The sequence below is a fragment of the Leptospira wolffii serovar Khorat str. Khorat-H2 genome (assembly GCF_000306115.2).
Classification (GTDB): domain Bacteria; phylum Spirochaetota; class Leptospiria; order Leptospirales; family Leptospiraceae; genus Leptospira_B; species Leptospira_B wolffii.
In genome coordinates, this window is sequence record NZ_AKWX02000007.1 from 517,124 (window position 1) to 632,466 (window position 115,343).

Annotated in this window: 92 protein-coding genes and 1 pseudogene (2 of these 93 running past the window's edge); 50 read left to right on the forward strand and 43 right to left on the reverse strand. The window is 46.2% G+C overall.

The window, feature by feature from the left end; all coding sequences use genetic code 11:
* Positions 1 to 2,175: the 5' portion of a sensor histidine kinase gene (locus tag LEP1GSC061_RS20800; RefSeq protein WP_016545046.1), read on the reverse strand. The gene continues 558 nt to the left of window position 1, outside the view; the window shows 2,175 of its 2,733 coding nt (coding positions 1–2,175); the start codon lies at positions 2,173 to 2,175; its stop codon lies off the left edge, out of view.
* A gap of 149 nt (positions 2,176 to 2,324) precedes the next feature.
* Between LEP1GSC061_RS20800 and LEP1GSC061_RS06680 the strand changes: the two genes are divergently transcribed.
* The 3 genes from LEP1GSC061_RS06680 (at position 2,325) to LEP1GSC061_RS06695 (ending at position 4,849) form a co-directional block, all read left to right on the forward strand.
* Positions 2,325 to 3,131: an enoyl-CoA hydratase-related protein gene (locus LEP1GSC061_RS06680; RefSeq protein ID WP_016544251.1), complete on the forward strand. Its 807-nt coding sequence runs from the start codon at positions 2,325 to 2,327 to the stop codon at positions 3,129 to 3,131.
* Positions 3,132 to 3,655: 524 nt separating this feature from the next.
* Positions 3,656 to 3,922 (forward strand): hypothetical protein, encoded by a 267-nt coding sequence (locus LEP1GSC061_RS06690; protein ID WP_040508114.1) that lies wholly within the window; start codon positions 3,656 to 3,658, stop codon positions 3,920 to 3,922.
* A gap of 102 nt (positions 3,923 to 4,024) precedes the next feature.
* Positions 4,025 to 4,849: a hypothetical protein gene (locus LEP1GSC061_RS06695; protein ID WP_016545068.1), complete on the forward strand. Its 825-nt coding sequence runs from the start codon at positions 4,025 to 4,027 to the stop codon at positions 4,847 to 4,849.
* 6 nt (positions 4,850 to 4,855) lie between these two features.
* On the opposite strand, the gene LEP1GSC061_RS06700 is transcribed toward LEP1GSC061_RS06695, so the two are convergent.
* The 3 genes from LEP1GSC061_RS06700 to leuC all read right to left on the reverse strand — a co-directional run bounded on the left by LEP1GSC061_RS06700 (position 4,856) and on the right by leuC (position 7,928).
* Entirely contained in the window at positions 4,856 to 5,779 is a 924-nt protein-coding gene (locus LEP1GSC061_RS06700) for a lysophospholipid acyltransferase family protein (RefSeq protein ID WP_016544836.1), read from the reverse strand.
* A gap of 122 nt (positions 5,780 to 5,901) precedes the next feature.
* Positions 5,902 to 6,528, reverse strand: coding sequence for a 3-isopropylmalate dehydratase small subunit (gene leuD / locus LEP1GSC061_RS06705; protein WP_016544497.1), 627 nt, complete (start codon positions 6,526 to 6,528; stop codon positions 5,902 to 5,904).
* Positions 6,525 to 7,928: a 3-isopropylmalate dehydratase large subunit gene (gene leuC / locus LEP1GSC061_RS06710; protein ID WP_016544502.1), complete on the reverse strand. Its 1,404-nt coding sequence runs from the start codon at positions 7,926 to 7,928 to the stop codon at positions 6,525 to 6,527. The genes leuD and leuC overlap by 4 nt, the downstream gene beginning before the upstream one ends.
* Positions 7,929 to 8,029: 101 nt before the next feature.
* Here leuC and LEP1GSC061_RS06715 point away from each other — a divergent pair, with 101 nt between their 5' ends.
* Positions 8,030 to 8,908 (forward strand): LysR family transcriptional regulator, encoded by an 879-nt coding sequence (locus tag LEP1GSC061_RS06715; RefSeq protein WP_016544854.1) that lies wholly within the window; start codon positions 8,030 to 8,032, stop codon positions 8,906 to 8,908.
* A 45-nt stretch (positions 8,909 to 8,953) separates the two neighbouring features.
* Here LEP1GSC061_RS06715 and LEP1GSC061_RS06720 read toward each other — a convergent pair whose 3' ends face one another.
* Both LEP1GSC061_RS06720 and LEP1GSC061_RS06725 read right to left on the reverse strand, forming a co-directional pair.
* Positions 8,954 to 9,955: an alpha/beta hydrolase gene (locus LEP1GSC061_RS06720; RefSeq protein WP_016544897.1), complete on the reverse strand. Its 1,002-nt coding sequence runs from the start codon at positions 9,953 to 9,955 to the stop codon at positions 8,954 to 8,956.
* Between the two features lie 313 nt (positions 9,956 to 10,268).
* Complete coding sequence (locus tag LEP1GSC061_RS06725) at positions 10,269 to 10,700, reverse strand: Rrf2 family transcriptional regulator (RefSeq protein ID WP_016545002.1); 432 nt, start codon at positions 10,698 to 10,700, stop codon at positions 10,269 to 10,271.
* 201 nt (positions 10,701 to 10,901) lie between these two features.
* Here LEP1GSC061_RS06725 and LEP1GSC061_RS06730 point away from each other — a divergent pair, with 201 nt between their 5' ends.
* Both LEP1GSC061_RS06730 and lsa20 read left to right on the forward strand, forming a co-directional pair.
* Complete coding sequence (locus tag LEP1GSC061_RS06730; protein WP_016544901.1) at positions 10,902 to 12,365, forward strand: discoidin domain-containing protein; 1,464 nt, start codon at positions 10,902 to 10,904, stop codon at positions 12,363 to 12,365.
* Between the two features lie 5 nt (positions 12,366 to 12,370).
* Complete coding sequence (gene lsa20, locus LEP1GSC061_RS06735; RefSeq protein ID WP_016545091.1) at positions 12,371 to 12,958, forward strand: LIC11469 family lipoprotein adhesin Lsa20; 588 nt, start codon at positions 12,371 to 12,373, stop codon at positions 12,956 to 12,958.
* Between the two features lie 71 nt (positions 12,959 to 13,029).
* Here the strand turns inward: lsa20 and LEP1GSC061_RS06740 are convergent, their stop codons facing one another.
* The 5 genes from LEP1GSC061_RS06740 to LEP1GSC061_RS06760 form a co-directional block, all read right to left on the reverse strand.
* Entirely contained in the window at positions 13,030 to 13,596 is a 567-nt protein-coding gene (locus tag LEP1GSC061_RS06740) for an MORN repeat-containing protein (RefSeq protein WP_016544636.1), read from the reverse strand.
* 42 nt (positions 13,597 to 13,638) lie between these two features.
* Entirely contained in the window at positions 13,639 to 15,342 is a 1,704-nt protein-coding gene (locus tag LEP1GSC061_RS21645; protein ID WP_016544268.1) for a glycoside hydrolase family 67, read from the reverse strand.
* A 4-nt stretch (positions 15,343 to 15,346) separates the two neighbouring features.
* Positions 15,347 to 16,213, reverse strand: coding sequence for a DMT family transporter (locus LEP1GSC061_RS06750; RefSeq protein WP_016544648.1), 867 nt, complete (start codon positions 16,211 to 16,213; stop codon positions 15,347 to 15,349).
* Positions 16,214 to 16,351: 138 nt separating this feature from the next.
* On the reverse strand, positions 16,352 to 17,416 hold the full coding sequence (locus LEP1GSC061_RS06755) for a fatty acid desaturase (RefSeq protein ID WP_016545060.1): 1,065 nt from the start codon (positions 17,414 to 17,416) through the stop codon (positions 16,352 to 16,354).
* A 145-nt stretch (positions 17,417 to 17,561) separates the two neighbouring features.
* A complete protein-coding gene (locus LEP1GSC061_RS06760) occupies positions 17,562 to 18,710 on the reverse strand; it encodes a helix-turn-helix domain-containing protein (RefSeq protein ID WP_016545086.1) in 1,149 nt (382 codons plus the stop codon).
* 465 nt (positions 18,711 to 19,175) lie between these two features.
* Between LEP1GSC061_RS06760 and LEP1GSC061_RS06765 the strand changes: the two genes are divergently transcribed.
* From LEP1GSC061_RS06765 to LEP1GSC061_RS06790, 6 genes are all read left to right on the forward strand, one after another.
* Complete coding sequence (locus LEP1GSC061_RS06765) at positions 19,176 to 22,763, forward strand: hypothetical protein (RefSeq protein ID WP_232218377.1); 3,588 nt, start codon at positions 19,176 to 19,178, stop codon at positions 22,761 to 22,763.
* 104 nt (positions 22,764 to 22,867) lie between these two features.
* Entirely contained in the window at positions 22,868 to 26,536 is a 3,669-nt protein-coding gene (locus LEP1GSC061_RS06770; RefSeq protein ID WP_232218378.1) for an Ig-like domain-containing domain, read from the forward strand.
* Between the two features lie 342 nt (positions 26,537 to 26,878).
* Entirely contained in the window at positions 26,879 to 28,456 is a 1,578-nt protein-coding gene (locus LEP1GSC061_RS06775; protein WP_016544537.1) for a BTAD domain-containing putative transcriptional regulator, read from the forward strand.
* 346 nt (positions 28,457 to 28,802) lie between these two features.
* Entirely contained in the window at positions 28,803 to 29,588 is a 786-nt protein-coding gene (locus tag LEP1GSC061_RS06780; RefSeq protein ID WP_232218379.1) for a hypothetical protein, read from the forward strand.
* Positions 29,589 to 29,645: 57 nt separating this feature from the next.
* Positions 29,646 to 30,662, forward strand: a complete 1,017-nt coding sequence (locus tag LEP1GSC061_RS06785) for a putative solute-binding protein (protein ID WP_016544866.1) — start codon at positions 29,646 to 29,648, stop codon at positions 30,660 to 30,662.
* An 83-nt stretch (positions 30,663 to 30,745) separates the two neighbouring features.
* Positions 30,746 to 32,737 (forward strand): TRAP transporter large permease subunit, encoded by a 1,992-nt coding sequence (locus LEP1GSC061_RS06790; protein ID WP_016544689.1) that lies wholly within the window; start codon positions 30,746 to 30,748, stop codon positions 32,735 to 32,737.
* 178 nt (positions 32,738 to 32,915) lie between these two features.
* Here the strand turns inward: LEP1GSC061_RS06790 and LEP1GSC061_RS06795 are convergent, their stop codons facing one another.
* Positions 32,916 to 35,225: an inorganic phosphate transporter gene (locus tag LEP1GSC061_RS06795; RefSeq protein WP_016544802.1), complete on the reverse strand. Its 2,310-nt coding sequence runs from the start codon at positions 35,223 to 35,225 to the stop codon at positions 32,916 to 32,918.
* Between the two features lie 236 nt (positions 35,226 to 35,461).
* Between LEP1GSC061_RS06795 and LEP1GSC061_RS06800 the strand changes: the two genes are divergently transcribed.
* The 7 genes from LEP1GSC061_RS06800 (at position 35,462) to pgsW (ending at position 42,427) form a co-directional block, all read left to right on the forward strand.
* On the forward strand, positions 35,462 to 35,827 hold the full coding sequence (locus LEP1GSC061_RS06800; protein WP_016544911.1) for an RNA recognition motif domain-containing protein: 366 nt from the start codon (positions 35,462 to 35,464) through the stop codon (positions 35,825 to 35,827).
* On the forward strand, positions 35,824 to 36,225 hold the full coding sequence (locus LEP1GSC061_RS06805; RefSeq protein ID WP_016544528.1) for an FKBP-type peptidyl-prolyl cis-trans isomerase: 402 nt from the start codon (positions 35,824 to 35,826) through the stop codon (positions 36,223 to 36,225). The genes LEP1GSC061_RS06800 and LEP1GSC061_RS06805 overlap by 4 nt, the downstream gene beginning before the upstream one ends.
* A gap of 225 nt (positions 36,226 to 36,450) precedes the next feature.
* Positions 36,451 to 37,974, forward strand: a complete 1,524-nt coding sequence (locus LEP1GSC061_RS06815) for a PAS domain-containing sensor histidine kinase (protein WP_016544823.1) — start codon at positions 36,451 to 36,453, stop codon at positions 37,972 to 37,974.
* Between the two features lie 36 nt (positions 37,975 to 38,010).
* Complete coding sequence (locus LEP1GSC061_RS06820; RefSeq protein WP_016544578.1) at positions 38,011 to 39,618, forward strand: SpoIIE family protein phosphatase; 1,608 nt, start codon at positions 38,011 to 38,013, stop codon at positions 39,616 to 39,618.
* A 39-nt stretch (positions 39,619 to 39,657) separates the two neighbouring features.
* The gene (gene pgsB, locus LEP1GSC061_RS06825) at positions 39,658 to 40,845 is read left to right on the forward strand and encodes a poly-gamma-glutamate synthase PgsB (RefSeq protein WP_052006499.1); all 1,188 of its coding nucleotides are present in this window, start codon (positions 39,658 to 39,660) and stop codon (positions 40,843 to 40,845) included.
* Positions 40,845 to 41,309 carry a poly-gamma-glutamate biosynthesis protein PgsC gene (gene pgsC, locus LEP1GSC061_RS06830; protein WP_016544393.1) on the forward strand — a complete coding sequence of 155 codons (465 nt, stop codon included), beginning with the start codon at positions 40,845 to 40,847 and terminating at the stop codon, positions 41,307 to 41,309. Before pgsB ends, pgsC begins: the two co-directional genes overlap by 1 nt.
* A 2-nt stretch (positions 41,310 to 41,311) precedes the next feature.
* Positions 41,312 to 42,427: a poly-gamma-glutamate system protein gene (pgsW, locus tag LEP1GSC061_RS06835; protein ID WP_016544324.1), complete on the forward strand. Its 1,116-nt coding sequence runs from the start codon at positions 41,312 to 41,314 to the stop codon at positions 42,425 to 42,427.
* A gap of 414 nt (positions 42,428 to 42,841) precedes the next feature.
* On the opposite strand, the gene LEP1GSC061_RS06845 is transcribed toward pgsW, so the two are convergent.
* Genes LEP1GSC061_RS06845 through LEP1GSC061_RS06855 form a run of 3 tightly spaced genes read right to left on the reverse strand, consistent with a single transcriptional unit; the run spans position 42,842 to position 45,384 of the window.
* Positions 42,842 to 43,834 (reverse strand): alpha/beta fold hydrolase, encoded by a 993-nt coding sequence (locus LEP1GSC061_RS06845; RefSeq protein ID WP_016545094.1) that lies wholly within the window; start codon positions 43,832 to 43,834, stop codon positions 42,842 to 42,844.
* Between the two features lie 11 nt (positions 43,835 to 43,845).
* The gene (locus LEP1GSC061_RS06850) at positions 43,846 to 44,145 is read right to left on the reverse strand and encodes a hypothetical protein (protein WP_016544849.1); all 300 of its coding nucleotides are present in this window, start codon (positions 44,143 to 44,145) and stop codon (positions 43,846 to 43,848) included.
* Positions 44,146 to 44,151: 6 nt separating this feature from the next.
* The gene (locus LEP1GSC061_RS06855; RefSeq protein WP_016544501.1) at positions 44,152 to 45,384 is read right to left on the reverse strand and encodes a DUF445 domain-containing protein; all 1,233 of its coding nucleotides are present in this window, start codon (positions 45,382 to 45,384) and stop codon (positions 44,152 to 44,154) included.
* A gap of 176 nt (positions 45,385 to 45,560) precedes the next feature.
* Here LEP1GSC061_RS06855 and LEP1GSC061_RS06860 point away from each other — a divergent pair, with 176 nt between their 5' ends.
* The 6 genes from LEP1GSC061_RS06860 to LEP1GSC061_RS06885 all read left to right on the forward strand — a co-directional run bounded on the left by LEP1GSC061_RS06860 (position 45,561) and on the right by LEP1GSC061_RS06885 (position 53,787).
* Positions 45,561 to 47,225 (forward strand): sensor histidine kinase, encoded by a 1,665-nt coding sequence (locus tag LEP1GSC061_RS06860; RefSeq protein ID WP_016544638.1) that lies wholly within the window; start codon positions 45,561 to 45,563, stop codon positions 47,223 to 47,225.
* Between the two features lie 52 nt (positions 47,226 to 47,277).
* Entirely contained in the window at positions 47,278 to 47,751 is a 474-nt protein-coding gene (locus LEP1GSC061_RS06865) for a cyclic nucleotide-binding domain-containing protein (protein ID WP_016544735.1), read from the forward strand.
* A gap of 13 nt (positions 47,752 to 47,764) precedes the next feature.
* Positions 47,765 to 48,679 carry an alpha/beta fold hydrolase gene (locus LEP1GSC061_RS06870; RefSeq protein WP_016544778.1) on the forward strand — a complete coding sequence of 305 codons (915 nt, stop codon included), beginning with the start codon at positions 47,765 to 47,767 and terminating at the stop codon, positions 48,677 to 48,679.
* 39 nt (positions 48,680 to 48,718) lie between these two features.
* Positions 48,719 to 50,950: a PAS domain S-box protein gene (locus LEP1GSC061_RS20805; RefSeq protein ID WP_016544774.1), complete on the forward strand. Its 2,232-nt coding sequence runs from the start codon at positions 48,719 to 48,721 to the stop codon at positions 50,948 to 50,950.
* Positions 50,951 to 51,052: 102 nt separating this feature from the next.
* Positions 51,053 to 52,912, forward strand: coding sequence for an ABC-F family ATP-binding cassette domain-containing protein (locus LEP1GSC061_RS06880; RefSeq protein WP_016545057.1), 1,860 nt, complete (start codon positions 51,053 to 51,055; stop codon positions 52,910 to 52,912).
* A 182-nt stretch (positions 52,913 to 53,094) separates the two neighbouring features.
* Entirely contained in the window at positions 53,095 to 53,787 is a 693-nt protein-coding gene (locus LEP1GSC061_RS06885; protein ID WP_016544941.1) for an Lcl domain-containing protein, read from the forward strand.
* Positions 53,788 to 53,842: 55 nt separating this feature from the next.
* Here LEP1GSC061_RS06885 and LEP1GSC061_RS06890 read toward each other — a convergent pair whose 3' ends face one another.
* The 6 genes from LEP1GSC061_RS06890 to LEP1GSC061_RS06915 form a co-directional block, all read right to left on the reverse strand.
* The gene (locus LEP1GSC061_RS06890; RefSeq protein WP_016545076.1) at positions 53,843 to 56,287 is read right to left on the reverse strand and encodes a hypothetical protein; all 2,445 of its coding nucleotides are present in this window, start codon (positions 56,285 to 56,287) and stop codon (positions 53,843 to 53,845) included.
* 329 nt (positions 56,288 to 56,616) lie between these two features.
* On the reverse strand, positions 56,617 to 57,135 hold the full coding sequence (locus LEP1GSC061_RS06895; protein WP_016544491.1) for a hypothetical protein: 519 nt from the start codon (positions 57,133 to 57,135) through the stop codon (positions 56,617 to 56,619).
* A 48-nt stretch (positions 57,136 to 57,183) separates the two neighbouring features.
* The gene (locus LEP1GSC061_RS06900; protein ID WP_016544690.1) at positions 57,184 to 59,082 is read right to left on the reverse strand and encodes a hypothetical protein; all 1,899 of its coding nucleotides are present in this window, start codon (positions 59,080 to 59,082) and stop codon (positions 57,184 to 57,186) included.
* 33 nt (positions 59,083 to 59,115) lie between these two features.
* Complete coding sequence (locus LEP1GSC061_RS06905; RefSeq protein ID WP_016544488.1) at positions 59,116 to 60,300, reverse strand: LIC11435 family protein; 1,185 nt, start codon at positions 60,298 to 60,300, stop codon at positions 59,116 to 59,118.
* On the reverse strand, positions 60,290 to 62,407 hold the full coding sequence (locus LEP1GSC061_RS06910; protein ID WP_016544395.1) for a FecR domain-containing protein: 2,118 nt from the start codon (positions 62,405 to 62,407) through the stop codon (positions 60,290 to 60,292). Before LEP1GSC061_RS06910 ends, LEP1GSC061_RS06905 begins: the two co-directional genes overlap by 11 nt.
* Positions 62,391 to 65,051: an adenylate/guanylate cyclase domain-containing protein gene (locus LEP1GSC061_RS06915; RefSeq protein ID WP_016544400.1), complete on the reverse strand. Its 2,661-nt coding sequence runs from the start codon at positions 65,049 to 65,051 to the stop codon at positions 62,391 to 62,393. Before LEP1GSC061_RS06915 ends, LEP1GSC061_RS06910 begins: the two co-directional genes overlap by 17 nt.
* 216 nt (positions 65,052 to 65,267) lie before the next feature.
* Here LEP1GSC061_RS06915 and LEP1GSC061_RS06920 point away from each other — a divergent pair, with 216 nt between their 5' ends.
* The 4 genes from LEP1GSC061_RS06920 to LEP1GSC061_RS06935 all read left to right on the forward strand — a co-directional run bounded on the left by LEP1GSC061_RS06920 (position 65,268) and on the right by LEP1GSC061_RS06935 (position 69,983).
* A complete protein-coding gene (locus tag LEP1GSC061_RS06920; protein WP_040508238.1) occupies positions 65,268 to 65,723 on the forward strand; it encodes a peptidylprolyl isomerase in 456 nt (151 codons plus the stop codon).
* Between the two features lie 143 nt (positions 65,724 to 65,866).
* Entirely contained in the window at positions 65,867 to 68,116 is a 2,250-nt protein-coding gene (locus LEP1GSC061_RS06925) for a PAS domain-containing sensor histidine kinase (protein WP_016544370.1), read from the forward strand.
* Positions 68,113 to 68,556 (forward strand): response regulator, encoded by a 444-nt coding sequence (locus LEP1GSC061_RS06930; protein WP_016544654.1) that lies wholly within the window; start codon positions 68,113 to 68,115, stop codon positions 68,554 to 68,556. Before LEP1GSC061_RS06925 ends, LEP1GSC061_RS06930 begins: the two co-directional genes overlap by 4 nt.
* Positions 68,553 to 69,983, forward strand: a complete 1,431-nt coding sequence (locus LEP1GSC061_RS06935) for a histidine kinase dimerization/phosphoacceptor domain -containing protein (RefSeq protein ID WP_016545016.1) — start codon at positions 68,553 to 68,555, stop codon at positions 69,981 to 69,983. Before LEP1GSC061_RS06930 ends, LEP1GSC061_RS06935 begins: the two co-directional genes overlap by 4 nt.
* On the opposite strand, the gene LEP1GSC061_RS06940 is transcribed toward LEP1GSC061_RS06935, so the two are convergent.
* Positions 69,984 to 70,472 (reverse strand): four-helix bundle copper-binding protein, encoded by a 489-nt coding sequence (locus LEP1GSC061_RS06940; protein ID WP_040508117.1) that lies wholly within the window; start codon positions 70,470 to 70,472, stop codon positions 69,984 to 69,986. It lies immediately after the preceding gene.
* A 178-nt stretch (positions 70,473 to 70,650) separates the two neighbouring features.
* On the opposite strand from LEP1GSC061_RS06940, the gene LEP1GSC061_RS06945 reads away from it, so the two are divergent.
* The 3 genes from LEP1GSC061_RS06945 (at position 70,651) to LEP1GSC061_RS06955 (ending at position 73,205) form a co-directional block, all read left to right on the forward strand.
* Positions 70,651 to 71,691: a GGDEF domain-containing response regulator gene (locus LEP1GSC061_RS06945; protein WP_016544180.1), complete on the forward strand. Its 1,041-nt coding sequence runs from the start codon at positions 70,651 to 70,653 to the stop codon at positions 71,689 to 71,691.
* Between the two features lie 77 nt (positions 71,692 to 71,768).
* Positions 71,769 to 72,683: an alpha/beta fold hydrolase gene (locus tag LEP1GSC061_RS06950; protein ID WP_016544953.1), complete on the forward strand. Its 915-nt coding sequence runs from the start codon at positions 71,769 to 71,771 to the stop codon at positions 72,681 to 72,683.
* Positions 72,684 to 72,833: 150 nt separating this feature from the next.
* Complete coding sequence (locus LEP1GSC061_RS06955) at positions 72,834 to 73,205, forward strand: hypothetical protein (RefSeq protein WP_016545034.1); 372 nt, start codon at positions 72,834 to 72,836, stop codon at positions 73,203 to 73,205.
* 2 nt (positions 73,206 to 73,207) lie between these two features.
* On the opposite strand, the gene LEP1GSC061_RS06960 is transcribed toward LEP1GSC061_RS06955, so the two are convergent.
* Entirely contained in the window at positions 73,208 to 73,981 is a 774-nt protein-coding gene (locus tag LEP1GSC061_RS06960) for an exodeoxyribonuclease III (RefSeq protein ID WP_040508118.1), read from the reverse strand.
* Between the two features lie 65 nt (positions 73,982 to 74,046).
* On the opposite strand from LEP1GSC061_RS06960, the gene hisD reads away from it, so the two are divergent.
* The 10 genes from hisD to hisF are packed head-to-tail and all read left to right on the forward strand — an operon-like array spanning position 74,047 to position 88,294.
* Positions 74,047 to 75,339, forward strand: a complete 1,293-nt coding sequence (hisD, locus tag LEP1GSC061_RS06965) for a histidinol dehydrogenase (protein ID WP_016544290.1) — start codon at positions 74,047 to 74,049, stop codon at positions 75,337 to 75,339.
* On the forward strand, positions 75,336 to 76,187 hold the full coding sequence (gene panC / locus LEP1GSC061_RS06970) for a pantoate--beta-alanine ligase (RefSeq protein ID WP_016544441.1): 852 nt from the start codon (positions 75,336 to 75,338) through the stop codon (positions 76,185 to 76,187). The genes hisD and panC overlap by 4 nt, the downstream gene beginning before the upstream one ends.
* 5 nt (positions 76,188 to 76,192) lie before the next feature.
* Positions 76,193 to 79,633, forward strand: a complete 3,441-nt coding sequence (mfd, locus tag LEP1GSC061_RS06975) for a transcription-repair coupling factor (RefSeq protein ID WP_016544536.1) — start codon at positions 76,193 to 76,195, stop codon at positions 79,631 to 79,633.
* Between the two features lie 48 nt (positions 79,634 to 79,681).
* On the forward strand, positions 79,682 to 80,419 hold the full coding sequence (locus LEP1GSC061_RS06980; RefSeq protein ID WP_016544660.1) for a lipoprotein LipL31: 738 nt from the start codon (positions 79,682 to 79,684) through the stop codon (positions 80,417 to 80,419).
* Positions 80,420 to 80,439: 20 nt separating this feature from the next.
* Complete coding sequence (gene uppP, locus LEP1GSC061_RS06985) at positions 80,440 to 81,366, forward strand: undecaprenyl-diphosphatase UppP (protein WP_016544994.1); 927 nt, start codon at positions 80,440 to 80,442, stop codon at positions 81,364 to 81,366.
* A gap of 29 nt (positions 81,367 to 81,395) precedes the next feature.
* Entirely contained in the window at positions 81,396 to 84,341 is a 2,946-nt protein-coding gene (locus tag LEP1GSC061_RS06990; RefSeq protein ID WP_040508243.1) for an LPS-assembly protein LptD, read from the forward strand.
* A gap of 4 nt (positions 84,342 to 84,345) precedes the next feature.
* Positions 84,346 to 85,761, forward strand: coding sequence for an undecaprenyl-phosphate glucose phosphotransferase (locus tag LEP1GSC061_RS06995; RefSeq protein WP_016544308.1), 1,416 nt, complete (start codon positions 84,346 to 84,348; stop codon positions 85,759 to 85,761).
* A gap of 18 nt (positions 85,762 to 85,779) precedes the next feature.
* Positions 85,780 to 86,070, forward strand: coding sequence for an Asp-tRNA(Asn)/Glu-tRNA(Gln) amidotransferase subunit GatC (gene gatC / locus LEP1GSC061_RS07000; RefSeq protein WP_016544295.1), 291 nt, complete (start codon positions 85,780 to 85,782; stop codon positions 86,068 to 86,070).
* Positions 86,067 to 87,530 (forward strand): Asp-tRNA(Asn)/Glu-tRNA(Gln) amidotransferase subunit GatA, encoded by a 1,464-nt coding sequence (gene gatA / locus LEP1GSC061_RS07005; protein WP_016545014.1) that lies wholly within the window; start codon positions 86,067 to 86,069, stop codon positions 87,528 to 87,530. The genes gatC and gatA overlap by 4 nt, the downstream gene beginning before the upstream one ends.
* Entirely contained in the window at positions 87,527 to 88,294 is a 768-nt protein-coding gene (gene hisF, locus LEP1GSC061_RS07010) for an imidazole glycerol phosphate synthase subunit HisF (RefSeq protein WP_016544996.1), read from the forward strand. Before gatA ends, hisF begins: the two co-directional genes overlap by 4 nt.
* A 24-nt stretch (positions 88,295 to 88,318) precedes the next feature.
* Here the strand turns inward: hisF and LEP1GSC061_RS07015 are convergent, their stop codons facing one another.
* The 6 genes from LEP1GSC061_RS07015 to folD all read right to left on the reverse strand — a co-directional run bounded on the left by LEP1GSC061_RS07015 (position 88,319) and on the right by folD (position 94,067).
* A complete protein-coding gene (locus LEP1GSC061_RS07015; protein ID WP_016544231.1) occupies positions 88,319 to 88,648 on the reverse strand; it encodes a hypothetical protein in 330 nt (109 codons plus the stop codon).
* A 198-nt stretch (positions 88,649 to 88,846) separates the two neighbouring features.
* Positions 88,847 to 89,989 (reverse strand): alpha/beta fold hydrolase, encoded by a 1,143-nt coding sequence (locus LEP1GSC061_RS07020; protein ID WP_016544619.1) that lies wholly within the window; start codon positions 89,987 to 89,989, stop codon positions 88,847 to 88,849.
* Between the two features lie 98 nt (positions 89,990 to 90,087).
* Entirely contained in the window at positions 90,088 to 90,828 is a 741-nt protein-coding gene (rlmB, locus tag LEP1GSC061_RS07025) for a 23S rRNA (guanosine(2251)-2'-O)-methyltransferase RlmB (protein WP_016544557.1), read from the reverse strand.
* Positions 90,825 to 92,234, reverse strand: a complete 1,410-nt coding sequence (gene cysS, locus LEP1GSC061_RS07030) for a cysteine--tRNA ligase (RefSeq protein WP_016544733.1) — start codon at positions 92,232 to 92,234, stop codon at positions 90,825 to 90,827. Before cysS ends, rlmB begins: the two co-directional genes overlap by 4 nt.
* Positions 92,231 to 93,196 carry an acetylxylan esterase gene (locus tag LEP1GSC061_RS07035; protein ID WP_016544838.1) on the reverse strand — a complete coding sequence of 322 codons (966 nt, stop codon included), beginning with the start codon at positions 93,194 to 93,196 and terminating at the stop codon, positions 92,231 to 92,233. The genes cysS and LEP1GSC061_RS07035 overlap by 4 nt, the downstream gene beginning before the upstream one ends.
* A 16-nt stretch (positions 93,197 to 93,212) precedes the next feature.
* Positions 93,213 to 94,067, reverse strand: coding sequence for a bifunctional methylenetetrahydrofolate dehydrogenase/methenyltetrahydrofolate cyclohydrolase FolD (gene folD / locus LEP1GSC061_RS07040; RefSeq protein ID WP_016544582.1), 855 nt, complete (start codon positions 94,065 to 94,067; stop codon positions 93,213 to 93,215).
* An 80-nt stretch (positions 94,068 to 94,147) separates the two neighbouring features.
* Between folD and asnS the strand changes: the two genes are divergently transcribed.
* Positions 94,148 to 95,455 carry an asparagine--tRNA ligase gene (gene asnS, locus LEP1GSC061_RS07045; RefSeq protein WP_016544336.1) on the forward strand — a complete coding sequence of 436 codons (1,308 nt, stop codon included), beginning with the start codon at positions 94,148 to 94,150 and terminating at the stop codon, positions 95,453 to 95,455.
* A 148-nt stretch (positions 95,456 to 95,603) separates the two neighbouring features.
* On the forward strand, positions 95,604 to 96,398 hold the full coding sequence (locus LEP1GSC061_RS07050; RefSeq protein ID WP_016544865.1) for a tetratricopeptide repeat protein: 795 nt from the start codon (positions 95,604 to 95,606) through the stop codon (positions 96,396 to 96,398).
* Here LEP1GSC061_RS07050 and LEP1GSC061_RS07055 read toward each other — a convergent pair.
* The 3 genes and pseudogenes from LEP1GSC061_RS07055 to LEP1GSC061_RS07065 form a co-directional block, all read right to left on the reverse strand.
* The gene (locus LEP1GSC061_RS07055; RefSeq protein WP_016544465.1) at positions 96,367 to 97,239 is read right to left on the reverse strand and encodes a hypothetical protein; all 873 of its coding nucleotides are present in this window, start codon (positions 97,237 to 97,239) and stop codon (positions 96,367 to 96,369) included. The genes LEP1GSC061_RS07050 and LEP1GSC061_RS07055 overlap by 32 nt on opposite strands.
* Entirely contained in the window at positions 97,236 to 99,233 is a 1,998-nt protein-coding gene (locus tag LEP1GSC061_RS07060; RefSeq protein ID WP_016544746.1) for an ATP-dependent DNA helicase, read from the reverse strand. The genes LEP1GSC061_RS07055 and LEP1GSC061_RS07060 overlap by 4 nt, the downstream gene beginning before the upstream one ends.
* Before the next feature lie 258 nt (positions 99,234 to 99,491).
* Positions 99,492 to 101,060 (reverse strand): annotated as a pseudogene (locus tag LEP1GSC061_RS07065) (sodium-dependent transporter); the annotation flags it as partial.
* A gap of 241 nt (positions 101,061 to 101,301) precedes the next feature.
* On the opposite strand from LEP1GSC061_RS07065, the gene clpB reads away from it, so the two are divergent.
* Positions 101,302 to 103,869 (forward strand): ATP-dependent chaperone ClpB, encoded by a 2,568-nt coding sequence (clpB, locus tag LEP1GSC061_RS07070; protein ID WP_016544404.1) that lies wholly within the window; start codon positions 101,302 to 101,304, stop codon positions 103,867 to 103,869.
* 121 nt (positions 103,870 to 103,990) lie between these two features.
* Here the strand turns inward: clpB and LEP1GSC061_RS07075 are convergent, their stop codons facing one another.
* From LEP1GSC061_RS07075 to LEP1GSC061_RS07090, 4 genes are all read right to left on the reverse strand, one after another.
* A complete protein-coding gene (locus LEP1GSC061_RS07075) occupies positions 103,991 to 104,398 on the reverse strand; it encodes a helix-turn-helix transcriptional regulator (RefSeq protein ID WP_016544245.1) in 408 nt (135 codons plus the stop codon).
* A 304-nt stretch (positions 104,399 to 104,702) separates the two neighbouring features.
* Positions 104,703 to 106,250 carry an LIC12015 family putative lipoprotein gene (locus tag LEP1GSC061_RS07080; protein ID WP_016544450.1) on the reverse strand — a complete coding sequence of 516 codons (1,548 nt, stop codon included), beginning with the start codon at positions 106,248 to 106,250 and terminating at the stop codon, positions 104,703 to 104,705.
* 45 nt (positions 106,251 to 106,295) lie between these two features.
* Entirely contained in the window at positions 106,296 to 106,643 is a 348-nt protein-coding gene (locus tag LEP1GSC061_RS07085) for a hypothetical protein (RefSeq protein WP_016544825.1), read from the reverse strand.
* 20 nt (positions 106,644 to 106,663) lie between these two features.
* The gene (locus tag LEP1GSC061_RS07090; protein ID WP_016544726.1) at positions 106,664 to 107,368 is read right to left on the reverse strand and encodes a membrane protein; all 705 of its coding nucleotides are present in this window, start codon (positions 107,366 to 107,368) and stop codon (positions 106,664 to 106,666) included.
* A gap of 48 nt (positions 107,369 to 107,416) precedes the next feature.
* On the opposite strand from LEP1GSC061_RS07090, the gene LEP1GSC061_RS07095 reads away from it, so the two are divergent.
* The 3 genes from LEP1GSC061_RS07095 (at position 107,417) to LEP1GSC061_RS07110 (ending at position 109,529) form a co-directional block, all read left to right on the forward strand.
* Positions 107,417 to 107,767 (forward strand): STAS domain-containing protein, encoded by a 351-nt coding sequence (locus LEP1GSC061_RS07095; protein ID WP_016545062.1) that lies wholly within the window; start codon positions 107,417 to 107,419, stop codon positions 107,765 to 107,767.
* Positions 107,768 to 107,824: 57 nt separating this feature from the next.
* Positions 107,825 to 108,580, forward strand: a complete 756-nt coding sequence (locus LEP1GSC061_RS07100) for a diacylglycerol/polyprenol kinase family protein (RefSeq protein ID WP_016544504.1) — start codon at positions 107,825 to 107,827, stop codon at positions 108,578 to 108,580.
* A 454-nt stretch (positions 108,581 to 109,034) separates the two neighbouring features.
* On the forward strand, positions 109,035 to 109,529 hold the full coding sequence (locus tag LEP1GSC061_RS07110) for a hypothetical protein (protein WP_016544216.1): 495 nt from the start codon (positions 109,035 to 109,037) through the stop codon (positions 109,527 to 109,529).
* An 11-nt stretch (positions 109,530 to 109,540) separates the two neighbouring features.
* Here the strand turns inward: LEP1GSC061_RS07110 and lcpA are convergent, their stop codons facing one another.
* From lcpA to eno, 7 genes are read right to left on the reverse strand one after another with little or no spacing between them, the layout of a single operon-like run.
* Positions 109,541 to 110,104 (reverse strand): complement regulator-acquiring protein LcpA, encoded by a 564-nt coding sequence (gene lcpA / locus LEP1GSC061_RS07115; protein ID WP_016544583.1) that lies wholly within the window; start codon positions 110,102 to 110,104, stop codon positions 109,541 to 109,543.
* Positions 110,079 to 110,624 (reverse strand): DUF4416 family protein, encoded by a 546-nt coding sequence (locus tag LEP1GSC061_RS07120; protein ID WP_016544876.1) that lies wholly within the window; start codon positions 110,622 to 110,624, stop codon positions 110,079 to 110,081. Before LEP1GSC061_RS07120 ends, lcpA begins: the two co-directional genes overlap by 26 nt.
* Before the next feature lie 27 nt (positions 110,625 to 110,651).
* A complete protein-coding gene (locus tag LEP1GSC061_RS07125) occupies positions 110,652 to 111,653 on the reverse strand; it encodes a YheT family hydrolase (protein ID WP_016544469.1) in 1,002 nt (333 codons plus the stop codon).
* Positions 111,654 to 111,662: 9 nt separating this feature from the next.
* Positions 111,663 to 112,019 carry a hypothetical protein gene (locus LEP1GSC061_RS07130; protein ID WP_016544479.1) on the reverse strand — a complete coding sequence of 119 codons (357 nt, stop codon included), beginning with the start codon at positions 112,017 to 112,019 and terminating at the stop codon, positions 111,663 to 111,665.
* Between the two features lie 8 nt (positions 112,020 to 112,027).
* The gene (locus LEP1GSC061_RS07135) at positions 112,028 to 112,633 is read right to left on the reverse strand and encodes a ClpP family protease (protein WP_016544344.1); all 606 of its coding nucleotides are present in this window, start codon (positions 112,631 to 112,633) and stop codon (positions 112,028 to 112,030) included.
* Positions 112,634 to 112,641: 8 nt separating this feature from the next.
* Positions 112,642 to 113,103, reverse strand: a complete 462-nt coding sequence (locus LEP1GSC061_RS07140) for an FtsB family cell division protein (RefSeq protein WP_016544185.1) — start codon at positions 113,101 to 113,103, stop codon at positions 112,642 to 112,644.
* Between the two features lie 6 nt (positions 113,104 to 113,109).
* Positions 113,110 to 114,408, reverse strand: a complete 1,299-nt coding sequence (gene eno / locus LEP1GSC061_RS07145; RefSeq protein WP_016544644.1) for a phosphopyruvate hydratase — start codon at positions 114,406 to 114,408, stop codon at positions 113,110 to 113,112.
* Positions 114,409 to 114,536: 128 nt separating this feature from the next.
* Here eno and LEP1GSC061_RS07150 point away from each other — a divergent pair, with 128 nt between their 5' ends.
* Both LEP1GSC061_RS07150 and LEP1GSC061_RS07155 read left to right on the forward strand, forming a co-directional pair.
* The gene (locus tag LEP1GSC061_RS07150; protein WP_016544585.1) at positions 114,537 to 115,223 is read left to right on the forward strand and encodes a DUF6989 domain-containing protein; all 687 of its coding nucleotides are present in this window, start codon (positions 114,537 to 114,539) and stop codon (positions 115,221 to 115,223) included.
* A 12-nt stretch (positions 115,224 to 115,235) separates the two neighbouring features.
* Positions 115,236 to 115,343 carry the 5' end (the start) of a UDP-3-O-acyl-N-acetylglucosamine deacetylase gene (locus LEP1GSC061_RS07155; protein WP_016544696.1) on the forward strand. Its footprint extends 888 nt past the window's final position, so only the first 108 of its 996 coding nucleotides appear in the window; the start codon lies at positions 115,236 to 115,238; its stop codon lies off the right edge, out of view.

Genomic DNA, 115,343 nt, shown 5'->3' on the forward strand with positions numbered 1-115,343 from the left:
TTTATGAATCAGGTTTTCCGTTTCCGCCGGAGTTTCCGATTCTTGTATGAGTTCCAAAAGAGAAATCAGATTGCTAGTAGGAGCCCGTAGATTATGCGAAGTGATATGGGCGTAATTCAATAATTGTGCGTTTCTTTGTCCGAGTTGTTCCGCCAAGGTCTCCAGTTGTTTTTTGGTTTCTTCCAATTTCTTTTGATTGTTTACGGTTTCCGAAATATCGGTGACCACTCCCAAGAATCCGGTGATCTCGGATTCTCCGTTAAAGATCGAGGTTACTACCAATTGCGCGGGAAATACGGAACCGTCTTTTCTGCGATACCGCCAGATCTTGGATTCGAATCGATCTCTTTTGGCGATGGCAACTAAGGATTCGAAACCTTCCGTTTTTTCTCCGATCTCTTTTACTAGTTCTTCGGAGCGTTCCGTCATTTCTTCCGGTACATGGAAAAATTCGGGGGTTCGGGTTCCTACGATTTCAGCGGAAGAATAGCCCAGCACGTTTTCCGCACCCTTGCTGAAATGAGAGATGATCCCGTTAATGTCCGTGCGTATAATCGCGACTTGAGTAGCCGAATCCAGGATCAGCTTCATCTCATCGTGTACGCTAATCAGATTTTCCTCGGCGATTTTCTTTTGAGTGATATCCTCTATCTGGGAGACGAAATACATCGGCTTTCCGTCCGAGTCCCGAACCATGGAGGCGCTCAGGTTGATCCATATGATGGATCTGTCCTTGCGAAAATAACGTTTCTCCATGGAATAGGTCCGTATCTCTCCTCTGAGCATCTGGCCTACGTAATTCATATCCTTTTCCAAGTCTTCCGGATGAGTGATGTCTTGGAATGTAGTGACTAGAAGTTCCTCTTCGGGATATCCGAGCATCTCGCATAATTTGCGATTTACCTTCAACCATCTTCCTTCCGTGGAGACTAATGACATTCCGATTCCGCTATTCTCGAAGGCTCCTCGGAAAGTAGACTCGCTGACCAGTAGATTATCTTCGATCCTTCTTCTTTCGTCGATATCCTGGTAGATTCCGTAGAGTCGGATACATTTTCCGTTCTTAAATTCCGCCTGTCCCAGAGTACGGACCCATTTGAATTTTCCGGAATCCAGGACAATTTGTATGTCCATATCGTAACCGATCCCTAGCTGAAGAGAATTGGATTGCGCCTCGGAAATTTTCTTCCTACTTTCCCCGTCTCTGGCGAATCTTAGGAAATCTTCTTTCTTCGGTTCGTAACTTTCCGGTAGCCCGTGTATCTCTTTCGTTTTCTTGGACCAGATTACTTTATCGTTTCTGAAATCGATCTCCCAGCTACCGATCTTAGCTACCTCGTTCATCTTGGAGATGATTTCCTGGTTCCTGCGTTTTTCCTTTTCCGCCGAACGGATTTGCGTAATGTCCCAGTTTGTACCGATCATTTGAGTCGGTTTACCTTCGGGATCTCGGAGGACTGCGGCGATCGCCTTGATGTAACGGACCTCTCCGTTCGGCCATAATACCCGAAATTCGGTATTAAACTCCCTTGTGCCGTCTAACGCTTCCTGTAGTTCTTGAGTGGCTCTTTCCTTATCTTCGGGATGCAATCCATTTACCCATGCATCGTAAGCCCCGGAGAATTCGTCTTCCCGGATTCCGTATAAACGATACATCGCTTCGTCCCAGACCAGGATATTGAGAGAAAGATTCAGATCCCAAATCCCTACATTAGCCGTCCTTGTAGCAAGTTTCAATCTCTGGGTGATTTGGTGCAGACTTTCTTGTGAGGTCTTCGTTTTAGTTACATCTTGTAATAGAATGAGAAAGTCTTCTTCGGTTCCCTGAGATCTACCGATCGTGGTCTTGAAATAACGCGCATCGGAATTTTTATCCAAGAACCGGATTTCTTCCAAACGGTTTCCGATTCCTTTTTTAGATTCTTGGACTAACGCTTCCCATTTATGGAAATCGTCCGGATGGATTCTTTGGATAAAGGAGGAATGATCGTAAGGTTCGGAGATGTTTAGTATCTCGGCTAGCTGGGGAGGAAAGTTCGGAGAAGATCCCTTTAAGGACGTTTCCCAGGAATAGGTATCGAAGAGTTCTCTTAATAATTTGAGAGAAGAGGTTTCCGAATCCCTTTTAGGGTCGGCTTCTCTAGTATTTCCTGGATGATCGTCTGGAGCGGACATACTTACTCTTATGTGGAAGCTAAAGCAGGATTGGGCGAAACAAATCCGCGACGGGGAAAATTCTCCGTAGAGGAAGTGTGTGTCTATCGCTGGCCGACTGCAAACAAAAAAGTTCTTTCGAGGTCCCGGCTTTCTTATATTCTAACGACATGTCCGATTCTCCACTGATCACACGAATTCACGAAGTCCCCGGAGGAAAAATTCTCCAGATCACGATGAACCGCCCGGAGGTTCATAACGCGGTAAATAAGGCGATGGCCGATCTATTCTTAGAAGCTTGGACCAGATTCGGAGAAGACGATGGCATTACCGTGGCGGTTTTGCACGGAGCGGGAGATAAGGCATTCTCCGCGGGAGCGGATCTGACAGCTCTCGATCTCTTGGCCGATCTGCATACTGGTCCGAAAGAAAAGAAAGAATATCCTGCAAAAGATTCGGGGCCCTTAGGAGGATCCAGAATCGTAATGAAGAAGCCGGTCATCACCGTGTCCCAAGGATACACATACGCGGGAGGGCTGGAATTATTCTGTCACGGGCATATCCGAATCGCGGAGCCCCAGGCGATATTCTCCGTGGCTTGTAGAAGGTGGGGAGTTCCTTTGGTGGACGGAGGCACGGTTTATCTACCGAGGCTTTTGGGATGGGGGGCCGCTTTGCCTATGATTCTTACGGGACAAAGGATTCGTGCGGATCGGGCCTACCAGTTGGGTTTGGTTTGGGAGTTGACCAAAAAAGGAAAGGGTTTAGAGAGAGCCTTGTCCTACGCGACGCAATTATGTAGACAACCCAGGGATGCGATGTTTTCGGATCTCGCATCCGCATTGGAAGGAAGCCATCTTCCTATCAGAGACGCATTGGTGAGAGAGGCGGAGAATACCTACCCCGTTATGGAGAGCGAGAGTACTCGCAGCGGAGTTCAGAAGTTTCTGGACGGAGAAAGATTTTGGTTTCGCTGACGAGACTTATTATAGAATTATAATTTAATTATAGATCCGACCGCACCCTCGTTATTCCTAAAGTCTCCATTTGGACGGTCTTCCTACGTTATGGAATCTTCCGGAGGGAACGTAAAAAGGATTATGCCCCGTATTCGAAGACGGTCTATAATAATAGCCCGGAGTGTTCCTATACCGGGAATTGGAAGGATAGGAACGATAATAGGTGCGGCTCGAACTTACCGATCCGCAATTATAACTCTGTACATAATTACAGTTTTGGGGGTAATTTGCCTGTTCAAGATTATCGAAGCTTGCGCAAGAGGAAAATCCAAGTAATAGAAATGTCAGAAAAGAGAAAAAGAACCTTTTACGAATAGTTGTCATCGTTTCAGTTCCTCCGTTATTTTATAGGACCCGCGCCGAAGGAATTTCTTTCCGTTTCCCGTTTTGTATCGTCGATTCCCGATCCAAGTCCCTTTTTAGTAAATCCGTTGCGAAACCTTCTCAGGATGATATTTCTGATATGATTTTTAGGAGGATTTATGCGAACAAGAAAACCGTTTGGTGTATTATGGATTCTTTTTATTCTAATTTCTTTTTGGAATTGCGACTCATATGACAATCTGTATGGAAACGGAAAAGACGATAAGAATAAGAAAGACCAATGTAAGTCCTCGGCCGCGTTGTATCTGAGTTGTTCTTCGGAGAATCCGGGTTACGCGAATACAGCTTGTTCTTCCCAATACCTGTTGGCGGTGGCTTCCTGCGGATACGGTGGAGGAGGGGGAGGCGGCGGAGGAGGATATTGATCCGAAAATCCGATCCGTCGGAAATAAAAACGAATTTTCCAGTCCGAAATTCCTGGTGACGAGATAGGCTTATAGTAAAAATCTCGAATACCCAGGACGTATATGCGAAGGGCTTCTTTTTTATTTATATTCTTCTTCTTATCCAATTGTATCACTTCCGGTTTCGTAACGAATTATGTGAGTCCTAAACGAAGTTACGGATTCTCTTGGATTGAATTATCGAATGCTGCCTGGGGAACGGACGGATATCTTTACGTTCGTGCCAAAGTGATCGTGCAAACGGAAGAGCAGGCCGGACAAAAAATGGGAGAAGAGGAAAGGTGTTACCGGTCGGAAAAGGTTTATGCAAATAAGCCCTTCCTTCTGGAAAGGCCGGTTCCTTGCGAATCGCTAATGTGGATGCCTAGGGCCAGAACGGAAATCCGAAACGGACTCCTCGTTTTTCCGCATTATAATTTTTCTCTGGCCCTTCCTGCCCTCGGACAAAATAACGCGATCTTCTGCGAGACTAAGGATCTTCCTAAAGCGAAGCCGGATCGGATTTTTAGAATGAGAAAGAATCCTTTGGCTTTTGTCCTACATTATCCGGACGATTCTTATTACGGAATCGACTTAAGTAATAGCGAGAAGTCGAACTCCGCGAATCGGATCGATCCGCATTTATTAGAAGGAACTCTTGCCGAAGCCTTGGAATTCGAATATATCGACAGCCCGAATGCCTTTTCTATGCTTTCGGTTTCCAGAGACGGTGCCCCCTTTACCAGTTTTCTTTTGAAGAAGCAGGGTAAAGGAATGGATATCGCTAAACTGAATATCTATTCGGACCTGAAAACCAAAGAAGAATTCCATGCAGGTATGGCTTTATTGGTTCCGTTTACACTGGCCATGGATGTCGTTTTGGTCGCTCTAGTAATACTTGCCAAATAGAAGGAATTATTTCTCCGGAAGAACGACTTCCACATTCCATTTTTTTAAATTGCTTACCACAAAGTTAAGCAGAGTATCCTGGGCTCCTCGATTGTCGGCACCCGTAGGTATCGCCGGTCCGAATTTCATATGGATCTTTCTGTTCCTACGAAGAGTCCCCAAGTCTTTGAGAATTCTTCCGTTTTCCCAAAAATCTGTTTTGATCGCAAAAGGGACCACGGGAACTCCCGCTCTGGACGCGAGTTTCACCGCGATAGAATTGAATTCGGCGGTGTGGAAAATTCTAGTTCTTGTGCTTTGGGGAAATACTACGATAGACACCCCTTTTTTGAGAAGCGCAGCTCCTTCTTCAAGAACTTTGACCAGGTCCTCTCTTGGATTGGCTCTGCCCACGGCGATCGGATCCCTGCTTCTCATGATGGGACCGAAGAAATTTCCTTGTATTAAGCTTTCTTTAACTACAAAAGTCACCCTTCTGTGGGGAACTAAGAAATAGGAGAATACGAAGGTTTCCAAAACGCTCATGTGGTTTCCCGCAAAAACGACGGGACCTTTGGGAGCCACTACATGTTCCAAACCTTCGATAAGGAATTTTCCTCCGCAACCTTCGAGTAATTCTAAAATGCCGCCGGAGAGTTCTATCCATTTCGGATCGAAGAATTGTCCTTTGAGCGCGAATTTTCTTCCTCTCAAAATTTGTCGGAAGTATCCGTATAGAAACGTAAAATCGGTCCCGAAGAGTAGACGGTCTATGAGCCATCTTTTCCTTTCCGGAGGAGTCTCATATTGTAGAGTCACGCCTTCTCTGAGTTCTATCGGAGAACCCAACTCTTCCCTTGTGAGATGATAAACACCGTTCTTTAGGGCGGAATCCGGGATTTTTACTATAGGCGTGGTAATTTTATCGTGTATGGACTCTGTTAAACTCACTCTGGAAATCCTTTCCGGTATCGGGAGAAATTAGACGAACATCATAATTTCCCCCGAAATCTTTTCCAGCGAATTCCTTACGGGCAGGACGTTCCTTTTCTCACTTCTTTTTGTAGGAGTTCCTACCAATTTACCGAGAGAAAGGGCCTTTCTGCGGCGTATCTTTCCTGGAAAGCCCGGATTTTAGCGGTTTCCTGCAAGGTGAGATCGATATCGTCCCAACCGAAGCGAATCCTTTCCGTGGAATTAGAATCCAGGAAGAAAGAGAAATTCTTCTCTCCCGCCTGGACTTTTCCGTTTTCCAGATCGACTCGGATCCTCTCTCCCGGGTTTTTCTCTAACCAATGCACTAGATAGGAAATCTCCCTTTGAGAGAGACGCACCAATGCGATTCCGTTTTTGGGAGAATTCAAAGAGAATATGTCCGCAAAAGAAGGGGCAAGGATCGCTCGGATTCCGAAATCCGCAAGGGCCCAGGGAGCGTGTTCCCGGCTAGAACCGCAGCCGAAATTTTCTCCTGCCACAAGAACGCTTGCGCCTTCGTATTCTTTCCGGTTCAGGATGAATTCTGGATTCGAAACGGTTCCTTCCGTATCCAGATACCTCCAATCGTGGAAGAGATGTTTTCCGAATCCGGTCTTTTCCACCTTCTTCATGAATTGCTTGGGAAGAATCTGATCCGTATCGATATCCGCTCTGGGGATGTAGGCCGCGACTCCCGTATGGTTGGTCCAAACTTTAGTATTCATGCTAATTTCCTCACGTCTGAAAATCTTCCGTTCACAGCAGCCGCAACCGCCATGGCAGGGCTGACCAAATGGGTTCTTCCGCCTCTGCCTTGTCTTCCTTCGAAGTTCCGGTTGGAAGTGGAAGCGCATCTTTCTCCGGGCAATAATACATCGTCGTTCATTGCAAGGCAAAGGGAGCAGCCCGGTTCTCTCCATTCGAAGCCCGCTTCCTTGAAGATTCGATCCAGTCCTTCCGATTCCGCCTGACGTTTCACTGATCCGGAACCAGGAACAACCAAGGCTTGGACTGCCGAATGCACCTTTCTGCCCTTGGCGACTTCCGCCGCGGCTCTTAGATCTTCTATACGTGAATTCGTACAGGAACCGATGAATACCTTATTCACCAGAATATTCGAAAGAGGGGTCCCCGGTTTCAGATCCATATATTCCAACGCTTTTCGAGCGGTTTCCTTACGATTGGAATCGGAGAATTCCTCCGGATCGGGAACCACGGATCCGATCGGAAGACTCTGGGAAGGATTGGTTCCCCAAGTGACCTGAGGCTCGATTTCGGTCAGATCCAATTCAAGGGAAGCGTCGAATACCGCATCCTCGTCCGAACGGAAGCTCTTCCAATATTCCACCGCAAGATCGAAATCCTTTCCTTTAGGAGATAGCTTTCTTTCTTTCAAATATTCGAAAGTCTTTTCGTCGGCTGCGACGAGTCCTGCACGCGCTCCCGCTTCGATACTCATATTGCAAAGAGTCATGCGTCCTTCTATGGAAAGGGAAGAGATCCATTCTCCTCCGTATTCCATTACGTAACCTTGGCCTCCCGCGGTGCCTATTTTGGCGATCAACGCTAGTATAACGTCTTTTGCGGTGATTCCGAAACCGGGAAAACCTTTGAAGTGTACGAACATGGATTTTGATTTGGGTTGCTTTAACGTTTGCGTGGCCAATACATGTTCCACCTCGCTCGTTCCTATCCCGAATGCCAGAGATCCGAAGGCTCCGTGGGTCGCAGTATGAGAGTCTCCGCAGACTAGAACCGTTCCGGGCAACGTGAAACCTAGTTCGGGCCCCAGAACATGCACGATTCCTTGGTCCGGATTTTCCGGACCGTACAGAACCAGTCCGAAGTCCTTGCAATTCCTTTCCATAGTATCGATTTGTAAGCGCGATACCGGGCCCGCCGCGTCCCGGTTTTTTCTGTCTCTAGTCGAAACATTATGATCCACGACGCCGAAAGTAAGATCGGGTCTGGCTACTTTTCTATTCTTCTCCCTAAGGCCTGCGAAAGCCTGAGCGGAGGTGACCTCGTGGAGAATATGGCGATCTACGAAGAGTAGATCCTCCTTTTCCGAAGCCTTTGCGATCCGGTTATTTTCCCAAATTTTATCATATAAGGTCTTTCCCATCGTTCTCTCCTTTCAAAAAACAGAGTAGCAAAGAATTTAATATAATGCAAATAAATTGGTTTTATGATATATATAACTAAAAGTTATATATTGAGAAGAATATGGAATTTAGGCAGATCCGATATTTTTTGGAAATCGCCGAGGCAGGGACTTTCCAAAGGGCCGCAGGTCGTCTGGGATTGACTCAGCCCGCTTTATCCAGGCAGATTTCTCTTCTGGAAACCGAATTGGGGATACAGGTGTTGGAGAGAGGGGGAAAGGAAGTCAGACTCACTCCCCAGGGCGAGATATTTCAGGGATACGCCAAACGGATGCGTTCTCTTTGGGAGGAAATGCAGACAGGCCTCTCCGCCGATCCCCAATTAGGAGGACATTTTTCCATCTCCACGGGAGGTACCGTCTCCGCTTGGATCCTTCCCTCCATACTTAAGAAGGTATTGCATCGTCGCCCAAATCTATCTCTTTCCGTCCGAGAAGGGGACGCACAGGAAACCAAGGAGGCGCTTTTGGAGGGAGAAGTCGATCTTGGGATTCTGACCGGCCCGATTTCGGAACCTGGATTGATCTCCAAGGAGTTTCTTTCCGATAGGATCCATCCGGTAGCATCCAAAGAGCATCCTATTTTCTTAAAAAAGAAAATTAGAATGGAAGACCTTCTTAAGGAATCCTTCGTTTTGTTTCATCCAGCATCCGCGGTCAGAAGGGCGGTGGAGAAAAAAATCCGTCCTTATACCCGGGAATTATCGCCTCGCATCGGGATGGAACTACGTAGCGTGGAATCCGTGATCAAATCCTTGGAGGCGGGACTCGGGATCGGATTTCTTTCCGAATATTCCCTAAATCCCAAGCTCAAAAAGATTCCCATTGAGGAGTGGGTAACGGAGAGGAAATTTTATCTTTGCTATAGGAAGAAGGCCAGACCCGGACTCGCTTTACTCGCCGAGGAATTATTTACCGCGGCTAATCCGAATTCGGGATAAAGAATGAAAGTAGTGCTCGGGAAAATCTTCCCGAGCCGATTTCGTTTATTTGATTCCCGCTTTTTGTAGAAAATCCAAGACGGAGGATTCGACTTTTTTCTTATCCGAATCCACATGCTTGGAAGTAAGCACATGGCTACCGGATTCTATGGCTACTTTAGTGTTCGAAGGATTGGGATGTTCCCCTCCGAATTTAAGAAAAGCATCCAGCATGGCCGGCACGCTCGCTGTCTTGTCTTGATGCTCCTTGTCCTTATAATAATAGACTAAAAGAACGGGAGCCGTAATTTTTTCGAAAGGCTTTTGGGATAGGATGAACTTAGTCGCATCGCTTACGTGACGAATCGCGGATAGATATTGATCCTTGTACCAATATTCGTAGTAATGGTCGCCGAGTCCGTCGTCCGGTTTTCTTTCCGGAGATTTCCGGATTTTGCCGGTAAGCAATTCTCCCAATTGGAGCCCTCCCGGATAGTAGGCGAGTTTTCCCATGGGAACCGCAAAATCGTAAAAAGGAGAATAGAGAATGAGCGCACCCACCTTGTCCGGATATTTTGCCGCAAGGTAAGTAGAGATGAGGCCGCCCATGCTGGTTCCCATTAGAATAGTTTGATCTCCTAATTTATCCATCATGAGGAAGGTTTCTTCCGCCACCCTAAGGTATTCCGTGAAAGGTGTGTCCCTATGGTCCTCGTTATTCGTTCCGTGACCGGGGAGTCTTAAGTAGTAAGTGTTTGCTTTCAACTTTGCGGAGATCGGGTCCACGGTATCTTCTCCTTCCGCTCTGGAGGCGCCGAACCCGTGGATATAAAGGATGGCGTATTTCGTTTTTCCGGGAGAAAAACGGATGAGTCTCTCCTCCGTTCCGGGGCGAGGATGCTTGGATTTTGTTTCTTCTAACTTTGACTTATAGAAAGAATCGAAATCCTGAGTTTGATCCGCGTTCGGATGGAATTCGTATTTGGGAAAGGTCGCGTAATAGATTCCCGTATACGCTAGTATGAAAACGCCCAACGAGACTAGGGTTCTTTGTAGTATTTTTTTCATTCCAATTCTCCAATCACCGTGGTCTTCCGAGTATGATTCCCGGAGACGATGGAGGAATCTTCCGAGGACCATGTTTGTTATGCAAGGATTTTGTTTTGAAAGAAGATGGAAATGGATCGGAAACCGACTGAACTCTAGGAATCCGGTTTCATCTCGTAATCCTAATACTCTACAGAAGCCGCTTCACTTTCTATCCGGGCGATTCCAATTCGTTTAAAAATTCGAATGCGACTCCGTTATGAGTAAAAATCCAAGCTCATAATCTTAACGATGGCAAGTCGGGTACCGGATGAACGAAGTTAGGTTGAAGAATTTAAGCTCTTTTTTTCTTATCCACATCCAAATGGGAAAGAACGTCCGCCAGAGTGAATTCTGCCAGTTTGTCTTCCATGGCCGCTTGGGCCTCTAGGAAAATCCCAGCCAACGCGCCTTGGATCTTTCTTCCCACAGGACATTTAGGATTCGGTTTTTCGTGCAGGGAGAATAGAGGGGCGGGGGTTTCTACAGCCTTGTAGATTTGTAGAAGGCGGATTTGCTCGGGAGGAGAAGAGAGTCTTGCTCCTGCGATTCCTTGCTTGGATTCCAGTAGCCCCGCTTTCTTAAGTTTCCCCATGATGCTTCTGACGACGACCGGATTGGTGCCTATGCTATCCGCGAGAATCTGGGAGGATGAGGAAAAACCTTCCTCCTTTTCCAATAGGGAAAGGATATGAATCGCGATGGAATATCTGCTAGGAATGGACACGCGACCTCCTTACCGTAGGAAAGAATATAATGTAACGTACAGCGGTTTCCATTTCACGCCAACTATATTTTGGACGCCCTAGAAGGGGGCCGATTTCGCGTTTTTTAGGAAATAAAAAATTGGAAGGCCGTTTTTTTTAAGTTTTCCACTATTCGAAACGGTAATATCCCTGCTCTTTATGATTCCTTTGGGGGAAAGAACATGTCCTTGAGAATTCTCGCTTTTGTTTTTTGCGCTCTTCAAATCCTGAATTGCGGGAAAAAACTGCCCGTTTCCATGATTACCGCCACTTCCATGGATAGCGGTTTGCCTTTCGATATTTTAGAGGGAAAGAAATGGAGACCGGAGCCGGGTGCCAATTTCGTAAAACTTCATTTTTATCCGGACGAAGCTTTCTCGCTTTCGCAGATCGAGGTGGAATCCTGTAACGGGAATTTCTCGGATCCCATCACGGCCTATATTAATTTCGATGAATATAGCCAGGATTTGGGATCGGGTAGCGTGGCTTCCGTTAAATTCGATCCTCCCAGAACCGCTAGGTCCGTTACGTTCAATTTTCATAAGAATACGGACCTTTGCGTAGCCAAGGTGAATTTTTACGACGAGAAGGGCTCCAAGATGAAATGGAAAGGACCGAAAGTCGTGGATGCTTCCGTGAAGGCTTCTGAAACCGCTAAGCCGAATCTTTCCTACGATGTGATGAATCTTTTCGATTCCAGATACGAATATGCCTGGGCGTCGGATAAGAAAGGCGCGGGAGTATTTTTGGATTTCGATTTCAAGGAAACGCAGAAGATCAGCTCGATCAAAATCTGGAACGGGTACCAAAGATCGGATCGCCATTGCCAAACCAACGGAAGATTGAAGGTCGCAACACTAACCGGAGACAACGGTTACAAGGAAACGATCCAGGTCCAGGATATCATGGGACCCCAAACGATCGCATTATCCAAACCTTTTGAAGGAAAGAAATTAAGACTTACTGTCGATTCCATCTACGAGGGCAAGGATTATAAGGGATTGGTACTAAGCGAGGTGAGATTCTCGGACGGAGAGGATTGGATTCTCCCGAATCCTTTGGAACAGGTGCAAAAGATCGCCAAGCACAACGCCTTCCAATTCTCCGCTGCCGGAGCGAACGGGGTCCTGAACTGGAGTTTTGTAGGAGGAGAATATTACGGAAATATTCCTACGGCCGCAGCTGCCGCGACCGAAAAGCCCCAAGGAGAGGAATCCGCTTCCGAAACTACTGCGGAGGATTCCCAACAGCTACTGGTTTCCAATTGGACCCTACGTCTTAGATCGGACGGAAGTATGTTCCTAGAAGGAAACACTTCCGAGGACGACGGATCCGGAGGAAAGGTAAATAAAAGCTTTTTTGCATTAGGAAATTATGAAGTAAAAGAAGCCAAGCCGGACAGCTTGAAACTCAGGATCTTCGGATTAGTGCGCAAGATGAGCGCGAGGGAATATCAGGAGGAATATTACGGAGGGGATTGCAACGGCTGCGGCAGGGACTGCAATCGAAGCGATGATCCGGAAAACGGAGAGCAGATTTTTGCGGAGCATATACGTTTACGTAAATCCGGAAACAAACTCTACGTCCAGAACGAGAATCCGAGTAAGATCTTCCAATTCTCCGTATTGGAATTGGTGCAGGAATAATATCCTTGTATAAAGCGTTTCGTTTTACGATTCCCTGTATTCTCCTTCTTTTCGTTTCCTGCGGGAAGGAGGAGGGAAAAGCCGAGAACTTCTCCTTGAATCTGGCGGGAAAAAAGGGAGGAGTTCCAGTTCGGATCGAATGGATTTACAAGGGACTTCCCGGAAAGATGGAGATCTACGAACTGGCGGCCCAAAGACCTGTGCAATTATGGGATACTAGCGTGGTGCCGGATCTTTCCTCGGCTCCCGTTTCTTCCAAGATAGAAGATTCTAAGCTGGTATTGAGTCCGGGAGAGACCCGAAAATTTGCGCTGGTTTATAAGAATGAAACAAAGGAAAAATTACATTTCTTCGCGGCTCCTCATTCCGTGAATCCGCCAGAATTCGGTTTCGGATTCAAGTTCAAATGTCTCTGTGTGAATCATCTTTTTCAGGTAAATCCGGGTCAGGTTTGGTACCGTATCGTGGAGATACGAACCATGCCTTCTTGGGCGAGCGAACCCTTCGGGATCGTACATACACTAGTAAGAGTGGATCCCGCTCAGGCTAAGGAATGGGAAACTCCCGGTGAAAAGTCCCGTTCCGACGAGTGATATCGGACTTTTAGAGCGGAGAATCTCCTTGGAAGTCAGGGTGGATCCGATCTAGCGATTGTTGAAATTATTTAATTAGAACAATATAATGCTTTGTTCTGCAAGGAACAATCGGCTTCGGTGCCGTCCTTGCGGGTGTATTTGCCCGGATTGGAATTGGCTGCGTCCTTGAAATCCGCTTCTAAGACGCTACCGTCCGGAAAAGAGACTGAGCCGTTTCCTTTCAAAATTCCTCCGGAGAAATTTCCTTGGAGGAGTGTTCCGTTGGAATAGATATAATTTCCGGGCCCCTCCTTCAGGTCCTGCGCATAACTTCCTTCGAATTTGTCCCCGTTCTTGTATTCGAATTTGCCTTTGCCTTCTCTCTGCCCGTTTTTAAAGCTCCCCACGTATTTATCTCCGGTGGAGTAGGTATAGGTTCCGATTCCGTTCTCGCAATCTCCGGAATCGCAACGACCGTCTTCGGTTTCGTCTCCTAAATTCGCGGAGCGGGAAGAAGATGCGACGCTATCCGAATTGGAAGAGGACCCGCCCGCCGAGGCATCGGAGTCCTTGGTCTCGGAGCTGGAGCAATTTGCCAAGAATGATATAAATAGGATGCAGATCGTGAGAGTTAGGACGGATCGGAATGCGTTCATAAGGAAAATTGGATTCGATTTTCGGATTCCGTCAATCCGATTTCAGCCCAATAATTCGCGGATCTGCATTCCTTGCCGGTTTACGAAATCCGGCAAGCGCTTACGGATTCCCAGGAAAAATAGGTAATAGATCTTTCTGAATAGGGAAGAGAAAAGAATTCTATCCAGGATCCTATATTCTTTTTTCTTTCTTACGAACATTTTAAGAATGAGACCTACCGCAAACGAAGGTTTCCCCTTGGGGGGAGCGAATTGGAAACGGAAAGTATTCGGATACTTCTTATGGTAACGCTTCGTAAGTCTCTTCGTTTCCGAAAATAGAATTGGATTATGCTTATACAAGAGCTTTCTCGCATTCAATAAGAGTTGGAACGTATCCTCTTGAAACCGAGCGTCGTAAGGTAATTTCAATTTCTTAGAAATCCGTTTCATTTTCTTTAAAAGGGGGAAAGATTCCTCTGCGAGACGAACGGATTCGGAAGGAGACGCGTTCCAAAAGGAATAAAGCCTTCGGAAAGGATCGGAGACGGTTATCTTATCCCAGGTAGCGTGGAGTAGGGTGGGAATCCTTACTCGGTGGATATAAAGAGTCCGTATAGAAAACCCGGGATCGTATAGAATATTCTCTATCACTCGATCCGAATACTTGAGAAAGAGAAGGAAGGCCGCAAGATTCTTCTTGCCGTAAAAATCCTTTACGCAATCTTCCAGAGTCTTTTTTGGATTTTGGAAAAGTTTCAAAGAAACGAATGCGTTCAATTCGTTCCAGTAGGAGGATCTTTTTAAAAACGTAATATTTTTAAACGAGGACCATCCGCCGGTTTGGGTCCACACGCTGATGCCCGCTAAATTCGCCTTGGGAAGTAATACGTCCCTATAGGATTGGTAAAGCCAACCTACGAAGCTGGGGTATTCTCCGAAACCTTCGTATTCCCTTCTTGCCTGTAATTCCAAAAGTTTAGGACGATCGTCTTCGAAGAACAACGGATTCAAGGAGAGATAACGGAAAAAATCCCCCTCTCCGTATTTCATGGAAACGACCAGGGAATTACTTTCGATCCCCCGGAAAACTTTACGATAGGTATCTTGATTCCAGATCAGATCTCCTATTTCGTAAGCGCCCAATGTCCAGGTGCGGAAGATCAGGGTTTTATTATGCTTCTCGAATATGGGAAGAATTTTACCTAAAAGTCTATTTGCCTGTTCCGGTTTTTTAAGAAAAAGTTTGCTCTTAAAATCGCCGGTTACGTCGACTCCGTCCGATTCTCCTATTCTAAGAATCAAGCCGGATATCTCGGGAAATTCTCGGAATATATCCTCCAATGCGAATTGAAAGAGCTCCCATGCCTTTTCTTCGTCGTTTCCAATCTCCCGGAACACCTCTTCGGAGCCTGAGAAAAAGTCGGAGGTGAGAAAAACTTGCAAACCTCTTTGCCTTGCGATTTTAAAAAGCTTCTTATATTTCTTGCGATAAGATCGGATTTTCTTATTCAGAATTTCGGGATAAAAGGGATAATTCGCCAAATAGCAGAATTCGTCCAGACTCACTGCATTGAATCCGATTTTAGAAATTCGTTTCGTATAGGAGGAAAAGGATTCCCTTACTCTTTTATGTTTCTTCTTGGAGGGGAGGGATGATTTTTCCAAATGAGAAAGAGGCGCCTTGGACCAATTATGAGAAGAACGATCGGATTCTAGAAAGAAGGGCGCCGAACCGTCCGCAATGCTTAGGAAATTCCTCTTCATGTCATTATTCCGTTTTCTTTCTATATCTTAAGGATTCCACGAAAGCAGCGAATAGTATGCAGGCTCCTCCGATGAATTCTTCCTTTCTGGGAACTTCGCCTAATATCAACCAGGCGAGTAGAGCCGAGTAAACCGGCTGAACCGTAGAAAGTAGGCCTGCGGTCTTTACTTTCATCTTGAAGACGGCTCGTATATAGAAAGTATGTCCCACCGCTGTGAAGAATACTCCTAAAAGAACGACGAGTCCCCAGTCCCTTTGGCTTCGGAATAAATTCTCGAAGAGTAGAACGGGGCTTAAGACGATGCAGGTAACGAGAGTTTGGTGGAACATCACCTGAGTGGAACCTCTTCCCGATAGATACTTCTTGGTGAAAAGGTTCCGAAATGCCATCGTGAAAGAGGATACGAGTCCGAGTACTACTCCGAGTAGATATTTATTCTCTAAATCGAAATCCGGAACGAGTAACCACATTCCGAAGAATACGAAACCCGCCATACCCAGATCCAAAATGCGGATCCTAGAAGGAAAGAAAACGGGCTCTAACAGAACTGTCCAAACCGGATGAGTGAATAGCGTAAGAACGGCTATCGCAACCGTGGATACTTGGGCGGAAGCGAAAAAACTTACCCAGTGGACCGCCAGAAGAACCCCCATGGAAAATGAGATGAGATTCTCTTTGGGAGTGGGAAAGAAGAAGGGACGCTTCCGGAAAAATAGCGCAGCGCCTAGAATGATGAAAGCGAATAGGGTTCTGCCCCAAGTGATGAGAGAAGGAGAATAGGCCAGAAGCTGGGCGAATAGAACGTTACCGCTGATTAGAATCTGGGAGAATTGGAACTCCAGATAGGTGCGAAGGCGATTTTCCTGCATCGGACAGGACCAATCTTTTACTTTTCCATCTTAAGAAAAGGAATTCACGGCTCGGAAAGCAGGTTTTCTAGGATTTGTAATATAGGAAATCAGGAAAGAATTCGGTCCGAAGTATGAATCTTCGGACCGAATTGGAGATTAAGCTGCCGTCGCCAAAGCATTTCCTATGCGATTGGCGCGGAAGATGCTACCGAAATCGTTGAATCGTATCCCGTAACGCTTCATTGCGGGATGTACGAAGGGCGCCACGGCTTGCCTGAGATAGAAGGGTTGGTTTACTACGAAATGGTGGATTCCGTGGGTGCTTCCGAAATTGAAGCAGAATAGGTGCAGGGGGAAAAGGAACCAGCGGTTCAATACCTGGGTTTGGTCGTGGATACCTTTCACATCCCCGTAATAATGCATATTGGAGGAGACGATTTGGATGCTTGTCTGGCGGATCCAGTTCGGAATCGTATATACGACCGCCGCTATATTTAAGAAATTTCGAATGGTATCCAACCACGCGGGAATCTCCACGGGTTTTCCCAAGAGTTCGTTTCCGATATAAAACGCGTTCAGGAAAAGGAAATTGTACCATAGATGGTAGTAGATCACAAGATACGGCCAACTGGAGCGAACGATCTCGCCTCTATCGAATTTGGGGGCCTCTTTTCTAAGCTTGTGAGCCTGGAATAGGAAGGACATATTTCCGTCCATCATCGTCAAGAGTCTCTTGAATCCGAAATTCATTCCGTTTCCGATCAGACGCTCCTCGATATCCTCTTTATGACCCGATACCTTATGGTGAAGAGTATGGATCATTCTTCTGTACCAAGGACTCACGGTGTTGCCACGGAAGATCCAAACCGTCCAGAACATGAAATTCTGCAACTTCAGATTATCCTTATAGTATAAATTATGAATTAAGTCATGCTCCACTTCATGAAGAATGGAGGCGAGGACTCCGTTCGCAACGATGCAGACCCATGCCGGTATCAGGCCTGCGATGTACAAACTTCCGAATAGGATCATTCCTGCCGCGGAACCTAAGGTGATTCCCAGACCGATCGCATCCTGGTGGCGTAAGAATCCGAATTTTTTCCGGAGCTTCTTGTCCCGGAACCGGATCCATTTCATGATCCGTTTGCTTTTCTCCCGATCGGAGAGTTTGTTATAGAGTTTGGTTGGAACCATGGGAGTCTTTTCTGCGACTGCGATCATCGGTTTCCTCCGTTTTCGTTTTCGGTTGTCCTTATCTTACGGCCGATTTTGAAAAGAGTCGTCCGAATTGATCGAATGATACCGGGGAATTCGTCCCATTCTATAAATTCGAACCAAATACGGCCTCGGTTTTGTAGGAAGATTTCTAATTCGCAGCGCCTCTGAATTCGGACGGCGTCTTTCCGGTATGTTTCTGGAAGGCGCGATGGAAGGAGGACTTGGTTCCGAAACCCACGGAAAAGGCGATGTCCAGAGTGGACCGATCCGGTTCCTTCTTCAATAATTCGCAGGCTTCCTGGATCCTATAATCGTTCACGAATGCGGAAAAATTCTTACCTAATTCCTGGTTGATGAGTTCCGACACCTGGTGGGTGGATAATGCGAGTTCGTCGGCCAAATCCGCGAGACTGAGTTTTTCGTCCCTATACAATCTATCTCTCTCCATCAATTGTTTCAGATTCTCTTGCAGCGCGTTTCGGTTCACTCCGGAGAGAAGAGAGCGGGCGTATTTTTGCCGGGTCGCCTCAACTACTTCCTGCAATGTCTGGAAGAATGCCGGCCTTTTGTGGCCGATCAGATAGGCGAGAGAAAGACTGAATCCCATGGTGGCAGAACATGCGAGTAGAAGAATCTTGGATTTCAGAATAACATAGGCCGCTCCTAAGGCCAGATTTCCAAATGTGGAGAATACGATGAAAAGCAGGATTCTTGCCGTCCATTCCGACCTTAAGACTTCCCAATAGAAAAGGTCCCGGCTTCTTTGGAGGATCCAGGCCATATAGAATACTAAGACCGCCAAGGGGAGCCCCAATAGTATTTCTCCCGCATGGATTCCCCTTTGGGATAGGAATGTGGAGATCTCTTGTTTCATCCAATCTTCGGGGAGAAGGACGGCTACCGCCCCGTAGAGAATCCAAATGGTTCCCAATAGAAAAAGATGTGTGTTCTCCAGGCCGAATAGGGAAGAATTCTCGGAATCCCGATCTATACTGGCCTTATATACCCCGAAAAGAATCGGCCCCGTGGAACCTATGAGAGGAAATACCAATAGGGAAAGCCTTGGAAAATCCAAGAATAATCCGGAGGCCAAAAGAAGAATAGAGGCCTGCAATGTCCCCATAAGGAAGAAAAGAAGGGCCAGTAGCCGATTCAATGAGGTCTTGTTTTCCAGAGCAAGCTGGCCTAGGGACATGAGAATTCCAAGGCAGGCGCCGAATTGGGTGATTCCCCAGAGGAGAATATAGAAAGGGGTAGCGCCTTGAGAATTTTGGCTCCATTCTCCTATTTCCGGCATGGCAGGGAGAATCCAGGGCTATCTTCCATCTGTCAACACTTACCTCTGCGGAAATGGAAGGGTAGGAGTGACTACAATCCGGAAAAGCAAACGAGTTTTCCTAGAGCAGAAGGGGCTGCCTTTTTGTATAACAATTGTTCTGTAATGGAGAAATCTTTTACTTTCCTATTTTACACCCGGGTTTATTCTCGGTGGCCTTCTGTCGATCCGCAATCTGGCAGAGATTACAGTCCGAAAAGATAGATTGAGACTCCGAGGCCGGAGTTGAGATAATTGAATAACAAGTGTTATTAAAAAAAATCGGTTTCGGTGAGTGGACACTTTTTCTAACCCCCTACTTATTTTTTTCAGAAACTCTGCCAAATATAAGGCTGATATAAGAATACTTTATGTAGCGACCGCTATGCTGGCTACACTCGGAAGTTTTCGAGTGGGAAAAGCCTAAAAATGAAAACGATGCGATTTATGATCCTTTTTGTCGTTTGCTTGGGAATTGCCTGCCAAGCGAAAGATGAAAAACCGACTGCCGACGGATTCTACGATAATATAGAATACAGCGGAATTCGGTTATTCAATATATTCGATAGTTATCCTTCCATTAAGGCCGGATTCCAAAGCCTCGATCCCATTCCTTTCAACGAAAGACTCGAAAGTTCCATGACGATTCCCTACAGAGAGGACATCGTAGGCTTCCTTAGGGCTTCCGGAGATCTTTTACTCAAGCCGGAAGCGCATGTGAGAGATTCTCTCCGAAGATTACATACCCTTCTGGATCGGATCGATAACGCTCCCAATTCCGCTTTCGACACGCTGCAACCTTGGCTGGAAAGTTTAAGAATTTATAATAAACCCGTATTAAGAAATCTTTCCCCTCTTTCCCAGAGCGCTCTTAGTTACATGTATTCCAAATATTCGAAGGATACCATGCAGACCAAGTTCGAGGAGCTCTCGAGTATCCTAAAGGATCCGGAGATCCGGATCCTTTTCGTGGAATTGGAAGACGTATTGGATAAAATTGCGAATCAGAATGCGAACGCCAAAGCCGCTTTGAACGGTCTCTTGCAAGGGATGGTGGATCCTTCTTTGATTTCGGATAGAGTCATGAAACAGAAACTCATCCAGATCATTTCCTCTCTGGGACATTCTTTCCGCCAAAGAGCGGGCTATAGCGACGCCAAATCCTCGGAAACCGTTCTAAAGAATCTTGTGGTAAATCTGGAAAAATTCTACACCGCGGGAGGAGAATATTATTCGGACAATAATTTCGCAGTGTATCGCGACGCTACCTATCCTAGCGAATTCGCCGCTATCCTGAGCGAAAGCTTCCGTTACCTTCGCCCCATGTTGGGCAGAGGCGGGAACTTTACCGCGGATCCGAACGTTATCCTTTCTTTAAAGCTGGCTCAGAATTTCGCCAATTTGGATTTTTCCACCGGTGTGACAGGAGTGGACGCTTCTCTCCGAGAATTGATCCGTATGGACGCCATGGGAAGGGACCGGGTAACCGACGTGGATAGCAATCCTATCACGGCGCTCGAATCCTTGATGTTCATTCTTACTCTATCCGATAACTACGGTTTCCGTTGGGAAGCGCCTACGAATAACAGCATCCAATCTTTGGAATCCGATGCGAACGGAGGCCCCATGAGCGGCGGAATTTTAACCGTAGGGGACAGTATTTATTCTTTAGGATCCAAGATGACCACCGATTTCGGTGTGAAAGCGTTCATGACCCAGAGTTCTTCGGGAGCGGCGGTATTTAAGAATGGGGACCCGAATACTCCTACCTCGTTGCAGATCGACGTAAATACTCCCACTCTTGCTCTTTTAGAATCGCCGGATCCTAGTATCGTTCCGAGTGTGAACGACCCTGTTTATACCAAGACCATTCCTTTTATCATGAAGCTAGTTCGCAACGTGACTCTTTCCGGAGGGGGACCCTATTATAATAAGAATCGCAGGGATAGCTCCGGAGCGATCTACACGATCGACGGAAAACTTTATAAGGATTCCGACGGAAACGATCTCATCTATAAGCCAAGTTGGAACACTTCCGAATACAGGATTAAGGTTTCCAATACGGTTAGCGGAGCTTGCACTAGTTCTAGCCTTTGCAGATGGGTGGGGCCGGGTGGAATGGAAACCACTGCAAATTATGCGAACAATTCCTTCACCCAAGTTCCCACGGGCACGAACGAGTCCGGGACGAAAGGATGGAGCATTCCCGTTTGGGAAATCGTTAAGGACGATGCGGGAGAAAGAGCCTTAAATACGGACGAGGAAGTCATCTATAAGAATTTCCAATGGCTTCTCCATGAAAAGAGAATGGTGGCGGTCATTCCTTTAAGAGCTTCTTTGGGAAGCGGCGTTCCTTATAAGATGGCGGCTTACGTCACTCTGATCGCAAACGGTCTGACCGGATTGATGAGCGCTGCTCCCATTCTACAAGACGGAACCAATTGCGGCGATAGAATCAACGGAATCTGGAGAATCAAGAACGCTCTTTTGAAGCCGGGTTGCGCCTCTGCGACCCAACCGAATTTTAGACAACCCGGTGTCAGAATCGAACAGCAGAATTATTCCGATATTCCCGGAGATAGCATGTTCCTTTTGGAGGCATGGGATTACGGAACGAGCGGTAACGGTCCCTTGACTTTCAATAGTTTGGGCGACGGTTCCGTTTATGCGATCTTCTATCCGGGTTCCAGCGTTTCCAGTTACGGAGTGATTCCTCCGGCTATCGCATCCAATTTCGGAGTCATGGAGCGCTTATCGTTTCTCACTTCGGATAAGGTTCTTCCTTCGGGAGCGAATACTTCGTACGGAAAATCCGTGGACGAGGTTTGGGAAAAGAGAAACAAACTTCTTCCTTTGATCGTTACGCTGGCTCAGACCCTGGACGATCAAGCGGATCCTGTGAATAATAAGAATCCTTTCCAGATTCTTACCGGTTTAAGTGCGGCCTTGAGTAGGCCACTTCTCGCCAAGATCCAAGACGGAGAAGAGAATTCCGGAAACAGAACGATCACCGTTATGCGTATGGTCGGCATCAAAGGGACTAGTCCGAGTGATCCGGCCCAAATGGACAACCTGACCATGATTCGTAGTACTAAATCCGATCCGGAAGATTACGGTTTCCGTTACCAAGATCCTCTTTCCGCAAAGCCGGTTCGGTCTCCGCTTTCCATTCTCTCTGAAAACGAGAGAAGATACCAGGACGGACTTTTGAACCTGATGTCCCGCACGGATCTACTTTCCACTTTCGTTACCATGCTCGCGGAGATGGGAAAACCGGAAAGAGCGAGCGGAGCTCTTCTTACCTTCCAATCCTTGGCGGATCTTTTGGGAGAAGTGAAGTTGGCGAACGAGAGTCCCGCCGCGAATCAATTCAATCTGGAAGGATATCTGGGAGAAGTCAGAGATATGCTGGCCGCTTTTCCGGACGCTAGACCATCCAATATTTACGATCCGGATTGGGATCGTCTGGGAGTCTGGGCGGTTCGTATGAGGGATTATTTCGATCCCGAATCCATATACAGCCTGATTCCTATGATCGATTTCTCTCTCGATATGATCATAGATAACGTTCCCACACAGGCTCAATTGGCGGCAGTCGTGGATCTTATCGGTGGCCTGGTAAGGGACTCCGGAGGCAATCGGGATTACTTAATTACGAATTTATTAAGTGTGGACGCTGCGGACCTGGCTAAGGTCTCGGCTCCTTACGGTAGAAGCACCGTAGGGGTTCTTATGGGCATCGTGAAGAACGGAGAATTCTTCTCCTATCTGGAAGCAGACATGAGATCTCCTTATTCCATCCGAGCGATCTTCAACGATACTAAGAAGTTGCTCGTATCCGATATGATTCAAACAGATAGAAAAGACAATTCTTCCCTAATCTATACCGCGGGTATTTTGATGGGGATTTTTGCGGATCTAACCGAGACAGGCAGAAAGCAATTCCCAGACGGATTCGTTTTCTACGATAGATTCAATAAAGACGAAAGTTCCGAAACGTATTGGGACAGATTCGTTACGGTATTCACTCGGTGAGAATAATGAAGAGAAGTGTTGAGGAAGAGAGAAGGCGAGGGTTTGTTATGAACCGAATCAATAGAAAAAGCGCGTTTCAGGGAATTGAAATAGAGGGGATCTCGATGATTTCTAAGATCATATTGCGAGGGAGTCTGAGATTTCTGGCTTTCCTATTCTTGGCGGTATCCGTTCTGGATTGTAACGCCAAGAAGGATAAGGGCTGGGACATGTCCGATATCTTCGATCTGGGTTTCTTATCCGGGGGAAGAATCTTCGGTGTGGATCCCAATCTGCAACCTCCTTATAATAGCGTGGACAACGATACAGCGGTGCTTCCCGTGGATTTCGGAAACTCTGCACCCCAAGCGGTGCTGTTCATTAACTCTTTGGAAAACGTGGATCGATACAAAGAATTGGAAATCCGCTTTTCTCATCCCATGAATTCCGCAACGACCGAGGTGAATTTCTCGCTAAAAACCAAATCTGGATCTGCTCTTCCCGGTCCGGACAAAGGCGGTGAATTTTATTGGATGAGCAGCAAAAAACTACGTTTCAATCCTTATCGGGAATTGAAGGCTGCGGAAACCTATACTCTTCTCATCACTTCCGACGCTTCCACGATCACCTCCGAGTCCTTGCAAACCTATACGGTGGATTTCAGGACCGGCGGCGATTATAATATGACGAATAAGATCACACAAGGTTCCGTTTATACTTTGAACGGCACCAACGATATGACTTTCGATCAGTCCGCGGCTTTACAACTCGCATCCACATTCAATAGTCCGATTTCCGGAGAGAATTATATCCAGTCCGTCAAGTTGAAGAAGGTAGGATCGACAGCTTCCGTTACCGTTTGCAACGCTCCTCCTTGTTCCATGTCTTCCACAATCTCGCTGAATCTAAACACTTCCGCAGTTCCTCCTACTGTGGGAGGAAACACTTACTATTACGAGATTCTGACCGCTAGCGGTAAGACAGCGAATAAGTATTTCAGTTTCAACTACGGAAAGTTGGAAAACGCGTCTCAGGTTCTTCCGTACGTCGCGAACGGCGTGATGGACGAGGCGCAAATGCTTCCTTTCTTAGGAAAGGCCATCGAGAAATACACCACAGGCGCCTTCAAGGTGTTGGATACTGCAGGTACTCCTCGTACTTTCCAAGAATTCCTATTGGGAATGCCGGATTATCCTAAGAAGAAATTCTTCGAGAACAACGATTGGACCATCGGCGAAGCTTGCATGAGAATGGACGGAAAAATGTCCGGAGACGCGAACGCCGCCGCATTTAAGAATTTCGAATATATTCCCGTCTTCGGGTCGAAGGGAGGCGGTGCGGGTAGAGGATATTGCTGGGTAAGGCACCCTACCTGTGTTACGGATAATGGACCGCCCTATCATCCTAAGAGAAGGGCGAGCGGACAAAGTAGAGACGACTGGTGGAATATTTATAACGCGAACAATTGCGGGCAAAACCAAAATAACGCGAACTATCCTCAGGCTTGTAAGAATCTATTCCATTGGGGAGAGGCTGCCTGGAGTCTTTGCCATTATCCTACGGACGCCAAATCTTATAAGAATAACGGATATACTTCTACGGTTTTCTCCACATTCGGCAGGCCGGACGGGGATATTACCTCGGCAGGAGACGACTTACTCGATTGTGCTTTTCCTGCTTGTTTCTTCGATTCTTATCATATCGAAAAGATAGCACCTGGGCCTTTCTCCAAATATAGCGCAACCTTGAACGTGGCAACGGGAGGAATTGCAGACGGTAGTGCCGCGATCACCTTGGACGTATATGTTACGGACATGAGACTTCCAAAATCCGTTAAATGCGGATCCAATAACGCTACCTATGGTTGCGCTGCGGGTGTGGGAACTCAATTGGGGAACGTGGTCGCCGATCTAAAAGTGAACCCAGGCTCCGGAAACGTAGCACCCGGATTAGGATTGGATCTGAAATCCAGATATACGGAAGTGGATCTTCTAGTAGTTTCTCGTTTCGAGGATTGGTACGGAGCGTTTAACGGACCGGGAGCCTTACTCGTATTCAAGACTACCGCGAAACTGAACTGGGATCCCGTTGTGGAAGGCGCGTTGAACGGAACTGGATACGACTGGAATAACGTTCAACTTACCAAACCTCGATTGGCCCTGGCTCGTGCCCGGAACAATATGAGCGTAACTTCCGACGGTTTGATCAATATGACCGTCAGAACTCCGTTCACCGTAAACGATTCTTATTTCCCGAATAACCCGAGCGTTGCGGAGATACTATCCGATACGAATAACTTCTTCATTCGTCCATGGGCAAATCCGTTGAAATTATCCTTAGCGGGACTCTATCCCGGCGAAGACAATTCCGACTTCATGTATACGGCGCCTATGACCTATATTCACGGAAGCGAAGGATTCAACACCGTAATCGAGGCATTAGTCGGTTCCGCGGAATTGAGTAATATGGCGAACCTCACGGTGGATCAAGTAAAACAGATCATCACCCAGTATATGTTGAGAGATATCGTGCAAAGAATCGCTCCGAACGTTTTGAACTCCGTCATCGCCGACTTGAGAGACACAGGTGTGACCATCACTTTGCCGGATTATCTACCCGCTCCTCTCGGAAATTTCCCACTTACGGTGAAATTCAAACTGAATACCGACGCTACGATCAAACACGACGGAACGAATAAGGGCCTTGTGACTTCTCTCGACTTCGCATTTACGAGCGGATATACACCGGCTGGCGGTCTTAGGACCCAATCCGGAAAGAGCGGAATGGTTACCACAAGGAACTGGACCGCAGGAAGTCCTCCGCCTTCCACCTATCAATTCAGTCAGTCGGCAGCCAATCCGGGGTTCTTGATTTCCATGCATACGGATACGATTTCCCAAGCCGCTTTCCATCTATGGCAGAGAAGGGGACTGGATATCGTGTTGAATAAAACCTTCATCGACGGTATGAACGCGTTTGCAGGAGCGGATCCTCTATTCGCACTGACCACTTCCTTCCTGAAGGCTTCTCCTCTTGTGACGATTTTAGTGCCGGGAAGAAATAAGCTGCAAGGCTTGAACGTGAGTAATCAGCTCGTTCCCGCCGTGAAATCCTACGATGATATAGATATGGTCATGTCTCCGATCCATGCGCCTAACGTGAAATTCAAGCCAATGACTTCGGCAGGAGTTCCTAAGATGAGATTGTATTTCACGGAAATGCAATTACAGATCATCGCTAAGAAACCGACCAGTTGTGCGGGACTCGTGGATGCGGAATTAACCGAATGCCAAGCGGATTCGAGACCTGCGGGATTGCAGCAGACTCTGGGAACGGTTCGAATCAGTTTCGCCGCAGACGCGGATTTCCGTTTCAAAATGTTCTCCAATCCAACCAGCAATCCGAACTTAGCCAACCTGAACGCTCTGCAGGTGATCTTGGATCCGAATAATAACCTGGATTATTCCGTGGAAGTATTGGAAGGGGCCACCTACAATCCGTTCGGTTTGGATCCGGACGGAATCAAGCAAATGATCTCTCCTTTGGTGACCACACTCGTGATTCCTATGGTGAACAGTATCATGAAGGAAATTCCTATGCCGCCGAACATTACCTTCCCGAAATTGCGTAACCCCGCGAACACAGCAGCTTGCGCGATCAGCGCGAAAAGCGATAAGGTACAGTTCTTTACTCTAGATACTCCTCAAGTAGCAGATCCGTATCTTTTGGGAGGAATGAGATTCGTAGGCCAAGCGGTAACGGATCCCGCCTCTTTGATTGTCTGCCCCCCTTAAAACTCCTCGCTATTTCGAGAACCTCGCTGTCGAAATGACCGAAAGGGACGCCCCTTTCGGTTTTTTTTTGCCGGAGTCGAAGAAGGTTACCGAAAAATCTTTTGGATTGCGGAAATCGGAGGATGTATTTCTATATTGGATCCGGATAGAGTCGCCACTCATTGAACGGCATTCGCTATTTCATAACGTTCGTTAGAACGTGCTTTATAATCTTCTAAAAAACGAAAAACAACTGAAGAAATATTATGGTTTGGAAAATAACGAGCGATTGTTCATAAATTTTGTCTCGTTTACATAAATAGGTTGCAGGAATCGGAATAAGATAGGAAACGAAAGTCGAATATGACGTACTACCAGCTCTCTTGTTATTTGGTCGTGACGGTTTTAGTTTACCGTACCTTCCATAATTTGGTTCTCTATTTTAAGAACCGGAAGCAGGTGTATCTACTTCACTTCGCCTTATTGCAAGTTACATACGGCGCTTACTTATTCTGTTTCACTCAGACTATCAATGCGGAAGGCGCAGAGAAAGCCTTGGTTTGGGAAAGAATGGAGAACGTTTTTGTTCCCATATTTGCCACATTTATAGCATTGTTTATCAATAGTTACAAGAGAATTTTCAGCAGAGATTTCATTTATCTTTATGTGATAATGAATCTTCTCTTAGCCGGAGTGATCACTCAGGATCCCACCGCTTATACGATGAGCGTATCGCATCCTAGGATATTCCCGGCGTTAGGCATCATCATCTACGAGACGGACCAACCGGCAATTGTACAATACGTATTTCTATGCGGGATCACTCTGATCATTTGGTGTTTGATCAAGGTAATGACCCAATTCTTAAGGAATCGCTTCCGCAATCGGTTTTTACTCTACGGACTCATACTATTCTTCTCGAGCGTGATCCTGGATATACTAGTTGCAAGTAATATCATCGAAATCCCATACACCTCCCATTTCAGCTTTTTATTTCTCATGTTCTCCGTGGATAGTTTTCTAACGGTCAATAAGTCGGAGAGGGAAGTCCGGATCGAATTCAAGGAATCCATAGCAAAATGGATTTCCAAGCCAGAAGTGGCTTCGTTTGCGGACGCCAAGACAGCGAGTCGATCGGATGATTCCGATAGGAAGATTGCAAAAGGAAAGGCAGCGAATTCCAAGAAATTGAGGATCAAGGTCTTGGGTCCTCTGGAATTGGATCTGGACGGGAAAAAGATTCCCGCTGCAGAATACTCCAGTAAGAAAAAGCTCTTAAAACTCATTAAACTACTCACGGTTCGATTCGGCAAAGGGATCCATAAGGAAGAACTCTTGGAGAACCTTTGGCCGGGAATGTCCGAGAAGAATGCGCTGAATAGCCTACATGCGCTCCTATTCCGACTTCGTAAAATTCTAGGAAACCCGGAAGCGATCGTCTTCGCCGAGGATCGTTTGTATTTTCATACGGAACTTGTAGAGGCGGATTTCGTTGAGTTCGAACAAGAGTTCGAAAATGCGGGTAAACTATTTAGAAATCGCAAGGAAGACGAGGCAGTTGCAAGCTATAGAAAGGCCCAGGAATTGTACAAAGGCGACTTCTTCGAATTCGATCTATACTTTCCGGAATCGGAATTGAAGAGAGAATATCTGAGAAAGAATCTGATCGAAATCTATAGGATTTTATGCGAATCCTCGCAAAAAACGGGGGATGCGACCGCTTTACTCTCGGACTCGGAGAGTTGGATTCGTTTGGACGATTTGGACGAGAGAGCCTGGCGTTTCCATTTCGAATCCTTACAATTATTGGATCGTAAGAACGAAGCACTACGTAAGTTCGAAGATATGAAGAAGATTCTAAAAAAAGAACTAGGTGTGGATCCGGACCAAGAGACGGTTACATTGATCGAAAAGATCCGGGTTGCTTCTCCTGTGAACTGATTCTTTTTTGGGAAACACTGCACCATAAAATAAAACGGTCATTCAAAAAAAAATATTGGACGAAGGAAAACCTCTCTGTAGGTTCTTCCAGAATCCCCCAAAATTCTAATTAGAAAAATAACCCCTACCCAAGATGAATAAACGAATCCTTTTATTTGTAACGATTGTTACAATAAACCTAATCAATTGCTCCCTCGTATATCGGATTACCGGAAAGACGCTGAATTCTTATGCCCAAGATCACTTGGTTCCATTCTATCTTGGAACCGACGATATTGATGCGATTTGCACCGGAGGAACGGCGCTTGGACCCCTAGTAGCCTCGTTCGAAAGGACGGGAGCTTCCGTGGAACTCGCGACAATGGTGGCTCAGATGGGAGCCGGAGTCTGCGCCGAGAGGAAAGCTCAGGAAGCGGAACTATTATACATAGCCGCAGTTCGCAAGGGAAAAGGGGAAGAGGCACTAGACCACCAAGCGATGCAGATACGCTGGCATGGCGTCGCCGCCAAACGGTACGGAGACGCTCATAATCGTTTTCTACAATATTTCGGAGAATGGCAGGGAAAATGTCCTTCGATTAGCGAAGACGAAGAGTTATATTACTTAGTCGGATTGTCTTCGGGCCTACTGGCCATTCTTCATGATTTTGCATCCCAAGGTTATGCGGGAATCACGAGAGAGGTTCCTAGCGTAGTCTCCCAAGGATCCAAATGTTTGGATCCGAAAAGATGGTGGGGAACTCCTTTGGCATTGGAGGCGGTGGTTTGGCTTTCGGTTCCCGGGGCTACTCCGGAAGGAAAGGATCCGAATAAACAAATGGAGGAGGCGGTGAAATTGGGAGACCAAGCGGGAGTCCGTTTGTCCAGAGCCTTCCAGATACAAGCCGCTGCGGGAAAGGGAGATGTGGAGAAGATCAAGAAATTGATTCTAGAACATTCCAAATCTCTGGCTCAAGTTCCTCCCAAGAAAGAGTACTTATTCTTAGAAGCGTTTGCGGAGAATCTATCCCGCCACGAATCGGACAAAATCTGGATGAAAGAAAAAGGGCATAGGGGACCGATCAACTTCTCCTCTTTCCCCGGAAAAAAGAAAAACACTAAAGAAGAAGACGATCTTCTCAAAGATCTTTGAGCAACAGGTTCTTGGATGGAAAACGAAATTAGCAGAACCTTAAGGAGAAAAAACTATATGAAGAAGTTTCTCATACCGACGGCAATTATTCTATCGGCATGGATTTCTACGGGGATCCGATCCTTGGATGCGGCGGAAACCGTGGATAGATCCATGTGCGTATTCGATCCATCCGGAGCTCACGGGGACCTTTTCAAAGCGGCGCAAAGATACCAAGCTCAAGCATTGTCTTGGGGAATCCGTTTGGAGTTGAAGGCATACACGGACGAGGTAGTTGCCAATTCGGATTTCAAGGCGGGAAAATGCAGTATGGCACTCTTGACCTCGCTTAGAGTAAGAGGATATGTGCATGAGTCCGGTTCCATCGAGGCTATCGGCGCATTGCCGAGCTACGATCTTTTGCGTAAGACCATCGAGGCTCTTTCTAATCCTAAGGTTCGGGAACTGAATACCGACGGGGATTATGAAACCATGGCTATGTTTCCCGGAGGAGCGGTCTATCTGCTTTTGAGAGATAAAAACTTGAAAGATATCAAGGATTTGGCGGGGAAAAAGATCGCCACACTGACTTATGACCAAGCTGCAACCACTATGGTGGATATCGTTGGCGCTTCCATGGTTCCTGCAGAAATCGCGACCTTTGCAGGGATCTTTAATAACGGAAGAGCGGACGCATGTTATTCTCCCGCGATAGGAATCAAACCCTTGGAGCTGATGAAGGGTATTTCGCCTAATGGCGGGATCGTTCGTTTCCCTATTGGACAATTGACCTTCCAGGTCGTCGCACGTCACAAGGACTTTCCGGACGGTTTCGGAAACACTTCCAGAGCTTGGGCGGCAACCCAGTTCGAATCCATGCTTTCTCTCACCAAAAAGGCAGAGCAGGAGATTCCCGCCAAATATTGGTTGGAAGTTCCTAAGGACCTTCAGAAGAATTATTTCGAAAAATTTAGGGAAGTTCGTATCAAATTGAGAGATAAGAAGGTATACCATCCTACCATCCTCAAGTTGATGAAAAGGGTTCGTTGCTCCGTGGATAAGGAAGCCTCCGAGTGTTCGGACAATCTTGAGTAAGAACGATCGCTAAAACATAAAAATTAAGGCGGGAGAATTCTCTCCCGTCGTCATTCAATCGCAGATTCCAGAGGTTTTATCTTATGTGGAGAAATATCGTTTCCTGGGCCGTATTATTCTTTCTTTTCGTTCCTCTCGTACAGAGCGGGAGCCAGCTGATTCAGGCCAGACTTTTAGGCTTAGGGGGAAGTATTTGGCCTAACTACGCGATGATTCGCAATGTGTGCGTTGTCGACCCAAGCGCCGCAACCGAGGAGAAGGCGGTAGTAAGCGATGCGGATATGGCCGCTCTCGATGAACTCGGATTAGGCGACGATAACGCTAAGGCGGCGGAGGCCGCTCCTACGGGACCGACTGAGACTCAAATAGAGCTCGCGAAACTCGCCACCAGCCTGACCTGGGCCCAATCTACCTATTGCGGGATCGAGAGGCGTTTGTCATGGATTACGATTTCGGCGATCGATTATATCCCGATGACCATGGTGGTCCTACTCTTGGTCGCAGGAACCGTTTCGACGACCAGAAGATACCATATCGCTTTACGAAATCCCGAAAATTCCAAAGAGGAAAAATTCGCGGAGTATAGCCAGATTCTTGCCAATACGATCGTTCTTGTTTCCGCAGCATTCATGTATCCCTTACAGAAAGGCGTGGAGGCTCAGATTCAGGTCCTGTGGATATTCGGGATGGCTCTTTTAGCCGGATTAAATTTCTATAATTTAAAAAATCCTGTTTTTAGACAGGGAGAAGGCAGGCAAAATACCAAGCTTTCCAACGCCTTACTTTGTATCCCTTTGTATTGCTGGATGGCGATCGTATGCGGTCTGTATTTCTTCGTTCTGGAACACCACCCGGCCGGTCTTGCCATCTATCTGCAGAAATTAACGGCTCACGCGACTCTGTACATTCAGATCGGTCTGTACGTTTGGACGGGAATTCTGCTAAGAGATACTTCCTTAGGTAGAAGATTTTTCGATCTTCTTAAGCCTTGGAAATTACCTTCGGAATTATTGGCGGTGATCATCGTGGTGGTGGCAGCGCTTCCTACCGCATATAGCGGAGCTTCCGGAATCGTGGTGCTCGCGTTGGGAGCCACCGTATTTACGGAATTGCGTAGAGCGGGGGCCACTCAGGAAAGAGCCCTGGCAGCGACCGCAATGTCGGGAAGCTTGGGGGTGGTTCTTCCTCCATGTTTACTCGTGGTGATCGTGGCTTCCTTGAATTTGGACGTTACGACCGACGAGCTATTCTATTGGGGTTGGAGAGTGTTTGCGGTTTCTTCCACTTTATTTCTGATCGTGAGTTGGTTTACTAGGACCGAGTCTTGGAAGATCAAGCCTGAGTCCGGAGCTTTCGGAAAATCTTGGCAAGCGTTCAAACCCTTCGGGATCTATATGCTCGTTTCCGTTGCTATCGTTCTTGCGATCGTATTGGGACTTGGAACTCATTTCGACGAGCATACCGCGCCTTATATTCTGCCGATCGCTATGCTTGCCTTGCTTTCCATAGATTATAAAATTTCTAAGAGAGAGCATGCTGTGGCTGGGTCGGTTCATGCGCAGGAAGAAGTGAAACTTTCCCGTACATCCTACGATGCAGGTTCCCATTTGGGAGCGTTGTTGCTGCTCATGGGATTATCCGCCTGTATGGGAGGGGTATTCGAAAGATCGGAAGTGATCAATCTGTTCCCGACTCATCTGGGGTCGCCGATTTCGGCTATGATCATTTTGACTGTGGCCTTAGTCATCATAGGAATGCTTATGGATCCTTACGGTGCGGTGATTCTCGTTTCGGTTACCTTGTATCCGATCGCGAAGGCAAACGGGATCCATCCTCTGAATTTCTGGATGACCGCTTTGGTTTCCTTCGAGTTGGGATATCTGACTCCTCCTGTAGCCCTCAATCACTTGTTAACCAAACACGTGGTTCGAGAACAGTTGGTCGAGGATCCGAGTCTGGAAGGAAAGGGGTTCTTTGCGAGACACGAACATATCATTATTCCGATCATTGTCTTGAGTTTGACGTTACTCGTGACCGCATTCGGACCGATTTTGTATAGTTACTACTCGGCTTAAGAGAATATAAAACGCCTGGGTCGTCCCAAGAGGAAGGCGGCCTTGGTGGTTGTGCATCTTATCCGCTGCTTCGCAGCAATTCTCGATTGTTTCCAAAACGAGAATACTAGTAAAAGAATTTCGGAGGTTCTCGGACCAAGGCTTTTTTCTTAAGTCCGAGGAGTTCCTAATTTAAGAATTATTTATTCTTCTTTTTCTTCTCTTTTTGGTCGGGAAATTCCAATTTATTTGCCGCATTTTTCTTTTGGAATTGTTTCTTCTTGGATTCGACCCAAGGCAGGACCCATACCAATTCCTCCGCCATACTCACTAAATTCTCGTTGATATCCAAAAGTTCTTCGACCACTACGAAGTAAGCCACGCTGGATTTGAGCCTGCTGTCTCCTTTTCGGATTCTCTTCATTTGGTTTTTGTAAATCCGAACCTTTATGTCGGCGAGTTCTTTGGTCCTTTTCTTGGATCTGGCTTTTTCGAGAAGCCCCGGGACCTTATCCGAATCCGCCAAGAGTTCGAACATGTCCTCCGCCAATTTTCTGAGTTCTTTCAGATCCTCTCTCTCGTCCTTAGTGAGTCCCGTTTGGAAACGGTCTATCTTGTCCGTGGATGTCCGCAGCACATTCTCCAAATTTTCCGTGATTCGGTCTATGTAGCCGATCGCATTCGTAAATGGATGAATTGCTTGGTAATCCGCTTCGTCGAAATGTTTATCGACTAACGATAGGAAGCCGGAGAGGGAGGTCTCGTAACCTTTCTTCAAATTTTTCAGGATCTTTTTGGCCTGTTTGAAATCCTTCTTCTTCCCTCCTATATATCCGGAGCAAAGAGTATTCATCGCTTTTTTTGCAAGTATCAGATTTGCTAAAAGGGAAGAAACGGATTTGGAAAGAGCCTTGTCCGGATGCTTATTCAAAACGATCAGCTTTTCCAGATCCTCTTCGTAATCCGCCTTTCTTTTCTTATGGAGTCGATTGAAGGCGAGAACCAAAAATAGAGCGGCGGCAAGAACGACCGTTACAGCTATGAAATGGAAATAATAGAAGGAAGCTGCGAGTAGTCCGCCCGTAATGGATGCAAAGACTGCAGTCATGAACCATCCGCCTACGACCGTCAATACTCCGCTGACCCGACTGAGCGCATTCTCCTTTTGCCAAGCCCCGTCGGCTAAGGAAGTTCCCATCGCGACCATAAAAGTTACGAACGTAGTCGATAAAGGAAGTTTTTCTATGGTTCCTATCAGAATCAAAGCGGAAGCTATGAGTATATTTACAGAGGCTCTTAGCAGATCGAATGCGTCGCTCTCATGAATTCTCACGAGTTCCACGGTTCCGGATTTCTTAAATCTGGAACCGATCCAATTCCGGAAAGAATAGGGAAGAATCCTTCTCACAGGTTCGTAAATGCCTACCGCAATCTGAACAAAGACTCTCGCGACCAGGCTGGATTGATAACTTTCCACAGTCTCTCCGTGGGATCCTAAGCTCACCTCGGTTCTTGTGACTGTCTCCGCCTTTTTGGATTTGAAAAGAGCCAGGATCATAACGAGGGCGGCTCCGATCAGTAGACGATTATCTGTAAAGACCTCTTTGCCTAATCCGGCAGCGAGCGTACTTGCATCTCCGTTTGCGGATTGGATGAGTCCGTGGGTTTGTAAACTCGCTATAGGAACTCCTATGAAATTCACCAAGTCGTTACTCGCAAACGCCATAGCGAGTGCCGCAGTTCCCAATAATACGATGATCTTCAAAACGTTTATTCTGAAAAAAATCAACGCCTGGAAGAATAGGGAGAAACCGGCGAAACTTAAGAGTAGAATATTGCCGAAATTCCCTTGGATATAGGAAACGAGTTCCTTACTTAGGAAGGTAGAACCTTTCATAGCGGTCAATAGAACGAAGAATATGACCACGGTAGTCGCAAGCCCCGAAAAGAGTCCGCCGAACCAAGGAAAGGTCTTTTCCAATTTAAAACTGAAAATCAATCGGAAGAAGAACATTAGGATCATTCCCGCGAAGAATGCGGTGATAACCGATAGCACGATTCCGAAAATGATCTTTAAGGCGGATTCGGAGTTGATGATCGTGAATGCCGAGTTCAAAGAGTCGGTTTTTAGGATCGCAAGAACGAGAGCCGCTCCCAGTAATTCGAATACCAAAGAAACCGTAGTGGATGTAGGAAGTCCTAAAGTATTATAGAGATCTAAAAGAAGAATATCCGAGACCATTACCGCCAGAAAGAGAAACATCAATTCTCCCAGCGTGAAGAATTCGGGGTGGAAGATTCCTTTGCGGGCCACCTCCATCATGCCGTTGGAGCTCAAGGCCCCCAAAAGAATCCCGATTGCCGAGACGATTAGGATCAATCTACGGGAACCCGCACGGGCGCCTATCGCAGAATTCGTAAAGTTTACCGCATCGTTGGAGACTCCGACGAGTAGGTCCATGACTCCAAGTACAGCCATGATCACTACGATGATTAAGAAGATATCCATTTGAAATAATCCTGGAAAATATGTCCGGAAGTGTCGGCCCGACCGGGCCTTTTGGGTAGTTTTACGGGCAATTAGACCGCCACAACCCAAATTTCTTCGGGTTTGTTTTTCGAAAGGGTAAGTTTGAAATCGGCTTTCTGTTTCTAAAGGACCTGAAAGAATGGGTGTTCGAACCCTGTTTTTTCGGTCTCACCGGGAAAACTCGGCAAATCGTCACGATACAAATAGGAGGCGGTATGAAAATTTCCGTAGGCAATCTTCCCCAAGAAATGACGGAAGAAGATTTGGGAAAATTATTCTCGAAATATGGAAAGGCCGAACATATTTCCATCAAGAAGGACAAGTTGACCGGGCGCTCTCTCGGATACGGTTCCTTAGAAATGGAAGACGCAGCCGGTAAGAAGGCGCTAGAAGGTTTGAACAAGCATGAGATTTCCGGAAAAGCAATCACCGTGGTCGACGCGGAAGAATGGAAAAAGGAATTCGACAAAAAGCAATCCGTAAAAGGAGAGCCGGGTCAAACGAAAGTGCACTCAAGCCAAACCAATAAAGGCGGATTCAGCGGATCCGGAATCAGAAGAACGGGAGGACGAGGAAAATGAATTTAAAGAAAACTTATATATACGCGATATCTTTTGTGGGAGCCGTCCTAATTTCAGGGGCGGTATTCGCTCAGAACCAGGGATTAGGCATTAAGGACATCAAGAAAGGCACCGGTAAGGAAGCTTTCAACGGTTCCCATGTGACCGTACATTATACCGGTTGGCTTACGAACGGCAAAAAATTCGACAGTTCCAAAGACAGGGGACGTCCTTTCGATTTCGATCTGGGCTCCGGCCAAGTAATTAAAGGCTGGGACAAAGGAGTGCAAGGCATGAAAGAAGGTGGAGTTCGTAAACTTACGATTCCGCCCGAATTGGGCTACGGAAGCCGTTCCACAGGAGATATCCCTGCAAATTCTACTTTGATTTTCGAAGTGGAATTGCTGAAAGTTTACTGACATTTTTGTGTCAATCCTGGGGCTTTAGGACCGGAATGTCCTAAAGCTTCCGATCTATTTCCTTTGATTCCCTTCGAAACTCTGCCTTTCCTGCATCTATAAAAGAGACCGAATCTCTTTCTATACCGATTAGTTTCATTTTTTTTAATACTCATGTAATATTTCAAACGAGAGCAACTTCCCATATTATATAAGTCGTTCGGCTTATGGGGAGGAAAGAAGCATTTGAGTCCAAACGGCAACGTTCTTTCTTCCGGAGATAATTCTTATCGCTCCCTTTTCCAATACCAACCCGTGGCGGCGTTTTTGGTGGAAGCGGACGGAACTATCAGTCTAGTGAATCAGAAATTTGAACTTCTATCCGGAAAGAAAAAGTCCGAAATAGAGAATCGACTCTCTTGGACTTATTTCGCCCATCCCGACGATAAGGAAAGCCTAATGGATGCCTTTCTTTCCGGCTTTAAGAAGGAAAGGGATTACAGCTTTTCGATCCGGACCCGCTTCAATACCGGTAAAGGATACGCAAACGTTTTCGTAAGAGCGACGGATATCCCCGCGGAGAATAGGCAGGTGCTTGTCCAAGTCGAAGAGTTGGACGAAGAAGGGCTTCTGAAAGAATATTCTCTTTCCGATTCCGACTATCGTTGGAGATCCTTCCTAATGGAAGGTCTGGATATCGTGGTGATTCTGGATCTTTCCGGCAATATTCTATTCATCAATAAAACCTTAAGTGGTGGATCCGTAGAAGGAGTAATCGGAAGAAACGTATTCGAGATTCTGAAACTCGAGGACGGTATTAAACTTCAGTCGTGTATCGGTCGAGTCCTTCAGTCGGGAAGACCGGACTCCATAGAGGAGTGGAGTAGTTTCACGGGAAGAAGGAGCCATTATTTTGTGAGAATTTCTCCCGTAACTCGGTTAGGAGAAATCGAGGCAGTTCTACTCACCATTTCGGATACGACCAAGCAAAGAGAAACGGATAGCGATAGACTGAAGAGAATGGAATCTCAAAGGCATAGGCAGAAACTAGAGGCCTTGGGTACGCTCGCAGCCGGAGTCGCTCATGAAATCAATAACCCTCTCACAGGTATCCTAAATTACGCCGAAATCGTAAGAGAGCAGGTGGAGAACAACGAAAGCCTGAAAAAAAACGTGGAAGTCATCATCCGAGAGAGCGAAAGGATTTCGGGAATCGTAAGAAGTCTATTAGGATTCGCTCATAAGGAAGAGGGGATTCGGGCCTATATTTCCACCGGAGAGATTCTTCATTCTTCGATACAATTGTTGATGCCTTTCTTGATGCGGGACGGAATAGCGATAGAAGACGAGGAGCTTTTTCCCGTATCCGATTCTCATGCGGACACGCCCTTGGTATTGGGGGAACCTCAAAAACTGAAGCAAGTTTTCTTAAATCTCATCACAAATGCGCGGGATTCTTTGAACGAGAAATTCCCGTCCGGTTCCGTAGAGAAGCGTATTATAGTGAGTCAGGATTTAGTAGTTCGTAATAAGACAAAATACGTTCGGATCACCGTAAAGGATAACGGAATCGGGATCAGCGATGAGAATATTCCCCGCATATTCGATCCCTTCTTTACCACGAAGCCTACTTCGGTCGGGACAGGGTTAGGGTTATCCGTGAGCTACGATATCATAAGAGAGATGGGCGGAGAGATCGAATTGGAGTCCCAGGTAGGGAATAATGCCGTCTTTCACGTCTTACTACCCGCCTCGGAAAAGAATTCTTGACCTAGCTTTTAGGAGGAGCAAACTTTAGGTTCCTCCATGTCCGAGTCAGATAAACATTCGTCCGGAATCCAGTCCGCCTTTCGCTCCGCCTCGCGTAAGGACGTGATTCGTATTCTGGAGAGAATCACGGACGCTTTTCTTTCCTTGGATCGGGATCTCACGATCCAATACGCCAACTTCGAAGCCGAAAAGCTTTTGGAAGTGATCCGAGAGAACCTTGTAGGCAAGAGACTTCCCGAAATTCTCCCTCAATTCAACGGTTCCGTTTTATTTCCTTTTCTGGTGGATTCGATCCGATCCGGTCTTCCTAAAGACATGGAGATTCTGGATGAGAAGAATAGGATCTGGTACGAGGTCAGAATCTTTCCTTCTTCCGAAGACATTGCAGTTTATCTCAGGGACGTAACGACTCGAAAGGAAGGAGAGGTAAGACTTAAGGAATCCGAAGAAAGATTATCCGAGTTGGTTCGGACTTCTTTGGATCCCATTCTTTCCTTAAACGAGTCCTTGGAGTTGTCCCTCGTAAATCCCGCCGCGGAGAGACTCTTGGGCTACGATTTCTGGGAGCTTAAAGGTAAATCGGTACTTTCTTTGATTCCGGAAAGGCATCGTAAATTCGTGTCCTCCGTCCTAGTCCGGTTGGCTAAAGAACCGGAGAGGGGAGTCTTCGGTCCTTTTAAGGTGAAGAGAAAGAACGGAAGCGAACCGATTATGGAAGCCGCGGTTTCTCGGGTCAGCACATCCTCCGGGATAGGATATACTTTAATTTTTCGTGATATAACGGATCGCATTCTTACCCAAAGAAAGCTTAGAGGGACTATAGATGAACTCAAGCAAGTGGATCGGGAAAGAATGGATTTATTGCAGAATTTGGAGGCGGAGGTGGAAATTAGATCCGCTGAGTTGTCCAGATCCTATCGCGCCATGAAGGAAGAATTGAGTCTGGCTAAACGGGTCCAAAATAGCTTGCTGCCCCCGATCGACTATTCCTTATCCGGAGTACAGACTTACGTTACCTATCTTCCCGTTATGGAAGTAGGCGGAGATTGGTACGATATATTCGAATGTAAGCCGGGAGTGTTGCGGATACTGTTAGCGGATGCCACCGGGCACGGGGTCCAGGCGGCTCTTGTGACCATGACAATCAAAGGGGTCTACGAACCTTTGAAGTATCTGGCCGATTCTCCCTCCGAATTACTGCAAGGGATCAATACTGACTATTGTAGGAACTTCAAGAATCTTCAGATGTATTTTTCCTGCTTCATTCTGGACGTGGATACGATCGAAAAAAAGATTCGTTTCGCTTCCGCCGGACATCCCGCGTTATTATGGAAGTCGGGAAAGCAGATCCGTTTTCTGGAAAGAACCGGTTCATTGGTGGGCCTGCTCGCAAAAATGGAATTTACGGAAGAAGAGTATTCCTACGAGCCCGGAGATTCCATTCTGATGCTAACGGACGGAATCTTCGAGGAATTCGATTCGGAACAGAATCCTTTCGGAGAAGAGAGGATAGAGAAGATATACTATCATTCCGATCTGGAAGGATTCGATCTGCATAGAAAAATCGTATATGAAATGGATAAACATATGGGCGGAAAATCGCCCCAAGACGATATTACTCTCATTTCCGTTATGCTTAGGTAATCCTGTTGACTTTGGACGCGATTCTCGTAGATTCCGATTGTGTCCGGCTTTCTGATGCTCGCATTCTCTCTTTCGATTTTTCTATTCTTCGGTTTGCTGGAATACAGAAATCACAGTAAAAGAAGGGACAAGATACGAATCCGCATTCATGTAAACGGGACTAGAGGAAAAAGTTCAGTTACTAGGCTCATCGCTTCCGGATTAAGAGCGGGAGGATATAGGGTCGTCGCGAAGATTACCGGGACTCTGCCTAGATTGATTCTTCCGGACGGTTCGGAAAGGGATATCATTCGATTCGGATATCCTAATATTATCGAGCAAAAAATCCTGGTCCGAGAGGCGTCCGAAAACGACGCCGAAGTCCTTGTCTCCGAGTGCATGGCGCTTTTGCCTTTTCATCAATGGATTAGCGAGGAAAAATTCATCAAGGCCACGCACTACGTGATCACCAACGTTTTGGAAGATCATTTGGAAATTATGGGACCCGAGAAACTCGACGTAGCCTTAGCCTTTTCAAGCGCTTTGCCGTTCGGAGGAAGCGTATTCTCTTCCGAAAAGGAATACGGACCTCTTTTGGAAAAATTGACGAAGGAGAGAAATTCCGATTTCTATTCCGTTGTTCCTGAAGATCTTCCGGGAGAGGAGGAGATGAAAGCGTTCGGATATCTGGAACATCCGGAAAATGTGGGATTAGCGCTTAATGTTTGCCTCTCTCTCGGGGTTTCTAGAGAGAAGGCTTTGCAAGGAATGTGGGAAGCTCTTCCGGATCCCGGGGCCAATACGACCGTTGAACTTGCTTCGGAAGGGAAATTGATTCGCTTCGTCAACGGCTTTGCCGCGAACGATCCTGATTCCGCGAGAAAAGCATGGAACTTCGCCGTTCGGAATTTTCCCGGAGCGGAAAAAAGGATCGCCCTCGTAAATTGTAGGAAAGACAGACAGGAAAGGTCCCGGCAATTGGCCGAGGAAATTTCGGATTGGATAGAGAATTCTCCGGATCTCATCGTTTGCATCGGCGAGGCTACCCGTTCCTTTCTGATCGGAGGTAGGAATCGATCAATTCCCATACTGGATGCGGAAGGAAAAATCGATCTGGAAGTATTCCAATTATTGCATTCTATTTCCTCGGATAGAACTTTGATCGTAGGCTTGGGAAATATTGCGGATCTGGGCCTGCAATTGTCCGATTTGTTTCGGGTCGGAGCCCGGGAATTTTCTAGTATATAATGGATTTATTGAGCATCTCCATCGGTATCGGCCTCGTAGTCAGTTTGGTATTCTCCGAGTTCTTCGGAATTGCGGGAGGCCTCGTGGTTCCGGGATATTTCGCCCTTCATCTTAGGAATCCCCTCTCGATTTTACTCACATTAGGAATCGCTCTATGTGCCTTACTATTTGCAAAAGGTATTTCCCGATTCACGATTCTTTACGGAAAAAGAAGGACGGCGCTTCTTCTTTTATCCGGTTTCTTATTGGATGCTTTGTGTAACGAATGGATTTTAAACGGACTCCATCCGGTTCTTCCGATCTCGAAAGATATTCAAGCTGTAGGTCATATTATTCCAGGGCTCATCGCTCTTTGGATGGATAGACAGGGTTGGATGGAGACCGTGGCCTCCTTATTGACCGCTTCAGTGATCGTTAGGCTAATATTGATTTTATTTTTAGGTTCGGAATTTTCGGAGTTATAGAATTGAAAGGGGTCTACTGGAAATCCAATCGGCGCTCCGGGATTTATTTTTTAATCCTCGCGTTATTTTCTCTTACGGGTATGTATCTTGTGGAGGCTTGTAGGAAAACGGAATCTCAAGCGATATTAGATAAGAAGTTAGAAGCTTCCTCTCTGGCTAAACTTGCCTTTGAGGAAATCCGAAAAGAAAAAAGTTTTAATAATAGAATTCCGGATCCTAAATTCGATCCTTCCGGATCCGGACTTATCGGAACCTTCTTCTCTCCCGTTACAAGCAATTTGGGAGTTTTAGCCGCCAAACAAACTTCCGTGAATCCGAATTTTTCGGCTCTGGTCTTGGAATATCTACAGGAAGCCGGCGTAAAAGAAGGAGATACTATCGCTCTGGGATTTTCAGGATCCTTTCCCGCTTTGAATATTTGTGTGTATGCAGCGGCCAAGACCCTTAGACTAAAATTAGTGACCGTTTCCAGTATTTCTTCCTCTCAATGGGGGGCAAATGAACCCGATTTCCTCTGGCCGGATATGGAAAGTATATTATATAAAAAGAATATTTTTCCTTACCGTTCGACTGCGTTCAGCATGGGAGGGATAGAGGATAAAGGAGTTGGGATCGGTCCCGAGGGCTTAAGCCTTCTTTCTAAAGCCGCGGATAGAAACGGTATTTCCCTAATGCATTCCGATTCTTTTTCGGAGAGTCTGGAAGAAAGAATGAGTTTGTATTCTCGCGAAGCGAACGGAATCGATAACTATAAGGCTTATATCAACGTGGGCGGAGGAAGCGTTTCCGTAGGAACTAAATTCGGATCCAAGGAATTTCGCCCGGGACTGAATCGGATCAATTCCGTAAGTCCGTCTGGCGACTCGGTTCTTTCCCGATTTTATGAGAAGAAGGTTCCTGTAATCCATTTGACTCGGATCCAAGAGTTGGCGGTAGAGAATGGTCTGCCTTTGCGACCTAAAAAATTGCCGGAGGTAGGGGAAGGAGGTCCCTTTCATCGCTTACAGTATGATTTGCGATTGGTGCTTGCGGTTTTGGTTCTTCTTCTCCTTCTTCTCTATGTTTTTTTTAGAACCGATTCCTTTCTGGTCACTTCCGATACGGATATTTCTCTCTGAATTTGTAGTAGCTACTACGGTTTTTTAATAGAAGATCTCTGTCTTTCAATGAGTCGGTGCAAGAGAAATATGCTCTTACTTCTTCGAAGGAGGGTTTTACGTAAATAGAATAAGAATTCCGCTGAAAAAGCAGATTCACATTGCAGAAATCGAGCTTTTCTGATATAGCAAATCCCAGCATTCTCCCGCAAGCCCGCCTCCACCACCCGAGACTGGGCGGGGGCGAGCTTTTGCATGTGACGGCGGAACGGAATTTCCTTTCAGAAGTCTCAAAAAAGAGGTTGGGGATATAGTGATTGATTCAGTCCCAGAATACAAGGTTTGATTTAGAAAAACGGTTCTTGCTATTCTTCCGTAAGATATCCCATTCTATTCTTTTATTTGAAAAGGATTTCATATCATTTGCAGTAGCTACTACGAAATTCGCTTAGAAAGAAAATCCCGGATGGCCTTGTCCCGAACGGAATCTTGCAATAACACGCATTCGTAATGGTTCTTGTCCTTTAGCTCCAGGACTTCCAGATTCGGGATTTCCTTCCTCATCCTTTTTACAGCATAATCCGGCAAAAGTTCGTCTCCCGGTTTGAAATTCGGCTTTAATGCTCTGACAAGTAGAACGGGAAAGTTCATGCTCCCGTAAGGCAGGCGATTGTTTTCCTTTAGAATAGAAAGGAATCTTAGAGGGTTCCGGATAAAATTGCGGAGTATTTTCATGAGAGTCATGGAACCCCCCATGCTTTCCAATTCCGATTCTATCACGAAAGGAGGAATGCTGCAGATCACGGGACCGAAAGGAGGAACTCCTAACGGATTTTTAAGAGAAGTGCTGAGCATTCCTTTAGTTTCCAACTCATAGGTTAGAAAATTACGTATATCTTCGTTCCAGGCGGAGAGAAGAGGGGATTTTTTGGCCTCCGACAAATACGCCTCTTTGCTCGGCACGATTCTCCCGAGTCTCGCCAAGGAGCTTTGGATCATGATCAGATTGGAGAGTTTTCTTTTAGGTGAAAGAGCTCCGCCTCCGTCCACTAAAATCGCTTTCTCCACGGAGCCCGGAAATAATTCGGAAAATCTGAGGGTTACCCAACTGCCTAAGGAATGGGAAAGAACGGATATTTTAGAATAACCTAATGCACTTGCGAGTTCCTTCAGGTCTTTTGCGTGGATTTTTGCGGAATATTCCTCTTGGGGTTTGTCGGAATTTCCCCTTCCTCTCAGATCGTAAGTCACTACCGTGATTCCTTTTTTGGAAAGTGCGATCGCGATCGGTTCGAAATTTCGGAGATTCCCCGTTAATCCGTGAATGCAGAAAAGAGGGATTTTGGATTTACCCGGAAAAACCCGGTATGCAATCCGGATTCCCGAAGCCAAGGTCGCGATTTTGGGATCCGAATCGAATTGTTTCATTTAGAAAACGTTTAGGAAATTTCCGCCCCTAGTCTCAAAAGAATAGCGGCAAGATTTTTTTCCATTTCTGCCCGAAAGGCGATATGGAGTAAAGCAATCTTTTCCCGCTTCTTCGTGGCAAAGAAGCCGTCTCCTTCTTTCTCGAGTTTATACCAGATCTTGGATTCGCCTAACCCGGAGAATCGGATGCAAAAATCGTTTTCTTTCAGATCGAATTTTGCGATCGCACCCAATTCTCCTCCGGCTACCGCTCGACTGAGTTTTTTTAGAAAAGTTTCGGGATCGGATTCCTTGACTCGAATCGTATCCATATTCTCTTACGCAACCACCAACATATATATACCTTGCAAGAGTCCCACGACGGCTCCAAGCACAGAACCTATGAGTATCAAAACGTATTCGTCTTCCTGGAATGCGGATCTTAGGATGGGTTCGAATTCTTCCGGTGGGAGGTCCTTCATTCTTTTGAACATATTATTCTCTATGCTCATAGCTCTTCCCATATAGGCTTCCAATTTGCTCGAACCTCCTGCGAGGGAATCGCTAACGGTACGAATGACTTCTTTTTTGGTGTTTTCGAAATCGGATTCTTCTCCGCGGTTTTCCATGTCCAGATTTCCGTTCAGATGCAATCTTTGGGCGGCCGCTTCGGTTTCCGATTGTATGGTTTCTACCAGAGTTCTTGCGGCCCTCTTATAGAGTATTTCTTCCAACACGTTTCTTGCGGTCAATACCTGGGTCGCAAATACGTTGGAATACTTTTTGGAAACTTCTTCCTGTCTGGCTAGGAATAATCCTCTGTATTTGATGGGTCCGAGTCTCTTTTCATAAAGAGGGCGGAAGATCATGGTAAGAGCCACCCAGTTGGTGATATAACCCACGATGACCCCTTGGATCGGAAGGGTCCACCATACAGGAAAGTAATTCCATAGAATGGCCTGTAGAATTCCGAGCGCTCCTCCCAGATACCAACCGCAGCGTTCTATGAAAGTGAATTCTTTGGATCCTACTTCTTGGAAAATATCCACGATACGTTTTACGTTCGGACCGGTGAGTTTTCTTAATACCAAGGAGCGGAAATTGAATACGGAGGAGACGTTTTCCTTTACCTGAGTCATGATATTCTTCACCGTATGCGCGCATTTTTCCTGAACGGCCCGAACGATTTCTTCCCCGTGTCCGTTCTCCAAATGTTTGCGTAGATCCGGATTGATATGATGAACTATCTCTTGAGTAGCGGAAGGTATGAGATCGTTCAGAATGGGTTGGAACTCCGTCTCGAGTTGTTCGGGATCCACCTTAGAGAAGAAGTCCTCGACTTTGATAAGCCTTTCGGTCATGATATTCACGGATTTCAAGGCAAGTTTTTGAGCCTTCTTAGGAACGATTCCCTGCCAACCCAGATAGGGGGGAATCCCTACGAATTCCAAGGGATAAAAGGTCATCTTTAAGGCCACGACATTCGTGAACCAGCCCACGAATCCGTAGGTGAACGGCATCATGATGATTCCGATCAGTTCTTTGTTTTGACTTAGGAAAGAGAGATCCATATTTTCGATTCCTGTAGCGTGCGCTATAATGGTCGGTTTAAATGCAAATTCCCGTTCCTTACAATGCTACGCAAGTTATTTTTCCGGATTTCCCGGATCCGGCCCGAGATGCCTAAAAAAAGGATTTTCTCAAATCGAATGATTCCGGGGAATTAGATTCCCCCGTATTTACCTAAATGAAGTCTTCCTTCTTCCCAAGCTGGTGCATTTTATTGGATTCTTCCGGAAGGATCCTCCAGACCAATTTGCCCTTGGATTCCTGGCTTGGGGCTCCCTTAACCGATTTCTTTATCGGTGCGGAAAACATTCGAGCAGAGAATGGAAGCGCTCGCTTCTCCTGGATTCCCGGCAAAAGCCCTATCTCGTTTCCGGAGAATATTATACTTTCTGCAAATTGGCTCTCTCATGACGGAACGATCTGGCTAGAATTAGAACCGGAGGAAGAGACCGCCGCGGATCAGATCGAGAATTCCTTCTGGAAGGAATTTCTTGCCAGCGATTTACCCTTTCGACAGATCTTCGAAACCAACCAAGCAATTAAATGGATTTTAGATCCGGATACTGGCAGCATTCTTTACGTCAACCAAGCCGCTTGCATATTCTACGGATATTCCAGAGAGGAACTATTGGGGATGAACGTAACCCAGATCAATATTCTGACCAAGGAAGAAGTATTCGAAGAGATGAGAAGGGCCGCCGCCGAGTCCCGATTGTATTTCCTGTTTAGGCATAGATTGAAAGGCGGAGAGATCCGGAATGTGGAGGTTTACAGCGGGCCCTTACAGTTCGGAAGCAAGAGGGTATTATTCTCCATCATATACGACGTGACCGAAAGAGTAGTCGCGATGAATCGATTGGAACTGAGTGAGAAAAGATACAGATCTCTCGTGGAAAGCGCATCCGACGCGATCATCATAGTGGATCGGGAAACCCGCATCCAGGAAGTCAATCGACGTTGCGAGGAGCTATTGGAATACGGCCGGGATGAATTGCAATCCCTGACTCTCCAAGACGTCTTGGACCAAGAAAGTTGGAGAAATACCTTGGAGCAGATTCCCAAACTGGAACAAGGAAAGCCGATTTTATTCACTAGGCGCTTCAAGAGTAAGACGGGCAGGTTGATCGAAGCGGAAGTGAACGCGGTCCGATTGGAGGATTCCCATTATATGGGGATCGTTCGGGATCTAACGGAAAGAAATCTACTCACTCGAACTCTGCAAAAATCTTTGCATGAAAAGGATTTTATGCTCCAGGAAATCCACCATAGAGTGAAGAATAACCTGCAGGTGATCTCCAGTCTTTTGGGATTGCAGTACGAGAATTCGGAGGATCCGAATTTGAAACGGATCCTTTTGGAATGCGAGAATAGAGTGAAATCCATGAGCTTTGTGCATGCGGAACTGTATAAATCGGACAATCTTTCCGAAGTGGATTTGGAAAGTTATTTCTCCGCTCTCTCCTCTAGTCTTGTGAGAGTGTACGGAGCCATCCAAAGAGTAGAATTGCAGTTGGAACTATTCACTCTGGGAGTGACTATCGAGAAAGCGATTCCGTTGGGCCTGATTTTGAACGAGCTATTAACGAACTCCTTAAAATACGCTTTTCCGGAAGGTAGGAAGGGGAAGATACTGGTTCGGATTTCCAAAAAGGAAAACGATCTGGAATTCTATTATTCGGACGATGGAGTGGGATTCGTCCCGGATGATTCTCAAAAAGCGGGATCCATCGGCATCCAATTGGTCCAGATCCTTTCCGAACAATTGAAGTCCGATCCCGAATTCGGCTCGGAAAACGGAGCGTTTTTCAGACTTAGAATTCCCAATTCTTTCCGAGGAAAGTAGCTTGAAGGTTTTGTTCTAGGCAAGAGACTCGGTCTTTCGGTAAGAAACTCAAATGCAACATACAACGGAAGAAATTCTACACCAGATCTATTTATTCTCCAACTTCTCCATGGACGATTTGGCTAAAATTGCGGAGAAGACCAAGTATAAGGTACTGGAACAAGGGGACGCGGTCTATCAGGAAGGAAACGAGGCAAAGGCCTTTTATGTCGTGATGTACGGCACCCTGAAAATTCTGACCTCCACGGAAAAAGGGGACGATGTAAGCGTGACCACGATCGCAACCGGAGATCATTTCGGAGAGTTCCCATTTCTGGACCAAGGGACTAGAGCCGGGACCGTGGAAGCGATGGAGAGATGCGAGCTTCTGGAAATTCCCTACGAACATCTCCAGAAGATTTTGGATTCGGACAAGGAACTGGCCCTGAAATTCTATAAAGGGATTACCAACTATCTGGTAAAGAGAATGAGACTTCTAACCCATGACCTCGCATATGCGAGAGAGCTGAAAAAGAGATACTCTTAAGAGTTTTGACCCAATGAAAAAGTTCGCCGCATCCTTTCTATTTCTACTGATCGTTTCCTCGAGTTTCGTATCCTGTACCGGAGCCCTGGTTCGATCCAGAATCGGATATGAAAGATGGTCCGGAGATCTGGAGCGCAAAGAACTACGCCTGGGTCCTTGGAATTGGGTATATTTAGAAGGTGGAGAGGGCAAGGAAAAGATCCTACTCGTTCACGGCTTCGGCGGAGACAAAGATAACTGGACCCGCTTTGCGAAACGTCTTACCGAGGATTATACCGTAATCGCAATGGATCTACCCGGTTTCGGAGAGAACGAGAGATTGCAAGACGAGCATTACGGCATCTACGAACAAGTTTCCCGTTTGGACGCGTTCGTGAAAGCGGTAGGCTGGGAAAAATTCCATATCGTCGGAAATTCCATGGGCGGCTGCATATCCGGAGTATACGCTTCCAAGTATCCGGAAAAGGTGATTACCTTAGGATTATTCGCACCGAGCGGAGTGAATAGCCCGGAAAAGAGCGAGCTCGCTAAGAATCTGGAAAACGGAAAGAATAATCTGGTAGTAAATAATCCGGAAGAATTTCAAGATTTGATGAAGTTCATTTTCGTGAACCCGCCGTCGATTCCTTCCTTCGTCGCTTCTTATTTCGGCGAAAGAGCGGTTAAGAATGCCGAATTCAATAAATTAGTATTTAAGGATATTCGAAAAGAAGGTTTTCCGCTCCAGGAAAATATGGGAAAAATCAAGGCCAAGACCTTGGTCCTCTGGGGAGATACGGATCGCGTTTTAAGCGTTTCCGGCGCGGGAGTCCTGGAAAAGGGAATCCGAGGCTCTAAAAAGGTGATTCTAAAGGATATCGGACATGTTCCTATGTTGGAGAAACCGGAAGAAGTCGCCAAAATATATAAGGAATTCTTAATTAAATAAGATTCACGGTTGCTGGGACCGTTCGATCCCGGAGTTACGATGGGATTTTCCAAACTCATTCAATGGTTCCGAAACCGTAGACTCCGCTCCAAAATGGAGCAAGAAATTCGGAACCTTGTCCCTGAAGTATCCTACGATTATATTTACCGAGTCGACGTAAGCGAAGACGGAACCCTGAATCTGATCTGGGCCAGCGACGCATTTTTGGCTCTGGCAGGGATCGCTCTTCATGACGGGATCGTAATCCGAGAACCGTCCGATTTTTCCACGTTCCACCCGGAGGATCACCTTCTTCTTCAAGAAAGAATACAGGCGTTGTTGAAAGGTACTGCGAGAACCGACGAATATAGGGTTTACGGTCGGGAAGGAAAGATCTTTTGGCTCCGGGATAGCGGTAGGCCCGTATGGGACGAGAATGAAAAGCGAGTCACGAAAATATACGGAACCGTTCAGGATGTCACTCCTCGAAAGGAAAGCGAGATCGTTCTACAGGACCAACTTTCCTATATCAAAATATTATTAGATAGCACGGAGGATTGGATAATCCGAATCAATCAGGCGGGGAGGGTCCAATACGTGAATTCTTCCGGAAAAAACGAGATAGAGAAACAGTTCGGAATCCGTTTGGACGGGGAGATGAAAGTCTCCTCGTTGGTCGCCGAGGAACACAGGGATATCTTTAACGCGCAATTGGCAAAGGCATTCTCCGGAGAAAAGGTCAAATGGCATTTTACGAAACTTTTTCCTAGCGAGGCTAATTCGGAATTGGAGGCATCCTTCGCTCCACTCTTGAGGGAAGGAAAGATCAAGGAAGTCGTATTATTCTTAAAAGATATCACTCTCAGGACCGTCTGGGAAACGGCATTGCTTTCCAGCGAAGAAAAATACAGACGCTTGGTGGAAGTTTCTCCGGACGGGATAGGTCTTCATGCGGACGGTAACCTAATTTACGTAAACGAAGCAGGATTAAAAATGCTGGGCTACGATTCTTTACAGGAAGTGGAGGGAAAGCCGATCATAGACTTTGTGCATCCGGAATCCAGACCTTTCGTAGGTGAGAGGGTGATCCAAGCTATATTAAAGTCGGAGCCCTTGGAATCTATGGAGGAAAGGTTCCTACGAAAGGACGGTTCCGATGTTTCCGTGGAGGTTTCCGGAGTCGCTTTCGAGCAGAGAGGAAGAAAGTTCATGCAGGTCATCTTTCGGGACATCACCGAAAGAAAGAAAGCCGAGCTGGAATTGAACGAACTCAGAAGAAAGATATTACTGGCGAACGATAGATTACAGGCTATCATAGAGGGTGTAAAAGATTCCATATGCGCGGTCGACATGGACTTAAGGATTATTTCATGTAATACCGCTTTTGAACTCATGGTCTGGAAAGTTTACGGAAAGAGACTGACCGTGGGATATAGAATTACTGACGCGGCCTTGGATAATGAGGAAGAAAAAGAGAGAATCATCAAGAATTGGAGTAGGGCCTTGACCGGAGAGGTATTTCGAGTGGAAAGAAAAATTTCCGGACTCGTAAAAGAGGATGTCGTTCTAGAGATCAATTACAGTTCCATTCGGGACGAGAGCCATAATATGATCGGAGCCACTCAGATTATTCGGGATGTGACTGATCGTTACCAATATGAGGAAACTTTACGAAAATCCTTGGATGAAAAGGAGGTAATGCTCAAGGAAATCCACCATAGGGTGAAAAACAATCTACAAGTCGTATCCAGTCTATTGAGTCTTCAGACCGATTTTGCGGATGATCCCAAGCTTGTGACAATTCTGAAAGAATGCGAAAGAAGGATCCAAGCGATGGCTATGGTTCATAAGGAACTTTATCAGAACGATACGATTGCGGACGCCGATTTCAAAGAATATTTAAATAATTTAATGGTAGCCTTGGTCCAGTCTTTCGGAGCGAATCGAAAGGTGGAGTATACGATAGATTCCGAGGAGATCCGATTGAATTTGGACTCTGCGATCCCTCTCGCTCTCGTTTTCAACGAACTGGTTTCGAATTCACTGAAATATGCCTTCCCAGGGAATCAGGTGGGAAAAATTTTCATCGAGCTTTCCCGTTCGGAAGCGGGATTTTCCATCGTTTTGGGCGACGATGGAGTCGGATTGCCTGAACGTTTCGATGTGAGAAATTCTGACGGACTAGGATTGCAGTTGGTCGGAATGCTACTCAGTAAACTGAAAGCGAAATGGGAACTGCTTCCCGTGGAAAAAGGAACAAGATATAGGATCCAAATTCCCCTCCCGAAATAAACGCCCCCTTTCGGCGGATCCGCCGCCGGATCGATCACTCCCTAATGAATTATCTTAGTTTAGACTTGCGCCATCTCTTCGGTGCCAGACTCTGGAAATGCGATGAACCTGTTATCCGTAGACCGAGTCAGTAAGAGAATCGGAGACAAATTACTTTTCGATCAAATCAGCTTCGGAATAGACGAAGAAGAAAAGACCGGTCTACTCGGAATCAACGGGTCCGGAAAATCCACCCTATTGCGAATTCTTCTAGGCACGGAAGAATGCGACTCCGGAAAAGTGGTAAGAAATAGGGAGCTAAAGATTTCCTTTCTCGCACAATTTCCCACCTTCGATCCGAACCTTACGATATTGGAGCATATTCTTTCCGGCTCCGGAATCCTTATGGAAACTGTTCGTAGATACGAGAAGGCATGTGTCGATCTGGAGAGAGGGGGAGAAGAAGCAGACAGGGAGTATCACTCCGCGATGGAGGAGATGGATCTCCGTCAAGCCTGGGAACTGGAAGCGAAGCTGAAAAATATATTAAGAGAATTGAATATTCCTGACGTGACTCGACGGATGGGAGAACTTTCCGGAGGGATGGCCAAAAAAGTCTCACTTGCACAGGCCCTTACGGAAGAATCCAATATGCTGGTTTTGGACGAACCCACCAACCATTTGGATATAGACGCGATACTTTGGCTCCAGGACTATTTAAAAAGTACGGATAAGGCGGTTCTTCTCGTCACTCACGATCGATATTTCTTGGAGGAGATCGCCAATAGGATTCTGGAAATCGATCGGGGAGAATTTCGAGTCTTTCCCGGAAATTACGATCTATACTTGGAAAAGAAAGTGGAGATGCAGGCCATCGAGGAAAAGGAGGAAACGAAACGAAAATCTTTTCTTCGCACCGAATTGGAATGGCTGAAAAGGCAACCCAAAGCCAGGGGAACCAAACAAAAGGCGAGGACGGATCGTGTGAACGAGGTCTTGGAGAGGAAGAAAGCGGGCAAAGATATCGTTCTGGATATATCCGTTTCCGGCCGCAGACTGGGCGGGAAGATATTAGAATTAAAAAATATACGAAAATCTTATGCCTCACCTCTGATCGACGGGTTTTCCTACGTTTTTAAAGGGAAGGAACGGATCGGTATCGTCGGGCCGAACGGAGCCGGTAAAACCACGCTTTTAAATCTGATTACCGCGAGGGAAAAACCGGATTCCGGGGACGTTTCCGCAGGACTCAATACTTCTTTCGGGTATTTCGATCAGATGGGAAAGGATCTTCCTCCCGCTAAAAAGGTGTTGGATTACGTAAAGGAAGAGATCGCTCCGAGCATTCGAATGTCGGACGGAAGTCTTTGGACTGCTTCCCAATTTTTGGAGAGATTCCTATTTCCTTCTCAATTGCAACAGACGAGGATCGAGAGATTATCCGGAGGAGAAAAAAGGAGATTATATCTTGTTCTTCTCCTTATGAAGAACCCGAACTTTCTAGTCTTGGACGAGCCCACCAACGATCTGGACATTCCCACATTATCCGTATTGGAGGAATTTCTGGACGATTTTCCGGGAGTGGTTCTCGTCGTTTCCCACGATCGCTATTTTATGGACCGGGTGGTGGATTATCTTTTCGTATTCAAGGGAGAGGGAAGAGTCGATCGATTTCCCGGAAACTATTCCGAATATCTGGAATACAGGGATTATGAAGAGAAGGGGACCAAGACAAGCGCTCCAAAGCCGACTGAAAAACAATCGGATAATAAGAAGAAGGGCCTAAGTTACCAAGACAAAAGAAAACTGGAGATCTTGGAAAAGGAGATCCTCTCTTTGGAAACGGAGGAGAAGGAGCTGGTCCAGAACCTACAGTCAAGCGATCCGGAACTTGCCAAAAAATCCGGAGAAAGACTAAGTAACCTGCAAGATGAGTTACAAAGGAAGGTCACTGAATGGGAAGAGCTTGCTTCTAAAGAATAGAATTTGCTCTAATCTAACAATGCTCAGTTGCCCCTTTGTGCCTACGGTTCTATTAAACAGTGTTAAACGAACTAATCCAAAGTAATTAGTTTTTGCCATTGAATATTCCTAATTCTATGATTTTTGTTCCCTAGTGTCGCTCGATGCTTGACGGGAAAAGAACTAGGTGCATCTTCCTGACTATGAAACATCTGACGGTGCTATTCTTATTCTCTTATATTTCTTTAATCAATTGTGGTGGTGGGCCTAGCCAAGATCTAAGCGGCTTACTTTTATTATTGGGAACAGGGGGACCGGCCAATTCATTTCATTGCGGTCAGACGGTAGCAAATCCGGTAAGTTATTCTAGTTATAGTGCATCACTGCCAGCAGTTATCGCTGATAGTTCAGGATTTATATCAGCAACAGGTGGTAATAATTGTGGGACGGCAGCCTTGGTGGACAATGATGATGGTACTGTTACTGATACACAAAATAAATTCTTATGGACTCTTTGCACTGCTTACAATCCAGGCACTATTGCTTTATATGATTACGTTTCTTCGAATTGTAATGCGGGAGCAGTAGTAGCGGCTGATAGAAATATTACGCAGTCCCAAGCGATTGCTTTTTGTGAAAGCTTAACTTTTGCAGGGCATTCCGATTGGATCTTGCCCGATGCGATCCAGTTGGATACTTTATATACTACGAGCAGTCCTTATTCTTTGGATCCATTCGGAACGAAAGAATCCTTAAAAAGACTTAGTGTAGTCTGGACCTCTACTCAAACTGCTGACGGCATCATTCATACATATACAAGCGGAGCAGACCGGTTTGTTGCTGCCGCTAAAACTGCAACAAGTATTGTTAGCTTGATTTGTGTGGCTAAAATCTAATCGTTATTGATTGGCTTAAAGCGCATATACTTTACGTCATCTAACTCAAAAGCTCTTAGAAGCAGGTTGAATCTATCTCAAAAGCTCCTATAGAATAACCAGCAGAGCCGGATGGAGTACTTCCACCTGAAGATGTGGTTCTAGTAACAGGAGAGCCTATGACTGCATCCACTTTATAAATAGGATCAAAGCTATTCAGATAAGCAGACGTTTCCACTCCTCCGAATGCGATATTGCATGGACCACCTGCTGCTGTATTCAGTGACAGCCAAGGTTGGAGGGGAGGATAGCTGTTGAAGCTAGGAGCATCCGTAAAGTTTTGATCCGATCTGACAGTGGAAAGACCATTGTTCATAAACTTATCGCTGAGAAGGGCCAACGCACATAATGCAGTATTCGTAAATACTCCGGAGCAAAGCATATTATATGTTGTTGCAGAGGATTTCACTAAAGTGCCCGCGCTACAAGCGAGATTATTTCCTCGAAACATCGCATTATTTACATTCGGATCTGTTGAGAATTGTGCACAGACTCCGTTGCTTCCTTGAGCGAGAATGAGATTGTTCGCAATCTGCGCGTTCGTTGCTGCTCCGGTTATATAGATTCCGTAATTGGAACCTACGGTAGCTCCGTTAGAATAGATCGTATTTCCCGCTATATAGTGTTTAATTAGAGCAGCCGCATTCTCCTCAGTACGGATCCCATAAGTAAACTTAGAAGTTACGGAAGCATCCGTATATTGTCGGAAATTCATCGTATTATTGATTATTGCTATTAATGAATCCGCAAAATTCACGACCCACACTGAATGGGAATCATTTGCAGCTTTGTCCCCGCTGATCCTATTTCGAAGTAAATAGGCGTTAGAATTAAAACTATAAACCGCAGTAGAGTTTAACGCACCAAAACCTCCTTTAATCACATTCGTATCGATTTGGTTATTAGAAGCAGATGAAGTAAGGTCGATCCCGCCTCGTGTTCCGGTGGAATTCTCGACTCCTAGTCCTCCTTCCCCTCCGGAAATATAATTTCCAAAGACGTATGCATAACTATTCGCATCGCCGTTCAGGAATCGAATACCGAACGCGTTCGGTTTCGTTTCATCCGCAAATATACTAAAACCTTGGACTACATGGGCTTTGGTTGAATCTCCTGCCATCCCGGACGCTGTGATCGTGATCGGGGCACACTCATTCGAGCTTAAAGCTGTTCCCGGACATTGGGCGACTGTCCTATTATCCGCGATCCTACTAGGGGTTAGATCCAAACTTTGGGTGGTGAATGTCGGGTCGAAACTTCCTAAAAGTCTGACTCCTCCGGTAGAAGTGAGAGAGATAGGTGATACGGAACCGGAAATGATATAATTTCCTCCTTCTACAAATACAGTACAAATGCTTGAAGAAGAGCATAGGTTTACGCCGGTCTGAATGGTTTTGCACGAATCGCTAGGATCCATACAACTATTACTATCATTTCCGGAAGTATCGCTTATGAAGTAAACGTCACCTTCCATCATTTTAACGGTCACGGATAGAGCGGCCCCGTTATTTGCCGCTGCCACCGCATCCGCACATCCTGTCAGAGTAAAGTTTACTTGTAGAGGAAAGGTAAAAGCTCCAAAAGACCAGGGTAGAGTAGTCGGCGCAATCCTTGCCCCATTTCCAATATAAGTCACACCGGGACTTCCGCTTGCCATCCCCGCCGAATAAGGAGGACCGCCGCCCGTCGAATCCAATACGCATCCGGTCACAGGACCGGAGAATGTGAAGGTCATTGCCTTGGTAGAAGGCATAAATCCGCCGGCAATCACGCTCGTCTTCATTAGGCTCAAGCAACTGATCTGCAAGTTTACATCCGCACCTGCGATAGTTCCGTTTGCCGGAGAAGTAACAACCTGACAAGTATGGGTGGAGGGAACTGTGGGAACTGATCCGATCGTGATATCGTAAGCTAATCCGTCCCCCACGTCGAAACTTACCGTTCCGTTGGCGGAGGTCGTTTTTAGGTCCGTTCCATTATTATAAATTTGTAAATTTGTAGTGTTTGTGCTGTCTATTCCCGTAACGGCAACATTTGCCTTATACCAGTTTTCCGCACAGTTCACCACGAATGTAGTACTCGCAAAAGTAAGAGTAAGATTCGGGTTACTAATGACACAGGTCTGGGTAGGAGTTGTTGCAGGTTGGGATACGATATTTAAGGTATAAACAATATTCGAATCATAATATCCGCTAAAAGAATTCGTTCCTGCGGCGGAGAAAGTAAGTTGTTCTGCGGTGCTTGCCAATTCCACCACTAAAACGCCTGAGTTGGTCAGACCGTTTACTTGAACATTTAACGGAAAGGAAGAACCGGTTAAATAGGACACGAAATTAGATATATTCATAAAATCTAAAATGCCCGATTTTTTAGGACGGGTATAACAGCCCATCGTGCCCAAAGTGAATAGGATCAGTAGAGCAGAATATGATTTCGGGAGATAATTCTTGAGAGTTATCATATGAATTGCACTTCTAATTCCATTCTTTGAGGTAGAAGATGATAGTTTCCAAAAAGCTTCCGTTTTGGGGATCTTTGTAACGGAATGAGAATACAAATAGGCCCAGAAAGAGGTGAATGGATTCGGGCTTGGACAAATCTATACTGCAGCAAGATTTCGTATCCCCTAATTAAGTAGGACAATCCGGAGCTCAATAAATTTCATCCCAAAATCGGGATCCCTGCTTTAAATTAGCATTTCGAGGGAAATCCAAGACTAGACCCAGGTATAAGACCTGGAGCTTAGAAAGAAAAAATATCCCTTGGGGGATTTCTTTTGGCCGTAGTTTTTCAAGGACTGCAGGTGCTTGCATCGATTTCGATTGCTCCCAAAGTACGGCCGTAAAGTGAAGTGGTCCTAGGGCGGAAAAAGAAGTCGTTATCCTGAATATAGGAGAAGTAGGAATCGATCCCATACCCCACCGAACCGGAGCGAACATCGCAAGGAATATCCTTCAAGATCAGCTCCGGTAAGAAAGCGGTCACTGCCAGATAGGAAGCGGGAGAATTTACGAACGTTACATTCTTACTATATTGTGTCATGTTCGTGAAACCTGCGGGAGGGGCTCCGGCAGGGGAGCAAGTCGCAGGAAAATCCGTAGTGAACTGATAATCGAAAGGGCAGTATGTGGCCGCAGATAGTCCATAATTCAGTAATGTCGTTCCGTAATAATTATTCCCCGCAATTACGCCGCTAAGAAGTTGAGAAGTATCGAAGGCTATGTTCGGTCCGGTGGTATCCGCTCCGAAGAACATATTATTAAAAATTTGTAATACTTGAGAAGTAGGACCCACGAGAACGTTTTCCACCGCCTTGGCGGAAACCGAGCCGTTGCCTGCATAGACCGAGTTATGGACTTAGTAGGAGTTCACGAGTCCGCTAGAGGTGGCCGCAAAACGAATCCCGACGGTTCTTCGGCCTACAGGCGCTCCCGGATTCACATATTGGTAATAATTGATCTGGTTGTTGGCAACTGCGTATCTCCCCAATACGACGTTTCGCATCTCTATTCCGGTAGAATAGGTTGTCGCTAAAAGACCTGCAGAGGATCCGCCGTCGATCAGGTTATTATAAAGGGAAGAATAACCTGCGGCGTTATAATTGGGATTGTCCAATATGGCTCCCGCGGAGATTCCGGATCCTTCTCCTCCGATGATGATGTTGGAGAAGATCTCCACATTATTCGCGTTGGTGACTACGATTCCGTATCTTTCGTCCGAACTATTCGTGACCCCGAGATTTTTTCCGGCGAACATTCCCGTTTTGGAAATCCGGACCTTACCGGATCCGCTATAATTATAAACGAAGATGGGAGCGACCTTTTGCTTGGTAGCGTGTCCATATATTGAAATATTGCTAACTTCTAATATTTCTCCGGATCCTAAGGCGACGGAAGGGGAGATCTCGATGACGGGGCAAAAAGAGGCTCCTAAGAGTAGACTTCCTGGAGTGAGACAAACGGTTCTTGCGTCGCTGATAGACGTTTGGTAGTCCGATCCTTGGGATTGAAAATCTGTGCTAAAACTTCCTACGAGAGAAGTCTTGGCGTTAAGTATAATATTCGTATTCCCGCTTAAGTTGCTGAGAATATAATTCCCTTGCGCGACTAATACGTAGCAAACCTGTCCGGTGGCGTTACATGCGGTGATTCCGTCCTGGATATTGACGCAGGCATTCACGTCCGAGGAACAATCCATCGTACCGCCGACAATTCCGCCGTTCACATACTTCACATTCTGCGCGATCGTTAATTGCAGCTCTACGTTCTTATTTCCATCGTATGCGATTTCTCCTCCCGCCGAGCAACTCTTTAGGCTCAACCATCCTTTGATTTGAGCTCCGGAACCCCAAGTGCTCGTAGGTGAAACGGTGACTACCGTAGTATCTACTACGTTACTGTACGAAATCAGTGCGGAGGAAGTTTGCGGACTGAGATCCGTATATCCGTTTGGCACCGGACCGGAACTAAAGCCGCAACCCGTGACGTTAGGAGTGGAGAAAACGAACTGTAAAGAATTCGGAGCCAAGGCTACGTTTGCAGGGAGTTTGATCGCACTTAGACAATTTACGAATAAGGTGATATCCGAGGTCCCCATAGTCCCCGTAGGAGCGGGACTCGTGGAGGTTTTCATAAAGCATTCGTGGTTACTCGGACTTGCGGCTACAAAGACGGAATAGGAGACGGTCTCACCCACTTGGGTCGGAAAATCGTAAACTCCGTCGCCTGAATTGACGGACAGGGTTTCTATGCTGCTGCCGACTTTATTGGCGAGGATAAGACCTGACGGGTTGGATTGATATACACCGAATACTTTAACGCTGACCTTGTGTTTCGCGACCGCACATTGAACCGTGAAGACTGTTTTTATCGGGGCGGTTGCCGTAGGAGGACTGAAAACGCTACAAGCAACCGGAGGAGTCGTAGTCGGTTGAGTGAGAGTGAGCGATACGGGCAAGCCGGCCTTGTGAGACACGGAAAAATTCTGCGCGCCGTCCGCGGTGAAACTTAAGGAAGGATCTCCGAAAGAATTATCCACAACTAGGGCGCTGGATACGGTAACCGAAGTCAAACCGACTACGTTTACTTCTATGACTCCGGGGGAACCCAGAGCCTGATAGCTCGTTTGCAGGGGAATAAAATCGAATAGGCCGCCTGCGGTAGGGGATTTATAGCAAGCCGCAAGAAACGAGCATAAAATCCCACCTAAGAGCAAATATGCGATTTTTAACGATAAATGTCTTGGGAAGGATTTCATGTTTCTTTCCGGGCTCTAAGAGAATAACAATCCTTACCAGGAAAATTGAGCGCCGAATTCCATTCTTTGAGATAAAACAGGGGAGCCGGAACCCGTGTAGGAACTCCAACGCTCCGATTCCGGAACGTTTCTAAACAGAGGGGAAACTGTAACCGGGGCGTTCGTCCCTTCCACTAGGATCTGTTTCGGTCCGGAAATGAACCCCGCATCCAAAAGATTCACTAAATAGAATAAGCCCACGACTCCGATCGCAACTTCCAATTGACCGAAGTTTGCGGAAGCTGCGGAATATTTGGGCGAGATTTGCATGTAATTCATGAAGGCGAGATTGAATAAGGTCGGATCTCCCGTCTGGAGAAAGGCGGCGTTCAGAAGAATATTATTCGATCTAGCCGCATCCAATGAGTGGACCGAGCTTAAGTAAGTGCTTCCCTGGAAAGCGGCGTATGAGCCCGCTCCGATGATCAATGCCGGAAAGACGAAGGTATGCAGTTTGGATTTGTTTTGATAGGCTTGTCCCCAACCTGGGAGTACTGCGGATCTGGCTGCCGCGCCGAAATCGAAAAAGCTGGAAGAGGAAGAAACCTTGGAACTTTTTTCCTCTTCTAATTCCGCCAATTGTTCCGGAGTCTCCGCTAGTAGGAGATAATTGTCCTTTTCGGCGACCTTGTTTCTAGGGTTCTCGATCCGGAGAGAAATGGCTCCCTCCGGTGCCTTCCTCTTATCTATCGTAACGACTATGGTCTCGGAATCCTTGACTTCCATGGACTTAATCGGGATCTCGTTTCCTTTAGAATCTTTTAATGTGATTTTGGTGCCGTCCGTGAAATGCTTTCCTTTGATTTCCAAAGTGTCCGGAAGATCCTTGTTTAGGAATTTACTTTGGGAGGCGGCGAGAATTTCGGGCTTCTGAGAGAGAATAACGTCGAACGGAATCCAAGTGGAAAATACGGAGACTCTTCCGTAGCGATTCAATACTCCTATCCTATGTTCGTAGGTTCCCGGAGGGAGTACGACTTGGATCTGAGTGGCGTTGGTTTTCTCTCGGGTGATTTTTCCGCGAGAATCCTTGATCTCGACTACGTAACCGCCCGCATCGGGAATGGGTTTCCATTCCAACTTTACACCTTCTTCTTTCGCAAATAAAGGTACGGAGAATAATAGGATTCCGAGGATCCAGAAAATTCTTTTGGAGATATATAAGACTCTACTCGACATAGAATTCCTTAGGAGTAAGAACCTCTGGCGCTTTCAGAGTCGCCGAGATCACCACTTCGAAATCTCTGGAAAGCGGAAGAGTGGTGCGTGCGGCTCCCGAGGAGTCCCGGTATTTCGCGCTCAATCTCCACTGGTATTTTCCCTCTTTCAATCTATATAACTCTCGGAAATCGAAAGATTCTCCTCGAATTTCCTTTTTGAACACGGTTTTCCAGGCTTTTTTATTCGACTCTAATAATTCCAGAATATAAGAATCCGCTTTTCCTTCCGATTCCCAGTAGAATGCCAAACTTTCCTTCTCGTCCAAATCCACCTTGTCTCCATCTCTAGGATAGGACGGGGTTACAAAAGGAGCCGAATCCAAGGTTTTGAAAGCGGCGACAGGACTTACGATAATCGTATCTCCCTCAGGGGATAGAAGAGACACTCTCCAGTAATAATTCCCGGGGCCCGGCAGATCCACGGAACCGACTCCCGAGCGAATATTCGTATCGGTAACTTTGGAGCCGAAATTGGCTTCCCGGGAGACTTCCAACTTATAGGTTCCGGTAGGATCCGGTCTGTCCCATCTAAAGGATAGTTTTCCGTCACTCGGATGACCTAACTCCGATCCGTCCTTAGGAAATGCGAGTCTCATGGGGAGAAGAGGCTTGAGAACGAAACGATTCACTGCGGAAGAAATCTCTCCCTGGCTCACTAAGTTCGCACGAACTCTCCAATAATAGGTGTTCTCTTTCCAATCATATTCCGGTTTTATAAAGTTAGCCGTAGTATTCTTGGAATAAATCACGCTTTTGAAATCCGGATCGGAAGCTATTTCGAGGATATAGGATTTGAATTCCTTGTTGGAACTCCAACTGAAGAAGGATCCGTTTTTGAATATACGGATTCCTATTTCTTCTCCCGCCAAAGGTTTGAGAAGTTGAGGAGGTTCCGCTTGGGTCAGTTTCCTGACGGAGAATGGGACGGGATCCGAGACTAATTCAGTAAAGCCCTCTCTTTCGGAGAACATCCTTACTCTTGCGAAGAATTGTCCCTCCGGTTTGGGATCCCATTTTGCGAATCCTACGTTAGAGTCCGCCGAATATAATATTTGTTTAAAGCCTCCGTCCTCGGAGACTTCCAATTTATACTTGGATCCGGGATCGTTCGTGGACCATTGGAATCGAATCGGCGCCAAGTTTGCAGAATAAGAGAATACTTCCTTGGAGGTGGGGGAGAGGAGTCTGGGCTTGGACCAGGAAATGAGTCGGAAATTTTTGGAGGAACTGGACTCTTCCTTACCCGATTGAGGATTCTTTCCTATGACTCTCCAATAATAGGAACCGCCGGTTAAGGATACGGAAGTATTGGTCGCATTCGTATTCCATTTCTTGAGTCCTGTTCTGAATCCGGAGTCCTTGGCCAACTCCACTCTGTAAGACTTCACTCCGGGAGCAGGCTTCCAACTTAGGCCCAGGTTTGCGGTTTCCGTCTTAACGGGAATATTGGATTTATCGACAGGACTGATCGTTTCCAGATTTAGGGAGTGCACTTCCACTTTCCCGCCTTGGACGTCGGCGGATTGATTATTACTTACTACGCTTTCTCCCGAGGCGGAGGCGACTTTTGCCTCTCCCTTCTTGACCTCAAGATTGAGTCCCTTGTTATCGTCGGAAGAAAGTTTTACGTCGGAATTTCCGAGAGAGATCTTAGTATCTCCCGCGCTGATCTGCAGTTTGGCTCCTCCTCCACTACTCGTGGCGGAAAGGGAACCGGACATAAAGCTGATTTTGTCCGTGTCTTCCACGAGGATCATGCTTCGTTCATCCAAACGGATCTCGGCGGAATTCTCTCCGTCCGTGAAAAGAAGCACGGCTTCCGAGCCTTCTTCCGTGCGAATGGTATCCTTATAGCGGATCGGATCGGATTCGTCCAATTCCTCCCACACCACTTCGGAATCCAATTTTCTTAATATTTTAAATTGCTTGGACTTGAGCTCGCCTACGATTTTGTTCGTTCCTGTCTTGGGGCCGGCGTTTGCGTACAGATATAAGAGGCCGGAAAAGAGAAACAAAAGTAGAAGTAGAGCGGTGACGACATATCTGCCATCAGTCAAGTATCTCATACTTTAATTCCTCTTCCTCGTCCCCCGCCTTGGCCTTTTTCTTGGTATCGTATTCTATTCCCAAACGCTTTCTGAGATCTTCCAGATTTACGGGACGATCCGGATCGTCCTTTCTACCTAAGACTGCATAAATGGTCTGGGGTTCTTCTTTACCTTTAACTTTGATGGACTGCATTTTTTCGACTGCGAAGATATTTCTTACATGATCGTACAGATCCTGAGTGATCAGTATATCCGTTCCGAAAGGTTTGTTCAATGCTTCCACCCGAGAAGCGAGGTTTACCGCGTCTCCGATCACGGTGTATTCCAATCTTTCTTCGGAACCGATTTGACCGGCGATCACGGGACCGAAATTCAATCCGCATCCTATTCGAATGACCGGTTTTTTGTCTCCACCTCGCCCCTGATTGAATCTTAATAATGCGGTTCTCATCATGAGAGCGCCGTTCACGGCATTCTCCGCATCCGCGTCCGTCGTTCTCACCGCTCCCCAGGTAGCCATGATCGCGTCTCCGATGAACTTATCCACGATCCCGTGGGTGTCGTTGACGCAGCGGACCATTTCCGTCATGTACTCATTTAAAAATTCCACGACTTCTTCCGGTTGCAGTTTTTCCGAAATTGCGGTGAAAGAGCGGATATCGGAGAAGAAGATGGCGCACATCTTCCGCTCTCCTCCCAGAGTGAGTTCTTTGTTCAGAACCATCTCCGCGATTTCCTTGTTTACGAAACGACCTAATGCGTCCTTTACCTTTTCCCTTTCTTCCAATCCTTTGCCCATGTTCACGAAGTAATCGGTGAGAATTCCGATCTCGTCTCTGGTGGTGGATTGGATTCCGATTCTGAAATTTCCTTTCGCGATCTCGATCGTAGCGGATAGAAGTTTGAGAATAGGGACCGTGATGTTTCTTGCTAAGAAGAATACGATGATCAAGGCGATGCAAAGAGCGATCGCCATGATGAGAAGATTCTTCGTCTGGATTCTGTATACCATCTCGAAGACTTTTTCTTCGGGAACAGTGACTATGACTCCGGAACCTCCGAATCCCATCTTCTGATAGGAACCGTAATATTTGGTCTTAGTGCCATCTTCATAACGAGTCTGTTGGCTATCCTCTCTAACGGAAGAAAGCATGGTCTCGAAGATGGGAAGATCAGACCAATTCGTTTGGGATGCGAGTAGGGGTAGATCGTGATGCGCGATCAGATCTCCGTCGCCGTTGACTAAGAAAGGAACGTTAATATCCTGTTTTTGGAATGCGGATAATAATCTCTCCGATCTCAGAACGTAAACCAGTAAGGATTTACTCGTATTATCGTAAACCGAAATGGAAAAGGCAGGTTCCTTGAAATAAGCGGTAAGATTGTCTATTCTTCCTTCGGACTGGATAGTCTTTAGAAAAGAGGACTCCTTTTGCTCAATCGCGGTGTCCAATTCTTCCCTGTTGGAGGAGATACCTTCCAGATAGGAATCGTTGTATAGAATGATTTTCTTACGTAGATGTTGGTCCTGAACGGAATAGATTCCGACTAACAAAAAGTCCGGTTCGTTTTTGAAGAATAGATCCGCATAAGCTCCGGGACCCTTAGGATCCAGAAGTTTCTCTACTAAGGTTTTACCTTTGTCTCGTATATCCTTTAGATCCGATTTGATCTTGATCCCTAGGATATTCACGAGGGAAAAATTCGTCTCCAATACCCGAACTTCGTAATTCTTTTTGAATTCGCTGGAAGCGTAAAGAATGACTGTGGAAACGGTAACGGTTAATAGGAGAGAGATGACTCCCATCAACTTCAATTGCAAAGGAAACTTTGCACTGGCGCTCGGATCCCTCGGTTCCGGAGGAGGAGGCGGATTCTCCTTCTTTACTTCGGAGACTTTGGCTTCTTTCTTGTCCGGCTGCTTCGCTTCCTGAGTAACCGGTTCCGGTTCCTGCTTTTCCTTATTCTCGGAAAAGACTGTATCGAAGGAAATTACCGGTTTGGTTTGTATATCGTCGAAATGATCTTCGTGGTCCCGCAGGGATCTTTTCGATCTTCCTCCGGAAGAAGAATGGCCGTTTTCATTTTGGAATCTTCCTAATTCGATTCCGGAGGCGGCGAGAGGTAACTCTTTTAGGAAAACGGAAAATTCTCCTCTTGGTGTGTCGGGAATTTCCCGAGGAGCTTTTTTGCGGGAAACATAAGAACGGAATTCGCCTAATAATTCCCCTTCGGACTCTCCGGAAAGAGACGGGAACCAAGCGCTTAATTCTCCTAAGGCCAGATGGGGGTGAGAAGCGAGAACCATTTTGGAAAGGATGATCTCCCATCTTTCCATGAGTTCGGGAGGAATTAGAAAGAGTATGTTCGATTTTCCGGCGGAGGAAATCAATTTCCAGGAGGAAAGAAAGACGGACTCGTTGGTCTCGGGGCCCGGAGGGACCTCCAGAGCGAAGAGTTTCCATTCTCCGGAATGTAGTACCTCCTCCAACTCGGTTACGAGCGGAGAGCCTTTCTCGGAAAAGACGCAGACTACGGATTTGATTTCTCGGTCCGTCCAGGTCTGTAATAAACCCGCGTCCCTGATTTTATCTGGAGCCGCAGTCCAGAATGCGACGGAACCGTTTGGGCCGAGTGGGATGTATTTAGTAGATGAAGGCATTGAAAATAATATCTGCTCCGCTAATTCCGCCAGCTATAGGAAAAGAAAAAAAAGGAACCGTCTAGCGGAAAGTAGATTCCGTAAATCCTCTGTTAAATTATCGGAACTAAGGCCCTATATATTGAAAACAAGTCTAGGCCAGAACTCCGTCTAGAAAATACCGGAATGAGTTGATTGCTCGGATTCCTTTTAAATCCTGGATCCCCAGAGGCAAACATGGCAGTCGCAAAATTTTTGACAAATAGGGGAAACTTCTCCGTTTTATTGGATGAGGAGAAAGCTCCCGTCACTGCGGGAAATTTCATCGAATTGGCCAGGAAAGGGTTTTATAATGGCCTGATCTTCCATAGGATCATTGCAAATTTTATGATCCAGGGGGGCTGCCCGAATGGCTCCGGAACCGGTGGACCGGGGTATAAGATTAAGGACGAATTCCATCCGGATCTGAAAAATAAGAAATTTACCATCTCCATGGCCAATGCGGGCCCGAATACAGGCGGTTCCCAATTTTTCATCAATGTTCGGGACAATCTCTATCTGGACAATCGACACGCGGTGTTCGGTCATGTGTCGGAGGGAGAGGACATCGTCCAAGCCATTTCCGAAACCCAGACCGGACCGGGAGATCGACCCATCCAGCCAGTGGTAATCGAATCTATAGAAATTGTCTAAATGTAGCCCATAAGGGTTAAATTTGGTCAAATTATGTAATACTAAGAGATATTTAGAGATAATTTGTAAATTATGCTTGAAAATATCTAAATTTCGCCATAAATAAGAGTCCCTGCGGAACGCATATTCCAAGGGATTCTTGCATGGAATCCACCTCCAAACAATCCGAAACCGATACTTTGTTATCGGAAAGAAGGGAACTCGCTGAGTCCAGGCTGAACTATATCCTTTCTCATACGCCTATTATCTTCTTCTCCACGGATAAAAAAGGAATCTTGAACTATGCTTCCGGTCGCTTCTTGGAAAAGATCGGGCTTTCCGCGGATTCCATGGTGGGATCTTCCTTTTTGGATTACGATTGGAACGCGGAATTTAGGCAATCCGATGGAACGAGCCGTTTCATAAAACCGGCGGAGGCATTGGGGCTCGTTTTAGGCGGCGATGGGGAAGTGGTCGCGGAAACCGTTTTCGCCTCCCGATTTTTTTCCTTTCGACTCTCTCCTTCCAAGGATGAATCGGGAAGAACCAACGGTATGATCGGAATTGCGATCGATATCACCGACCAGAAACTTGCGGAGAGAGAATTTGCGAGCCGCACCTTAGATTATAAAACCGTAATAGGTGCTTTACCTGTGATCGTTTTTTCGATTTCCCGGGAAGGAAGGATACTGTTAGCCGAGGGAAAAGGCCTGGAGAGATTGGGATTTCAATCCGGAGAAACCGTAGGGCAGACGATTTATGAGAGAGCGGAGGCTAGACCGGAAGCTTTGGAGGCTTTTCATAAGGCGCTCGCCGGTGAGGAAAGTTTTTATCAATCCGTACAGAACGGAAGATTTCTAGAAACGAGAATGTATCCTAAGATTCGAAACGGAAAGGATACGGAAGAGGTTTTGGGGATCACTTACGATATTTCCGATCGTCTCGTTTACGAATCCAAGGTCCGGGAAAGCGAGGAGAATTATCGCAATCTTTTCCAGAATAATCCGCAGATCATGATCCTTTTCGATCGAGAAGAATTCAGGGTGGTGGCGGTAAATCGAACCGCTATCCAAATTTACGGGTATTCAGAGGAAGAATTCGTAGGAAAGCCGATTCTGGAACTGCGTTTGCCCGAGGATAGGGAAGAAGTCCGAGATAAGATTCGAAATCTGGAGATCGGTCCGAACTTTTTCCAAGAAGTCAGGCATATTAGAAAAGATGCAAGTATCATTCATCTGGATCTAGTCACTTCCATGATGAGATTCGGTGGAAAAGATTGCGTTCTCGTATCCGGGACGGACGTCTCCGCCAGAGTGGAAACGGAAAAACAAAACAGATTCAACCTGGCGGTTCTTTCTCAAGTGAGCGATGCAGTCATAGCCCTGGATAACCGTAGAAAGATCGTTTATTATAACGAGCCGGCCGCCTCACTCTACGGGATCGGATCTGAGAATTATATAGGACGTCATTATACGGATCTATTCACTCCCGAATGGTTCAGTGAAAAAGATAAAGAAAATGCCATGAAAGACTGGGATTTGGAGGGTACCTCCAAAATAGAGTTGGTGCATGTGCTTCCTTCTGGTCGTAAAATTGCTATTGAAACGAACTTTAAGAGATTCCAAAGCGAAGGAGAGGACGAACCCGGAGTGATCATGGTGAATCGGGATATCACCGAAAAGATTGCATCTAGGAATTCCTTGCAACAGGCTTTAAGGGCTTTGGAAAAAACAAATAAGGAATTGGAACAGTTCGCATACGTCGCCTCCCACGATCTCCAGGAACCTCTTAGAACCATCGCAAGCTATCTGCAATTGTTGGAGAGGAAATTCCAAGAGGATATCAAACCGGAGATGCGTGAATTCATACGTATTTCAGTGGAAGCCGCAAAAAGGCAGCAGGGACTGATCGAAAGTCTTCTGAGCTATTCTAGAGTGGGCGCTTCTTCCCTGAAGAAGGAAAAAATATCTTTGCACTCCGTCTTGGAGGAAGCAGTAAGAGATCTATCCTCCGTTCTTTCGGATAATTCGGTCAAATTGGAGATAAAGGGAGAACTTCCCGAGGTGTATGCGGATTCGGATCAGATTCGCAGGTTACTCACCAATCTCATATCGAACGGAGTCAAGTTCCGGTATCCGAATAGGGATCCGATCGTTTCGGTTTCCTCGCGAAAAATTCCGGGGTTTTGGGAGTTCGAAGTCTCCGATAACGGCATAGGCATGGATGCGAAATACTTCGATCGAATCTTTATTATATTTCAAAAGCTGCATGTTCGAACCCAGTATCCGGGAACGGGTATCGGCCTTTCGATCTGTAAAAAAATCGTGGAGAATCACGGCGGGAGAATATGGGTGAAATCCTCGATAGGAGAGGGATCCCAATTCTTCTTTACTCTCCCGGAGGTGAATGGATGAGCGCTGCCAGAAAGAAATACTTCGATATCCTTCTCGTGGAGGATAACCCCGCGGATGTTCGGTTAACGATGGAAGCCTTGGGGGATCTGGAATCCGAAAAGCGATTATTCGTTGCCAAAGACGGAGAGGAAGCGATGGATTTCGTAAAAGGAGAAGGGGAATTCGTAGGATCTGCCCGTCCGGATCTGATTCTATTAGACCTGAATCTGCCTAAGAAAAACGGTTTGGAAGTCTTGGAAGAATTGAAGTCCGATCCGGACTATAAAAGAATCCCGGTGGTGGTATTGACCACTTCCGGATCGGATCGGGACGTGATCGAGACTTTCAATTTGCACGCGAACTCATACATACAAAAGCCGGTGGAATACGAAAATTTTTTGGAAGCGATGGAAAATCTTAGGGTCTATTGGTTCCGGACGTCTCGGTTACCGCCCAAATGAATGCAAGAGTAGTATCTACTAAAGAAAAACAAATTCTCGTAGTCGAGGACAATACAGACGACTCCAGATTATTCGAGATTCTATTACACGAAGCGGATCCTAACGGAATCCGTCTTCGTTATTGCCTGACTATTTCGGACGCATTAAGCGAATTGAACGAGTATTCTTCCGAAATAGATTGCATCATCCTGGATCTCTCTCTTCCGGACAGTTTCGGTTTGGACGGTTTCGAGACCCTCAAGAAGAATTTTCCTAAGATTCCCATCGTGATCTGTTCCGGATCGGAGGACGAAACTCTGGCCACCGAAGCCTTGAAAGCGGGAGCCCAGGATTATCTGATCAAGGGCAAGTTCGATTCCTTGCTACTATTCCGTTCCATTCTATACGCGATCGAAAGGCATTATATGCTCTCCAAATTGGAGGAGCAATCCTATATGCTTCGGGAAAGCGAAGAAAGATACAGACTGATCTTCGAAAACAATCCGCATCCGGTCATTCTTTACGATTACGACACTTACGAGATCGTGGATTCCAATCAGGAAGTCGAGAAAATCTACGGATATAGAAGAGAGGAAGTGAAAGGATTGAGATTTCATAATCTTTTTGAACTTCCGAACGGAAAGAGGGAAAATCATATTCCCATTCTGAATTACGGCAAGAACGAACCGGAAACCCATCATCATAGAAGAAAGGACGGAAGTCCTCTGCTCGTGGAAAATACCTCCTACCGTTTCCGATTGCGCGGGCGAGAAATCGTACTTGCGATTCTCGTCGATATGACCAAGTGGAAACAATCCGAAGATAGTCTGATCCAATCTCTAAGAGATAAGGAAGCGATGCTCCAGGAGATCCATCATAGGGTGAAGAATAATCTTCAGATCATGGCGAGTCTTTTGAACTTGCAGGCGAATTACGCGAAGAATAAGGACGTGATCCGCGAACTAAAGGATACGGAGAGTCGTATCTATTCCATGTCTTTGGTACATAACGAATTGTATAATTCCAAAAATCTTTCGGAGGTAGGTTTGAGCGCTTACGTGGATAAACTTTTGGATAATCTTTGGAACGTATACGGGATCGGACAAGGGGTGAAAAGACTGGTAGAAGTGGGAGATTTGAGTCTCGCCGCCGAAAAGGCTTTGCCCATCGGCATGATGATCAACGAGATCGCAACTAACTCCATCAAATACGCCTACGGAGAAAAGAAGGTGGGAGAGTTTTATATCCGGGCCAAATCCGGGAAGGGCTCTTTTCGGTTGGAAGTGGGGGATAACGGCAAAGGGATCGCTAATTTTTCGGAAGTGGAAAATAAGGAGACTCTCGGCTTCCAGCTGATCCGTATTTTGTCGAAACAGCTGAAAGCTAAATTGGATATCCAAACCGGTTCCGAAGGAACACTATATAAGGTGGAATTTCCTTTTCTCTAGTTAGGCGGCGATGATCTTTTTGAATTCCTCGATGCACGCTTTGCAGGAATCGGAGCAATCCTTGCATTCCTGGTGGTGATCCGCGTGTTTATCGCATTGAGCAGCGCATCTTTCGCAAGACTCCAGGCAGAGGCTCGCGAGTTTCTTGGTTCCCGGAGACTTACGGGAAGCGAGCTTTATGAAAGCTTCGCAAAGAGCGGAGGTCTCCTCCACGCTTCTCAGGCAATTGGCCATTTCCTGATGACCTTCTCCTAGGAATTCTATGCACATATTGATGCAGATTTGGCCTTTGACCACGCATTGAGCCGCAGCGTCTATAGCTCCTACCGGTTGTTTGGAAGCTTTTGGGGCCTGTTCTTTTTTTGAGCCTTTCTTTCCTTTTTTAGGATCATGTTCATGATCGTGGGCGAAAACGGACGCGCTTGCCATGGCTGCAAAAGCGGCTCCTGTCCATCCCAATAATTGTTTTCTGGAAATCTCTTTCTCCATTCTAATTACTCCTAGAATGCTCGCAAGGGTATCTTGGTGGAAACTTTTCGTCTCTCAAAAACGGCGAAATCCGGGGAAAAAAACGGCTTTCTTTCCGAAACTTTCCCCTTAGGCTTGGAAAATTCTTCCCGGTAGTAGCTCGGATTTGAAACCCTCGTCAGATGATTTTATAGTGAAGATGTTGGAACCGACAAAGGAACAAAAAACGGCTAACCTCCAGACCGAGACGGATCGAATCCTAATTCTGGACGATGCGCCGGAAAATTGCCTGCTTGTAGAGAGAATCCTAAAGAAAGCGGGCTATTCGGATGTGGTCTCCACTCAATCTCCGGAGACGGCCTTGGAATGGTTGGGTTTGTCCGGCAATCCTGAGAACCAAAAAGATATTTCCCTTCTTCTCTTGGATATACTCTTGCCCGGGGGGATGAACGGTCTGGATATTCTCAAGACCTTGGGATCTAAGGAAGAATTCGCCGATCTCCCCGTAATCATTATCACCGCCATTCATGACACTCAAACTTTGGAGTCCGCTTTCGACTTGGGAGCGGTGGATTATGTAACGAAGCCTTTCGATGCAAACGAACTCAGAGCCAGAGTTCGCTCTGCTTTGAGACTGAGGCACGAGATGCTCCAAAGAAAGCAGAGAGAAAAGGATCTGGAAGAAATCACGGACAAACTTTCGGAAGCCTATCAGACATTACTTCGGGTTTCCCGTACGGACGGACTTTCCGGAATCTGGAACAGAAGATTCTTCGACGAAATCCTGGAAGTGGAATGGAAGAGATCTTGCAGAGGATCCAAGCCTATTTCTCTACTTCTATTGGATATAGATTATTTTAAGAAATACAACGATACTTACGGACACCAAGCGGGAGACGAATGTATCCGCAAAGTGGCCGGCGTCCTAAAAAATACCGCAAGAAGGGCGGGGGATTTTCCGGCCAGATACGGCGGGGAAGAATTTGCGATCATTCTTCCGGAAACGGATTCGGGAAAGGCACTCGTAGTCGCAGAAACGATTCGAGCAAGAGTCCAGGATCTGAAGATCTCCCACGAAGCGTCGGACGTTTCTCCTTTCGTTTCCGTGAGTATTGGAATCGCCTCCACGGTTCCCGATAAAAAAAGCAATCATCTGGACAAGCTTTTGGAAGAATCGGATAAGGCCTTGTACCGTTCCAAAGAATCCGGAAGAAACAAGGTCACCGTTTACTCCGACTAACTGCGTTCCTATACTTTCCTCTCCTAGTTTGTAATCGACTTCCATTTCCTTCTGTCCGAAGATGGGCCCGAGGAATCATGCCTACCGAATTCGAAAGAAGAAAGATCCAAGCCAACGGTTTGGAGTTCGAGGTCTTGAAATTGGGTCGGGGTAAGAACCTGGGCCTTTTTCTACACGGCTTTCCCGACGACGCCAGATCCTTTTTACCGTTGATGGAAAAATTCTCGTCTGAGGATTTCACTTGTTATGCTCCTTTCTTAAGAGGCTATTCCAAGGGTTCCGTTCCGGAAGAATGGAAATCCGGGAAGAATAGAACCGTTTCGATCGCGGATTTGGCCGAAGATCTTGATTCTCTTTTGGAAAGAATCAAGCTAAAGGAAAAGCCGGATAAGGTTCTTGTCCTAGGGCATGACTGGGGAAGTATTGCCGCTTACGGACTCGCCAATCTTTCTCCCAGTTCTTTCGATATCTTAGCTACCGTTTCCGTACCTCCCTTGCCTGTTTTTCTCAAGAATCTATTCTTACATCCTTCTCAACTTTTACGGAGTTGGTACATTCTGTATTTCCAATTGAGGTTGGGTATTCCGGAGAGATCCATTCTGGAAGGAAACCTATTGCGAAAGCTTTGGAAAGATTGGAGTCCGAATTGGGCGATCCCGGAGGAAAGATTTAGGGAAGTAGGACAGAATCTAAAGGATGAGGAAATTTTAGGGACGGCTCTCGGTTATTATAGAGGGTTACTCACTCCCGATTCCTTTCGGGATTGGAATCGAAGTAGGGAATTGGTGTTTAGAAAGATTTCTCTTCCTTCAGTGATTCTTTCCGGAGACAGAGACGGTTGTATCGATAAGGATATGTTTGAAGGTTTGGAAACTTCTTTCCGAGCTCCTTTCGAGTTCCATATAGTTTCCCGGTCGGGTCATTTCCTTCCCTTAGAGAATCCGGACAAAGTCTTTTCCATCGTTCTGGATTTTTGGAAAAGATACTCTTGAGAGCGACTTGAGTCCGATTCTTCTTCTAAAATCTGCAAATCAGGCGGATTTTTCCCTGATTTCGTCATTTTTTTTCTCGAAATGGAAATTTGTTTGCGTTGCACTAAGTCTCATCTGTTAATACACGATAAGATAGAAAGAGCAAGTACAATGGCTATATTGGACAAAATCGTACAGGAGTTTAAGAATCGTTTCTTCGAAACGGTTAAGGTTCCCGTACAAGTTCATTCTTCTTCCGGAGATTTTCCCGCAACTTGGGAAGGGATCGAGGGGACCGCTTTAAGTTTTACCTTGGATCGTTTCCATCCGGAACCGGAAGGAATGAATGCGATCATAGAAATCAAGGTCCCGTTTTGGAAGGACCCTTTATTATTCTCGGGAAAGCTTTTGGATAAAAAGGTGGTTCGTTCCAAATCTCCGGAAAGAATTACGGATACCGTTTTGGTTTTCGAATCTGAACTTTCGGATTTTCTAAAGAAGAATCTCCCAAAGATAGATCTAAACCCAAAGCCCAAGAAATAATCCTATTTCTTGGGTAGGTCGATCTCCAGAATCATGGCGGCATGATCGGAGATCACCGGGTCCTTCTTCACTTCCAGTTTTTTTAATTTTCCTTTTAGTTCGGGAGTTACGAAGAAATAATCGATTCTCCATCCCTTATTATTGCCTCTGGCTCCCGCGCGAAAAGTCCACCAGGTATATTCCTGTTTTTCAGGATACAATTGTCGAAAGCTGTCTACCCATCCGGTTTCCAAAAATTTAGAAACCCAGGCTCTTTCCTCAGGTAAGAAGCCGCTATTCTTCGCGTTGCCTTTAGGATCGTGTATGTCTCTTTCCGTATGCGCTATGTTTACGTCTCCGCATAGTATCAGATTGGGATGTTTCTTTTTTAACTTCGTGGCAAGTTTCAGGAACTCGTCCAGGAATCTCATTTTAGCGGCTTGGCGGATGTCGCCCGTTGTTCCGGAAGGAAAGTAAACCGTCCAAATCGCATAAGAGTCGAATTCCGCCAGAACGCTACGACCTTCGCGGTCGAATTCTTCCACTCCGATCCCGTAGGTAATCTTTTTAGGTTCTTTTTTGGTCCAGAGTCCGACTCCCGAGTATCCCTTCTTTTCGGCGGAATGGAAATAGGCCTTGTATCCGAGCTGGTCCCAAATCTCCGAAGAGAGTTGGTCCGGTTGAGCCTTAGTCTCCTGGAAACATACGAAATCCGGCTTTTCGGAGGAGAGCAGATCTCCCAAGCCTTTTCCCCAGGCGGATCGAATCCCGTTGCAATTTAAACAAAAAACTTTCATAAGCGTTCGAAACCAACCCAGGATTTTCGGGATGCGAAGTCCGGGCAAAGAAAAAAAATGTCCTTATGGGCATTCGCATCCGAGAAGTGGACCGATCCTTCGATTTCGAACCCGTTTTGCAGAGGGCAAAACAGGATTTGACCGAGACAAGCCGCCTCGTTGGGCCGATCCTTGAATCGGTCCGAACGGAGGGAGACAAGGCCCTCCGGGAATTCACTCTTCGTTTCGATAAACTGGAGCCAAGTTCCTTCTATCATCCGGTTTCGGAATGGAAGGGATCCATAGACTCCGAGCTCCGTTCCGCTTTGGAAAAAGCCAAGCAAAACATCGTAGAATTTCATAAAGCCCAACTTCCTAAGGATCTGGACGTGACCGTTTCCGGAAATAAATTAGGAATTCGTTATACTCCCATCGAATCCGTTTCAGTTTACGCTCCCGGCGGAAAGGCGTTATATCCTTCCACCATTCTTATGGGTGTGATACCGGCAAAGATTGCAGGAGTGAAACACGTGCAGATCGTCACTCCTCCCCAAAAGGAAGGGATCCCAGATGGTTTATTTGCCGCGGCTAAGATTGCCGGTGCGGATGCGATCGTCACCGTGGGTGGAGCCCAAGGTATCGCCGCAGCCGCTTATGGAACGCAAACCGTTCCCCGTTCCGAGTTTGTGATCGGACCCGGAAATAAATTCGTCACTGCCGCTAAGATTCTATTAAGCGGACAAGGCCAGATAGGAATCGATAGCCCTGCCGGTCCGAGCGAGGTACTCGTGATCGCGGACGATTCCGCAAATCCGAATTGGGTGGCCGCCGATCTTCTTTCCCAAGCGGAACACGGAGAGGACTCCGCCGCAATCCTTTGTACGGACTCCATGGAGTTCGCAAAAAAGGTGGCGGATGAAATCGAGAAGGCGTTCATAGAAAGACCTAAGCGTTCCGAAATCAAGAAAGCTTCGATAGAGAACGAGAGCTGGATATTCGTTTTTCCTAATTTAGAAGAATGTGTGGAATTCTCTAATCGTTACGCTCCCGAACATTTGGAAATTCAGACTAGAAATTTTTCGGATCTTTTCCGGAAGATCCGCCATGCGGGATCGGTATTTTTGGGACCGTATTCTCCCGTTGCCATGGGAGATTATATCAGCGGTACGAATCATATTCTTCCTACCGCAGGAGGGAGTAGAATCTATTCTTCTTTGGGAGTGATGACCTTTTTAAAACGAGTGACCTACCAGGAAGTTACTAGGGAATCTCTCGCGGATTTATATCCGTATGTTAAGACTCTTTCCGAATTCGAAGGATTGGACGAGGAGCACGGCAATTCAGTGAAGGTTCGTTTGCCTAAGGAAGGAGAGAAATGATCGTTTCCAAAGATCCGAACGAGACTAGGAAGATCGTTCGCAACTGGAAGGCAGATGGAAATTCGGTGGGATTCGTTCCTACTATGGGTTTCTTGCACGAGGGACACGCCGATCTGTTCTCCCGTTCCGTCTCCGAGAACCGAAGAACGGTAGTTTCCATTTTTGTAAACCCCGCCCAGTTCAACGATCCGGAAGATTATGATAAGTATCCCGTAAATACGGAAGGTGATTTGGAGATCTGCCGTAATGTGGGAGTGGATCTGGTCTATCTTCCCGAAAGGGACACCGTCTATCCGGGAGGAGTTCCTGCAGTGGATCTGAAGGTCCCTCATCTTATGAGAAATTTGGACGCGACTACTCGGCCCGGCCATTTCGAAGGTGTGCTTCTCGTTTTGTCCCGTTTCTTTCATACTGTGGAGGCGGATCGTTCTTATTTCGGAAAGAAGGACTACCAACAATATATGGTGGTGAAGTCTTTTGCCAAGGCCTTGGGGTTCCCTATGGAGATCGTAGGTGTGGATACGGTTCGTTCTTCCCAGGGACTCGCTTTAAGTTCTAGAAATGCGAGACTTACGGAAAAAGAGAAAGAAGAAGCGCTTCTTCTTTCTCGGGCTCTTAGGTTAGGGGAGAATCTGATCCGCCAGGGAGAAAAAGATCCTTCCGAGGTGCTTACGGTCATGCGGGACGTTTTGGATTCTTCGGCTTCGATTCGTGTGGACTATCTGGAAATATTAAACGCAGAAACATTAGAAGAATTGCAAATACTTAAAGGCGAGATACTACTCGCTGTGGCAGCCTTTTTGGGGCAGGTGCGTCTCATCGACAATCTTACGGTCGAGGTCCGCTGATCCATATGGCCAAATCTGCCTCGGCTTCCGCGGATTGGAAGAAGCTTCTTATAGACCTATTTTCCGATTCCAAGATTTCCCAATTCCGGGTCTGTTCCGTCCCCAATTCCGTATCTTCTCTTCTTGCTTCGAGTATATTTTCCTCCCGCAAGGAATCGATTCTTGTAGTAGCTCCTACGAATACGGAGGCGGAGTTTTTATACAGAGAAGCTCTTAGCTATTCGGATCCGAGCGAAATTTCCTATTTACCCGGTCAGGAAGTTTTACCCTACGAATACATGCGTTATCCCCAGGAGATGAAGCGGGAAAGGATCAAGGCGTTGGCTCGGATTCTTTCCGGAGAAAAGGTTCTCGTCTTCACCTCCGTTTCGGGATTCTTAAAGACTCTTCCCGATCCTTCCGCTTTGAAGGATAGATCTTTGCGCGTGAGCGTGGGTCAGGAAATCCAACCGGAGCATCTGATGCGGGAACTCATCCGCCTGGGTTACCATAGGGCGGATGTCTGCGAGGCCTTCGGGGAATTCAGTATGAAAGGGGGGATTCTGGACGTATTCTCCTCTTTTTCCCCCGAGCCGGTTCGTATAGATTTCTTCGGAGACGAAATCGAATCCATACGTATATTCGATCCAGAAACCCAGAGATCTCTGGAATCTTTGGAGGAAGCGTTACTCTTACCCGCCGACGAATTCGTTCTGACCGATTCGCAAAGGATAGCGTATCGTAAATTATTAACCGAAGCTGACTCTTCCCTGCATCTTCCCGAGATTCCGGACGAATCCGGGGGAACATATTTCGAGGAGCTGGTTCCTTTGATCCGGGAGAATCGAGGGCTTCTCTCCTATTTTTCCAAAGAGCCTCTACTTATCTTTCCGGATCCGAACGGGGTAAAAGAAAGATTATCCCATCTCGAACGAGAATACGGAGCCTTATACGAGAAAAGGAGCCGAGAGATTTTATGCGCCCCTCCTGCGGTTCTCCTCTCCGAAGGAAAAGAAAAGGAGATCTTGGAAAGCGGAAGCGGGATTTCCTTTACCCAATTGCCTCCTAACTCGGATAAGGACTTAGTTTGTCCTCTCAAGGACGCCCCCGCCTTTAAGGGGAAAATCCGAGAAGTCCGGGAGAAGATTAACGAGCTCAAAAACGAAGGCGGATGGAGGATCATACTCACTTCCTCTTTCGAAGCTCAAACGAAAAGACTTTTGGGTCTATTCGAATCGGACGGGATCCGTCTATTGAATCCCGAAGCGACCGAACCGGAGAAGATTTTCATTCCATCCAAAGGAAACGGAGACGTATACTTGGCGGTCTCGGAGATCCGCAACGGATTTCGTTGGGAAGAAGAGAAACTCCTTCTTCTTTCTGAAAACGACGTCTTTGGCAGGGATTATAAACGCAAGACTAGATTCAAAAAACAGAATAGTAAAGCTATCCAAAGCTTCCTGGATCTGAAGGAAGGGGATTTCGTAGTCCATGTGAACCACGGTGTGGGAAAATTCCTGAAGATAGAAAGGGTGAACGCAGGCGGGAAGGAAAGGGACTTTCTCAAATTAGAATACCACGGAGGAGATACTCTTTTCGTTCCGTTGGATCAGATCTCTCTTGTCCAACGATTCGTGGGCGGGACGGAAAGGCCGCGTCTGGACAGTCTGGGCAAAAGCACTTGGAAAAAAACCAAAGACAGAGTGCAAAAGGCCGTGGAGGGTCTCGCAGAGGATCTGGTCAGGATGTACTCCAACCGGATCAAATTACAGGGTTATTCTTTTCCTCCGGATACCATCTACCAGGAAGAATTCGAAGCCGAGTTCGAATATGAAGAGACACCGGATCAGATAGAAGCGATAGAGGCCGTCAAAAAGGATTTGGAATCTCCCCGACCTATGGATCGCCTCGTCTGCGGAGATGTGGGTTACGGTAAGACGGAGGTCGCTATCCGGGCCGCCTTCAAAGTTGCGATGGCGGGACGTCAGATTCTGATGTTGGCCCCCACCACCATTCTTGCATTACAGCATTATAATAATATCAAAAAGAGATTCGAGAATTATCCTATAACCGTGGAGTTGATCTCCCGATTGAGGACTCCTGCGGAAACCAGGGACGTTCTTAAGCGATACGCGGCGGGAAAGGTGGATATGCTGATCGGAACCCATGCTATTCTCGCAAATTCCGTACAACCCAAGAATTTGGGGCTTTTGATCATAGACGAGGAGCAGAGATTCGGAGTGAACCATAAGGAATCCATCAAGAAGATGAAGAATCTTGTGGACGTTCTCACTCTCACCGCGACTCCGATTCCCCGTACGCTTCATATGGCCCTGACAGGGATCCGGGAACTTTCCATTATCGCTACGCCTCCCAAGAACCGCCAGAGCGTGGAGACCTATGTGATCGAGGAGGACGAGGAAGTTCTCAGGGAAGCGATCCGCGCGGAACTCGCGAGGGACGGCCAGGTTTTTTATCTCTATAACCGGGTCGAATCCATCGAACAAGAAACGAAGCGGTTAAACGAAATCGTTCCGGAGGCTTCGGTAGGAGTCCTCCACGGCCAAATGACCGAGGACGAGATAGAAGAAACTCTCGTGGATTTTTACGCCCGGAAATTCGATATTCTCGTCACTACTACTATCATCGAATCGGGTATAGATATCCCGAACGTCAATACTCTCATCGTAAAGAGGGCCGATCTTTTCGGTCTTTCGCAGCTTTATCAGATCCGGGGCAGGGTAGGAAGAAGTGACCGTAAGGCGTTCGCCTATCTTCTCTTGCCAAAGGACAGAGTCGTTACGGAGGATGCGGAAAAGCGTCTGAATACGATCTACGAATACCAGGAATTGGGTTCCGGTTTCAAAGTCGCCATGAGGGACCTGGAAATACGGGGCGCCGGAAATCTGCTCGGGAAAGAACAATCGGGAGATATTATGGAGGTCGGTTTCGATCTCTATGTGCAGATGCTCGAGGAAGCGATTGCAAGGATCAAGGGAGAGGACATTCCGATCGAAGTACGCACTGCCATCAATTTGGAGTCGGATTTCTTCATTCCGGAGACCTATATTCCGGATACTCGCCAGAAGATAGAATTCTATAAAAGGTTTGAGGGTGCGAGAGATCTAACGGAAATCGAAGAGGTGGCAAAAGAGATGGAGGATCGATTCGGGGAACCGCCCGAAGAGGCCAAGACCTTTCTCATGTTGGAAAAGATTCGAACGCTCGCTTCCGGTTTGGGTTTCGAATCCGTATCCGAATTGGGAGAAGAAATACGGCTCAAGTCGGGCGCTCATTTTCTCGGAAGCTATGAAAAGATCGTGAATCTGATCTCGGCAAGAATGGGACTCACCATGAATCCTAGAGAACCGAACGTGCTCGTCTATGTTCCCGGAAAAGCCTCTCAAAAAGACAAACTTGTAAAATTAGTGTATTTTTTGACCGAGATGCAGCCTGACAAAAAGTAATGGACGCCGGGATAGGCATCACTACTTTTTGCTTAGGAATCTCCATAGATGAAACGGCTATTTGTAACTTTAAGCGTTCTATTCTCTTTAATCCTTTTCGCAGCTTGCGGAGACGGATCTCCCGTCATCGAGTCGATCGACGGCAATAAAATCACTACGGGAAGTTTCGAAGCGGCTTACGACACCGCTCTCGATACTTTAAGTCGCACCCAAAATATCGAAAAAAAGAATATTATCAAATTCTTGACCGAAAGCGAGGACAAGGTTCCTCAAGGATTCCTTCCTTTAAGAAACGAGTTTAAAAAGAGAAGATTCTTCGAAAACTACCGCCAGATGCTCGTTATCAAAGCGGCTGCAGACAAAGCGGGTTTCAGCAAGAGAAACGATATTAAAGAAATCTTAAAGTTCCAAGAGATGCAGTTGATCTCCAACATGTACATCACCGAGCAGATCGAATCCAGAATCAAAATTTCCGAGCAAGAATTGGAAGCGGGTTGTAGAGAGCTACGTACTAAATACAAGCAAGCGGAGACTTTGACTATCGAGCAATGCTATGATGCGGTTCGCGCTCAGATCAAGGGCGAGAAATCCAAGGCAGTCTACCAGTCCGTTTTGGATCGCATCAAAGAAGGTGTGTCCATCAAGCATAACGATAAATTCGATTTGGAAAAATACCTGGATCAGGACTTCATCTTTCCCGGAGTGAAAAAAGAGGAGGCTGCAGCTCCCGCTCCTGAAGCGGCTGCACCTGCAAGCCAGACTCCTCCTCCTGCGGAAACCAAGTAGAAGAACCTTTATTAATCGAATTGAATTCCTATCTAAACGCTATATTCCGTAGCATCATCGAAGCGGTTACGGAATTCCTACCGGTGTCCTCTACGGGGCACCTTTTCTTCTTTTCCTCCTTTTTCCCGTTTTCGGAAGGAGCCGAGTTCGACGATCTATTCGATATATTCATCCAGAGCGGCGCCATTCTTTCCGTTTTGGTTCTGTATCGTAGAAAGTTTCTGGATCAGACTGGGTCCGCCGTTTCTTACATTCTGGGAAAGAACGAGGACAAGAAGGGGTTCCAGTTCCTATTACAGGTCGTTCTAGGATGTTTGCCCATTCTTCTCGCAGGATTTTTGTTCAAGGGTTTCTTGGATAAGATCAAGGAAAGAGGGGATTTACTTCTGATTCTGGGGTTGGCCTGGTTTGTGGGAGGAATTTTGATCCTGATCTCAGAGTATTGGTTCCAGAAAAGAGCGACCGTGCAAACTCCTAGAGAGATCACCACCAAGGATGCGATCCTAATCGGAATCTTCCAGTGCATAGCCCTCATTCCGGGAGTTTCCCGTTCGGGCGCGACTATCGTGACCGCGCGTTTTTTGGGAAAGGATACGCGTCATTCCGCCGAGTTTTCCTTCTTTTTAGCGGTTCCCGTTCTCTTAACCGCGGGAGCCTATAAACTTTACAAGCATAGGCATATACTGAATGCGGAGAGTTTGCCCATTCTTCTCCTGGGATTTTTCGCTTCCTTTTTGCTATGTATCCTGGTCATTCGTTGGTTCTTAAAATACCTGCAGGCCCATACTTTCAATGCTTTCGGTATTTACCGGATCCTCCTGGGGGTCGCGGTGATTCTTTATTATAAGGCTTCTTTTTCCGGCTCTTCGGCTTTTATCGTACCGACTTCGCTTCTTGCGCAGGCTTGTAGTTTCGGAATCGGGCTGAAATTTGTGATGCAGGACTGAATCGACACTATAGTGTGGCTTTGATCGGAATGCGCCCCTGGATCCGAAATTGTATAATTCTTCTTTTTGTACCTGCCTTAGCCTGGGGACAGTCCGTCGACTCAGGCCCTAGGGGATCCCAAGCTTCCGAAATCGGAGAAGACGATACCCAAAGATCCGTAGTTAAAACCAGAAATCGTCTTCTCTCCAAATCCATCGAAGTTCTGACAGAAAGGGAAGTGGACGAGCAATTGGAAAACCTGGGCTTATCCAGGGAAGGCTCCATCTATACCAGACGAAAGCGACTGAAGGCGGCTTTGGGAGAGAAGGAAGACACCAAGCCCGAATTGTCGGACCTCCAACAAGCGAATAAGAAGGATCTCCCCATGGTGATCGAAAACGCTGCGGAAGGAGAACTCATGCGGGTGGACAAGACCAAGGGCGGAGTTTTGGTTTTAAGAGGTAGGGTAAGGATCAAATTGAGAACCGGAACCCTTGAAGCGGAAACGATTTCCGTGGATTCCGATCGCCAAGAAATCTATGCGGAGGGCGGGATCCAATACAACGATGGTCGTGTAAAGATCACCGGTGATAAATTCATCTACGATTATAAACTGGATAAGGGAGTCGTATATAATACGAAAGGTAGCGTTTCTCCCGCTTACTTCTTCGGAGAGAAGATCAAGAAGCTAGACGATAAGCGATACATGTTGGAGATGGGGTATTTCACCGCTTGTAACGCTGAGAAGCCGCATTATTCCTTTAAAATAGATAAGGTTATCGTTTACGACGATAAGACGATCGTGGGCACAAATGTCCGTTTCCAAGTGGGAGGAAACACGGTCTTCTGGCTTCCATTCTTCTATAATAATAATTTGGGAAACGGGGCCACCGCGCAAGCGGGTAAGAATAATACGCAAGGCTTGTTCCTACAAACTTCCTTCCAATGGTCTACAATTCCATCTTGGTCCTGGACTCCGATGGGGTACAAGGCAAGGGCCGATTTCTATGAAAAGACAGGCCAGGCGTTCCAGTTGGAGATGTGGAGACAAAGCGCTAACCTGAACTATCTCATCGATATCGGTTTTGCGAATCATAAGGCCTACCAAATCACATCCGGATTCGAGGATCGTTTCGCCAATTACGGATTGGGAACGAGTGCAGTCACGAACCAGGTGGATAAGGGGAATTATTGGGGGACCAATATTCCGAATATAGGAGAAGATCGCGATCCTTGGTGGAAAGGGCGAATATTCCTGAATCATAAGATGAATAATACGGAGAAGGACGTTACCCGTAACCTATCTATCCAATACGAGAATTTTACGAATCGTCTCTTCGAATACGAATACGGAAACAGATACCAACCTAGCAATAGTTTACAATCCTTGTATACTTATCGGGACGTGAGATTCGGATATGTGCGTAACAACCTCGAGTGGAAATTGGATTATACGGAAAACCGAGGGGACCTTTCCGTTAATATCAATATGAAGAGAAATATGCTCTTCTATAACCTTTCTCCTTTGGATAAATCCGGTTATTTTCCCACAGTGGACGTGCTTCCGTCCGTAACCATCAAGAATAGTTCCGAGATCGCCAGGCTCCCTCATTTTGAAACTCCTGTTTACTGGGACGTGTATTTAACGAATACGTTAATGAGATTTTACGGCGCTCCGGTTCGAGAACAGTTGAAGATTCCGACTCCGGACGGAAATTACCAGGATCCGAACGGAGATTATAAGGAGAATCTACTCCGGACCCAAACATTCCTTCAGGGAGAGACCGGTTTTCGTACTTCCATGAATTTGGGAAGTTATATCTCGTTTGCTCCTAACGTGTATTACGGAGCTAAGAAGCAAGCTGCGAACTTGCCGAGCGCAAGTTCCAGTTCGGTGAATACGAATTTCACCTCCTTGGAGAGAAGTCTTGCTCGGGACAGTTATCAGTATTTCCGAACCAATTCCACTCTGAGGATAGGGGCCCCCATTCTCTTCCTGAACACCACTTATAGAAGGTTGGAAGCGGAAAAACCGGAACTTCAGGATCCGATTCTGATGAAGAACCGCCAGCACGAATTGGAACTTTCCCTGGAAAGTTATGCTTTGGAGAATTTCGAGATCTCCTTGAAGACCATCCGAGACTTGAGAAATTTCTCAGACGAATACCAACCCCAGCCAACAAGCAAGGAGCGTTGGTATTATACTGTATTTAGATTCGGCGGTTACTTGGATTTCTTGGACGGTTTCAGTAAAAGAAAAAGAAGTCTACTCGAAAGAAGAAGAAGCTTTTATACCGGATTGTATTTTAATAACGACTTCGTATATCATACCCCTTTGGGACGACCTCTTTCCAATAACCTGACTGTTTCCTATAAGATGGGGGGATTCCGACTTCCTCTGCTTAGGTATATCCGCGAATTGGAAGCAGGAGGAACTTGGTATCATATATATTATGCTTCTATGATGGATAACTATAGATTTTATCTAAAGGCAAGCGTGGACATCACCCGGGAGCTGGGTTTCGAGGCAGAATTCGATTCCAGGGTTACGGAACCTTGGAGATATACCAATCAGACGGATAATTATTATTATCAAAGATACATTCTTAGTCAGGATCCTACGGCTCCTTTCACTTCCATGAATATGACCTCCACTACCTTGGGGCAGGACATCATAAACGGAACGGGAGTTAACGGAAGCCAGGCGCAGCAGAATACCGCCTTGAACATCAACCGGGTTATGGGTATCATCAAATATAATCTGCATACAGTAAATCTTCGTTTAGGGTTGAGCAGCGATCTTAGAACCGTTCCCGGGGGAACCACGGGAGCGAGTCAGGTGACTTTCTACGATCAGTCCATATTCTTCTCCCTCTCCTTGACGGATTTCAATCTGGGACAGGAAGACTCTGCTCAGCTAACTCGTATGCGTTTGTATCGTTTCAGAAAACGTCCTTTACGGGCGGGATACGTGGAAGGAGTGGAATCAGAATAATCCCATGCTGAAAGAAAGAAGCCAGACCTTTAAGTTATTATTCGTCTTTCTGGACGTATTCTTTTCCTTAGGAAGTTGTGCGTTCGCATTCTTACTCCGCTTTCATATCATGGATCCGAGCGGAGCGGACCGCGCTTACGTGGATGTGGGAAGTTATCTCATTCTATCATTGGTCCTTTCCGTTTCCCAGGTAGTTGTCTTCCTATTCATTGATCTCTACCATCCTCGTAGGGGACTTTCTTTTGCGGACGAGTTCCTCGCGATTTCGGGAGGGGTCTTCCTGAACTTATTTCTGGTCCTCTCCCTCCTATTCTTCTTTAGAGGAGATTTCGGAAGCGAAAGATTTTCCCGTTCCTTCATCATCGCATTAGCGATCACGAATACCTTTTCGATAAGTTTCCTACATTTTCTGACGCGGCAACTCCTAAGATATCTGAGAAGTAAAGGTTATAATTTAAGAAGGGTACTGGTCATCGGAGTAAGGGAGACTGCGATGCGCTTCGCGGATTCAGTGCAAAGACACCAGATTTACGGTTACGAGATCATCGGCTACGTGAGTTCCAAACTTCCGAAAGCGATCCGAAAGGACATGAAGATCGTCGGCAAGGCGGATAAGTTCGAAAAGATACTCGACGAAACCAAGCCGGACCTCGTGGTATATGCCCTGAATAACGCGGAAGGGGATCATCTCCAGGATGTTCTGGACGCCTGCGATCAGGAAGGGATAGATCTAAAGGTGATTCCCGGATTCCAGGAATTCATAAAGGCCAAAGGTAGGGTCGACGAGATGGACGGGCTGCCCGTCATTTCTATCCGAAATATCCCCGTACGTTTGGGCTATAATAGGTTTATTAAACGAAGTTTCGATATCCTATTTTCTCTTTTCTTCATTCTAATATTTTCTCCGTTCTATCTGCTTATGGCGCTTCTGGTTAAACTCAGTTCGAGGGGGCCAGTCTTCTATTTGCAGGAAAGGGTCGGTTTGGACAATAAGAGCTTTAAGATGCTGAAGTTTAGAAGCATGGTCGTCCAGGAAAAATCCAAGTCCGAGACCACATGGACGGTTCAGAACGACCCTCGCGTGACCACGATCGGTAAAATTCTGCGCAAGACCTCCCTTGACGAAACACCGCAGTTTTTTAACGTGCTATTAGGAGACATGTCCGTGGTCGGGCCTAGACCGGAAAGGCCCCATTTCGTGGAGAAATTCAAGAATGATCACAGACATTATATGAGAAGGCACGCTGTGAAGGCCGGAATCACCGGGCTTGCCCAAGTAAAGGGTCTACGCGGAGACACCTCCATAGACGAAAGAATCGCAGCGGATATCTATTACATAGAAAACTGGTCTCTTTGGTTGGATATAAAGATCATATTACTGACTCCTTTTAAAGGCGTCATGGACAAGAATGCATATTAAAGGAAAGGGGTAAAGGCAATGAATCTCAACGAAGAATCCTTACAGAAAATAGCCGAACTTTCTAGATTGAAAATCGATCCGAAGGACATCCAAGCCTTCCTTTCCGATTTCAATAAGGTATTGAACTACGTGGATACGATCACCGAATTGGACGTAAGCTCGATTACCGAAGAGGAATTATATCCTAACGAAGGAAATGTCTTGAGAAAGGACGTAGTCGTAGAGGGCTTGAGTCGCCAACAGATAGAGTCTTTTGCTCCAAGTTTTCAAAACGGGTATTTCGTAGTACCGAAGGTGATCGAAACATGAAAGACTATTGGAAACTCAGTTACTCCGAAGTCAAGGCCGGGTTGAATGCCGGAACCTTCACCGCTACCGAACTCGTGGAATCGTTGATATCCCGAATCGAGTCCGAGGACTCCAAGGTGAAAGCCTTTCTATCCTTTGAAAAAGAGGCGATTTTAAAAGCGGCGGCTTCGAGCACGGAAAGAAGAAAGGCGGGTAAGCCTCTCTCCGAGTTCGACGGTATTCCCATCGGCGTTAAGGATAATATCTGCATCCAGGATACTCTGACCACTTGTGCCTCTAAAATATTAGAAAATTATAAATCTCCTTTTCATGCCACCGCTATCGAAAAGCTTCTAGAAAAAGGATTCGTGTTGGTCCCGAGAGCGAATATGGACGAGTTTGCGATGGGCTCCTCCACCGAAAATTCCGCCTACCAGATCACTAAGAATCCGTTCGATACTTCCCGTATTCCGGGAGGATCTTCCGGCGGATCCGCCGCGGCCGTGGCGGCTTCTTTCGTTCCTGTGGCTTTAGGATCCGATACGGGAGGTTCCGTGAGACAGCCCGCTTCTCTTTGCGGAATTTACGGTCTCAAGCCCACTTACGGAACCGTTTCCAGATACGGACTTGTCGCTTACGCGTCTAGTTTGGATCAGATCGGGCCTTTATCCAAGGATATCCAAGGAGTGGTGGATGTTTATTCCATTATCTCCGGAAAGGATCCGAAGGACGCTACTTCCAGAAACATCCCTCCATTCGATTCTTCTAAACTAGAATCCCTTTCCTTACAAGGGCTCAAGATCGGTAAGATGAAGATAACCCCGGAGATCTCTCCGGACGTAGCAAAGGCCTACGAGAATCTATTGTCTCAATTGGAATCCAAAGGCGCCAAATTGGTAGAATTGGATTTTTCCCTTCTTTCCAATTCCATTCCTATCTATTATATCATCGCGACCGCGGAATGTTCCTCCAACCTTTCCCGATTCGACGGTATCCGATTCGGCGCTAGAAAAGACCCGAACGGAAAACTGGAGGATCTATACGTTACGAGTCGTAGCGAAGGCTTCGGTAAGGAGGTGCAAAGAAGGATTCTACTCGGAACATTCTCGCTTTCCGCAGGATACTACGACGCGTATTACGGAAGAGCGCAGAAGGCGAGGGTACTGATCCAAAAGGAATACGCAAAGTATTTCTCTCAGGTGGATCTGATTCTACAGCCTACTTCTCCTACGACAGCATTCCAAGTGGGGGAGAAAACCTCCGATCCTATCCAAATGTACAAGGCGGATATACTGACCACGTCCGTGAATCTTGCCGGAGTTCCCGCTTTGTCTTTACCGATCGGAAAAGACTCTAAAGGACTTCCGATCGGTCTACAGGTAACCGCTCCTATCTTGGGAGAGGCGAAAATATTCGGATTCGCTAAAACGATTTCCGAGTGGCCTGATTTAAAAGTTGAATTACCGGATCGCATCCAATGAGTGAACTCGCCGCGAGAATCATTCCCTGTCTGGACATTAAGGACGGACGAGTAGTCAAGGGTGTGAACTTTGTGAACCTAATCGATGCGGGAGATCCTGTGGAATCGGCGGTGGCTTATGAAGAAAATCTGGCGGATGAATTATGTTTTTTGGATATCACCGCATCCAGTGATAAAAGGGATATTCTCATTCATTTGGTAGAGGCCGTTGCCGAGAGAATCTTCATCCCTTTCACGGTGGGCGGTGGAATCCGAAATTTGGACGATGTAAAGGCCGTTTTGGAGAAGGGGGCCGACAAGGTTTCCATCAATACGGCTGCTTTCCAAAACCCGGATCTACTCCGGGCAGCCGCGGAAATTTATGGATCCCAGTGTATCGTTTGTGCAGTGGACGTTAAGTTTCATCAGGAAAGAGGAAGGCATGAGATCTTCCTACACGGTGGAAGAACGGAAACCGGACGGGAAGCGTTGGATTGGGCCATGGAGGCTCAAGAAAAGGGAGCCGGGGAAATTCTGCTCACATCCATGGACAGGGACGGAACCAAAAAAGGTTTCGATATCCCTCTTTTGAAGTCTTTTTCATCGAGCTTGGAGATTCCCATCATAGCGAGCGGTGGAGCGGGGAATCCGGAACATATGGTAGAAGCCATTTTAAGGGGAAAAGCGGATGCGGTACTCGCAGCTTCTATTTTCCATTTTGGAGAATTCACTATCCGTGAGACGAAGGAGAATATGAAAGAGATGGGGATTAAGGTCCGCCTATAATCCCCAAACTTCTTTCTATCGAAATCAATCGAAATGGCAGAATATGCCGATTACCTTTATCGTGCTTTCTTCCGGAAAGCCCATGATAAGGTTCGCGCAATTGTCTACATCCTTTTTATAATAGAATTTATCGTTCTTAAGCATAAGAGCAGGGGCCATTAGTTCCATGAAGCTTGCCCCCCCTTCGAAGGGAATATTATTATCCGTTTTGTATTGAACGGAATAAAGAGAAGGTCCGATCAGTCTTTCGATCGCCTTGTCCCCGTAAATTGTGTCGCCTCCGCCGGTAAACCAGATCAGGCAGTTGGAAAAGGATGCGGCGGCAATTAAAGAGATACAAAAAGCTTTTTTCATATTTCAACCTAAGGCGTTATTCGCGTCTTCTGCAAGTTGTGGTCCCGATCCGATACTGTAAAGAGAATAAATTCCAATTCTACAGTATTCCATTCTCAAATTTAACGAAAAGAGAATGTTCTTTTTTACGAGGATACGAGATTCCCGCTTAATATATCCCTGAATCGGGAAACTAAGACACGGGCTCGAAAAAAAAAATCAGAGCCCGTTGATGTACTGGAATACGCTGTCGAAATGATTTTGAACCGCGGTTAGGGCACCGGCATTTCCACTCGGATTTCGGAATGACATTTGAGAATGGTCCAGGTTATTTACGGTGTTGACAGTTACGTTCGAATAATTATTGAGTAACGCGGAGTCGCGGGGAACGATTCCGTCCGAGTTCGGGAAAGCCGTGGGTGAACTACCGCTGATAATCAGGCAGCCACTGGTGTAGATAGCATCGTGAGTGCCGTCGGAGCAATTCCCCGAAGTCATGTTGCCGGCATAAACGGTCGTCACCGAATTTTTGGAAGTATTGCCGATTAATTCTTCCAAATAAGCGTTATAAGCAGGCGCTGAATTTTTAAAAATTTGCGGGGATATTGGATTTACGCCGATTCCGTTGGTATAAGCCAATCCCTGACCCCCAGGGGTGTCCGTCATAAATCCCACAACTGAGCCGATCGCAGTCATATTTGCTTGATACTGAGGTGAAGAAAACGGGGAGCCGTAGTAAGGAGTCCCTAGACTTACGATATGATCTATAATATCCTGGTTATTATTCACGTCCAGAATGGCCGCACGGGAAACGAGTCCCCCCATAGAATGGGCCACTACGATTACCTTGTCCGAGGAGGAAAAATACGTATTTAAGGTATCAATGAACCTTCTTCCGTTTATGCCTATATAATCGGAAGTGCGATACGTGAAAACGTATATCTCGAAAGTATTATATACCGTATCGGTGTAACCCGAAGGAGTCCTGGTAGTCGTAAAGGAAAGCGCTTGGTTCCAGGTTCCGAGTAGATTCGTCACTTTTCTATTGAAATCGGTGGGCGGATCCGATTGCCTTTCCGTAAAATCCCAACCGTGTATGAATACGATTTTAGGTTTGGTGTTTCTTTGGAAGAACGGATCCTGGAAATACAAATTGCCGATCGTGTTCGGATCGGGCAAGGGAGCTAAGGTGGAAAATTTGTAAAGTGCGTGGTTTGTGCCGGAGAAATAGGCGGCTACTAAATAATCCTGAATTTTTTTAGAAAGTGAATCGTCCTTATGGGGAAGGATATTCTCACAATGGGACAAAGATAAAATCACGAACCCGACTATGATGAGTCCGAGAGTCTTGGATTTCTTCATACAAGGAAATCGTGAGCGTTGTATTGCAAAATCGCAAGCTTAAATTGATGCGAGGAGAATACGATTTCGTTTCTAATTTCGGGAAAGAAATTGTTTATCTACGGTCGGTTTTTCAATCGGTCCAAAACGATTCCCGTGGCTACGGTTACGTTAAGAGAGGAGATATGACCGTGTAAAGGGATTCTAAGGTTGAAATCCGATTTTTCCATGAGAATCCTTTTTAGGCCTTCTCCTTCGTTTCCCATTAAAATGACCAGTTCTTCCCAGGCGGGAACCTTGGACCAATCTTCCTCTCCTCGGTCCGAAGTGGAAACCACCCAAAAGTTTCTTTTTTGCAATTTTTCTAATATTTGTGCGAGATTTCCCACTCGGAATACTTGCAAGTAGGCGAGGGCTCCCGAGGCCACCTTCTCGACTACCGGAGTGATACCCGAAGACTCTCGTTCCGGGATGAGGACCGTTTCCACTCCGAAACATTCCGCCGTGCGAAGAATATTACCTAAGTTTCCCGGATCTTGGATTCTATCCAAAACAAGAATCGGTCCCTTGCAGGTTTCCAGATGCTCGTCGAAGGATTTCTTTCCTCCCGAATGGAGTAGAATGCGGGGCGCCGCGATTCCTTGGTGGTTCACACCCGGCAGGGCCTTGTCCAATTTAGCAGGAGAAGTCTCCAATATCCGAACTCGATTCGAGATCTTTTCCAGGATGTCATGCAGTTCTTTTTTTGCTCCGGAGCTTACCCAGAGTTCTTGGAGGGGAAGTTCGGAACCGGTTTCCAAAGACTTTTCTAGAATCTCCCGGATATTCCTTCTTCCGTAGATAAAGTCGGAGCGACTCATTTTCTTTTCCAACGAAGACCGTCTTTCGTGTCTTCGATTATGATACCAAGTTCGTTTAACTTGTCTCGGATTCTGTCCGATTCTGCGAAGTTCTTATTCTTTCTGGCTTCTTGTCTTTGGCGAACCAGATCGTCGATTTCGGCATCCAGGACTTCTCCTTTCGACTCGAAGCTAAGTATTCCTAAAATGGAGTCGATCTTTTGGAAAAACGCGAGAGCCTTTTCTATTTCCTGGGAGGAAAATCCGGATTGATCCAATCTTTGGTTGGTCTCCTTTACGATTTCGAAAACGGATGCAAGAAACTTGCTTACGTTCAGATCGTCTGCCAATGCGTCCAGAAATATTTCCCAACGGGAATCCGAGAAAAGATCCTCTCCTCCTTCGGAAGAATGGGCCTTGTCCTTGGATCGAAGGAGTCGATCCACGCAATTTTGGATTCGCATGAGAGACTGACCCGCTTCCTCTAGACGATCCTGAGTGAAATTCAATTTGGTTCTATAATGTGCGGAAAGAAGTAGAAAACGGACTGCCTTGGGATCCGAGCCTTGGTTCAGAAGATCCCTAAGAGTGAAAAAATTTCCCTTTGATTTGGACATCTTTTCTCCGTTCACCAAAAGGTGCTCGGAGTGTAGCCAATATCTTACGAACGTTTCCTCAGGATAAGCTCCTTCACTTTGGGCGATTTCGTTTTCGTGATGAGGGAAGGTTAGGTCTACACCTCCGGTATGAATATCCACCCCCGAATGATAGACATCGCGGATCATGGCGGAACATTCCAAATGCCAACCGGGTCTACCGGATCCGATTTCAGTATCCCAAGAGGGTTCTCCCTCTTGTTTCGGGAATTTCCAGAGAACGAAATCTCTTACATCGTCTTTATCGTATTCGTCCGTATCATATCTGGTTCCAGTTTTCATTCCCGAAACGTCTATCTTGGATAAACGACCGTAATCCTTGAACTTCGCGATTGAATAATATAAGCTTCCGTCTTTTTCGTAAACGAGTCCTTTGGACTGTAGATGCTTCACGATGTCCACCATGGATTTTATGGAATCGGTGGCTCTGGGATAATGTTCCAGAGGCTCTATATTAAGAGTTTTTAAATCTTCTTGGAAGGCAAGGATCCAAGGCTCGGTAAATTCCCGTATATTCTTTCCGGAAGCCAGAGAATCTCGGATGATCTTGTCGTCTATATCCGTGATATTCATGGTCATATCGACTCCGAATCCGAGAGCCTTCAAGGATCTGCGCAAAAAATCCACGAATAGGAAGGCGCGTAGGTTCCCTATATGAGCGAAATTATAAACCGTGGGCCCGCAGGAGTAGATCCTGACGCTTGCAGGATTCTCGGGTTGAAATGTTTCCTTGTTTCCCGAAAGAGTATTGTGGAAACGAACCGTCTTCATTCAGGAAACAGGATTTCTCGTGAGAATTCCAAATTCGCGATATTCTGTTTGTCTCCGACGGTTCCGGCTTCGTTGCCTTCGGTGGGATATACCTGCATCCTTTTATCGCAGACAAGATGATTGAAAAGCGCGAACACTGATTTGGGATGCGATACCTTGTCCTCCATTCCAACGGAAACGAGAGTAGGGATCTTTATCTTCTTGGAGAAGTTCAAGGAATCGAAATAAGCCAGATTCTTTTTGAATTGGGATTTCTTGGATTTGGCGTTCGCGATCTGTTCCGCGATTTCCTTGGACCAGCTCGTTCCCAATTTCAATTGGGGATCTTCCACGTAGCAAAAATTAGGAGTTTCTAATATAAGAGCCTTGACTCGATTGGAATTTGCGGCTCCGAATAATGCCATGGAGGCGCCGATTCCTTTTCCTGCGAGAATGATTCTATCTCCGTCGATTCCGTCGGTAAGTCTTAAGAATTCTATCGTGCGGATCACGTCCAAATAGATGGATTTCAGAAAGAAGGATTCTTTGGATTCCAGACCTTTGCGGAAATATCCGGGAGTCCAATCCGGATCGGGGAGTTCACCTTCTTTTAAAACGGGTCGGATGAGTTGGGTTCCGTGTCCTCGTATGTCCAGTATCAGTTGTGCGATTCCGGCTTCCGTGAGTCCTTTGATTACATGCGGGCGATCTTTGGCATAATCGTGAAAATAAACTAAAACGGGAAGATCCCCTCTTTTTCTAGGTATCACGAGACTCCCGGTGAGTGTCGCGTTACCGTAGGATTGAAAAGAGATATCGTATATCGTTTCCTTTAAGATGGTTCCTTTGAGAAGGGCCTTGGTTTGGTTCTTTACGGGAAAGCCCTTGAGTTCTCGGATCGCTTCCGCCCAAAAATCCTCCAAATCGGCGGGAGGAGAAAACGGAGGATAGGTCTGAAAGCACTCGTCGAAGCTGATAGCCATTAGAGATACATCGTTTTCATTTCAACGGGGGTGTAAAGTGATCTTTTGCGGAGTATAAGGTCTGCAGTAAAAGCACTGAAATCGTCATAGGACCGACTCCTCCCGGTACGGGAGTATAATACGAGGATTTGGCCGAAGCCTTGGAAATCTCGATATCTCCCAGATTGCCGGGGTTATAGCCTGCGTCTAGTAATACGGCTCCTGGTTTGATCCAATCCGCTTTTACGAATTCCGGTTTTCCGACCGCTCCTACGACGATGTCCGCCTGGGAAACGATATCCGAAAGATTCTTGGTTTTGGAATGGCAGAGAGTGACTGTCGCGTTCATTTCCGTGAGTAGCATGGCCATGGGTTTTCCCAAGATAGGAGAACGGCCGACTACCACCGCGTTTTTACCGGAAGGATCGATTCCGTATTCTTTCAATAAAAGAACCATACCATAGGGGGTACAGGGGAGATAGGTCTCCACGCCCATGGAAAGTTTTCCGAAAGAGAGGGTAGTCACTCCGTCCACATCCTTTTTCAGATCGATTCTATCGAAGGCGGCTCTCTCGTCTATTTGTGGAGGGCAGGGATGTTGTAGTAAGATTCCGTGGGTGTCGGGATCCGCATTCAGTCGATCTATTACGGCCAACAATTCTTCGGTGGTTGTGGATTCCGGAAGTTCGATTTTTTCAGAACCCATTCCTACGGAATGGCAGGCCTTCACTTTCATGCTCACATAGGTTTCGGAGGCGGGATTATTCCCGACCAGAATCGTGGCGAGCTTAGGGGCTTTTTTTCCGGAAGCCAATAGGGTTTTGATCTCTTCCGCAATGGAATCCTTGATTTTTTGGGAGAGCTTTTTTCCGTCCAAGAGAACCGCAGTCATAGAATCAGGATTTCTTCTCTATTGTCGATGTCATCCGAAAATAATCCTTTTCAGTCGGACAAAAGTCCTAAAATAGGATCATGTCCGAGACCAATATTATAGATCTGAATCGACTCTTCGAGAATCAGGACCGAATCGTAACCGTGCAAGGCTGGGTTCACGGTCTAAGGGGTTCCAATGCCAGACAATTTCTGAGTCTCAGGAACTCCGGAAAGATCCTACAAGTCTTGGCAGAAAAGGAAATTTTAGGCGAGGACAGATTCTCCGAATTCAAACACCTCCGTCAGGAAACTTCTTTGGAAGTGACTGGAAAGCTGGTGGCTAACGATAAATCTCCGATCGGCTACGAACTCATATTGGATTCTTTCAGAGTGGTGGGAGAATCGGAAAATTATCCGATCACTCCGAAGGAACACGGGATCGATTTCCTACTCTCCCAAAGACATCTATGGCTACGATCTAGTAAGCAATTGGCCATCATTAAGATCAGAAGCGAACTTTCCTTTCATATTAGAAAATACTTCCACGATCGTAAATTCACACTCATAGACACTCCGATTCTAACCGGATCCATAGGAGAGTCCGCCGGTACATTATTCTCCACGGAATACTTCGATCTGGGAAAGGCATATCTCGCTCAAACGGGACAATTGTATTTGGAAACCGCCATATTCGCTCATAGCAAGGTTTATTGTTTCGGTCCTACTTTTAGGGCGGAGAAGAGCAAAACTAGAAGGCATTTGACGGAATTTTGGATGGTGGAAGCGGAATCCGCTTACGTATCGCATGCTGAAAATCTAATGCTCCAGGAAGATTTCGTAAAGACCGTGATCCGGGATACCGTCGCATCCTGTCTTCCCGAATTGAAAGTTTTGGAAAGGGACCCGGAACCTTTATTGGCTTATCTATCCAAACCGTTTCCTGTCGTAGATTACTCGGACGCTCTAACGTATCTTCAGTCCCAAGGAGAGGACATCGTTTGGGGAGACGATATCAATTCCGAAAGAGAACAGATGCTGACCGCGAAATATTCCGGTCCTGTATTCATACAAAAATATCCCAGAGAAGCCAAAGCATTCTACATGAAAGTGAATCCTGAGGACCCCAGAACCGTTTTGAATGCGGACCTAATCGCACCGGATGGAGTAGGAGAGATCATAGGCGGTTCCGAGAGAGAAGAGAACTACCGGGTGATAGTGAAAAGGCTGGAAGAGGAAAAACTTCCCGTGGATTCCTACGAATGGTATTTGGAGCTTCGCAAATACGGATCCGTTCCTCATTCCGGTTTCGGACTGGGATCGGAAAGACTCATCGCCTGGATTTGCGGGTTAGCTCATGTAAGAGAATGCATCCCTTTTCCTCGTATGATGGAAAGATTGTATCCCTAAGGGGCCGGAATTTTGGCGTACGTCCTCGTCGATCGGATTCGATTATTCCAATCGGATTCGTACTCGGCGAGGAACGAAGCCGGCTCGTTTTCCAAAAAAAACGACTTAAAAATCGGGGCCAAGCCGATACCAGGAATAGAGGTATCATATGGCTAAGAGTTCGGCCCTTTCTACTCAAATCTCGTTGGAAGAATCCGCTTGGGAGCTTTTTGAAACGGGAGCGTATGAAGAGGTAACACGTCTTGCGGAGAGAAATCCCAAGAACGTGTTTTTGAATCATTTGCGGGCGGTGGGTGAATTCGAATCCGGAATCAGTACCGCGAATAATTTTCCCTTGGAGGGAAAAACGGTTCTGAGTCCATTGCTCGGAGCCTATTTGCAAAAATCCGAAGGAAACACCAAGGAAGCGGCCCGTCTATTCCACGAGTATTTCAAGGCTTCCTCAAGCCCCGTATCCTACGCCATTCTAAAAACGGGAATCAAGACCTGCGAAGAAATCGCTTCTTATAAAGCGTCTTCCGATCTCATCCAAAGATATAAGGTTCTATTCAACGATTCCTATTTCTGTCGGTTGGAATTCTTTTCCAACTATCATTTAAGAAAATTCGAAGAGGCTCTCCGCACTTTTAAGGAGAATACGGAAACCTTAAAGGAAGACAGGGACGTGCTCGCCGCTCTCGGTCTCTGCTTCGTTCATATCGGAAAATTCGACGAGGCGAGAAGCATCCTCGAAAAACTGCCCGGAGCGGGGGAAATTCCTAGTTACGAGGAAAAGGTAACCGAATATTCTCAAGTCATTCGAGAGATTCCAAAATACGAATCCAGAAAAAAAGAACTCTCCCGAAAAGAGTTATTGGATCTGGGTTACGCTTATCTATTCTCCGAATCCTATAAGAAAGCGGAAGAAGTATTTACTTCTCTGGTCTCCCAAGAAGGACGATAACCTTACCTTTTTGCAAGGCTTCCTTGGATTTCGAGGAAGCCAAAATTCTCTCCGAATCTTCGTTGGATATGACCAAGTCCGCGGAGAGTTTTCCGGATACTCCCAAGGCAGTGGTAAATAAGGGTCTCGTGCCTGAAACTTCCTCCCTCATCGCGTCCTTAGGACGAGTTAGATAACGGATATATCCGAAATTGACCACCGAACTTTTCTTCACGAAATAGGGAGAATATACCGCCATTCCATCCTCGTTCCGGATTTCCGAGAATAACGCGGGATCCACATCTAAATGTCTCGCATCTACGATTAGGCCCGTGTATTCGTCGTCGGGGTTTCGATTCTGACTTGGTTCCGGAAATTTTTCGGAGGCGTAAGGCAAAAGAATATGGGTGAAGATTCCTTTTTTTCCTTTGAGCGAAAGTATACCTGTGGCGATCAAGCGATTTCCTTTCCATTTGGCTTGGATCTCTATCGGATCCTTTTCGTATAATTCCTGAAAGATCTCGCGAAACCTTTCGTCTTCTGCGATTTTTTCCCGGAGAAGAAGATTCGAATCCAATTTCAGATTCTCCATCCCTCGGTAGAGATATTTCTTAATCTCTTCCTTGGCCGCTTCTTTGGCGATCGTTCTCGCCTCAGTCAGATTCTTAGCCGTTCCTTCCTTGTTGAAATCCGGATCGTCAGGATGAAAAACGATTTTAGGAAGCTTGATATCCACGGTCTTACGGATCTCTCCTGCTTTCCAATCCACTATCGTTTCCGTCTTGTCCTTGGATTCCCAGGCAAGAACCGCAAACGAGGATAGAATCAGGCCCAGGAGAATCGTCTTTAAAATGGATTTCATACGGCGACTCCTGCATCGTATTTGGGAAGTTTAGAATATTCTAATTTGAGTTGGTTCCATTCGGAGATTCTTTTTGCCGGAGGAAGCGCGTCTATAAGGTCTCTCCCGTAGGACTTGGTCCAAATGCGGGAATCCAAAAGACTCACGATACCCGTATCCTTTTCGGAGCGAATCAATCTACCGAATCCCTGCTTGAGAATGGTCGTAGCGTAAGGCAATTGCAGATCCTTGAAAGGATTGCCTCCTTTCTCTTTTAATTTTTCGCTTCTTGCTTCTAAAACGGGATCGTTCGGGGGTTGGAAGGGAAGTTTGGTGAGAATGACTGACCTAAGTTTGTCTCCTCGTATATCGATCCCCTGCCAAAAACTGGAAACTCCGAAAAGCACCGCATTCTTTTCGGCCAAAAACCGCGTTTTCGCAAGTTCAGGGCCTAGTTCCAATTGGGAGAATATGGGAAGATCCGTAAGAGGTCGGATGGTTTCTATGATCTCGTTTAAGGATTTGTTGGAAGTGAATAATACGAAGGTTCCTCCGTTCGTCAGCTCTATCAATTTCAGGATGTAACGGGATAGATCCGCTGCGTTTCTTTCCGCGGATTCGGTGGCATCCTTGATATCCTTCGGTAGAAACAATAGTGCATTCTTCTCGTAAGGAAAAGGAGAAGGCACGAGTTTGGAACGAGAAGGAAGTTGCCCGATCCTGTCTCCGAAATATTTCAGATCTCCTTTGTTCGTGGCCAGGGTCGCCGAAGTGAATACGATACTTTCGGTTCTGGGTTCCAGTACTTCTCTGAGAATCGTTTCGGATTCCAAAGGTTGGGTCAGAAGTTTGGGAAACATCTCCTTTGTCTTGGTATTCGGAGGATCCGCCCAATACACTCTCTCCCCCGCGTCCATGGTTCGGAATAGATGCAATCCTTCCGCTACCTGTCCGATTCTACCCGCGAGCATCTCTATCTCGAGAGCGATTTCCTTTTCCTCCAATTCTTCGCTATCCTTGGAGTATTTTTTTAGCTCTAAAAATAGAGACTCTTGGAGAGAATCCAGCACGGATTCCAAATCTCCCCCGTCCATTTTGAGAGGCCTACGTATCCTTTGGGAGCCGTAAAAATTCAGAGGTAACTCACTCAGAAGACGATTGAAGCAGATAAAAAGTTTATCTCCCGCTTGGCCTGCGAGTTCGTTAATCTTAGGAGAATTTAATCTGGCACCCAATCCGGATTTTTTTTGGGAGTTCCAAACATTCTGTAAAAGCTTTTGGATCTCCAGAGAGGAGAGTTCGATCCTAAACGCGGAACCCAATGTCTCCGGAAAATTATGAGCTTCGTCTATTACCAATTTCTTAAATTCGGGGAGAATATTGAAATCCGACGCGATATGTGCCGCAAGAAGATGATGATTTACGATTAGAATATGTGCCTTCTGCCATTTGGCCCTTTCCAAGAAATAAAAGGAATTCGAGAAATTAGGACAGCTTCTACCAAGGCAAGAATCCGCTTCTCTAGTTACCTTGGACCAAAAATCGGGAGAGGCAAAACCGTCGTATTCCTGTCTTCTTCCGGAGGAAGAAACGGAAACCCAATCCTTGAAGGAATTCAGATGATCCATCATCTCCGGACCGAAGGTTCCCTGGGAAAGAACGTGGCTTAATTTTCTTTTACATACATAGTTGGAGGCTCCCATGGCGATCTCCGCCCTGATTTCCTCTCCTAAAATTTCGGATACTAAAGGAATATCCTTACGGATAAGCTGGTCTTGCAGCGCTTTCGTTTCCGTGGAAATGACCACGGTTTCTTCGTTCGCGATAGCGCTTAACGCGGCGGGTATTAGATAGGCCAGGGATTTTCCCACTCCCGTTCCCGCCTCTACGATCAGATGCTTGGCTTCGCGAAAGGATGTCTCCACGCTATTAGCCATCTGTATCTGGCCCGGTCTGGATTCGAAGTCGGGCCAAATCCCCGATAGTTTTGCAAATTGTTCTTCCGCCCTGCCCAAATTACCTCATTCGTTCCTAGTCTGGAACAATTTGATGATACAATATAAGGACAGAAGAGTCACTAAACTTAAGGAGGTCCACATAATCAGGGATCCGTCGAAAGTCAGGAAATTGCCAGAGCTTTCCGGAGAAGCCGCTTGGGAACCGGAGACTCCTCCGTAAGGAAAGAAAAACATCGCAAAGCTTAGGACGAGAACGAAAGCCCCGAAGAATAAAGGTAGGATCTTATTCTTGCTTTTGTCCTTCTCCACTACCGCTTCTTCCTTTCCTTTTAGGCTGATATGCACTAAAAGATAGAGTAATGCGAATACGACTAAAATCGCGATAAACACATAACGGGATACGAGAGCTTGTACTGTGGCCTCGGCTGCCGAGACCGTGGGGGCTGCGTGTTCCACCATCCAATCCACGCTCATCTTATTGGTATAAGAGCCGAGATTTTGGTAGAGAAACATTCCGAATACGATGAGAAGGAAAGCGGGAGTCACATATTGGATGATCCACCAGAAAAAACGAGGGAGTCGAATATGGGAACCTCTGTCTCCTTCTTCCAAACCTTTTTTGGATCCGATCACCCAACCAAAGATTAGAATTTGCAGTGTCGCGAGAATATAAATGAGCACCGTTCCCACCCAGAAATCCGCCTGGTCCAAAGCGTTGAAATTCTTATTGAAATACAGGATCGGAAAAGAAAGAGAAAAGGTGAGTAGGAAAAGAATGATGCTGGAGGTCCTACGTCGTATATGGAAGGCCTCTTCCAGAAAAACGATCGCAGGTTGTAGCATGGTAACGGAGGAAGTGAGGGCGGCTAAAAATAGAACGAAGAACCAAAGCGCTCCGAAGATTTGTCCGCCCGGCATGAGAGCGAAAACGGAAGGGAGTGCTATGAATCCCATTCCGAAGGTCCCGAAAGAGGTAACTGCCGCACCTAAGAATAAAAACGCCACTGGGATCGTGATCATACCCCCGAAGGCCACTTCTACGAATTCGTTTAACGAAGCGGCGGATAGGGAGGAGAGAACGACGTCATTTTCCTTTTTTAGATAACTTGAAAATACGAGGGCGATTCCGAAGCCCGCGGATAAAGTGAAGAATATTTGACCGGCGGCGGAAATCCAAACCTTAGCTTCTCCCAGAGCGGACCAATCCGGGTTCCACATTTTAGCCAGTCCCAATTCGATTCCGTCCAGAGTGAGAACTCTGACAAGAACGACTGTGGAGCAGATGAGCATGGATGGAACCGCGATCTTGGCGAATACCTCTATCCCTTTTGCGATCCCTCTGTAAACGAGTATGAAATTCATGAGAAAGCAGGCCAGTGTGGCGTAAAAAATCTTACCCTCTATGGCGGCTCCGTTTTCTCTCGCTCCTACAAGAGTTTCGAAATGTTCCGTGGCGTTTTGGATCAAAACTCCTTGGTCGGTTCCCGGGCCTCCGAGATTGACCTGTCCTGTCACGAAATCGAAGGCGTAAGCAAGGCACCAAGCCTCTACAAAAACGTAATATACATAGATGAGAAGGGGGATGGTAACGCCGATTGCCCCTAAGAGTCTTAAAGGAACTCCGGATAAGTAAGAGCGAAAAAGGTTGGGGGAGCTATGACCTTGGTCGCCGCCCATTCTCCCCATCACCCATTCGGTTATGCAAACAGGGATTCCCACTAAGATAAAACTCACTATATAAGGCAGGAGAAAGGCACCTCCTCCGTTTTGGACCGCCTGTCCGGGAAATCGTAGGAAATTCCCGAGTCCGATCGCACCGGAGGCGACGGTAAGTATGAGTCCTGTACGAGATTTCCAACTTTCTTTGGGAGACTGACTTGACATTTAATTCCGATCCGCCTAGGAATTTCGAACCCGTTTCACTTGTCCGAAGGGTGAGTGGAACTTATAATCCCAATCCAGGAAGGTTCATTGTCAAAACGATTTCCATTCTTGGATTGGAAAAAAACGGGACATAAGACTGAAGAAATTGTCTCTGACTATCTGGCAGAAAAATTGAGAAAAACTTGGGCCAGACCTGTCTAACCATTGAAGTTGGAAATCCTAGGATCGGATCGTTAGAAATATGAAATTAGACAAGATCACATTAAAACTAAACGAAGCATTAAGCGAAGCGCAGTCTTCCTACGAGAAAAATCCCGAAATCAAGGAAGAGCATATCATCGCTAAGATTTTAGGGCAGGGAGACGGATTTGCCCCGCCTTTATTCGGTAAATTAGGGCTTCCTTTACAGGAATTCAGAAGAAGGACCGAGGATTCTATTCTCAAACTTCCGAGAGTAGAGGGCGGATCCGAAAAAGGATTCTCTAGAGAAGCGGCGGCACTTCTACAAAATGCGGACAGGATCCGCGCGGAGCTAAAGGACGAGTATCTATCCACTGATCACGTTCTATTAGCTTTTCTGAAATCGGGAACCTCCTCCCTGCGCCAGGACTTCCAAAAGCTCGGATTAGAATATCCGAAATTGTTAAGCGCAGTATTAGAACTTAGAAAAGGACAACCTATTATGGACGACACTCCTGAAAATAAAGCGGATGCTCTCAAGAAATACGCCAAAAATTTAAATGAGCTGGCCAAGGCCGGAAAATTGGATCCTGTGATCGGAAGGGACGAGGAGATACGTCGTACCATCCAGGTTCTATCCCGCAGGTCGAAAAACAATCCTGTGCTGATCGGAGAACCGGGGGTCGGAAAAACCGCGATCGTAGAGGGACTCGCCGGTAAGATCATCCAAGGGGAGGTTCCGGAGGGAATCAAGAGTAAGATCATCTACGCTTTGGATCTGGGAGCCATGATCGCAGGCGCCAAATACAGGGGAGAATTTGAGGAGCGCCTCAAGGCCACCTTGGACGAGGTAAAGCATAGCGAGGGGAATATCATTCTATTCATAGACGAGATCCATACTCTGGTGGGGGCGGGGGCCCAAGAAGGAGCCATGGACGCTTCTAATATGTTGAAACCTTTGCTTGCCAGAGGGGAACTCAGATGTATAGGTGCGACCACTCTCAAGGAATACCAAAAATATATAGAAAAGGACGCTGCCTTGGAGAGAAGGTTCCAACCGGTTTACGTGAAGGAGCCCAGCGTAGAAGAGACTGTGACTATTCTTCGCGGACTAAAGGATAGATACGAATTGCACCATGGAATCAAAATACTGGATTCCGCGATAGTAGCGGCGGCAACTTTATCGAATCGTTATATAGCCGATAGATTCCTACCGGATAAGGCGGTGGACTTAATCGACGAGGCCAGTTCCAAGATGAGAATCGAAATGGATTCCATGCCGGAAGAATTGGATCGTTTGAGTAAGAAAATCCAGTCCCTGAAAATAGAGAGGGAAGCTTTAAAAAGGGAAACGGATCCCGCTTCCAAGCAGAGGACGGAAAATCTGGTCAAAGAGCTAAGCGAACAGGAAGAGACTTTTCGCAATCTAAAGGCTCGTTGGGACCTGGAGAAATCCAAGATCTCCAAGATTAAGGAGATCAAGGAGGAAACGGACCGTTACAAGCTTTTAGAAGCGGAAGCGGAGAGAAGGGGAGAGATCAACCGAGTAGCGGAGATCCGATACGGAAAACTCGTGGAGCTTTCCAAGCAAATGGAAAAAGCGAACGAGGAATTGAAGAAGATTTCCGGATCCAGTCGACTTCTGAAAGAGGAAGTGGATGAGGAGGATATCGCCAATATCGTATCCCGTTGGACCGGCATTCCGGTATCCAAGATGCTCCAGGGAGAAAAGGCAAAGCTACTTCGTATGGAAGATTCCTTGAAGAGCAAGGTGATAGGACAGGACCATGCGCTGGAATTGCTTTCCGAAGCGATTCGCAGATCCCGCGCCGGAATTTCGGATGCAAACCGACCCATCGGAACCTTTCTGTTCTTGGGACCTACAGGTGTGGGAAAGACGGAAACGGCCAAGGCATTGTCGGACTTTCTTTTCGACGATCCGAACGCGATGCTTCGGATAGATATGAGCGAGTATATGGAGGCACATTCCGTATCTCGTTTGATAGGAGCTCCTCCCGGCTATATCGGCCACGACGAAGGAGGACAACTCACGGAAGCGGTGAGAAGACGACCTTATTCCGTCATACTATTCGACGAGGTGGAGAAAGCGCATCCAGAGGTGTTCAATATCTTCCTACAGATTCTGGACGAAGGTAGGCTAACGGATAGCAAGGGTAGGAATGTGGACTTTAAGAACACGGTCATCATTCTGACTTCCAATATAGGTTCCGAGATACTAAGCTCGAAAGAATATAGTCAGGAAGAAAAGGAAAGAATGGTGGACCAACGCTTGAAGAAACATTTCAAGCCGGAGTTCCTGAACCGATTGGACGAAGTGATACTCTTCCGTTCCGTGGATGAGACGATGATCGCGAAGATCGCCGAATTGCAGTTGATGGCCATGAGTAAAAAGGCTCTGGAAAACGGACTCGAAGTGGCTTATACTCCGGCGCTCAGGCAGCATATCGTAAGAGAAGGATTCGATCCGGAATACGGTGCTAGACCTCTTAAAAGATTGATCCAAAGGGAGATCGGAAATGCTCTCAGCAATTTCATTCTGAAAGGAGAGTTTCAGAACGGTCAAAAGATCACTCTGGACTACTCGGGAGGAAAAGTCTCCGTAAAATAAATAGAGGAAAGAGCGAGCTAAAACAAAAAACCCCGGTAAATACCGGGGTTTTTTTTTATAAGGGAAAAGAATGTGCAATATTGCACTACAGGGAGCGGAAAAGCTCCCCGTTTGTTTCGGATTAGAATTCTACTTTATGTAGAAATAATTCCTCTTTTTTCATTTTTAAGACCTTAGAGGCCATGCTCTTAAATTCTTCTGGGGGTTCCAAAAGTCCCAATTCCACTTTGGAAAGGAACGGGGTGGAAACCTTAAGTTTCTTCGCCATATCGTATTGTTTGATTCCCAATTCTCTGCGTTTTGCCCAGAGTTTATTGGTGAGGCCTTGGCTGAATTCAGGGTAAACCTCTTCGACCGGGCTCTCGTTAAAAAGTTTATCTAATGTGGTTTTCAAATATTTTGCACAAGCTTGTCTGAACTTTTCCGTAGGAGCTTGGCTTCCTGTTTCGATCTTGGAAAGGTAGCTAGGGGATACACCCAAAGCTCTTGCCATATCGTATTGTTTGATACCCCGTTTTTTACGGAGCATATAGATGTGGTTATTCATTCTTTTCCCCTTTTTTACCGTTTTATTAAGAGGTCGCTTAGCCTCAAGAATAAATTTCCATCACTCTCCATTCGGATTCTGGATAGAAGTTTTTTCCTAAGTAGGCTAATACTAAAAGAACAGACTTTAGGAAGCAAGCGATTTGAGCTTATGCCTCGCGAAAAGTAAATACCCTATTTTAGGTATTTAGAAAACGGTCGGTAGGCCAATCGTCGAAAACCCTAATGATTTAGGGTTAGAAGCAAGGGAAAAAGAGGGAACCTTTTCCCTTGCTATTTGTCATCCTTTAGATTTTGGCGGGTTTCAGTTCTTTGGAATCAACTATGAACTGATAATCGGTCTTTAGCTTTTGGGTGAACTCTTTGGCTAGTCCTTGCCTTTTGGCTCTAAGCAACTCGTCCTTAATTTTCTCTCGAACCTCTCCGTAAGGAAGAGGGACTCTGTCTTGAGGATTATTCGGATTAGGCTTAGCATAAGTGAATAGTTTGCCTGTCTCGTATTGCTCTCTGATCTCCGCTTCGCTTACGTCCAAGTTGGCTGGAAGAACTTTCTTGAAGACTAAAGGTTGGAGGCTGTATAATTTCATCAGAGCGAATTCTTCCTGGAATTGCTGAGACTCGTATACCTTTTTGATCTCTTTGCTTTGATCGCCGATTTTATACCAAATAAATTGGTGTTTAAAGAATTGTAATACGTTAGTCTTGTTCTCGAGCTTTCCGGCGTCTAGTCCGGTTGCGGCCGCAAGTTGTCTGAGTTCTATTACGACATCTTTGTATTTAACCGTCTCACCGTTCTTGGTATTCGTGAGTAGGACGGATTCGTCGTTAAAGGAATTGAAATTTTCCTGGGTGATCGTAGCCGCTTGGTAACCGGCGTCTTTGATCACACGCTCTTCCAATTCCATAGCGGCGTTTCCTAAGAATCTTTTTTTCATGTATTCTTCGTATCTAAGAGCGAAATCGTCCACTTTTAGATCCGCATAATGACGTTTAGCATCCGCTTTGCTTTGTTCGGAAAGCCCTGGAGTGTTGACATAGTTGGAAGCGATGGATTTCAGTTTTCCGAGTTCTCTTTGGAAGAATTTTCCGAGTCTACCTGCGTAGATGGTTTCCACCTTTTCCACTCGGATTACCAAGAATCTCTTCGGCTTAGGAGCGTTTGCGGGGGGAGCGGGCATTCTAGGATCTTGAGGCTCTATGAGTTCCTTCACAATCCAGGTTCCTAATTTATCCGCGGCTTCGTTTGTGATTTCCGAGATAGGATCGTTACCGCAATTTAAACATTGCGGTTCCAGGAGTCCTCCGATCGCTTTTCTGGAACTTTCGTCTGTATTTTCCGCGATGAATTTAGCCACATCCTTTTTGGAAGAGATCTGTTGTACTTTTTCCAAGATATCTTTGGCTCTCGCTTCCGTGGAAGCGTTTGCATTCGCGTCGGCGGAAGCTACGAGTGCGATTCTTGCGAAGGCGAACTTCAATTTCCCTTCCACTTCCAATTTATCCGCTAATTCTTTTTGGAGATAAGCGTAAGCGGATTGAGGGCGTGTGATTTTTAGGAAGACTTCGGATTCCGCATCGGAGACAAGATTTTTCTCCGCATTGTATTGTGCGATCAACTTGAATAATCCTAAGGTGTCCAGAAGTTGAGTCTGCTCTTCGACGGTAGGATGATTCGGTTCGGATTTGCGTCCGCCGGCATTCATCAGTTTATAAAAGTTCCGTAATTCTTTTCTGGTAATGGTTCCGCCTTTAAAGGAAGCGAGAACGTCGGAGTCCAGGTTACACTGGGAGAGGGCCAGAGACAAGAGGGAGAGTACAAGTATCTTTTTGTTCATATTTCTTTCGTTTTAATTGATGGTTGGACCAGATTCGGGAAGAAGCTAGTATTTGTGAATCGTCTTTCGGACAGGTTGTTCCTTTTTACCTTGGATTTCAACGGATATTTCTCGGGTCAGTCGCTTTTCGTTATCCTGGTATAGACCTTCGGCTGCTCTTGCTCCTGAAGGAAGAGAAGGGGAACTCCAGTCAGCGGGAGTTTCCTTAGTGGATAATGCGAGCATATCCTTTCTTTGAGAGGATAATTTTTCCATCTCCGCACCGATAGATTCGCGAAGAGACTCCGAGTAATCCCGATCCGCTGCTATTCTATCTTTGATCTTACCCAACTCGGTCAAATCTCTGTCGATTTCTTCCGTTTTTCGTAAAAGATGAGCAACTTTAATTTTCATGAATAGTCGATCCGAAGCTTCTATATCTCACTTCCGGATTCTGGACCCAGGGTGCCTTCTTGCAAGTAAGAAAAGAAGAGGCCTAAAGAGAAGAGAGCGAACTCCTTACCTGGGCGAGAAACGGTTATAAGGAGAAAGAATGCGAAAAATAAGAGACGACTTACCGGATCGATTCTTCCCCGAGTCAATACCCATCCTAATCCTAAATACAGAAGAATGGATTTATAAAAAGAAGGCTCCGGTACCGGGGAGACATCCGTAAAATAGAGCCATATCAAGGAGGCGACACAAAAAGAACCTAAAACCGCGATACGGAATCCTTTGGAAAAGAAAGGAATCACTATAACCGCCATAAGAGGAACTAAGAAAGGGGAGAAATCTCTACGGGCGTAGGCCAGAATGCAGGAGGAGGCCAGAAGCAATAGACCGACCGCCTCTTTAAAGGCGGGAGATCGATTGCTCAAGAAGGAAAAGCCTCCTCCGGAAACGATCCCGGCCAAGCTGATACATAATAGATCCAGAATATCTTCCGGAGAGGAACCGTCCCAAAGAGACAGGACACAGAGACAAGCGGGGAAGAATAAAAATCCTACGCCAGGCCTCAAGCTTCTGGCCGAATGAAATTGGGAAAGCGCTAGGGTGAGGCAGAGAATAAGAGCTCCTGAGAATGGAAATCCGTAAGTCTTGAAAAACAGGAAGGCGGTGGAAAAGAAAAGAAAAACCATTTGTATCTATTTGGAAATCTCGGTATCGTGGCGAATCGGGAAACAGCTATGATTCTTAACGAGATCATCATCTCGACGGAAAAGATAGACAGCGTTCAAGTTCTGAAATTGCAGGGTTCTATCAACTCCTTTACGGAGAAAAAGTTCAAGGATGCGCTTTCCGTCGCCGTGCGCCAGAGCGCTGTGATCATGGATATGGAGGACGTGCATTTGGTATCTTCTACGGGAGTTCAGGCCTTAAAGGAAGTGAGCCAGGTCAGTTTTTCCAGTAAGAACAAACTTGTACTAGTAAATATTTCCAAACCCGTAATCAACGCATTCAAGATGGCAGGCTTAAACGGTTTCTTTCTCATCGCAGGAGACGAAGAGGCTGCCTTAAAAATCGCCTCGAAACGCTGACAAAACGTTCTGCTTTAGACAAAAAGAAAATATGTTTCCATTCTGGAAGATGTAAAGATGAAATCCGAAAAGAAAACCTCCTTCAATTATTTCAGAAAAGCTTGGCATATGCTCGGCTTGATCCTTCCGGTTTGTTATTATCTGGATATTTTTCAGGGAGCCTATGGACTCGTTTACGCGACTAGAGCGGTTCTAGTTCTGATACTTTTGTTTTGTCTGGCCTTATTGGTCTTACTGGAGTTTTCCAGATTCAAGATCGGATTCGTGCAGTCCCTATTCGTGAAAATCGCCGGCCCTCTACTCAAGGAAGAGGAGAAGTATCGGATCAACGGAACTTTTCCTTATTTTCTTTCCATCACCTTCGTAGTATTATTCTTTCCTCCGGATATTGCGATACTATCCCTTTTGTTCCTGGTCATCGGAGATCCGATGGCCGCTTGGGTAGGAACCCATTACGGAAAAAACCGTTTCTCCAACGGGAAATCCAAGGAAGGGATCGTGGCGTTTCTGGTTTCCTCCGCCTTGGTCGGAATCTGGTTCGTATATTTGGTCCAGGGAGATTCTAGAACCTTCGGGATTTATCATTTCGGAAGCGGATCCTTTTGGGAGAATCTGATTCTTATTCTTCCCGCTGTGGTCGCAGCCGCTGTAACAGAATTGTATAGCGGAACGTATTGGAACGGAGTGGTGGACGATAATCTTCTGATCCCCGTGGTTTCCGCCGTGGTTTTGGGAAGCTTGGCTATTTGGATTTTAGGATTGGAGCCCTCTCAGATATTCTTGGATCCTACGCTTTTATTCGCGAAATATTAGATTCGATTTAAGATAAAAGGGGCAATCGCGTGGACATAATCGTAGCAAAAGTTGCGGATTGGGTTAGTCTTGTTTCTTTTATCATCTCTTTAATAATTCTTCATCTTACTTGGAAGATAAAGAATTATTATGTACAGAGAATTCGAATTCCGCAGTTATTGGAAAAGATTCGGAGTGAAATATCCCGTTTACATTCTATGATTAATAATTATGAGAATGAACGGCCAAGTATCGAATTGCTTCTGATTGACATCGGTAGTTGGTGTAAGTCATTGAAAGGGAAGGTTTCCTTCTCGGAAGGCTCTGATTTGAAGGAAGCCTTAAGATTAATTCGCAAATACGAAAAGGGACTACAGAATAGAGATTCCGCTTTCCGAATATACAAAAAATTGAGAAATGCAACTGAATTTATATCGGAATCCCAAATGGACCGAGATATAATCGGAGCCTAATTATGAGTTCTAAAAATTCGATTCCTTTTCGTGAAGTTATTTTTCGCCTAATTGATAAAACCCGCGATGGAGAAATTCGGTGGTCGAAAGTCCCTGTTGCGAAGATTGATAAAAAGCGAACGGAGAAGGATTATTTAAGCGATTGCTATAAGACTAAATTCGAGGGTAAAATTCTGATGATTTTTACCGAAAACATTTTAGTGGATAAGGACGGTTCTGCGCAAGCGATCGCTTCACTTACCTTTCAGGCGATTGCGGGAATTACTAAGAAGTATCCGTTTTGGAATCGAACCGTACATCTTGCCATTGTAGACGAATCGAATCAAATTCTATGGGAATTTCCCGACTCGGAGATTGTTGCAGATTTGCTGAATACAATTCAATACCAAGTAGCAGGTGTTGGGGATTTTATTAAGCGTGTTTTGACCGAGGAGCCCTCTAACGTAGAAAAGCAGCAGAGGGGGCATTTGAGAGCAAAAAGCGGAAAGAAAAAATAAGTTTTCATTCCCTAATTTGCAGCGGGCAGGACATGATAAACGAAATCAATCTTAGTCTTGGTGGATCCGCTTATTCCTTTGGCAGTCCAGTTAAATTCCAGGTCGCTAGGAAAGAGAGAAGTCTCATACGGATATAGTTTCAATCGATTCTCTTTTTTTTGTTTTTCCTTGATCATGCTTCCTAGGTAATTAAAGGAACCAATCCAATCTTCTCCTATTTCAAAACCCTCCATTTTACCTCGCACTCCCGAGAATTCGTACATTGCAAAATAGGTTTCGCGGATTTGGGATCTTTCCTCCGGACTGAATTTTCGGTTCATTCTTAGGATGAATCCCGGAGTCTCACGGGCATGGAAGTAAAGGAAATTGGAAAGATCCTCCCAAGTCTGGGGTTTCTTATCGTTCGGTATGTCCACCGAATATTTTTTATTTAAGGGACTAGGTTCCCTACACACACCGTCTCTCGTGAAATAGTCGCATAATTCCACCTTTTCGACGGCGAGATTCGCCGGTTGGCATGCGGAAAGAAGGAGGGCGAAAAGAATTTTATCAGCGTTTTTCCAGGGATAGAACATACGATTCTCTTAAATTAGTAAAAAAATATATAACTTCGGGGTGTTTGAAGAATTCGGAGGCTGAGGATTGCGGGATCCATTTTTGACTCTGGTAGGTATATACGATCTCCGCGAATACTCCGTGGAAGAGGTAGATTCTATGCAGATCCTCTTCTAAAGTCGCAAGAACTAGATTATAAGGAGTTAAATATCCGGGAAACACTCGAAAGGATTCGTCCGATTTTCTTAAAGCGGTCTGGAACTTCTGGCATTCTTTTTGGAGGCTTGGCAATTCTTCCCGGGAAATTCTACGCTTTAAGGAGAGTATCCTTGTGAATCTACCCAAGGGAGAATCCAGGAAATTCTCGAATTGATGGCTCCATTTCGGAAGAGGTTTGGATTCGTAAAGAGTTTGGGAAAAGGTGTCTTCCGCTTTCTCTTTGAAGCGATAGTATGCCTCCTCATTTTCGTAGGAAACCACGACGAAGAAGGATGCGGGAAGGGGTTTTTTGGGTTTGTGTGCCGGAGGTTTTGCCTTCACTGTGAGTCTTTCAAGCCCACCGGCAATTTATATTCTAGAATCGAAATAATCCAGCAGAATTTTGGTCAACCACCTCCCGTCGGGAATCTCTGGACTGGAATCGGATACGAAGCCCACATGTCCTCCCTTCTTCGTTAAAATCACTTTTAAGTTAGTGAGTTTGCTCCAAGGAATGGAATTCCATTCGAATATGGGAACGACCGGATCGTCTTCCGCATGGATTAGGATACCCGGATGACGGATCGACTGGATATAACCTATACACGAATTAGCTTTATAATATTCCACCGCGCTGTGGTATCCGAACATGGGAGCGGTAATCAGATCGTCTAAATCGAAGAATGTGCGGATTCTTTGCGCATCTTCCTGCATCTTAGGGCTCAGTCGGATGGTTCCATTCTTCATTTTTTTCTTAAAGCTGCTGACGAAGTGATTTCTATAGAATCTGCCAGAAAGCGAGTCTATGAAAACGCAATTCTTAGCCAGATCCAGAGGAGGGGAAACCGCCGAGAATGCCGAGGCCTTATGGTTTCTGGATTCTCCGAAAAATTTTAAGAGTAGATTTGCGGATAGGGAGAAGCCGGATACGAATATCTTTCTAGATAAGGAATCGAAGATATAATCCAAAACGTCCTGCAAATCTTCGGATTGTCCCGCGTAATAGGAAGTGCCTGAGAAACCGGCTCCTCTACCGCAATTCCGCAGATTCATTCGGACGACTCCGTAGCCCCTTTCCAAAGCCACGCTTGCCATGGAAACCAGGTAGGAACTATCCGCGCTACCCTCCATTCCATGTATCATGAGAATGTAATATCCATTCCAAGGAACGGAAGATTTGCGGTAGCCTTCCGTCGGCGGATTATGCTCCAACCAAAGGGTTTCTCCCGAATCTCCACTCAGAGTGAGTAGAATATCCTCCGAAAAATACGTGCTACGAAGAGGATTTTCCGGAGGGAATAAAGTGCTATAGATGGTTTGCGCGTGTTTTCCGGAAACGAAACGCCTGGGGCGAAAGCTATGGCCTTCCATACCTTTTTATTATATTCCGTTTTCTTGAAAGAATTCTTTCCAGTCTTCTTTCTGTTCTCCCGCGAGAAGGGAACGCTTATCCAGGAATTTACGGAACTTCTTCAGGAATTCCTTTCCCTTTTTTACGATATGAGCGTCGTCGGGATGCATATCTTGGAGGTAGAAATTCAGAAATTCGTCCAGTTCGAAGGATCCGAGATGGTGGATCAAAATCTCTTCGGATTTACCCTCTTCCGGATTCTCGAAGAGTAGGGCCGAAAATTCCAGTAATAGGGTGGCCATTTCTGAATCGGATCGATTCGCTCCTTCCTGTTGAGTATCCAGAAAGGAGCGGATGGCTTCTTCTATCGTGGGAACGCCGGACAACGTTGAACCTAATTTCCGGTTTTAGGGAAATCGATCTTAGTGGCGAGTATATCCACTATTCCGTATTTGATCGCTTCGTCCGCGTCCATATAATAGTCGCGGTCCGTATCTTCTTCCAACTTTGCGACCGGATGCCCGCAGGCGTCCGCGAGAATTTGGTTGAGTCTTGCCCGAGTCTTTAGGATCTCTTCGGCTTGGATTTTCAGGTCGGTAGCGGGGGCAACGATTTGGCCTCCGATACTCGGTTGGTGGATCATGACTTTACCGTTAGGCCAAATAGAGCGTTTGCCTTTGACTCCGGCTGCGAGAAGCACGGAACCCATGGACGCAGCGAGTCCCATACATACCGTATGAACTGGAGAAGAGATCATCTTCATGGTATCGTAAATAGTCAAACCGGAGGTAACGACTCCGCCCGGACTATTGATATAAAAAGTGATTTCCTTTCCGGGATCGGACATCTCCAGGTAGAGTAGTTTGCCCACGATGTCTTTGGCGGACTCGTCGGTAACGGCGCCCCAGAGGAAAATTTTCCGATGGTCTATGAATTTTTTTGAAATTTTGCTACCAGCTAGTTCTTCTATAACTTCGCTGATCTTTTCTGGTTCGGACATTCTAGCTCCTAAGCACTTCGTTGTTCCAGTTTCTTCCTCCGTAATTTCCTGAAAACTCCAATAAATACGAAAGCTACAAAGGAAATGTAAAAAAAGCGAAGCAACTGGATAGGCGGAACGGGAAGATTCCGATCCGCTCTTAAAGCTATTAGACGAGAGGCGAGGACGGGACGGTTCTCAACTCTGGGTTCCGGTTCCCGAAATTTTATGATTTGTGCGCTTTCGGAGAGAAGATAATATTTACGGGCCTCCTTTTCCAAGGCGACCTTATCGTCCCTTAGGAGTTTTTGGCGTTCTTCCAACTGACGATTCTCGTATTCCAATCTTTCCACATCCAAACGAAGACTGGAAAGATTGGTTTCCAGGGTGGATCTTACGACCAGACCGGATTCTCCCAAAACCGTGAAGTAAAACATCCCGGATAGGAAAACCAGAAGAAAGAATAGCCTGTTCGCAAGACCTATGCCCATAGAAGTTTAGAGATTATAGAACGTATTTCTCCCTTTGTAAATCGCGGAAGATCCTAGTTCTTCTTCGATTCTCAATAGTTCGTTGTATTTAGCGATACGATCCGTTCTAGAGAGGGATCCGGTTTTGATCTGACCGGCGTTGGTTCCCACGGCTATATGAGAGATCGTAACGTCTTCCGTTTCTCCCGATCTATGGCTGATCACGTTGGTGTACTTCGCTTTCTTTGCCATATCGATGGAGGCGAGGGTTTCGGATAAGCTTCCGATCTGGTTTACCTTGATCAGAATGGAATTTCCCACACCGGACGCGATTCCCTGGGAGAGCTTTTCAATATTCGTTACGAATAAATCGTCTCCCACCAACTGGATCTTCTTACCGAGCTTATCGCTTAAGAGTTTCCAGCCGTCCCAGTCGTTCTCGTCCAGTCCGTCCTCAATAGTAATGATCGGATACTTTGAGACAAGATTTGAATAGTATTCTACCAATTCGGCGCTGGTGAACTCCTTATTTCCTTCTCCTCCCAGAACGTATTTTTTCTTGGATTTGTCGAAAAACTCGGAAGAAGCGGCGTCCAGACCCAATAATACGTCTTTTTCGGGTTTATAGCCTGCTTTTTCGATGGCTTGCAGAATCACTTCCAAGCCTTCTACGTTGCTTGCCAGGTCGGGTGCGAATCCGCCTTCGTCTCCCACTGCAGTATTCAATTTTTTGGATTTGAGCACGGATTTCAGGCTATGGAAGACTTCCGCTCCCACTCTAAGAGCCTCTCGGAAGCTATGTACTCCCACGGGAAGAATCATGAATTCCTGGAAGTCCACGTTATTGTCGGCGTGAGCTCCTCCGTTGATGATGTTCATCATGGGAACAGGCAATTCTTTCGCGAAATTTCCGCCTATATAACGATAAAGGGGGAGTCCGGTATGAGAGGCGGAAGCCTTGGCGACTGCGAGAGAAGTACCTAAGATCGCATTTGCGCCTAATTTGGATTTGTTTTTCGTTCCGTCTTTTTCCAGCATTAAAGCATCGATGCGGTTTTGGTCCAATGCGTCCTCTCCGATCAGAAGATCTTTGATTTTGACGTTCACATGCTCGACGGCTTTCAGGACCCCTTTACCCAAGTAGCGGGATTTGTCTCCGTCTCTGAGTTCTACCGCTTCGTATTCTCCCGTAGAGGCTCCGGAGGGAACGGCTGCGCGACCGAAAGACCCGTCTTCCAATTTTACATCCACTTCTACCGTGGGATTTCCGCGGGAATCCATGATTTCACGCGCTCGGATCGCCGAGATTTTAGAGGATTTGGACATATTGTTTCCTATGATTCCTAGCTCTTTTAGAATTTTCCTGAAATCCTTTTGTCACGGGGAAATAAATCAAGCGGGAAAAGCCCGAAAAAAGGATTGCGAATCGTAGCTTCCTGAATAGAAATCCCCCAATGAAAACCACCGAGAAGCATGCTCTTTTCTTTCACGGCGCCTTCGCCTTACTATGTATCATAGTTCTTCTCTTACCGATTCCCACTCCCAGCGGTTGGAGAATGTTCTTTCTAGTTTTAGTATATAATCTTTCTCTTCCGATCGTGGCTCAGATATGGAAGCACGATAGATGGATGGATATTTTTCTGTTCGTTTTTCCGGTAAGCGTTCTGCAGGTCTTTCCGGATTGGTTTCTTTCTCGGGTCTTAGGGGTCTTAGTTTTTCCGGACGACGGTTTTTTTAAGATCGGCACAGTTTCGGCTTATATGGTCGGGCTATGGACTATCCCGTTATTTCTTACCATATTCTCCGCTACCCGATTCGCAAAAAGATATCCTGAGGCGAACCCTATTTCCAAATATGCGGTGGCGGGTATCGTATCCTTTCTGATTTTCCTTTTCTCCGAGGAGTTTATGAGGCTCATTCCTGTTTGGCATGCACAAAACGTTTCCTTAATCGGGCATGTGGCGGTGTACGTGCTTCTTCCGGAACTATTATTGGGCGTATTTTCCACATTCGCATATTTCCATACCGAACATAAACCTCTTAGAACCAAATTGCTTTGGGCCATTCCCACATTTCTGGTTTATTTAGGAGCTCTTTCCTGGAGTTTTCTTCTGATAGAAGGGGTAAATCGTCCTTTATAATAGGAACATAATATGGACGCCCAGGTTTTTACCGAATCCGAAAGAATCGGGGATTTGATTCGAACGAGAAATCCGGAGTTCAGGGAACTTCCCGATTTCTTTATAGGAAAAGTGGAGGTT

Bases quoted from the DNA above. Each gene is read 5' to 3' on its own strand.
- LEP1GSC061_RS06680 (WP_016544251.1), top strand. From the start codon at position 2,325: ATGTCCGATTCTCCACTGATCACACGAATTCACGAAGTCCCCGGAGGA.
- LEP1GSC061_RS06690 (WP_040508114.1), top strand. From the start codon at position 3,656: ATGCGAACAAGAAAACCGTTTGGTGTATTATGGATTCTTTTTATTCTA.
- LEP1GSC061_RS06695 (WP_016545068.1), top strand. From the start codon at position 4,025: ATGCGAAGGGCTTCTTTTTTATTTATATTCTTCTTCTTATCCAATTGT.
- leuD (WP_016544497.1), bottom strand. From the start codon at position 6,528: ATGAATACTAAAGTTTGGACCAACCATACGGGAGTCGCGGCCTACATC.
- leuC (WP_016544502.1), bottom strand. From the start codon at position 7,928: ATGGGAAAGACCTTATATGATAAAATTTGGGAAAATAACCGGATCGCA.
- LEP1GSC061_RS06715 (WP_016544854.1), top strand. From the start codon at position 8,030: ATGGAATTTAGGCAGATCCGATATTTTTTGGAAATCGCCGAGGCAGGG.
- LEP1GSC061_RS06720 (WP_016544897.1), bottom strand. From the start codon at position 9,955: ATGAAAAAAATACTACAAAGAACCCTAGTCTCGTTGGGCGTTTTCATA.
- LEP1GSC061_RS06730 (WP_016544901.1), top strand. From the start codon at position 10,902: ATGTCCTTGAGAATTCTCGCTTTTGTTTTTTGCGCTCTTCAAATCCTG.
- LEP1GSC061_RS06740 (WP_016544636.1), bottom strand. From the start codon at position 13,596: ATGAACGCATTCCGATCCGTCCTAACTCTCACGATCTGCATCCTATTT.
- LEP1GSC061_RS21645 (WP_016544268.1), bottom strand. From the start codon at position 15,342: ATGAAGAGGAATTTCCTAAGCATTGCGGACGGTTCGGCGCCCTTCTTT.
- LEP1GSC061_RS06750 (WP_016544648.1), bottom strand. From the start codon at position 16,213: ATGCAGGAAAATCGCCTTCGCACCTATCTGGAGTTCCAATTCTCCCAG.
- LEP1GSC061_RS06755 (WP_016545060.1), bottom strand. From the start codon at position 17,416: ATGATCGCAGTCGCAGAAAAGACTCCCATGGTTCCAACCAAACTCTAT.
- LEP1GSC061_RS06760 (WP_016545086.1), bottom strand. From the start codon at position 18,710: ATGCCGGAAATAGGAGAATGGAGCCAAAATTCTCAAGGCGCTACCCCT.
- LEP1GSC061_RS06765 (WP_232218377.1), top strand. From the start codon at position 19,176: ATGATCCTTTTTGTCGTTTGCTTGGGAATTGCCTGCCAAGCGAAAGAT.
- LEP1GSC061_RS06770 (WP_232218378.1), top strand. From the start codon at position 22,868: ATGATTTCTAAGATCATATTGCGAGGGAGTCTGAGATTTCTGGCTTTC.
- LEP1GSC061_RS06775 (WP_016544537.1), top strand. From the start codon at position 26,879: ATGACGTACTACCAGCTCTCTTGTTATTTGGTCGTGACGGTTTTAGTT.
- LEP1GSC061_RS06785 (WP_016544866.1), top strand. From the start codon at position 29,646: ATGAAGAAGTTTCTCATACCGACGGCAATTATTCTATCGGCATGGATT.
- LEP1GSC061_RS06790 (WP_016544689.1), top strand. From the start codon at position 30,746: ATGTGGAGAAATATCGTTTCCTGGGCCGTATTATTCTTTCTTTTCGTT.
- LEP1GSC061_RS06795 (WP_016544802.1), bottom strand. From the start codon at position 35,225: ATGGATATCTTCTTAATCATCGTAGTGATCATGGCTGTACTTGGAGTC.
- LEP1GSC061_RS06800 (WP_016544911.1), top strand. From the start codon at position 35,462: ATGAAAATTTCCGTAGGCAATCTTCCCCAAGAAATGACGGAAGAAGAT.
- LEP1GSC061_RS06805 (WP_016544528.1), top strand. From the start codon at position 35,824: ATGAATTTAAAGAAAACTTATATATACGCGATATCTTTTGTGGGAGCC.
- LEP1GSC061_RS06820 (WP_016544578.1), top strand. From the start codon at position 38,011: ATGTCCGAGTCAGATAAACATTCGTCCGGAATCCAGTCCGCCTTTCGC.
- pgsC (WP_016544393.1), top strand. From the start codon at position 40,845: ATGGATTTATTGAGCATCTCCATCGGTATCGGCCTCGTAGTCAGTTTG.
- LEP1GSC061_RS06845 (WP_016545094.1), bottom strand. From the start codon at position 43,834: ATGAAACAATTCGATTCGGATCCCAAAATCGCGACCTTGGCTTCGGGA.
- LEP1GSC061_RS06850 (WP_016544849.1), bottom strand. From the start codon at position 44,145: ATGGATACGATTCGAGTCAAGGAATCCGATCCCGAAACTTTTCTAAAA.
- LEP1GSC061_RS06855 (WP_016544501.1), bottom strand. From the start codon at position 45,384: ATGGATCTCTCTTTCCTAAGTCAAAACAAAGAACTGATCGGAATCATC.
- LEP1GSC061_RS06860 (WP_016544638.1), top strand. From the start codon at position 45,561: ATGAAGTCTTCCTTCTTCCCAAGCTGGTGCATTTTATTGGATTCTTCC.
- LEP1GSC061_RS06865 (WP_016544735.1), top strand. From the start codon at position 47,278: ATGCAACATACAACGGAAGAAATTCTACACCAGATCTATTTATTCTCC.
- LEP1GSC061_RS06870 (WP_016544778.1), top strand. From the start codon at position 47,765: ATGAAAAAGTTCGCCGCATCCTTTCTATTTCTACTGATCGTTTCCTCG.
- LEP1GSC061_RS20805 (WP_016544774.1), top strand. From the start codon at position 48,719: ATGGGATTTTCCAAACTCATTCAATGGTTCCGAAACCGTAGACTCCGC.
- LEP1GSC061_RS06880 (WP_016545057.1), top strand. From the start codon at position 51,053: ATGAACCTGTTATCCGTAGACCGAGTCAGTAAGAGAATCGGAGACAAA.
- LEP1GSC061_RS06885 (WP_016544941.1), top strand. From the start codon at position 53,095: ATGAAACATCTGACGGTGCTATTCTTATTCTCTTATATTTCTTTAATC.
- LEP1GSC061_RS06890 (WP_016545076.1), bottom strand. From the start codon at position 56,287: ATGATAACTCTCAAGAATTATCTCCCGAAATCATATTCTGCTCTACTG.
- LEP1GSC061_RS06900 (WP_016544690.1), bottom strand. From the start codon at position 59,082: ATGAAATCCTTCCCAAGACATTTATCGTTAAAAATCGCATATTTGCTC.
- LEP1GSC061_RS06905 (WP_016544488.1), bottom strand. From the start codon at position 60,300: ATGTCGAGTAGAGTCTTATATATCTCCAAAAGAATTTTCTGGATCCTC.
- LEP1GSC061_RS06910 (WP_016544395.1), bottom strand. From the start codon at position 62,407: ATGAGATACTTGACTGATGGCAGATATGTCGTCACCGCTCTACTTCTA.
- LEP1GSC061_RS06915 (WP_016544400.1), bottom strand. From the start codon at position 65,051: ATGCCTTCATCTACTAAATACATCCCACTCGGCCCAAACGGTTCCGTC.
- LEP1GSC061_RS06920 (WP_040508238.1), top strand. From the start codon at position 65,268: ATGGCAGTCGCAAAATTTTTGACAAATAGGGGAAACTTCTCCGTTTTA.
- LEP1GSC061_RS06925 (WP_016544370.1), top strand. From the start codon at position 65,867: ATGGAATCCACCTCCAAACAATCCGAAACCGATACTTTGTTATCGGAA.
- LEP1GSC061_RS06930 (WP_016544654.1), top strand. From the start codon at position 68,113: ATGAGCGCTGCCAGAAAGAAATACTTCGATATCCTTCTCGTGGAGGAT.
- LEP1GSC061_RS06935 (WP_016545016.1), top strand. From the start codon at position 68,553: ATGAATGCAAGAGTAGTATCTACTAAAGAAAAACAAATTCTCGTAGTC.
- LEP1GSC061_RS06940 (WP_040508117.1), bottom strand. From the start codon at position 70,472: ATGGAGAAAGAGATTTCCAGAAAACAATTATTGGGATGGACAGGAGCC.
- LEP1GSC061_RS06945 (WP_016544180.1), top strand. From the start codon at position 70,651: ATGTTGGAACCGACAAAGGAACAAAAAACGGCTAACCTCCAGACCGAG.
- LEP1GSC061_RS06950 (WP_016544953.1), top strand. From the start codon at position 71,769: ATGCCTACCGAATTCGAAAGAAGAAAGATCCAAGCCAACGGTTTGGAG.
- LEP1GSC061_RS06955 (WP_016545034.1), top strand. From the start codon at position 72,834: ATGGCTATATTGGACAAAATCGTACAGGAGTTTAAGAATCGTTTCTTC.
- LEP1GSC061_RS06960 (WP_040508118.1), bottom strand. From the start codon at position 73,981: ATGAAAGTTTTTTGTTTAAATTGCAACGGGATTCGATCCGCCTGGGGA.
- hisD (WP_016544290.1), top strand. From the start codon at position 74,047: ATGGGCATTCGCATCCGAGAAGTGGACCGATCCTTCGATTTCGAACCC.
- panC (WP_016544441.1), top strand. From the start codon at position 75,336: ATGATCGTTTCCAAAGATCCGAACGAGACTAGGAAGATCGTTCGCAAC.
- mfd (WP_016544536.1), top strand. From the start codon at position 76,193: ATGGCCAAATCTGCCTCGGCTTCCGCGGATTGGAAGAAGCTTCTTATA.
- LEP1GSC061_RS06980 (WP_016544660.1), top strand. From the start codon at position 79,682: ATGAAACGGCTATTTGTAACTTTAAGCGTTCTATTCTCTTTAATCCTT.
- LEP1GSC061_RS06990 (WP_040508243.1), top strand. From the start codon at position 81,396: ATGCGCCCCTGGATCCGAAATTGTATAATTCTTCTTTTTGTACCTGCC.
- LEP1GSC061_RS06995 (WP_016544308.1), top strand. From the start codon at position 84,346: ATGCTGAAAGAAAGAAGCCAGACCTTTAAGTTATTATTCGTCTTTCTG.
- gatC (WP_016544295.1), top strand. From the start codon at position 85,780: ATGAATCTCAACGAAGAATCCTTACAGAAAATAGCCGAACTTTCTAGA.
- gatA (WP_016545014.1), top strand. From the start codon at position 86,067: ATGAAAGACTATTGGAAACTCAGTTACTCCGAAGTCAAGGCCGGGTTG.
- hisF (WP_016544996.1), top strand. From the start codon at position 87,527: ATGAGTGAACTCGCCGCGAGAATCATTCCCTGTCTGGACATTAAGGAC.
- LEP1GSC061_RS07015 (WP_016544231.1), bottom strand. From the start codon at position 88,648: ATGAAAAAAGCTTTTTGTATCTCTTTAATTGCCGCCGCATCCTTTTCC.
- LEP1GSC061_RS07020 (WP_016544619.1), bottom strand. From the start codon at position 89,989: ATGAAGAAATCCAAGACTCTCGGACTCATCATAGTCGGGTTCGTGATT.
- rlmB (WP_016544557.1), bottom strand. From the start codon at position 90,828: ATGAGTCGCTCCGACTTTATCTACGGAAGAAGGAATATCCGGGAGATT.
- cysS (WP_016544733.1), bottom strand. From the start codon at position 92,234: ATGAAGACGGTTCGTTTCCACAATACTCTTTCGGGAAACAAGGAAACA.
- LEP1GSC061_RS07035 (WP_016544838.1), bottom strand. From the start codon at position 93,196: ATGGCTATCAGCTTCGACGAGTGCTTTCAGACCTATCCTCCGTTTTCT.
- folD (WP_016544582.1), bottom strand. From the start codon at position 94,067: ATGACTGCGGTTCTCTTGGACGGAAAAAAGCTCTCCCAAAAAATCAAG.
- asnS (WP_016544336.1), top strand. From the start codon at position 94,148: ATGTCCGAGACCAATATTATAGATCTGAATCGACTCTTCGAGAATCAG.
- LEP1GSC061_RS07050 (WP_016544865.1), top strand. From the start codon at position 95,604: ATGGCTAAGAGTTCGGCCCTTTCTACTCAAATCTCGTTGGAAGAATCC.
- LEP1GSC061_RS07055 (WP_016544465.1), bottom strand. From the start codon at position 97,239: ATGAAATCCATTTTAAAGACGATTCTCCTGGGCCTGATTCTATCCTCG.
- clpB (WP_016544404.1), top strand. From the start codon at position 101,302: ATGAAATTAGACAAGATCACATTAAAACTAAACGAAGCATTAAGCGAA.
- LEP1GSC061_RS07075 (WP_016544245.1), bottom strand. From the start codon at position 104,398: ATGCTCCGTAAAAAACGGGGTATCAAACAATACGATATGGCAAGAGCT.
- LEP1GSC061_RS07080 (WP_016544450.1), bottom strand. From the start codon at position 106,250: ATGAACAAAAAGATACTTGTACTCTCCCTCTTGTCTCTGGCCCTCTCC.
- LEP1GSC061_RS07085 (WP_016544825.1), bottom strand. From the start codon at position 106,643: ATGAAAATTAAAGTTGCTCATCTTTTACGAAAAACGGAAGAAATCGAC.
- LEP1GSC061_RS07090 (WP_016544726.1), bottom strand. From the start codon at position 107,368: ATGGTTTTTCTTTTCTTTTCCACCGCCTTCCTGTTTTTCAAGACTTAC.
- LEP1GSC061_RS07095 (WP_016545062.1), top strand. From the start codon at position 107,417: ATGATTCTTAACGAGATCATCATCTCGACGGAAAAGATAGACAGCGTT.
- LEP1GSC061_RS07100 (WP_016544504.1), top strand. From the start codon at position 107,825: ATGAAATCCGAAAAGAAAACCTCCTTCAATTATTTCAGAAAAGCTTGG.
- LEP1GSC061_RS07110 (WP_016544216.1), top strand. From the start codon at position 109,035: ATGAGTTCTAAAAATTCGATTCCTTTTCGTGAAGTTATTTTTCGCCTA.
- lcpA (WP_016544583.1), bottom strand. From the start codon at position 110,104: ATGTTCTATCCCTGGAAAAACGCTGATAAAATTCTTTTCGCCCTCCTT.
- LEP1GSC061_RS07125 (WP_016544469.1), bottom strand. From the start codon at position 111,653: ATGGAAGGCCATAGCTTTCGCCCCAGGCGTTTCGTTTCCGGAAAACAC.
- LEP1GSC061_RS07135 (WP_016544344.1), bottom strand. From the start codon at position 112,633: ATGTCCGAACCAGAAAAGATCAGCGAAGTTATAGAAGAACTAGCTGGT.
- LEP1GSC061_RS07140 (WP_016544185.1), bottom strand. From the start codon at position 113,103: ATGGGCATAGGTCTTGCGAACAGGCTATTCTTTCTTCTGGTTTTCCTA.
- eno (WP_016544644.1), bottom strand. From the start codon at position 114,408: ATGTCCAAATCCTCTAAAATCTCGGCGATCCGAGCGCGTGAAATCATG.
- LEP1GSC061_RS07150 (WP_016544585.1), top strand. From the start codon at position 114,537: ATGAAAACCACCGAGAAGCATGCTCTTTTCTTTCACGGCGCCTTCGCC.